At 44.1% G+C, this 81509-nt stretch carries 82 protein-coding genes, 1 tRNA gene, 1 pseudogene and 1 riboswitch; of the genes and pseudogenes, 47 read left to right on the top strand and 37 right to left on the bottom strand.

Annotated elements, in window-relative coordinates:
* Nucleotides 1-317 precede the first annotated feature (317 nt).
* The 9 genes and pseudogenes from ACED25_RS14825 to ACED25_RS14785 form a co-directional block, all read right to left on the bottom strand.
* Entirely contained in the window at nucleotides 318-1571 is a 1254-nt protein-coding gene (locus ACED25_RS14825) for an HD-GYP domain-containing protein (protein ID WP_371695548.1), read from the bottom strand.
* 81 nt (nucleotides 1572-1652) lie between these two features.
* Nucleotides 1653-2060, bottom strand: coding sequence for a VOC family protein (locus ACED25_RS14820; protein ID WP_029223884.1), 408 nt, complete (start codon nucleotides 2058-2060; stop codon nucleotides 1653-1655).
* 488 nt (nucleotides 2061-2548) lie between these two features.
* Nucleotides 2549-2905 (bottom strand): annotated as a pseudogene (locus tag ACED25_RS14815) (DUF3391 domain-containing protein); the annotation flags it as partial.
* Between the two features lie 108 nt (nucleotides 2906-3013).
* A complete protein-coding gene (locus ACED25_RS14810) occupies nucleotides 3014-4009 on the bottom strand; it encodes a LacI family DNA-binding transcriptional regulator (protein ID WP_371695547.1) in 996 nt (331 codons plus the stop codon).
* Between the two features lie 108 nt (nucleotides 4010-4117).
* Entirely contained in the window at nucleotides 4118-4873 is a 756-nt protein-coding gene (gene chbG, locus ACED25_RS14805) for a chitin disaccharide deacetylase (RefSeq protein WP_139685407.1), read from the bottom strand.
* Between the two features lie 16 nt (nucleotides 4874-4889).
* Nucleotides 4890-6212 (bottom strand): 6-phospho-beta-glucosidase, encoded by a 1323-nt coding sequence (locus tag ACED25_RS14800; protein ID WP_371695546.1) that lies wholly within the window; start codon nucleotides 6210-6212, stop codon nucleotides 4890-4892.
* A 10-nt stretch (nucleotides 6213-6222) separates the two neighbouring features.
* Nucleotides 6223-6534: a PTS lactose/cellobiose transporter subunit IIA gene (locus tag ACED25_RS14795; RefSeq protein ID WP_017100049.1), complete on the bottom strand. Its 312-nt coding sequence runs from the start codon at nucleotides 6532-6534 to the stop codon at nucleotides 6223-6225.
* A 48-nt stretch (nucleotides 6535-6582) separates the two neighbouring features.
* Entirely contained in the window at nucleotides 6583-7917 is a 1335-nt protein-coding gene (locus ACED25_RS14790) for a PTS sugar transporter subunit IIC (protein ID WP_371695545.1), read from the bottom strand.
* A gap of 93 nt (nucleotides 7918-8010) precedes the next feature.
* A complete protein-coding gene (locus tag ACED25_RS14785; RefSeq protein ID WP_371695544.1) occupies nucleotides 8011-8316 on the bottom strand; it encodes a PTS sugar transporter subunit IIB in 306 nt (101 codons plus the stop codon).
* A 247-nt stretch (nucleotides 8317-8563) separates the two neighbouring features.
* On the opposite strand from ACED25_RS14785, the gene ACED25_RS14780 reads away from it, so the two are divergent.
* On the top strand, nucleotides 8564-9847 hold the full coding sequence (locus ACED25_RS14780; RefSeq protein ID WP_371695543.1) for a carbohydrate-binding protein: 1284 nt from the start codon (nucleotides 8564-8566) through the stop codon (nucleotides 9845-9847).
* 119 nt (nucleotides 9848-9966) lie between these two features.
* Here ACED25_RS14780 and ACED25_RS14775 read toward each other — a convergent pair.
* Nucleotides 9967-10051, bottom strand: a tRNA-Leu gene (locus ACED25_RS14775).
* Between the two features lie 195 nt (nucleotides 10052-10246).
* Here ACED25_RS14775 and ACED25_RS14770 point away from each other — a divergent pair.
* On the top strand, nucleotides 10247-10723 hold the full coding sequence (locus ACED25_RS14770) for an RDD family protein (protein WP_371695542.1): 477 nt from the start codon (nucleotides 10247-10249) through the stop codon (nucleotides 10721-10723).
* A gap of 63 nt (nucleotides 10724-10786) precedes the next feature.
* Here ACED25_RS14770 and lptG read toward each other — a convergent pair whose 3' ends face one another.
* A complete protein-coding gene (gene lptG / locus ACED25_RS14765) occupies nucleotides 10787-11857 on the bottom strand; it encodes an LPS export ABC transporter permease LptG (RefSeq protein WP_012604850.1) in 1071 nt (356 codons plus the stop codon).
* Nucleotides 11858-11860: 3 nt separating this feature from the next.
* Nucleotides 11861-12961, bottom strand: coding sequence for an LPS export ABC transporter permease LptF (lptF, locus tag ACED25_RS14760; protein WP_009847716.1), 1101 nt, complete (start codon nucleotides 12959-12961; stop codon nucleotides 11861-11863).
* A gap of 191 nt (nucleotides 12962-13152) precedes the next feature.
* Between lptF and pepA the strand changes: the two genes are divergently transcribed.
* The 5 genes from pepA to ACED25_RS14735 all read left to right on the top strand — a co-directional run bounded on the left by pepA (nucleotide 13153) and on the right by ACED25_RS14735 (nucleotide 19809).
* Entirely contained in the window at nucleotides 13153-14673 is a 1521-nt protein-coding gene (pepA, locus tag ACED25_RS14755; RefSeq protein WP_017097529.1) for a leucyl aminopeptidase, read from the top strand.
* A gap of 99 nt (nucleotides 14674-14772) precedes the next feature.
* Nucleotides 14773-15222 carry a DNA polymerase III subunit chi gene (locus tag ACED25_RS14750; protein ID WP_371695541.1) on the top strand — a complete coding sequence of 150 codons (450 nt, stop codon included), beginning with the start codon at nucleotides 14773-14775 and terminating at the stop codon, nucleotides 15220-15222.
* Nucleotides 15223-15325: 103 nt separating this feature from the next.
* On the top strand, nucleotides 15326-18199 hold the full coding sequence (locus ACED25_RS14745; protein WP_371695540.1) for a valine--tRNA ligase: 2874 nt from the start codon (nucleotides 15326-15328) through the stop codon (nucleotides 18197-18199).
* 220 nt (nucleotides 18200-18419) lie between these two features.
* Nucleotides 18420-18824 carry a DUF2061 domain-containing protein gene (locus ACED25_RS14740; protein WP_009847723.1) on the top strand — a complete coding sequence of 135 codons (405 nt, stop codon included), beginning with the start codon at nucleotides 18420-18422 and terminating at the stop codon, nucleotides 18822-18824.
* 79 nt (nucleotides 18825-18903) lie between these two features.
* Nucleotides 18904-19809 (top strand): GNAT family N-acetyltransferase, encoded by a 906-nt coding sequence (locus ACED25_RS14735; protein ID WP_371695539.1) that lies wholly within the window; start codon nucleotides 18904-18906, stop codon nucleotides 19807-19809.
* Between the two features lie 94 nt (nucleotides 19810-19903).
* Here the strand turns inward: ACED25_RS14735 and ACED25_RS14730 are convergent, their stop codons facing one another.
* Together ACED25_RS14730 and rraB are read right to left on the bottom strand one after the other, a co-directional pair.
* On the bottom strand, nucleotides 19904-20701 hold the full coding sequence (locus ACED25_RS14730; RefSeq protein WP_009847725.1) for a hypothetical protein: 798 nt from the start codon (nucleotides 20699-20701) through the stop codon (nucleotides 19904-19906).
* A gap of 124 nt (nucleotides 20702-20825) precedes the next feature.
* A complete protein-coding gene (rraB, locus tag ACED25_RS14725; protein WP_004735324.1) occupies nucleotides 20826-21242 on the bottom strand; it encodes a ribonuclease E inhibitor RraB in 417 nt (138 codons plus the stop codon).
* Nucleotides 21243-21819: 577 nt separating this feature from the next.
* Here rraB and arcA point away from each other — a divergent pair.
* The 5 genes from arcA (at nucleotide 21820) to ACED25_RS14700 (ending at nucleotide 26417) form a co-directional block, all read left to right on the top strand.
* Nucleotides 21820-23040, top strand: coding sequence for an arginine deiminase (arcA, locus tag ACED25_RS14720; RefSeq protein WP_009847726.1), 1221 nt, complete (start codon nucleotides 21820-21822; stop codon nucleotides 23038-23040).
* Between the two features lie 156 nt (nucleotides 23041-23196).
* Nucleotides 23197-24201, top strand: coding sequence for an ornithine carbamoyltransferase (locus ACED25_RS14715; RefSeq protein WP_004735322.1), 1005 nt, complete (start codon nucleotides 23197-23199; stop codon nucleotides 24199-24201).
* A gap of 287 nt (nucleotides 24202-24488) precedes the next feature.
* Nucleotides 24489-25418, top strand: a complete 930-nt coding sequence (pyrB, locus tag ACED25_RS14710) for an aspartate carbamoyltransferase (protein WP_371695538.1) — start codon at nucleotides 24489-24491, stop codon at nucleotides 25416-25418.
* A 12-nt stretch (nucleotides 25419-25430) separates the two neighbouring features.
* Nucleotides 25431-25892 carry an aspartate carbamoyltransferase regulatory subunit gene (gene pyrI / locus ACED25_RS14705; protein WP_004735320.1) on the top strand — a complete coding sequence of 154 codons (462 nt, stop codon included), beginning with the start codon at nucleotides 25431-25433 and terminating at the stop codon, nucleotides 25890-25892.
* A 135-nt stretch (nucleotides 25893-26027) separates the two neighbouring features.
* Nucleotides 26028-26417 (top strand): RidA family protein, encoded by a 390-nt coding sequence (locus ACED25_RS14700; protein ID WP_004735319.1) that lies wholly within the window; start codon nucleotides 26028-26030, stop codon nucleotides 26415-26417.
* A 124-nt stretch (nucleotides 26418-26541) separates the two neighbouring features.
* On the opposite strand, the gene ACED25_RS14695 is transcribed toward ACED25_RS14700, so the two are convergent.
* The 8 genes from ACED25_RS14695 to mlaF all read right to left on the bottom strand — a co-directional run bounded on the left by ACED25_RS14695 (nucleotide 26542) and on the right by mlaF (nucleotide 32019).
* On the bottom strand, nucleotides 26542-27267 hold the full coding sequence (locus ACED25_RS14695; protein ID WP_004735318.1) for a 1-acylglycerol-3-phosphate O-acyltransferase: 726 nt from the start codon (nucleotides 27265-27267) through the stop codon (nucleotides 26542-26544).
* Between the two features lie 150 nt (nucleotides 27268-27417).
* Entirely contained in the window at nucleotides 27418-28683 is a 1266-nt protein-coding gene (gene murA, locus ACED25_RS14690; RefSeq protein ID WP_371695537.1) for a UDP-N-acetylglucosamine 1-carboxyvinyltransferase, read from the bottom strand.
* Between the two features lie 8 nt (nucleotides 28684-28691).
* Entirely contained in the window at nucleotides 28692-28946 is a 255-nt protein-coding gene (gene ibaG / locus ACED25_RS14685; protein ID WP_004738686.1) for a BolA family iron metabolism protein IbaG, read from the bottom strand.
* A 13-nt stretch (nucleotides 28947-28959) separates the two neighbouring features.
* Complete coding sequence (locus tag ACED25_RS14680) at nucleotides 28960-29268, bottom strand: lipid asymmetry maintenance protein MlaB (RefSeq protein WP_004735315.1); 309 nt, start codon at nucleotides 29266-29268, stop codon at nucleotides 28960-28962.
* Complete coding sequence (locus ACED25_RS14675) at nucleotides 29268-29945, bottom strand: ABC transporter substrate-binding protein (RefSeq protein ID WP_371695551.1); 678 nt, start codon at nucleotides 29943-29945, stop codon at nucleotides 29268-29270. Before ACED25_RS14675 ends, ACED25_RS14680 begins: the two co-directional genes overlap by 1 nt.
* A gap of 4 nt (nucleotides 29946-29949) precedes the next feature.
* The gene (mlaD, locus tag ACED25_RS14670) at nucleotides 29950-30441 is read right to left on the bottom strand and encodes an outer membrane lipid asymmetry maintenance protein MlaD (protein ID WP_371695536.1); all 492 of its coding nucleotides are present in this window, start codon (nucleotides 30439-30441) and stop codon (nucleotides 29950-29952) included.
* A gap of 2 nt (nucleotides 30442-30443) precedes the next feature.
* On the bottom strand, nucleotides 30444-31223 hold the full coding sequence (mlaE, locus tag ACED25_RS14665; protein ID WP_029223888.1) for a lipid asymmetry maintenance ABC transporter permease subunit MlaE: 780 nt from the start codon (nucleotides 31221-31223) through the stop codon (nucleotides 30444-30446).
* Nucleotides 31213-32019, bottom strand: coding sequence for a phospholipid ABC transporter ATP-binding protein MlaF (mlaF, locus tag ACED25_RS14660; protein WP_009847734.1), 807 nt, complete (start codon nucleotides 32017-32019; stop codon nucleotides 31213-31215). The genes mlaE and mlaF overlap by 11 nt, the downstream gene beginning before the upstream one ends.
* 263 nt (nucleotides 32020-32282) lie before the next feature.
* Between mlaF and ACED25_RS14655 the strand changes: the two genes are divergently transcribed.
* The 12 genes from ACED25_RS14655 to mgtE all read left to right on the top strand — a co-directional run bounded on the left by ACED25_RS14655 (nucleotide 32283) and on the right by mgtE (nucleotide 41583).
* Nucleotides 32283-33248, top strand: coding sequence for a calcium/sodium antiporter (locus tag ACED25_RS14655; RefSeq protein WP_009847735.1), 966 nt, complete (start codon nucleotides 32283-32285; stop codon nucleotides 33246-33248).
* A gap of 34 nt (nucleotides 33249-33282) precedes the next feature.
* A complete protein-coding gene (gene kdsD / locus ACED25_RS14650; protein ID WP_012604867.1) occupies nucleotides 33283-34254 on the top strand; it encodes an arabinose-5-phosphate isomerase KdsD in 972 nt (323 codons plus the stop codon).
* A complete protein-coding gene (gene kdsC / locus ACED25_RS14645; RefSeq protein WP_371695534.1) occupies nucleotides 34254-34811 on the top strand; it encodes a 3-deoxy-manno-octulosonate-8-phosphatase KdsC in 558 nt (185 codons plus the stop codon). Before kdsD ends, kdsC begins: the two co-directional genes overlap by 1 nt.
* Nucleotides 34808-35371, top strand: coding sequence for an LPS export ABC transporter periplasmic protein LptC (gene lptC / locus ACED25_RS14640; RefSeq protein WP_371695533.1), 564 nt, complete (start codon nucleotides 34808-34810; stop codon nucleotides 35369-35371). Before kdsC ends, lptC begins: the two co-directional genes overlap by 4 nt.
* On the top strand, nucleotides 35352-35846 hold the full coding sequence (gene lptA, locus ACED25_RS14635; RefSeq protein ID WP_009847739.1) for a lipopolysaccharide transport periplasmic protein LptA: 495 nt from the start codon (nucleotides 35352-35354) through the stop codon (nucleotides 35844-35846). The genes lptC and lptA overlap by 20 nt, the downstream gene beginning before the upstream one ends.
* A gap of 2 nt (nucleotides 35847-35848) precedes the next feature.
* Nucleotides 35849-36574, top strand: coding sequence for an LPS export ABC transporter ATP-binding protein (gene lptB, locus ACED25_RS14630; protein ID WP_009847740.1), 726 nt, complete (start codon nucleotides 35849-35851; stop codon nucleotides 36572-36574).
* A 54-nt stretch (nucleotides 36575-36628) separates the two neighbouring features.
* Nucleotides 36629-38089: an RNA polymerase factor sigma-54 gene (locus ACED25_RS14625; protein WP_371695532.1), complete on the top strand. Its 1461-nt coding sequence runs from the start codon at nucleotides 36629-36631 to the stop codon at nucleotides 38087-38089.
* Between the two features lie 90 nt (nucleotides 38090-38179).
* Entirely contained in the window at nucleotides 38180-38467 is a 288-nt protein-coding gene (gene hpf / locus ACED25_RS14620; RefSeq protein ID WP_009847742.1) for a ribosome hibernation promoting factor, read from the top strand.
* A gap of 1 nt (nucleotide 38468) precedes the next feature.
* Nucleotides 38469-38927: a PTS IIA-like nitrogen regulatory protein PtsN gene (gene ptsN, locus ACED25_RS14615; protein WP_009847743.1), complete on the top strand. Its 459-nt coding sequence runs from the start codon at nucleotides 38469-38471 to the stop codon at nucleotides 38925-38927.
* A gap of 4 nt (nucleotides 38928-38931) precedes the next feature.
* Entirely contained in the window at nucleotides 38932-39801 is an 870-nt protein-coding gene (rapZ, locus tag ACED25_RS14610; protein ID WP_017097544.1) for an RNase adapter RapZ, read from the top strand.
* Nucleotides 39802-39803: 2 nt separating this feature from the next.
* Nucleotides 39804-40079 carry an HPr family phosphocarrier protein gene (locus tag ACED25_RS14605; protein WP_009847745.1) on the top strand — a complete coding sequence of 92 codons (276 nt, stop codon included), beginning with the start codon at nucleotides 39804-39806 and terminating at the stop codon, nucleotides 40077-40079.
* A 148-nt stretch (nucleotides 40080-40227) separates the two neighbouring features.
* Nucleotides 40228-41583 carry a magnesium transporter gene (gene mgtE, locus ACED25_RS14600; RefSeq protein WP_017100033.1) on the top strand — a complete coding sequence of 452 codons (1356 nt, stop codon included), beginning with the start codon at nucleotides 40228-40230 and terminating at the stop codon, nucleotides 41581-41583.
* Between the two features lie 97 nt (nucleotides 41584-41680).
* Here the strand turns inward: mgtE and pmbA are convergent, their stop codons facing one another.
* Nucleotides 41681-43024 (bottom strand): metalloprotease PmbA, encoded by a 1344-nt coding sequence (pmbA, locus tag ACED25_RS14595; RefSeq protein WP_017058910.1) that lies wholly within the window; start codon nucleotides 43022-43024, stop codon nucleotides 41681-41683.
* Between the two features lie 118 nt (nucleotides 43025-43142).
* Here pmbA and yjgA point away from each other — a divergent pair, with 118 nt between their 5' ends.
* On the top strand, nucleotides 43143-43667 hold the full coding sequence (gene yjgA, locus ACED25_RS14590; RefSeq protein WP_009847748.1) for a ribosome biogenesis factor YjgA: 525 nt from the start codon (nucleotides 43143-43145) through the stop codon (nucleotides 43665-43667).
* Between the two features lie 143 nt (nucleotides 43668-43810).
* On the opposite strand, the gene thiQ is transcribed toward yjgA, so the two are convergent.
* The 5 genes from thiQ to mpl all read right to left on the bottom strand — a co-directional run bounded on the left by thiQ (nucleotide 43811) and on the right by mpl (nucleotide 49482).
* Nucleotides 43811-44515, bottom strand: a complete 705-nt coding sequence (gene thiQ / locus ACED25_RS14585) for a thiamine ABC transporter ATP-binding protein (protein ID WP_371695550.1) — start codon at nucleotides 44513-44515, stop codon at nucleotides 43811-43813.
* Nucleotides 44515-46128, bottom strand: coding sequence for a thiamine/thiamine pyrophosphate ABC transporter permease ThiP (gene thiP, locus ACED25_RS14580; protein WP_371695531.1), 1614 nt, complete (start codon nucleotides 46126-46128; stop codon nucleotides 44515-44517). Before thiP ends, thiQ begins: the two co-directional genes overlap by 1 nt.
* A 125-nt stretch (nucleotides 46129-46253) precedes the next feature.
* Nucleotides 46254-47246, bottom strand: a complete 993-nt coding sequence (thiB, locus tag ACED25_RS14575) for a thiamine ABC transporter substrate binding subunit (RefSeq protein WP_017103696.1) — start codon at nucleotides 47244-47246, stop codon at nucleotides 46254-46256.
* A gap of 53 nt (nucleotides 47247-47299) precedes the next feature.
* Nucleotides 47300-47419: riboswitch (TPP riboswitch) on the bottom strand.
* A 43-nt stretch (nucleotides 47420-47462) separates the two neighbouring features.
* A complete protein-coding gene (locus ACED25_RS14570; protein ID WP_009847752.1) occupies nucleotides 47463-48086 on the bottom strand; it encodes a flavin prenyltransferase UbiX in 624 nt (207 codons plus the stop codon).
* 37 nt (nucleotides 48087-48123) lie between these two features.
* Nucleotides 48124-49482 carry a UDP-N-acetylmuramate:L-alanyl-gamma-D-glutamyl-meso-diaminopimelate ligase gene (mpl, locus tag ACED25_RS14565; protein ID WP_371695530.1) on the bottom strand — a complete coding sequence of 453 codons (1359 nt, stop codon included), beginning with the start codon at nucleotides 49480-49482 and terminating at the stop codon, nucleotides 48124-48126.
* Nucleotides 49483-49750: 268 nt separating this feature from the next.
* On the opposite strand from mpl, the gene fbp reads away from it, so the two are divergent.
* Complete coding sequence (gene fbp / locus ACED25_RS14560) at nucleotides 49751-50761, top strand: class 1 fructose-bisphosphatase (RefSeq protein ID WP_009847754.1); 1011 nt, start codon at nucleotides 49751-49753, stop codon at nucleotides 50759-50761.
* Between the two features lie 89 nt (nucleotides 50762-50850).
* Here the strand turns inward: fbp and ACED25_RS14555 are convergent, their stop codons facing one another.
* The 3 genes from ACED25_RS14555 to ACED25_RS14545 are packed head-to-tail and all read right to left on the bottom strand — an operon-like array spanning nucleotide 50851 to nucleotide 56720.
* Nucleotides 50851-51204 carry a gamma-glutamylcyclotransferase gene (locus ACED25_RS14555; protein WP_135384611.1) on the bottom strand — a complete coding sequence of 118 codons (354 nt, stop codon included), beginning with the start codon at nucleotides 51202-51204 and terminating at the stop codon, nucleotides 50851-50853.
* Between the two features lie 48 nt (nucleotides 51205-51252).
* Nucleotides 51253-55011, bottom strand: a complete 3759-nt coding sequence (locus tag ACED25_RS14550) for a translocation/assembly module TamB domain-containing protein (RefSeq protein ID WP_371695529.1) — start codon at nucleotides 55009-55011, stop codon at nucleotides 51253-51255.
* On the bottom strand, nucleotides 55008-56720 hold the full coding sequence (locus ACED25_RS14545) for an autotransporter assembly complex family protein (RefSeq protein WP_371695528.1): 1713 nt from the start codon (nucleotides 56718-56720) through the stop codon (nucleotides 55008-55010). Before ACED25_RS14545 ends, ACED25_RS14550 begins: the two co-directional genes overlap by 4 nt.
* A gap of 212 nt (nucleotides 56721-56932) precedes the next feature.
* Here ACED25_RS14545 and msrA point away from each other — a divergent pair, with 212 nt between their 5' ends.
* A complete protein-coding gene (msrA, locus tag ACED25_RS14540; RefSeq protein ID WP_371695527.1) occupies nucleotides 56933-57562 on the top strand; it encodes a peptide-methionine (S)-S-oxide reductase MsrA in 630 nt (209 codons plus the stop codon).
* A gap of 271 nt (nucleotides 57563-57833) precedes the next feature.
* Here the strand turns inward: msrA and ACED25_RS14535 are convergent, their stop codons facing one another.
* On the bottom strand, nucleotides 57834-58034 hold the full coding sequence (locus ACED25_RS14535) for a DUF1107 family protein (protein ID WP_004735283.1): 201 nt from the start codon (nucleotides 58032-58034) through the stop codon (nucleotides 57834-57836).
* A 252-nt stretch (nucleotides 58035-58286) separates the two neighbouring features.
* On the opposite strand from ACED25_RS14535, the gene ACED25_RS14530 reads away from it, so the two are divergent.
* The 7 genes from ACED25_RS14530 (at nucleotide 58287) to ACED25_RS14500 (ending at nucleotide 63900) form a co-directional block, all read left to right on the top strand.
* Complete coding sequence (locus ACED25_RS14530; RefSeq protein WP_009847759.1) at nucleotides 58287-58838, top strand: YtfJ family protein; 552 nt, start codon at nucleotides 58287-58289, stop codon at nucleotides 58836-58838.
* A gap of 90 nt (nucleotides 58839-58928) precedes the next feature.
* A complete protein-coding gene (locus ACED25_RS14525; protein WP_012604884.1) occupies nucleotides 58929-59219 on the top strand; it encodes a DUF2607 domain-containing protein in 291 nt (96 codons plus the stop codon).
* Between the two features lie 41 nt (nucleotides 59220-59260).
* Complete coding sequence (locus tag ACED25_RS14520) at nucleotides 59261-59998, top strand: DUF2796 domain-containing protein (protein ID WP_371695526.1); 738 nt, start codon at nucleotides 59261-59263, stop codon at nucleotides 59996-59998.
* Between the two features lie 139 nt (nucleotides 59999-60137).
* A complete protein-coding gene (locus ACED25_RS14515) occupies nucleotides 60138-60854 on the top strand; it encodes an ABC transporter ATP-binding protein (RefSeq protein WP_004735279.1) in 717 nt (238 codons plus the stop codon).
* On the top strand, nucleotides 60851-62110 hold the full coding sequence (locus ACED25_RS14510; RefSeq protein WP_371695525.1) for an ABC transporter permease: 1260 nt from the start codon (nucleotides 60851-60853) through the stop codon (nucleotides 62108-62110). Before ACED25_RS14515 ends, ACED25_RS14510 begins: the two co-directional genes overlap by 4 nt.
* A 14-nt stretch (nucleotides 62111-62124) precedes the next feature.
* Entirely contained in the window at nucleotides 62125-62640 is a 516-nt protein-coding gene (locus ACED25_RS14505) for a DUF3299 domain-containing protein (protein WP_004735277.1), read from the top strand.
* A gap of 351 nt (nucleotides 62641-62991) precedes the next feature.
* On the top strand, nucleotides 62992-63900 hold the full coding sequence (locus tag ACED25_RS14500; RefSeq protein ID WP_371695524.1) for a TIGR03899 family protein: 909 nt from the start codon (nucleotides 62992-62994) through the stop codon (nucleotides 63898-63900).
* Nucleotides 63901-64067: 167 nt separating this feature from the next.
* On the opposite strand, the gene cysC is transcribed toward ACED25_RS14500, so the two are convergent.
* The 4 genes from cysC to cysD all read right to left on the bottom strand — a co-directional run bounded on the left by cysC (nucleotide 64068) and on the right by cysD (nucleotide 68896).
* Complete coding sequence (gene cysC / locus ACED25_RS14495; protein ID WP_135382118.1) at nucleotides 64068-64688, bottom strand: adenylyl-sulfate kinase; 621 nt, start codon at nucleotides 64686-64688, stop codon at nucleotides 64068-64070.
* 24 nt (nucleotides 64689-64712) lie between these two features.
* Nucleotides 64713-66437 carry an SLC13 family permease gene (locus ACED25_RS14490; RefSeq protein ID WP_009847766.1) on the bottom strand — a complete coding sequence of 575 codons (1725 nt, stop codon included), beginning with the start codon at nucleotides 66435-66437 and terminating at the stop codon, nucleotides 64713-64715.
* A 65-nt stretch (nucleotides 66438-66502) separates the two neighbouring features.
* Entirely contained in the window at nucleotides 66503-67933 is a 1431-nt protein-coding gene (gene cysN / locus ACED25_RS14485; protein WP_371695523.1) for a sulfate adenylyltransferase subunit CysN, read from the bottom strand.
* Nucleotides 67934-67951: 18 nt separating this feature from the next.
* Complete coding sequence (cysD, locus tag ACED25_RS14480) at nucleotides 67952-68896, bottom strand: sulfate adenylyltransferase subunit CysD (RefSeq protein WP_226974827.1); 945 nt, start codon at nucleotides 68894-68896, stop codon at nucleotides 67952-67954.
* A 415-nt stretch (nucleotides 68897-69311) separates the two neighbouring features.
* Between cysD and ACED25_RS14475 the strand changes: the two genes are divergently transcribed.
* The 11 genes from ACED25_RS14475 to ACED25_RS14425 all read left to right on the top strand — a co-directional run bounded on the left by ACED25_RS14475 (nucleotide 69312) and on the right by ACED25_RS14425 (nucleotide 79270).
* On the top strand, nucleotides 69312-71288 hold the full coding sequence (locus ACED25_RS14475) for a bifunctional 2',3'-cyclic-nucleotide 2'-phosphodiesterase/3'-nucleotidase (RefSeq protein ID WP_102257871.1): 1977 nt from the start codon (nucleotides 69312-69314) through the stop codon (nucleotides 71286-71288).
* A 284-nt stretch (nucleotides 71289-71572) separates the two neighbouring features.
* Nucleotides 71573-72160: a DedA family protein gene (locus ACED25_RS14470; protein ID WP_102257872.1), complete on the top strand. Its 588-nt coding sequence runs from the start codon at nucleotides 71573-71575 to the stop codon at nucleotides 72158-72160.
* The gene (locus ACED25_RS14465; protein ID WP_102257873.1) at nucleotides 72157-73290 is read left to right on the top strand and encodes an ATP-grasp domain-containing protein; all 1134 of its coding nucleotides are present in this window, start codon (nucleotides 72157-72159) and stop codon (nucleotides 73288-73290) included. The genes ACED25_RS14470 and ACED25_RS14465 overlap by 4 nt, the downstream gene beginning before the upstream one ends.
* Before the next feature lie 87 nt (nucleotides 73291-73377).
* Nucleotides 73378-73851, top strand: coding sequence for a hypothetical protein (locus tag ACED25_RS14460; RefSeq protein ID WP_371695549.1), 474 nt, complete (start codon nucleotides 73378-73380; stop codon nucleotides 73849-73851).
* Nucleotides 73852-73853: 2 nt separating this feature from the next.
* The gene (locus ACED25_RS14455; protein WP_371695522.1) at nucleotides 73854-74603 is read left to right on the top strand and encodes an NRDE family protein; all 750 of its coding nucleotides are present in this window, start codon (nucleotides 73854-73856) and stop codon (nucleotides 74601-74603) included.
* Between the two features lie 12 nt (nucleotides 74604-74615).
* Entirely contained in the window at nucleotides 74616-75053 is a 438-nt protein-coding gene (locus ACED25_RS14450) for a YHS domain-containing (seleno)protein (RefSeq protein WP_004735265.1), read from the top strand.
* A gap of 10 nt (nucleotides 75054-75063) precedes the next feature.
* Entirely contained in the window at nucleotides 75064-75507 is a 444-nt protein-coding gene (locus tag ACED25_RS14445; protein WP_371695521.1) for a hypothetical protein, read from the top strand.
* 12 nt (nucleotides 75508-75519) lie between these two features.
* The gene (locus ACED25_RS14440) at nucleotides 75520-77274 is read left to right on the top strand and encodes a lysophospholipid acyltransferase family protein (RefSeq protein WP_017100015.1); all 1755 of its coding nucleotides are present in this window, start codon (nucleotides 75520-75522) and stop codon (nucleotides 77272-77274) included.
* A gap of 71 nt (nucleotides 77275-77345) precedes the next feature.
* On the top strand, nucleotides 77346-77912 hold the full coding sequence (locus ACED25_RS14435) for a Crp/Fnr family transcriptional regulator (protein WP_371695520.1): 567 nt from the start codon (nucleotides 77346-77348) through the stop codon (nucleotides 77910-77912).
* Between the two features lie 57 nt (nucleotides 77913-77969).
* Entirely contained in the window at nucleotides 77970-78422 is a 453-nt protein-coding gene (locus ACED25_RS14430) for a GNAT family N-acetyltransferase (RefSeq protein WP_004735261.1), read from the top strand.
* Nucleotides 78422-79270 (top strand): DMT family transporter, encoded by an 849-nt coding sequence (locus tag ACED25_RS14425; protein WP_017096572.1) that lies wholly within the window; start codon nucleotides 78422-78424, stop codon nucleotides 79268-79270. The genes ACED25_RS14430 and ACED25_RS14425 overlap by 1 nt, the downstream gene beginning before the upstream one ends.
* A gap of 59 nt (nucleotides 79271-79329) precedes the next feature.
* On the opposite strand, the gene ACED25_RS14420 is transcribed toward ACED25_RS14425, so the two are convergent.
* Entirely contained in the window at nucleotides 79330-79908 is a 579-nt protein-coding gene (locus tag ACED25_RS14420) for a LysM-like peptidoglycan-binding domain-containing protein (RefSeq protein ID WP_029225384.1), read from the bottom strand.
* Nucleotides 79909-80121: 213 nt separating this feature from the next.
* On the opposite strand from ACED25_RS14420, the gene ACED25_RS14415 reads away from it, so the two are divergent.
* Both ACED25_RS14415 and ACED25_RS14410 read left to right on the top strand, forming a co-directional pair.
* A complete protein-coding gene (locus ACED25_RS14415; protein WP_008220519.1) occupies nucleotides 80122-80742 on the top strand; it encodes an FKBP-type peptidyl-prolyl cis-trans isomerase in 621 nt (206 codons plus the stop codon).
* 134 nt (nucleotides 80743-80876) lie between these two features.
* Entirely contained in the window at nucleotides 80877-81383 is a 507-nt protein-coding gene (locus ACED25_RS14410; RefSeq protein ID WP_371695518.1) for a DUF2780 domain-containing protein, read from the top strand.
* Nucleotides 81384-81509: the final 126 nt, after the last annotated feature.

Below are 81509 nucleotides of genomic sequence, written 5' to 3'. Positions count from 1 at the left end.
ATCACTTCGGAAGAGGCGGCCATTCTAGCGTTTTAATTCTCAGTGTCAAACACTTATTCGGAATTAATTTCTACTTTTAAAAAGTAAAAGCGAATCATCGCTTAAAGCTAGTTGCCTTACTAACATTCTTCGCTGAAGCCTTATGGCGTCTGCCGTGTCAGTGAGGCGGCATTATAGAGATGCAGCTCTCATTGGCAAGCATTAAATACGTTTTTTATTTAAAAAAGAGGTTAAGTGAAGACATTTCAACCAAGGGCTTATTTATACAACTTTCAACCCAAGTTTCGAACAAACTACCCACAAGAACCTGTGGATAACTACTCACCATTATCAAAAAAGTAAGATAAACGAGCCCTAGGGTTTAGATATTCTCTAACTTGCTCCGGTAACTTGCTTGGATGAACTGCATTGACAATTTTTATCTCTTTAGTAAATAGGTCAATGATCGGGGCTTGGGTTCTTGGAACGCTAGGATCATAGATCAGTACGTTCGGATAAAGCATATGTTTGGCATTAACCGAAATCACGATTCCAATTGATTCATTGGAAAGCTGCACGACAGTACCCGGCGGATAGACTCCCATGAACTTAACCAATAGACTCAAATTATCCTGACTATATAGATGTTTGCAGTTCTGATATAAGTGGGACAATGCCAAGTATGGGATCATTTGTTGAGATTGCGCTTTACCATGACAAAGATTATCGAATGCGTTAGCCACTGAAACTATTTTGGTTAGTTCATCTATCTCTTCTTCTTTTAAGCCTTCAGGATAACCAGAGCCATCATTCATTTCATGATGTTGAACGATTACTTTTTTGGCACTTTCAGGAAAGTCATCAATTCCAGAGACAATATCAGCACCATATTTCGTATGAAGTTTTAGGTAATTCTCTTCCGGTGCTGTCAGCGTACTCTGCTTTCTAAGTATTGCAGCTGGTATTTTGATCTTTCCTACATCATGGAACAAAGCAGCAAAAGAAAGCGCTTTCAATTGTTGAGTATTGTAGCCTTTAGCTTTACCTATCATTAACGCAACGACAGAGACATTTAATGTATGAAAGTAAATGTCTTCAAAGTCAGCTTTAGCATTCATAAGATGTAAGGTAACGCTATCATCACTTGCCAGTATTTCAACAATATCATCAACTAGACTTTTAACCTCTCCTACCGCATCTATAGGTCGGTTACGAATTTTTGTCATTACTGAACGCATTCGAGCAAGCGAGCGCTCGAACTCTTTCTCACAATGACTGACTCTACGACGGTAAGAGCTTAGGGTTTCGATACGTTCATGCTTATCTTTCCACATCCTTTCAGTTTCAAGGCTTATCTGTAGATCTGAATCGGCCCCTTTATCTATCTCGTGATTAGAAGGTAAAGGTGCAGTATCGCTTTGACTTAGATTTATATAGACATGCTTAATCCCAAGATGCCGAATTATTTTCACTTGAGCGTCATCTTTTATTTTGAAGCTGTTGAATAAAAATGGGTGTTCGTTCCATTTTAGGGGGAGTCGTATGTGTAGGCCGGGCTGGATGCGATCTACAGTAATCTTTATGCTGCCCATATTTATATAATATTGATTAATAATCTATATTTATAATTCTAATAAAACCACACGGGAATTTCACTATCCAATTTCACAGGTTCAACTTAAAGAATCACAATGCACCATCCAACGAATACCGAACTTATCTTCCACTTTACCAAATCTAGCGCCCCAAAACGTATCTGCGAGTGGCGTCATTATTCGCCCTCCTTGTTTAAGCTTCTCAAAAATTTTCTCTTGAGTCGCGGTATCCTCGGTAACCAAGGAAAGTGCCAGATTGTTCCCTTCAAGTTCTTTAGCTTTAACGCCATCAGACATCATGAGCTTCATACCAAATGCTTCGAACTCAGCGTGCATAACCCAACTAGGTTGTGCCCCCTCTATTACCTGAGGAGCATCACTAAAGAGTTGCTTCGATAAAACAACACCACCAAAGCATTTATGATAAAAATCTAACGCTTCACTACAACGACCATCAAAAAACAAGTAAGGGGTTACTGTCAGCATATGTTTCTCCTCTATTAGTCCTTTAAACATAGACAATAGACGTGAGAATGACAGATAACATTCTGATTTAAGATAATTAATTTACTAAGGAATCGCATTACGAACGGAAACGGTAATATTTTGGAATGGCACAATAATAACTGACTGATTGGACAGGCATTCCTGCCACCTCCACGAAGGCAACGTTTTCTGCTCTCCAGATACAACAAAGCCCCGACTTGAGTCGAGGCTTTGTCATCTAAATATGGTACCGCTAGGCAGGCTTGAACCGCCATGCCCGAAGGCAACGAATTTTGAAAGCGTGAAGGTTACTGATACTTACTTAGATCTACAGGTACCTATTTTGTTCTCAGGTTGTCAGCAACTAGATCTAGATGTATCGGCTTAACTTTCGAGTATTCACATGACACTCACACAACCAAAACCTGGACAGGATGAGTACAACCTCCCCCATTTAGTTCGCACAACGAAATTTATGGTAAATCAATCATTATTGAGGATGCTTGCGACAATTCTTCCTCACAATGACTGACTCTACGACGGTAAGTGCTTAGGGTTTCGATACGTTCATGCTTATCTTTCCACATCCTTTCAGTTTCAAGGCTTATCTGTAGATCTGAATCGGCCCCTTTCTCTATCTCGTGATTAGAAGGTAAAGGTGCAGTATCGCTTTGACTTAGATTTATATAGACATGCTTAATTCCAAGATGCCGAATTATTTTCACTTGAGCGTCATCTTTTATTTTGAAGCTGTTGAATAAAAATGGGTGTTCATTCCATTTTAGGGGGAGTCGTATATTTAGGCCGGGCTGGATGCGATCTACTGTAAGTTTAATTTCTGCCACTTTTCCACTACTGACTTTTCTTTATAATCTTTTAATAATAGATTTTGTAAACGAATTCATCAATAAACACACCATGTAGATGGTGTGCAGTATGGCTTTAAATAGAAGCTATATGGGCCTCTCTGCTTTGCGTATTTTTAAATGAGTTTCAAAGAGCAGCTTGTTCTCTAATTGCTGATCCTTTACTAGCCCCATAAGTGTTTGTACTGCGGCTCTAGCCATATCACTGATAGGGAAATGTACTGCTGATACCGTTGGATAAAGGCTTTCACATAAATCAACACTATCAAAGCTCACCATCGAAATTTTCTCTGGGACCGGAATTTTATGTTCATGTAGAAATTGCATAGCGCCAACCGTCATCTCCTCACTACAAGAAAAAAGGGCGGTCATTTCTTGATGTCGTCTATATATAGCAGCCATTGCATCGTAACCACTTTGACGTCCGTAATCCCCTTCTTCACACCAGCTCTCATCAATATCAATCCCTGCGCTTGTCATTGCATCGACATAACCAAGCTTCCTCAGCAAACTATTATGCCGTTGTGAAGGTCCCATAATACAAGCAATGTTTCTGTGACCACTTGTTATAAGGTGCTCTACAGCAATACGACTCGCACCATAATGATTAAATGTAACACATCGTTCTTCAATACCTTCTACATGGCGATCTAGCAATACAAATGGTGTCGGCAACTTGGCAAGCTCACGTAAATCATCATCAGAAAGGTAGCGACTATGGAGCACATACCCATCACAGCGAAGATCATGAAAACGTTGAATCGCCTCTCGCTCACCATCTGCAGAATGATGGCCTTGCGCGGTAATCAGGAACTTTTCATGGGTGTCTAATTCAGTTTGAACTTGCTCCATCATCTCCCCAAAGAACCCACCTGTATAGTAGGTCACTAACAAGCCAACCATGTTGCTTGATGAAGTAGCGAGAGAGCGAGCAATAGCACTTGGGCGATAATTGAGCTGTGCCATGGCCGCTTCGACTTTTTTTCTTGTCTCGTCTCGAAACTTACCCTCCCCATTAATAATACGAGAAACGGTAGAGCGATTTACTCCGGCGAGTTCGGCGACATCTTTAATCCTTGCCATATGACTACTTAATCCAACTACTTGTTTTATTGAAAAGGGAGACCAAAAATAAAGCGGCCACCAGCAAATCGTAAGGTGATTATAGGGGGTCGACGCTGGCAGCCTAAATCATACACTGACGACTTGGTAAGAAGAACTAAGTGCAGAGTAATCCGTGACTGCGATACCACACTGAAGAAGTTCCTGTTTAAGTATCGAAGAGGTCAGTACTTGTAGCTCTAACTCTCGCTGTAATGCGTAACCACTTTTATGTATTAGAGATTTATCGATTTCTGCAGGATGGCACATCACTTCGACAATATCGTATCGAGCCTTTAGTCTGAGCAAGTTCCTCATTAGTCCATCTAAATTCACGCCCTGGTCGTAAAACTCATCAGTAAAGAAATATCGAGTAGAATTACTTTCATGGCATAGTCCACTCCCGCGTAAAGGCACTCGATACTTTGCAGCAAGCTCTCTAATTACGGGCAGTAATTGAGGGTGTGTGTGTGCATGATGGTGGCTGTCGAGATGACTCAGGGATAAACCTAAAGCAAGGAAATGCTCTACCTGACTTTCAGCTTCTTCATACACTACCTTGGCATCGAAATCTTGTTTCTTCCACAGGTCAGCGTAATTAACAAACTCCTCCTTATTGTTAGTAAGATTAGGGTGCCCCGTTATTGGAGCCCCCGCTGTAAAACGCAGATGCACACCAATTTTTAAATCTGGATTTTGTTTCGCCAACTCAACAGCATGCTTCTCTGCATCCATGCCTACCATCATAGTGGTCGAGTTAACAACGCCTTGCTGGTGTGCTTTGATGATTCCAATATTTACTCCTGACGTTAAGCCAAAGTCATCTGCGTTAAAAATCACTTTCATGACGATACAGCCTTATCTATAACGTTGTTAATTTGAATTGAGGAAGGTATGACGCATTGACTCTCAATATGTCATCCAAAATGGATTTCGCTCGACCAATATCAGGCACTAACGGATTATTGGTCAACGCCATAAGTGCTTTGTCATAACTGCCTTCAACGGCGGCTTCAATCGCCAATTGTTCATAAGCCTTCACTTGATAGAGCAAACCTTTGATGTTGTTAGATAGCTCCCCTACCGCGAGTGGTTTTGCCCCCCAACTACCAATCACTGCACTACACTCAATCACAGCACTATCTGACAAACTGTTAATGGCCCCATTATTTAACACGTTAACGACGTGAATACTGTTGCGGTTGTTATAAATCGAATCAACTAGGTTCAATGACGCGTCGGAATAATAAGCTCCGCCTCGCTCCTCGAGTTCCTTCGGTTTATGGTCCAAATTAGGGTCTTGATACAACTTAAAAAGGGCTGATTCTGTTTCCATGACTTGTTCAGCACGAGTACCTTGCTCCCTAGCACTCTTTTTTTCTTCTGCTAACATAGCGTCGGTCTGATAAAAATAGCGATGGTAAGGACAAGGAATAGCACCTAAAGCTTTAAGAAAAGCAGGGTCCCATGGCTCTTCCCAAATATTTTTCATACTGAAGTTGGCACCATCTCCGACTTTTTCCAACACAGTTTGAGTAATATCGTCCCCTCTAAGCCATGCTTTGTGTACCCATACCAAGTGATTCAAACCTGCGAACTCAAGCTGCAACTCTTTTGGCTCACAATCCATCATTTCAGCGATCATCATCTCCATCGAGACTGGTACATTGCACAAGCCAAGACTCTTCACTTTGGAGTGTTTACTCACTGCTTCAGAAACTAAGCCTGCTGGGTTTGTGAAATTCAGCATCCATGCATTTGGCGCTAACTCTTCAATGTCTTTACAAATATCGAGAATCACAGGGATGGTTCGTAGTGCTTTGGCAAAGCCACCTGGCCCAGTGGTTTCTTGACCGATAACGTCATACTTGATAGGGATACGTTCGTCATTAGCTCGTGCAGCTAAGCCTCCTACTCTAAATTGAGTCATTACAAAGTCAGCACCTTTGATGGCTTCTCGACGATCAAATCCCGCTTTGATTTCAATATCGGCGCCAGCCTTGTCAACCATACGCTGAGCTAACCCTTTGATGATTTCGAGCTTCTCTGCCCCCACTTCGATATCAACAAAGTGCATTTGTTTCACTGGTAGAAATTCCAAGCGCTTGATAACGCCCTCAACGAGTTCTGGTGTATAGCTACTACCACCACCAATGATGGCAAGTTTGATTGCATCTCTCGACATAATTGCTTCCCTACTTCTCTGCAAGTTGCTTGTTCAATGCGACGATTTCAACGGCCATTTCTTGAGCCAATATTGTGGTCATTAAGTGATCTTGAGCATGTACCATCACTAAGGTCATTGGCACTTTGCCTTCTCCCTGATCTTCTTCAATTAGTTGAGTTTGAACCAAATGCGCCTTGTTAATACATTCTCTTGCTTGGGATAGCTTTTCTTCAGCCGTTGCAAAATCTTTTTCTCTAGATAGACGCAATGCTTCATAGCTTAAGCTTCTGGCCTCGCCCGCATTACAGATAATTTCCATTACCACTAATTCTTGTTCCATATCTTCTCTCCAGAAAGGAGGGCTGCCAAATGACAGCCCAAATAATCATTAGGCTGTCACGCCTTCGCCTGTTGGTTTTTCTGCATTTTTCGTTTCTTTATTAGTTGGTAGCTCTTGCTCCAGCACCTGTTTCTCGAACATTTTGAAGAAAGGTAAATAAATGAAGAGGTCGAGAATAAGAAGAGCAATAACCAACAACACTGGTGAGAACGTCCAACCACTACCCCATGAGGCCCCTATGATTGCAGGGGTTGTCCAAGGTGTTGTCGCCACCCCCATACCAACAAAACCAAGATGTATCGCAAAATAAGCGATGGTTGCGTTTAAGATTGGCGCGAAAACGAATGGAATAAACAAAATTGGGTTCATCACAATTGGGCTACCAAAGATCACCGGTTCATTGATTTGGAAGAAACCCGGCACCGCACTCATGCGACCTATACTTTTGAGGTGCGCTGAACGGCTGAAAGACATCAACAAGACTAGCGCTAGAGTTGCACCCGAACCACCAATGAAGATGTAGAAATCCCAGAAGGGCTGAGTAAATACATTTGGAATTGGTTGACCGGCAACAAACGCATCGATGTTGACGCTAATGTTTGTAAGGAAGATTGGAGACAATAGTCCAACAACGATCGCTGCACCGTGAATGCCTGCAAACCATAACAATTGGCAAACAAGCAGCGCGCCGATGATCGCTGGTAAGGTATTTGAAGCACTGATCAGTGGTTTAAACATTGCCATCACCGCATCTGGGATCAGCATGTCGTATTGAATCTGAACAAAAATACTTAATGGATATAACGTAATGAAAATCGCTAAGACAGGTAAAAGAACTTCAAAAGAACGAGCGATTGCAGGTGGGACCTGCTCTGGCATACGAATCGTAATGTTATGCTTCTTCATAAAGCGGTAGAGTTCTACCGAGAAGAAAGCACACATGACAGCAGTAAAGATACCGGTACCACCCATGTGCTTCATCGCCAAGGCACCATCTTTTGCAGGTGCAGCAACTAATAAAAAGCTCATGAGCGATAATACTGCGCTGGTGATCCCATCCATTTTGTACGCTTTAGCCAAGCTATAGGCGACCCCAAGCGAGACAAATATGGTCATTATCCCCATCGACATATTAAACGGCATCATAATAGTATCGAAATGCGTCGTCGCAAAGTCCAACCATATTTGACCTAAAGTAAACGAGGTACCCTCTTCAAATGGGGGGAAAGCAAAAATCAAAATAAAGCTACCGACAATAATAAACGGCATTGCCACAATAAACCCGTCTCTCATTGCTCTAACATGGGGCTGATTACCCACTTTAGCCGCTATTGGGGCTATATGCTTTTCGACGATTCCTATAATCGCATCATAAAGCTTCATAGAGTCCATCCTTATTTTCAGACAAAATAATCCCGCACCAAACATTAATATTCAGTGGTACTCTTATTTATATTTACATTTAAAATTATTGAATTAGTTAATCAGTTCTAAAGCTTGCTGTAGTACTTCTTCCCCTTTCATCATTCCATAAGCCTGGGGGGAAATCGCTTCTATATTTTTACCATGCTCTTGTGCGATTTTACGCAGTTCTTCTAGCTGGAAACGAACCTGAGGACCAAGTAAGCAAACATCGTACTCTTTGATAGCCTCATCGAACGCGTTCACAGACAAAGCGTTAATCTCACATACAATTCCTTGCTTTTCAGCTGCTTGCTCCATTTTCTTAACCAGCATGCTGGTCGACATTCCTGCGCTACAGCATAAAAGGATCTTTTTCATAGCCTTACTCCCATTGTGTAAATTTCAACCTGCAAAAATTGTAGCAAAAATAACCAACACAAAAAAGCGCAACCGGTTGCATTGTTCGTGAACTGAATCCCACTTTAGAAAATACGGCCTATTTTTTATTAATTATTTAGGTCTAGGATAAAAGCCAGAAAGAAATTAAAAGCATCAACCTATATTTATAACTATCAATATATTATTTCTGACAACGTCATAATTAATTTCTACTAAGGAATATAAAATGAAATTAAATAAACTGGCTATAATTACACTTTTAGGCACTGCCCTATCTCAATTTTCTCATGCCCAAGAAGCACCAAAAGGTACCATATATTTAACCTTCGATGACGGCCCTATTAATGCATCTATCGATGTAATTAATGTGATGAATGAACAAGGTATTAAAGGTACTTTTTATTTTAATGCTTGGCATTTAGATGGCATTGGTGATGAAAATGAAGATCGTGCTTTAGAGGCCTTAAAGCTTGCTCTTGATACGGGGCATATCGTGGCTAACCACAGTTACGCACACATGATTCATAACTGTGTTGAAGAGTTTGGCCCTAACAGTGGCGCAGAGTGTAATTCAACCGGCGATCATCAAATCAACTCTTACCAAAATCCTGCTCATGATGCGGGTACTTTTACCGAAAACTTAGCCGTGTTAGAACGATACTTACCAAGTATCAACAGCTATCCAAACTATCGTGGAGAGGAATTTGCTCGACTGCCTTACACCAATGGCTGGCGTGTAACAAAGAACTTTAAGGCAGATGGTTTATGTGCAACATCTGATGATTTTAAACCTTGGGAGCCTGGTTACTTCTGTGACACTGAAAACCCTTCAAACAGTGTTAAGGCCTCGATTGAAGTGCAAAACATCTTAGCGAATAATGGATACCAAACCCATGGTTGGGACTTAGACTGGGCACCTGAGAACTGGGGCATAGCGATGCCAGCAAACAGCTTAACAGAAGCAAAACCATTCCTTACCTATGTTAATGCAGCGCTTAATAGTTGTGCACCAACTACCATTAATCCTATCAACTCCAAAGCACAAGAATTTCCTTGTGGTACGCCGTTACACGCAGACAAAGTGATCGTGTTAACGCATGAATTCTTATTTGAAGATGGTAAACGTGGTATGGGAGCAACCAAAAATTTACCTAAGTTAGCTAAGTTCATTCAAATAGCTCAAGAAGCAGGATATGTCTTCGACACCATGGATAACTACACTCCGGTTTGGCAAGTTGGCAACGCATACGCAGCTGGCGATTACGTCACTCACTCAGGCACCGTTTACAAAGCCGTAACGACACACGTTGCACAACAAGACTGGGCGCCATCTTCAACCTCTAGCCTTTGGACTAATGCCGACCCAGCAACCAATTGGACGCTAAACGTTGCTTATGAGGAAAGTGAAGTAGTGACATATCAAGGTTTACGTTACCTAGTAAACGTACCACACGTATCACAAGCCGAGTGGACTCCAAATACACAGAAAACCTTGTTCACAGCTCTATAGACTGTTCCTACTATCACCATGTAGTAGTTTGCGCGAGGCATACCCCTCGCGCTTTTTTCTTTTTGGGGATTCAGAAATAACAAAGCCCCGACTTGAGTCGAGGCTTTGTTATTTAAATATGGTACCGGTAGGCGGACTTGAACCGCCACGCCCGAAGGCAACGGATTTTGAATCCGTCGTGTATACCAATTTCACCATACCGGCATTATCTTGGGGCATTGCCCTGTCGATGTTTGGCATTATACGTATGCGAACTGATGTGGCAAGTATAAAAACTTGAATTCATGTGTGTTTGCCGATAATTTCGCCACTAAGTCATAAGCTGTGCGTCATGTCTCTTTTCAGGCCAAGCCTTAAACTATATTCTGACGCCTCAATTTTTAAAGAAGTAATAACACCATGACATCAACAAACACTCTGCCACCAGCTGGGGTAATGCGCCGATTTGGTGCCTTGTTCTATGACGCACTCATTGTAATCGCTATTGAAATGATGGCTGCCGGCATCATTGTTGCTCTACTGCACGCACTCATGGCTCTTGGTATTTTTAACCATAGCGGGTATGCCGATGTCAGTGACTTCTTGACTAATCATCCGATTTGGAGCCCTGCGTATACTTTTTACTTGGTCGTCGTTTGGATTTACTTCTTTGTCTTCTTCTGGACCAGAGCAGGTCAAACTCTGGGGATGAGAGCTTGGAAGCTACGAGTTCAAAACAAAGATGGCTCTGCGATCACAATAACTCAAGCGCTAATACGTTTAGGTACATCGGGGTTTGGACTTGCAAACTTATGTGTTCCATTCGATCCTCAGAAACGTGGCTTTCACGATATCTGGGCAAAGACCGAAGTCGTTGTGTTGCCAAAAGCACAATAACGCAATTAAGCGAACTTAAAGCAAGATCAAAAAAGGAAGGCGCAATGCCTTCCTTTCTTCTATTTATAGTTTCCGCCTCAAAAGCATGATGGCAATTCCGAAGAACACCACGCTAGGGGCTATCGCACCAAAGGCAGGTGGTATTTGATAAACCAAGCTGATTGGCCCAAAGAACTCGCTGGATATATAGAAAGTAAAGCCAGCAATTACACCAGAGAGAATCCTTGCACCCATGGTCACGCTACGTAGAGGACCAAAGATAAACGACAACGCCATCAACATCATGACCGCTATCGAAATAGGTTGAGTAATCTTCCTCCACAAAGCTAGCTCATAACGTGCAGCATCTTGCTCTGATGCTTTGAGATAAGAAACATAATCATACAAGCCACTTAACGAAAGCTCTTCCGGTTTCACCGTCACTATCGCGAGTTTGTCTGGAGCTAACGATGTTTCCCAAGAGAAAGTCGGTAAACTCTCTTTAGTGACCTGAATTTCATTCTCAAAAGAGGTGACCTCAACATCGCGCATTGTCCAAACGTTGTCTCCAACGTAATCGACTTCTTTTGAATATATGGCCGTTTTCAGAGCCTTGTTCTCATCATAGCGCCACATGTTCAAACCATAGAGCTTATCATCGTCTATTTTAACAATGAAAATGAAGTCATTGGCATCTCGAGCCCAAACACCGCTTTGAGTAGAGATAATACTACCACCAGCAACCGAGATGGTTCTTAAGTCACGAGCCATCTTCTGCGCTTGCGGGGCTCCCCACTGCCCAAGTAATGTCACTATCACCATTAACGGAATCGCAGTCTTAAGTACCGATAAACCAATATCTAACTTAGAGAAACCCGCGGCTTGCATAACCACAAGCTCAGAACTCGCAGCAAGCATACCAAGCCCAATCAATGCACCAAGCAATGCCGCCATTGGGAAGAACATTTCGATATCACGAGGAATACTCAATAAAACGAAATACAACGCTTGTAATAGATCGTATGTACCACGACCTACCTTCCGCAATTGCTCAACGTACTTGATAATTCCAGAGAGACCGACAAACGTCACCAATACCAGTGACGTGGTCGCGATGATGGTTCTGCCTATATATAAATCGAGAATCTTAAACACGGCTTAAGCCAACCTCTTATTCTTGAATTTTTCTTTCAAACGCCTAACCGGCACACTATCCATAAAGTTGGCACCAATCGCGACAAACAATAATAATGCATTGATTGGCCACATGCCTATTGCAGCAGGAATGTCCCCTTCTTCAATTGAAGATTTGGTTGCACTGATTGCCAAGAAGTAAGTCAAATAAATCAGGATTGCCGGACCTATTTTTGCAAAACGACCTTGTCGTGGATTAACTGCTGACAGCGGTACAACGAGCATAGTCAACAATGGGATACACAACACCAGTGACATGCGCCACTGCAATTCAGCCTTGGCACGATTATCTTGATTTCCAATAAGATCAATAGTTGGAATCGCTTCCCACTCTCGACCTTTCTTCTCTACTTCACGCTGACCAATTAAGCCTTCATACTCTTCAAAGTGCGTCACTCTATAATCAAGGCGAGAAGGCACTCCTTCATGACGAGTACCATCGTACATCACAATAACTTGGCGGCCATCGCTCAATTCTTTTACGTCTCCCGACTTAGAGAACATCACACTAGGAAGCACTGAGTCACGAGGTCGCATTTGAGAAACGAACACATTGTCTAATTGATTACCATCGATACCCTCTATAAACACAACTGAAGAACCATCGGGAGTCCTTGCAAATTTGCCTTTGGGTAGTAAATCGACGCTGTTCTCTGCAGCCACTTCCTCATACATTTGTTCTACTTTATCTTGTGACCACGGAGACAGCCAAAAGGAGTTAAAAGCAGCGACAGTTGCGGTAATCAACGCCAGATAAAGTGCTGATTGGATGAGGAATTTATTGCCAATACCCGTAGCATTCATCACCACAATCTCACTTTCGGCATAAAGGCGGCCAAAAGTCAGCAAAATGCCAATATAGATACTAAGTGGAAGCATCAAGAGCCCCATCGCTGGCATATTTAGACCCACGATCGATAATACAAGGCTTGCTGGAATATCACCATCAGAGGCGTCGGCTAAAACACTGATGAACTTTTGGCTGAGAAACACGAGAAAGAGAACAAAAAATATCGCAAATTGGCTCTTGATTGTCTCTCGGATCAAATATCTAACAATAATCACGCTCAAATTACCTATACAAAACTTGTTTTTTTGATTGAATCACTATAATTTCCCGTTGAACCTTTTATTTTTTAAATTTTTAGCTAAGTGTTAACGTTCTTCTTTAAGGTCAGTTCCATTATAGGATCCAACAAGTAAGAACCCATTATCCAACATTTAGTTCGATTTGTCTTCAGGATGTAGGAGTACGCATGGAGTTCAGTGTAAAAAGTGGCAGCCCAGAGAAACAGCGCAGCGCATGTATCGTTGTCGGTGTATTCGAACCGCGCCGCCTTTCTCCAGTAGCCGAGCAGTTAGATAAGATTAGCGATGGCTATATTAGTTCACTGCTTCGTCGCGGTGATCTAGAGGGTAAACCTGGCCAGATGCTACTACTGCATCAAGTACCTGGTGTACTTTCAGAACGTGTTCTGCTTGTAGGCTGCGGTAAAGAACGTGAGCTAGGCGAGCGTCAATATAAAGAAATTATCCAAAAAACCATCAGCACACTAAACGAAACGGGTTCTATGGAAGCAGTATGTTTCCTGACTGAACTGCACGTTAAAGGTCGTGATACTTACTGGAAAGTTCGCCAAGCAGTAGAAGCGACTAAAGATGGCCTTTACACTTTTGATCAATTCAAGAGTAATAAACCAGAGACTCGTCGTCCACTACGTAAACTGGTATTCAACGTACCAACTCGTCGTGAATTGAGCCTTGGTGAGAAAGCAATCTCTCACGGTCTTGCGATTGCTTCAGGTGTGAAAGCGTCTAAAGATTTAGGCAACATGCCACCTAACATCGCAAATCCTGCTTACCTTGCTTCTCAAGCTCGTCGCTTGGCCGATGATTACGAGACAGTGAAAACTAAGATCATTGGCGAAGAAGAGATGGAAAAGCTGGGTATGACTTCATACTTAGCGGTAGGCCGTGGTTCTAAGAACGAATCTATGATGTCTATCATGGAATATAAAGGTGCTGCTGACCCAGATGCAAAACCGATTGTTCTAGTCGGTAAAGGTCTTACTTTCGATTCAGGCGGTATTTCGCTTAAGCCTGGTGAAGGTATGGATGAGATGAAGTACGACATGTGTGGTGCGGCTTCTGTATTCGGTACAATGAAGGCACTAGCTAAACTGAACCTACCGATTAATGTAGTTGGTATCCTAGCAGGTTGTGAAAACATGCCAGGCAGCAATGCTTACCGCCCAGGTGATATCCTAACGACCATGTCAGGCCAAACAGTTGAAGTGTTAAACACGGATGCTGAAGGTCGCTTGGTTCTATGTGATGCGCTTACTTACGTTGAACGCTTTGAACCAGACTGTGTTGTCGATGTAGCAACACTCACTGGCGCGTGTGTGATGGCGTTAGGTCACCACATCAGTGCTGTACTGTCTAATCACAACCCACTATCTCACGAGTTAGTGAATGCTTCTGAGCAAGCAAGTGACAGAGCATGGCGCATGCCAATGGCCGATGAATACCATGAGCAACTAACGAGTCCATTTGCAGATATGGCAAATATCGGTGGCCGACCTGCTGGTACAATCACAGCAGCATGTTTCTTATCTAAATTTGCTAAAAAGTACCACTGGGCACACATTGACAGTGCCGGCACAGCTTGGAAGTCAGGCGCAGCGAAAGGCTCGACAGGTCGTCCTGTCTCAATGCTTGTCCAATTCTTATTGAACCGCAGCGGCCATGAGACTGAAGAGCAATCTTCAAAATAATAGAAAGGGCCTACGGGCCCTTTTTTAATAAGCGTTATTTGCTAGCTCCTGTTGACCAAGTATGATTGGTTTCCACGATTCCAAGTTCGAGTATTCAGTATGCAGACTGCCACATTTTACATTGTGTCTTCAGACAGCCCACAAGCCGGCGAAGAGGGTTTTGCTCACTACGTGTTGTTTCTTGCTCAGCATTTTGCAAAACAACGCGCTAAACTTTATCTCAACTGTAACGATAAAGTTCATGCTGAGCGTATCGCTGAAGTTTTTTGGCAGGTAGAGCCTACTGAATTTATCGCGCACAACTTGGTTGGCGAAGGTCCAAAATATTCAACGAATATTGAGATAGGCCATCAAGGAGTCAAACCTAATTGGAACCGCCAATTGGTAATAAATCTGGCCGATAATCATACAACCTTTGCGAACGCCTTTGCTCAGGTGATAGACTTCGTTCCTTGCGAAGAAAAAGCTAAGCAACTCGCTCGAGAAAGGTATAAAATTTACCGTCAGGCTGGATATCAGCTACAAACTATCGAGATTCAACATCCATAGTCAAACCTCATAGTTAAAGCTATCTTTGGATTTAGATTCAAGAAGCTTCACTTATGAAGTTTGACCACGATTAACCATTCACAGTATCCGTTATAAGAGCACTATGGAAAAGACATACAACCCAACATCAATCGAACAAGCTCTGTATAAGACTTGGGAAGAGAAAGGCTACTTTAAGCCACACGGTGACACATCAAAAGAAGCTTACAGCATCATGATCCCGCCACCGAACGTCACTGGTAGCCTACACATGGGTCACGCGTTCCAAGATACGATCATGGATACGCTTATCCGTGCTCAACGTATGAAAGGCAAAAACACGCTTTGGCAAGTGGGTACTGACCACGCTGGTATCGCAACTCAAATGGTTGTTGAGCGTAAGATCGCTGCTGAAGAAGGCAAAACAAAACACGACTACGGCCGTGAAGCTTTCATCGACAAGATCTGGGAATGGAAAGGCGAATCTGGTGGCACGATCACTCAACAACTTCGTCGTCTTGGTGCATCTGTAGACTGGGATCGTGAGCGATTCACTATGGATGACGGCCTATCGGCTGCGACTCAAGAAGTATTTGTTCGCCTATACGAAGAAGACCTAATCTATCGTGGTAAGCGTCTAGTAAACTGGGATCCTAAACTGCACACTGCAATTTCTGATCTTGAAGTTGAAAACAAAGACAAAAAAGGTTTCATGTGGCACTTCCGCTACCCACTAGCGAATGGTGTTAAAACCGCTGATGGCAAAGACTACATTGTCGTTGCAACTACACGTCCTGAAACCATGCTTGGTGATACAGGCGTTGCAGTTAACCCTGAAGATCCTCGCTACAAAGATCTTATCGGCAAAGAAATCCTGCTTCCTATCGTAAATCGTCTTATCCCTATCGTAGGTGATGAGCACGCTGACATGGATAAAGGCACGGGTTGTGTGAAAATCACGCCAGCTCATGACTTTAACGATTACGAAGTGGGCAAGCGCCATAGCCTACCAATGATCAACATCCTAACGTTCAACGGTGATATCCGTGATGCGGCTGAAATCTTCACAACGAACGGTGAAGAAAGCGATGTGTACTCAACAGAGCTTCCAGAAAAATACCAAGGTATGGAGCGCTTTGCAGCTCGTCGTGCAACGGTTGCTGAATTTGAAGAGCTAGGCCTACTTGAAGAAATCAAAGATCACGATCTAACCGTTCCTTACGGTGACCGTGGTGGTGTGGTTATCGAACCAATGCTGACGGACCAATGGTACGTGCGTACAGCGCCTCTTGCTGCTCCTGCTGTTAAAGCCGTTGAAGATGGTGAGATCCAATTCGTACCTAAGCAGTACGAAAACATGTACTTCGCGTGGATGCGTGACGTGCAAGACTGGTGTATCTCTCGTCAACTTTGGTGGGGCCACCGTATCCCAGCATGGTACGACAACGATGGTAAAGTTTACGTAGGTCGCACTGAAGAAGAAGTTCGTGAAAAGAACAACCTTTCACCGGTAATTGTTCTTAAGCAAGACAACGACGTTCTTGATACATGGTTCTCTTCTGCACTTTGGACGTTCGGCACACAAGGCTGGCCTGAAGATACTGAAGCAATGAAAACATTCCACCCTTCAGAAGTACTAGTATCTGGTTTTGATATTATCTTCTTCTGGGTTGCTCGTATGATCATGATGACCATGCACTTCGTGAAAGACGAAGACGGCAAGGCTCAAGTACCTTTCAAAACAGTTTACATGACGGGCCTTATCCGTGATGAAAACGGCGACAAGATGTCTAAATCGAAAGGTAACGTACTTGACCCTATCGATATGATTGACGGCATCGGCCTTGAAGAGCTAGTAGAAAAGCGTTGTGGCAACATGATGCAACCTAAACTGGCTGCTAAGATCGAAAAAGCAACACGTAAGACTTTCGAAGATGGTATCGAACCATACGGTACTGATGCACTGCGTTTCACTCTTGCTGCTATGGCTTCAACTGGCCGTGACATCAACTGGGACATGAAGCGTCTTGAAGGTTACCGTAACTTCTGTAACAAGCTATGGAACGCAAGCCGTTACGTACTGATGAACACAGAAGAGCACGATTGTGGCATGTCACTGTCTGTTGAAGACCGTGCAAACATGGAATTCTCTCTAGCAGACAAGTGGATTGAATCTCAGTTTGAAGTTGCAGCGAAAGAATTTAACGCTCATCTAGACAACTACCGTCTAGACATGGCAGCAAACACGCTTTACGAATTCATCTGGAACCAATTCTGTGACTGGTACCTAGAGCTAACTAAACCTGTTCTTTGGAAGGGTACTGAAGCTCAACAACAAGCGACTCGTTACACGCTTATCACGGTTCTAGAGAAGACTCTGCGTCTTGCTCACCCTGTTCTTCCTTACATCACTGAATCTATCTGGCAAAGCGTTAAGCCGCTAGTAGACGGCGTTGAAGGCGAGACCATCATGACTCAAGCGCTTCCTCAGTTTAATGAAGCTAACTTCAATGCTGAGATCGTTGACGACATCGAATGGGTTAAAACTTTCATCACAGCTATCCGTAACCTACGTGCGGAATACGACATTGCACCAAGCCAAGGCTTAGAAGTAATGATCAAAGTCGCTGATGAGAAAGATGCAGCTCGTATCGAAGCAAATAAGATCGTTCTTACTTCTCTAGCTAAGCTAGACGATATTAAAGTTCTAGCCGACGGCGAAGCGACTCCAGCTTGTGCAACTAAACTTGTTGGCAAATCTGAGCTGATGATCCCAATGGCGGGTCTTATCGACAAAGATGCTGAGCTTGCTCGTCTAGATAAAGAAGTAGCGAAGACTCACGGTGAGATTAAGCGTATCGAAGGTAAGCTAGGTAACGAAGGTTTTGTTGCTAAAGCACCAGAAGCGGTTATCGCGAAAGAGCGTGAAAAGCTTGAAGGCTACCAAGAAACTCTTGTTAAGCTAGAAGAGCAAAAAGCGACAATCGCTGCTCTTTAAAACTGAATGAACGAGGAGGTTTCGAACCTCCCGCTCTAGACAAAAAGGTTGGCCTTCATGGTCAGCCTTTTTTTGTGCCCTAAGTTCCAGTCCAATCAACCTCACTCCAGCTTATTGATAGCTTTTGCCTATCAAAACAATCTTAACTTCCCATTAGATTTAATGATAATAATTCTCAATAATAGTTCTATCGAAACAACACAACGACTGAGTAATTATCATGAAAAAGACACTAACCTTTGCTGCATTACATTTTACTATCGCATTTAGTGTCGCTTACGTACTAACTGGCGACATCTTAATTGGTAGCTTAATCGCTATGATTGAGCCCTCTGTGAATACTGTGGCCTTCTATTTTCATGAAAAGGCTTGGGCTCAAGTTCCAGCGCTTAAAGCTCGTCAGTGGATGACTAAATTAAAAACAGCAAGCTTCGCTACTATCCACTTTAGTGTTGCCTTTACCGTTGTCTACTTATTGACTGGCGATGCCTTTGTTGGTGGTGTGATGGCAACGTTAGAACCCGCTTTGAATACCGTGGCTTACTACTTCCATGAGAAAGTTTGGCTACGAAAAGCAGAAAGCCAAACAACACAGCCACAGTTTTGTTTGCACCAACACGCTTAACCTAGAGAGTTTATTGTTGACATAGTTGCGGCGCGCAATTAAATTATAGTTGTATATCGCAACCATATTGAGAGACAACATGACTTCAGCACAACTTAGAGAATTATCACGTCAGCTCGTTCGACAGCTTGGAATGCTCGACAAAGATTGTGGTGATATTGCCCTACCTCCGATTCAAGCGCATACGCTTATCGAACTAGAGCAGCAGCCATTAACCGTGAATCAATTAGCGGATAAGCTCAATATTGATAAGTCCAACGCCAGTAGAGCAGTCAATAATCTAGCGAAGAACTCGTTAATCCAAACCTCGCCACACCCCAACGATAAGCGCAGTGTTGTTGCTTCAGTAACAGAGCAAGGGATAAACACTCTTGCCAAACTTCACAATCAACAAAATCAATTTTATGACTCGGTACTTGAGCGTTTAACGGAAGCGGAAACTCAACAAGTTTCGGGGGGAATCGAGCACTACCTTAAAGCACTGCAACAAAGCCACGCTTCAAGTGATGTGGTGGTTCGTCCCCTACAACAGCAAGACAACACCGTAGTGGCCAATGTAATTCGCCAAGTCTCTTATGAGAATGGGCTAACCGAAGATAAAGGTTATGGTGTAGCAGATCCCACCTTAGAAGACATGTTCAGCGTTTATAACAATGAAAGATCTCAGTATTGGGTAATTGAACTTGATGGAAAGATTGTCGGTGGTGGTGGATTTGCACCATTAGCAGGTATGCCAGAAGTCTGTGAACTGCAAAAGATGTACTTCTTGCCAGAAACAAGAGGCAAAGGCTTAGCTAAGAGGTTGGTTAATATGTCGATGGAGAAAGCTAAGGAACTGGGTTATCAACATATGTATCTAGAAACGACCGAATGCCTTAATGCTGCCGTTAAACTTTACGAAAAATTGGGCTTTGAACACCTTGATTCAGCTTGGGGAGAAACAGGCCATGACGCTTGTGAGGTTGTCATGGCCAAAACGCTATAATGTGTTTTTGAAATAGGGTTAGCGTCGGCAGTTCATCAGATGATAAGCAAGTGAGCGAATTGATTCCTTACGTAACGGGCTAATTAAATAACCGCTAACTACGCAAAAAATTACTCACGCAAGAGGCTGGATTCAAGGCTACGAAAGAACTCTCTTTTTGCCCATCGAGTTCCACTTCTAACTGATATAAATGCTTAGGGTTGGGCTTCTCAAGGTTAAATACCATTGGAGCCTCAACCTGAAACACAACACCCGTATGTTCTGCTCGCACATCAATCGGCATCACGAGAGTCATACCATTAAACTTGATTGATGCCGATATTAACCCTGGCTTTAGCGTTTGATAGATAACATCTACTTTAAACTCACAGCCACCACCGTGATGCCAGATTTGCTCGGTGACGACTTGCTCAAGCTTGACGTTACGAACGAACTGCAAATATGGAGCTTGCCAGATTCCAATCCGAGAATCTGATTTAGCGACGACCTGTGAAGGGATAGAGTCATCCATATCCTCTTCAAGCAACAGGCTCTCCTCTTCTTCAAGGAAAAGGATCTCAAAACGATTTCGACCAGGCTGCATATAAGGGCGGATGTCTTTACGATATTCAGCTTCGCTGCCATCACAGTCAAACACGGCAACGCCATTGAGTCGCACTTCTGCAAAGTAGTCAACGCCTGCGACGATTAGCTCAACAAATGGGCACGCCAACATGGCATCATCCACTTCGATGTCATGCATCAGGTGCCATTCTTGCTCTGCGATTTCCTCTTCACTCAAGCTATTAGGGAGCTTTGAGCTTAATGGTGCAGGAAAGGTAATGTCATCTTGTGGGATAGAGAGATCCGTCAGTGGCGAAATTTGCCAAAGACCATCGAGAGGTAGCCGCATGTCATTCCTTGAGCTAGATCAATTTTGACCGCATTATAATGAATGAATGCATATAAAGACATTTATTTTTCTGAGGACAAAAAAATGCCAGCTCAAGGCTGGCATTCTTTAAAACTGGGAGAGATTACTCTTCGTCTTCATCATCTTCGTCAGGGTAGATAGCATCTTCACCTTCGTAGTAAGTGCCCCAACCGTCGTAGATAATGTCAAACTTCTCTGCAAGATTTACAAGCTTCTCAACTTGCTCATCAATCGCTTCTGCGTTCAGAGTACACTGCATCGTTGCATCACAACAAAGTAGCTTGTTGCCATCTTCGTCTTCTGTCTCTTCAGCTTCAAGCACTTCAAAGCCCATTTTGAATGCTTCAACAACGGCTTTCTCAAGTACTGCGAAATCTTCAGCGAATAGGTGATGCTCGATATCGTATAGAGCTTCAGGATCGCTACCATCTTCGATTAGTGCTTCAATGATGTCGCGAGTCTCTCCTTTTTGAAATTCAATTAATTCCGCTACTGATAGATATTCATCTTCGTGAGACATGTGTCTGCTCCAGAGTGTTGACTATGAAAAGATCAAATTTGATTGCCACGAAATATGGCACGGATCGCCTAGAAAAGCCACCTAGATCAGGTGTAGAAGAGCAAGTTTATCGCTAGATAACAGAAGGGATATCAATTAAAAAGTGAAATCAAAATCACAGAAACAAATTTTCAACATATTATTAACTACCGTGTGTTTTAGCATTTCATTTTTATTGTTACTTTTAGCCTTGCTCCTTCAAAATTGAGTGGTTAGTCATATCAGATGCATACTGCCGAACACTTCATCGATGCATAAAACCTCACTTATAAGTAAGTAACTGCATAAATTTTGAATGAAAAATCACGTTCACCAAGCAAAGTGGATTATCAAATCACTGAAATTAGAGCATAGATCCGCAAAAAGTTTGTTCCAGAACTCAGCCTTTCAGTTGGATTTTAATATTAACAATCACAAACAACTCAGCATTTAAAACCAAAAATATCAAAATAACATAACCTTTACACAAGTTTCAAAACTTGCATATTACGAACAAGCTTGTCATAAATAGACGCTGGATTAATAGTAAGGATGCAAAATGAGTAAGCTGTACGTTGGCTCCGAAGTCGGTCAATTAAGACGAGTTCTCCTAAATAGGCCTGAAAGGGCACTCACCCACCTCACCCCTTCTAACTGTCATGAGCTACTCTTTGATGATGTACTTGCAGTAGAAGCAGCAGGTGAAGAACACGATGCCTTTGCGACAACACTTCGTAACCAAGACGTTGAAGTGTTATTACTGCATGATCTACTGGTTGAGACACTCGCTGTAGCACAAGCTCGTGAGTGGCTGCTTAATACTCAAATCTCTGATTTCCGTTACGGCCCTACATTCGCACGTGATTTAAGAGAGTACCTTGCTCAAATGGACAATGAGCACTTGGCGACGATCCTACTTGGTGGTTTAGCCTACTCTGAGCTTCCTATTAAATCTTCTTCAATGCTACCGAAGATGCACCGCCCACTTGATTTCGTTATTGAACCGCTACCTAACCATCTATTTACCCGCGATACTTCTTGCTGGGTTTATGGCGGTGTCTCTCTTAACCCGATGATGATGCCTGCTCGTCAACGAGAAACGAATCACTTGCGAGCAATATATCGCTGGCACCCTGTATTCGCGGGGCAAGATTTCATAAAGTACTTCGGTGATGAAGATCTTCATTACGACAACGCCAATATTGAAGGTGGTGATGTACTGGTAATCGGTAAAGGCGCTGTTCTTATCGGTATTTCAGAGCGTACCAAGCCACAAGGTGTCGAAAACCTAGCTGCGAGTTTATTCAAGTCAGGTCAAGCTAAAGAAGTGATTGCGATTGATTTACCGAAGCACCGCTCTTGTATGCACCTTGATACGGTAATGACACACATGGATATCGACACATTCTCAGTCTATCCAGAGATCGTTCGTAAAGACCTAGATACTTGGCGCTTAACGCCAAAAGAAAATGGCGAAATGCGAGTAGAGAAAGCTGAAAACTACCTAACAGCGATTGAAGGCGCACTGGATCTCGATCAACTGAAGATCATCACAACCGGTGGTGATAACTACGAAGCTGAACGTGAGCAGTGGAATGACGCTAACAACGTACTGACGGTGAAACCGGGTACGGTTATCGGCTATGAGCGTAATGTTTACACCAATGAAAAATACGACAAAGCAGGTATCGAAGTTCTGACGATTCCGGGCAATGAGCTAGGTCGTGGTCGCGGTGGCGCTCGTTGCATGAGCTGTCCTATCGAAAGAGACGGTATCTAAGCCACAAAACTCAATAAAGCGAACACACTAACTTATCTAGGCCAGTACCATTGTACTGGCCTTTTTTATCAAATTAATAAAATAAATATTCACAAATATAGCATTTTTATGTTTAACTAAGTTCTTCATTGATCCTATATACGCAAGGAGCGAGAGATGGCATTTAATCTTCGCAATCGTAACTTTCTAAAACTTCTCGACTTTACTCCTAAAGAGATTCAGTTTTTACTCGACCTGTCTGCCGACCTTAAAAAAGCTAAGTATGCAGGTACAGAGCAGAAAAAGCTTAACGGTAAAAACATCGCTTTGATCTTTGAAAAAGCATCCACTCGAACTCGATGTGCCTTTGAGGTAGCTGCTTTTGATCAAGGCGCTCAAGTCTCTTATTTAGGCCCTTCTGGTTCTCAGATTGGTCAGAAAGAATCAATGAAAGATACGGCGCGTGTATTAGGTCGCATGTACGATGGCATTGAATACCGAGGGTTTGGCCAAAGCATTGTCGAAGACCTAGGCGCTTATGCTGGTGTACCGGTTTGGAATGGCTTAACCGATGAGTTCCACCCTACTCAGATCTTGGCTGATTTCCTCACTATGCTTGAGCATGGTCGCGGTAAACATCTACACCAAATCAGCTTTGCTTACCTTGGTGATGCACGTAACAACATGGGTAACTCTCTGTTAGTGGGTGCCGCGAAAATGGGCATGGATATTCGCCTTGTCGCGCCAAAAGCCTTCTGGCCAGAAGAGCACCTTGTCGAAGAGTGCCAAGCTATCGCGCAAAGTACTGGTGCAAAAATCACGCTGACAGAAGACGTTGCCGAAGGTGTGAAAGGCTGTGATTTCCTTTATACCGATGTTTGGGTTTCTATGGGTGAAGCGCCAGAAGCTTGGGACGAACGTGTTGCTGTAATGACACCTTACCAAGTGAATATGGATGTCATTAAGCTCACAGGTAACCCTCAAGTGAAATTCATGCATTGCCTGCCCGCTTTCCACAACAATGAAACCGTGATCGGCCAGCAAGTTGCAGACAAATATGGAATGAACGGCTTAGAAGTCACTGACGAAGTCTTTGAATCGGATTACTCAATTGTATTTGATGAAGCAGAGAATCGCATGCATACCATCAAAGCGGTAATGGTTGCGACTCTGGGCCAATAGCGAATACTGAAAGTAAACAAAAGCTTGATGTAATCGCTTGCGCTCACAAATTGAAAGCGTATAATTCTCGGCAATTTGTCTGAGAGTAGTGAAAATGACGCCAAGCAATGTTGTGATAAAACATAATGATATTGTGAAAACACATAATAAAATTGTGAAAACACCAAATATTGCTCGCAAGCTAGCATGCTTGCCAGGCCGTCTATTCTGCTTTTCAGCACTTTTTTAAAGCCTCCCATTATGGGGGGCTTTTTTATGGCCAATACATTATTGTGGGGAAGAAGATCATGGCGAATTCGCTCTATCAAAAGCACATCATCTCAATTCCAGAGCTTTCTCGTGAAGAGCTAGAATTAATTGTTCAAACGGCAGGTCAGCTAAAGGCTGAACCAAACCCAGAACTCATCAAGAACAAAGTTGTTGCCAGCTGCTTCTTCGAACCTTCAACGCGAACTCGTCTCTCTTTTGAAACGGCTATTCAACGCATAGGTGGTGATGTGATTGGTTTCGACAGTGGTGGTAACACGTCACTAGCGAAGAAAGGCGAAACGCTAGCGGACTCAGTACAGGTTATCTCTTCATACGTTGATGCTTACGTAATGCGCCACCCTCAAGAAGGCGCAGCGCGTCTAGCTTCTGAGTTCTCTAACGGTGTACCTGTTATTAACGCGGGCGACGGAGCAAACCAACACCCAACACAAACGTTATTAGACCTGTTCTCTATCGCCGAAACTCAAGGCCGCCTCGACAACCTTAACGTTGCATTCGTTGGTGACCTTAAGTACGGCCGTACAGTTCACTCGCTAACTCAAGCACTAGCGAAGTTCGACAACATCTGTTTCTACTTCGTTGCTCCAGAAGCACTGGCGATGCCTGACTACATTTGTGAAGAGCTTGATGAAGCGGGTATTAAGTACCAACTGCTGACAGACATGGAAGATGTGATTCCAGAGTTGGATGTTCTGTACATGACTCGAGTTCAAAAAGAACGTTTTGATGAATCGGAATACGCGCACATCAAATCAGCGTACATCCTGACGGCTCCGATGTTGGAAAGTGCACGTGATAACCTAAAGGTTCTTCACCCTCTTCCTCGTGTTGATGAAATTACGATTGATGTCGATAAAACGCCTTACGCTTACTACTTCCAGCAAGCTGAGAACGGTGTTTACGCGCGTGAAGCATTGCTAGCCCTTGTTCTTAACGAAACGCTGTAGAGGAGAGATATCATGTCTAAAGAGACTCAATTAAAAGTTGAAGCAATCAAGAACGGAACGGTTATCGACCATATCCCAGCCAACATCGGGATCAAGGTACTCAAACTGTTCGACATGCATAACTCAAATCAGCGAGTAACCATTGGCCTAAACCTGCCATCTTCTGCTCTAGGCGGCAAAGACTTACTCAAGATAGAGAATGTTTTTATCACTGAAGAACAGGCGAGCAAGTTAGCACTTTACGCACCTCACGCAACGGTAAACCAAATCGAAGATTACGAAGTGGTTAAGAAGCTACCACTAGAACTTCCTGAGCAAATCAACGATGTGTTTGAGTGCCCAAACACCAACTGTATTACTCACAATGAGCCCGTAGAAAGCAGCTTTAAGATCTTTGAAAAGAAAGAAGATATTCGATTGAAGTGTAAGTACTGCGAAAAAGTATTCTCTCGTGAGATCGTGACAGAAAGATAACGTCATACGGCAACGCCGATCAAACGCAAAAACTATTCAATACCTCGCCTGTGCGGGGTATTTTGCTCTTTACCTATCCTAAGTTTGAAGGCACACTAAAAATTGCTTTTTATCCAATAACTGACGGAATAACCAATGACTAAAGTACTTCACACAGAATCTGCTCCAGCTGCAATCGGCCCATACGTACAAGGTGTTGACCTTGGCAATATGGTTCTGACTTCTGGTCAAATCCCAGTAAACCCAGCAACTGGTGAAGTATCTGCTGATATCGCAGAGCAAGCTCGCCAATCTCTAGACAACGTTCAAGCGGTTGTTGAAGCTTCTGGCCTGACTGTAAAAGACATCGTAAAACTAACGGTATTCGTTAAAGACCTAAACGACTTCGGCACAGTAAACGAAGTTTACGGTAAGTTCTTTGATGAGCACGGTGTTGCAAACTACCCTGCACGTTCATGTGTTGAAGTAGCGCGTCTGCCAAAAGATGTAGGTATCGAGATCGAAGCTATTGCGGTTCGCAAATAGGTTTTAATATCTAGAATAAACGGTTTCTAGTAAACAAGTTGGCATAATACTGAGCGTTTATCAGATACAAAAAAGGTTGCCCAATTGGCAACCTTTTTTCTTGTTCATCGTTTCGCTTAGATGATTACTTCTTATTAAGCTCAACCACTTCTTTGTCTAACTCTTCAAGCTTCGCAGCCATCTGCTCACGAGCTAGGTTAGCCAGTTGACGAACATTAGACTTATCGTAATCTTCAGTGCTGATTGGTGGCAGCATTTCAACAATCACATGACCATTGTTCCAACGGTTCAGCTTCACGCCACCTGTTGAGCTACACACGATAGGGATAATAGGTAAGCCAGCGCCAATCGCAGCATGGAAAGCACCCGTTTTGAATGGCAACAAACCACGACCACGAGAACGAGTCCCCTCAGGGAACATCCATACTGAAACATCACTCTCTTTAAGGCTAGTAACCACTTGATCGATCGTACCTACCGCTTTGCTGCGGTTAGCCCGGTCGATTAGGATATTACCCGTCAACCAGTACAGCTGACCAAAAAGAGGCATCCACGCTAGGCTCTTCTTACCAACAGTCACAACCTTAGGTGTTACCGCAGATGAAATCGTGAATAGATCCCAGCTATTTTGGTGGTTTGCAACGTAAACATGTTGGCCACGAGAGTAAGCATCTTCCGGGATACGAAGCTCTAACTTCATACCAAAGATTTTCGACATGCGACCGAAATAACGACCAAAGGTAAATACGTGTTTCGGGTTACGTGGGCTGAGTAAACAGTAACCACACCCAAATACAAACATAAGAATCGCAAATATCGCCACTGCGAAAATACGTAATATTGCTATCATTTTGTTCCTCACAACCACCAAGTTGATTCATCTATTTGCACAAAATAGGCAATAGATTCACTGGCGGTAAATACAACTATAAAAAAGCCGAAACCAAGGTTCCGACTTTTCTGTTTTCATCTTACTGATTCATGAACTCACTAACCTAAGTTAGTTCGACTCGCTAAACCGTGTAATGTTTGCGCCTAAGGCTGACAATTTATCTTCAATCTTATCGTAGCCACGATCGATGTGATAAATACGGTCAACGATGGTTTCACCTTGAGCGATACAACCAGCAATAACAAGGCTCGCAGATGCGCGAAGGTCCGTTGCCATTACTTGAGCGCCACTCAATTTATCCGTGTCACCACAGATAGCCGTGTTACCTTCGATCTCGGCTTTTGCTCCCATTCGCTGTAGTTCAGGAATGTGCATAAAGCGGTTTTCAAAGATAGTCTCAGTGATAACACCACTGCCCTTCGCCATCATGTTAAGCAGGGTAAACTGTGCTTGCATGTCGGTTGGGAAGCCTGGGTGAGGTGCCGTTACGATTTTCACCGCTTTCAACTCACGATCAGTCATATCAAGGCTGATCCAACCTTCGCCCGTTTCAACCTTCGCTCCCGCTTCTTCAAGCTTCGCTAAGGCAGCTTCAAGAAGATGAGCGTTGGTGTTGCGACAAACCACTTTACCGCCAGAAACCGCAGCAGCAACCAGGAAGGTACCCGTTTCAATACGGTCTGCAACCACAGAGTGTTGGCCACCACCAAGACGCTCAACGCCTTCGATAGTAATCGTATCTGTACCTGCACCAGAAATTTTAGCTCCTAGTTTGTTTAGGAAATCAGCCGTATCAACAATCTCAGGCTCACGCGCTGAATTATCTAACACAGTTGTACCTTCCGCTAGCGTTGCTGCACACATGATAGTAATGGTGGCACCCACACTTACTTTATCCATCACGATGTGCGCGCCTTTCAGACGGCCATCAACACTTGCTTTCACATAACCATCTTCCAATACAATGGTCGCACCTAGTTGCTCTAGGCCATGGATATGTAAATCAACAGGTCGAGCACCAATTGCACAACCGCCCGGAAGTGACACTTGGCCTTCACCAAAACGAGCGACTAAAGGACCTAAAGCCCAGATAGAAGCGCGCATTGTTTTTACTAAATCGTAAGGTGCACAAAATTCATTAATTTCGCGGCCATCAACATGAACACTACCGTTGCGTGATACTTTTGCGCCTAAACGCTTAAGCAATTCCATCGTAGTATCGATGTCACGTAGGTGAGGAACATTACTCACTTCAACCGGCTCTTCAGCTAGAATTGAAGCAAATAGGATTGGTAGGGCTGCATTTTTTGCGCCTGAGATCGTCACTTCACCGCTTAGCGGCTTATCCGATCCAATAACTCGAAACTTTTCCATCATAAACCTTAAAGTGACATCAGTTTCTTATCACGTTCCCACTCTTCCGGCGTGAAAGCCTTAATAGAAAGAGCATGGATATCATTGCGTTGAATGTATTCCATTAGTGGGCCGTAGATTAGTTGCTGCTTCTTAACTCGATTCATGCCGTCAAAACATGGATCAACCGCAACAACTTCGTAATGACTGCCTTCACCCTTCACGATAATTTCCTGAAGGTTCAGAGCCTCTGCTAATAATTCTTGTACTTTTGTGCTGTCCACAAATAGCTCCTGCCTAATTTTTTATGTGTTCTGCCATCATTGGCTGGATATTGCTCAATTGGAACAACGTTCGTAATTGTTCTGGCACGAAACTGAGCATTATATGACAGTTTTGATTTTTTGCATGCTCTAATAAGTGAATTAGCATCACCATTCCGGCTGAATCGACTCGATTTATATGGCTAAGGTCAATTTCAACGCTCGATTCCGTCGTTTGCCACTTTTCCAATATACGCCAGATTGCAGGTACACTATCTCGATCTATATCACCAAGAAGTTGATATTCTTTAGAGCTTAGCGCTTGCCATTGAGAATGGCTCATTATTTATTACTCTCAAAACGAATCGGTTGAGAAGCCAGTTTCTCGAGTTCGTCAGCTACTTGTAAGATGCCTTCTTGACGAATCTTAGTGTTCCACTCAGACTTCTTACTTGATAGCAGGCTTATACCTTCGGCAACCATATCAAATGCCTTCCACTCACCTGACTTCTTATCTTTGCGCAGTTTAAACTCAAGGTTAATGTTTGGTCGAGGCGTATCAATGATATCAACCTTAATACTGGTAATACGGCTATCTGTTTTAATTGTTGGTTCTGGACCAAATTTAATCGTCTGATCTGTATATTGAGTTAACACTTGAGCATAAGAAGAAACGAGATATTTACGAAATGCATCAATAAATACGCGCACGTCTCCTCTATCTGCACCTTTCAAGTTCGGCCCTAGCAACTTCAGCGCCGCATATTGAGCATTCACATAAGGCATCAACTCTTCTTCCACGATGACCTTCAGTAACTCTGGGTCTTGATGGATATTCTCTTGCTCGTTTTTCAAACGGGCGAAAGCCTCTTCCGCAACTTGAGTCATCATCTGGTATGGCTGAGTACGATCAATCGACTCTGCAGCAAAAGCTTGAGCCGAAATAAGTAAAGCCATTGCCGCCATAAACATTGATTTCAAGTAACCAATAGCTTTCAAGTGACTAATAGTTTTCAACATCATCTTATTCCTTTGCTTCACTGTCATTAGAACCACCAACGCTATACAGCACTTGGCCAATCAAATCTTCTAATACTAATGCTGACTTGGTGTCTTCGATAGAATCACCATCAACCAACATCTCTTCATCGTCAAAGATGAAGCCTGGAACTAAGCTGATGTACTGCTCACCGATCAAGCCCGACGTTAAGATTTGAGCACTAGAGGTATCAGGAAATTGAGAGTACTTCGCATCAATAGACAGTTCAACCACAGGAAGGTAGCTCTCAGTATCAAGTTCAATACTTTGAACTCGACCAACAACGACGCCCCCCACCTTTACTGGTGAGCGAACCTTTAGGCTGCCAATATTGTCAAAGGTCGCTTTTAGGTTATAAGTATGGTTTGAACCTATACCTTTTACGTCAGCGACTTGAAAGATCATGATTAAGATTGCGCAAATTCCGGCAATAACAAAGGTGCCGACCCATAATTCTAATTTTCGAGTTTGTTGCATGATTAATTCCCAAACATCAATGCGGTAAGAACAAAATCTAGCCCTAATACCGCTAGAGAAGAGTGTACTACTGTGCGTGTGGTTGCCTGACTAATACCTTCGGATGTCGGTACTGCATCATAACCATTAAAAAGTGCGATCCAAGTTACGGTGATAGCGAAGACCATGCATTTGATCATACTGTTACCAATATCACGGCCAAGCTCAACGGAAGACTGCATCGCAGACCAGAAACTGCCGTGGTCAATACCCTTCCAATCCACACCGACTAACTGAGCACCCCAAATCCCGACCGCCATAAAAATCATAGCGAGCAGTGGCATAGAAATAAGGCCGGCCCAGAGACGTGGCGCAATAATGCGTTTAAGAGGATCAACCGCCATCATCTCAAGACTAGAGATCTGTTCCGTTGCTCTCATTAAGCCGATCTCAGCCGTTAATGCTGAACCCGCACGGCCAGCAAACAGAAGTGCTGTCACCACAGGGCCCAGTTCCCGTAACAACGAGAGCGCGACCATTTGCCCAAGGTTACCCTCTGCGCCATAGTCGATTAATACGACATAGCCCTGCAGACTGAGTACCATGCCAATAAACAAACCCGAAACTAAAATGATAGCCAATGACTGAACGCCAACGCTATAAAATTGTTTAACTAATAGAGGGAAGTTTTTTAGTTTCGGGATGCCAAACAAAGCCCCAAATAGCATTAGGCTTGCTCGACCAAATGACTCACAGATCGCAAGTGCGCGCTTACCGACACCCGCAATAGTTTTAGCAATCATATTCAAACAAATCCTTTTCTAAGCTATTTGCAGGAAACCTAAATGGCACAGGGCCATCCGATTCACCTTGCAAAAATTGCTGCACTCTTGGGTCGCTGTTGTTGTACAACTCATCAGGAGAACCTGCAGCAATAATTTTCCCATCAGCCATCAAATAAACCCAATCAGCAATGCTCATCACCTCAGGGACATCATGAGAAACGACAATCGAGGTTAAACCCAAGGCTTGATTGAGGTTACGAATCAACTCAACCAAAACACCCATGGTGATTGGGTCTTGGCCAACAAAAGGCTCATCATACATAATAAGTTCTGGGTCCAATGCGATCGCTCGGGCCAACGCCGCTCGTCTCGCCATACCACCAGACAACTCACTCGGCATTAATTGCGCCGCGCCTCGCAACCCTACCGCCTCAAGCTTAAGCAATACAATGGTACGAATGAATTTTTCGTTAAGTTCAGTGTGCTCTCGCAAAGGAAACGCCACATTATCAAAGACATTCAGATCCGTGAAAAGTGCCCCCGATTGGAAAAGCATGCTCATTTTCTTGCGTGCTTGATATAGCTTTCGACGTGGCAATGCAGGGATGTTGTCGCCATCAAACCAAATTTCACCTTCATCTGGTGGTAATTGTCCACCGATCAGACGTAATAAGGTTGTTTTACCGATCCCTGACGGCCCCATGATCGCGGTTATTTTTCCTTGAGGAACCTCTAAACTGATGTCATCAAAGATAATTCGCTCACCGCGTGAGAAGCTGAGATTCTTAACTTTCACAAGCTCAGTGTTCAACATACTTTTGTTGTTTCCTTGCTTTAAAAACGCCAATTATGGCTGCAATAATAATGAGTCTACTTTAGAATTAAAAGCGCTGTTCAATTAATTATTAAAAACAGAAAACAAAGGCAGGGATTTGAAAGCATTGAGAAATTCATTCCTCATCAACATTTCTTTACCACTAACTAGCAATTAATTTGTCGAGTGACTTCCCTTTTATCTAGCAACAAGTCAAAATTAGCGGTTAATTCTCCGTTTTTTATTAATTTTTAGGAATCATCATGCTTGAAGCGATTGCGTTTCTTATTATCGGTCTAGGTTTTTTGGTGTGGAGTGCAGATAAGCTGGTATACGGTGCCGCAGCTCTTGCTCGCAACTTCGGTATTTCACCACTAGTTATCGGTATGACAATCTTAGCAATGGGATCTTCAGCCCCTGAAATGATGGTTTCTGCGACAGCAGCCCTTGATGGTAAAACAGATACGGCGGTAGGTAACGTATTAGGCTCAAACATCGCTAACATCGCGCTGATTTTAGGTATTACAGCCCTTATCAAGCCATTATCGATTAGCTCTGGTGTGATTCGTCGTGAACTACCTTTAATGATAGGTGTCACTCTATTAGCGGGCGCACTGCTTTGGGATAATCACTTAGGTTTCTATGAAGGTGTGTTGTTGTTTGTTCTTTTTGCCGCTTTCTTATTTGCGATGCTGCAAATCAGCCGTAGTGAGAAAAAGAACGGTGATGCCTTTCTTGACGAACAAGAATCTGAAGTTCCTGAAGGCGTGAGCAACCCCAAAGCCGCAATGTGGGTGGTGGTTGGCCTGATTATTCTACCTCTAGCGGCCAACATGTTGGTTGATAACGCGGTTGTAATCGCGAAGTTCTTTGGTATGAGCGACCTTGTGATTGGTTTAACCATTATTGCCGTTGGCACAAGTTTACCTGAACTTGCAGCATCACTAGCTGGTGTTATGAAAGGTGAAGATGATATGGCTGTGGGTAATATCATTGGCTCAAACGTATTCAACATCCTTGCCGTGATGGGTATCCCAGGCATCCTAAACCCTTCAATCTTGAGCGAGTTTGCAATGGGTCGTGACTTCTGGGTGATGCTAGGCGTATCACTACTCCTTGTTATCATGGCACTAGGAAAATCTCGTAGCGTGAATCGTATCGAAGGCGGCGTGTTAATCGTGACGTTTGTGGCATATCAAAGTTACCTACTAATGAACATGTCAGCTTAATTGTTGATTTAACTTCCCGTACTTGGAGTATTTGATGTCTCAGCCATTTGATTATTGCAGCGTTGCAAAACAAGTTTTGGAAACTGAAGTTGCAGGTCTCACGCAATTAGACCAATATTTTAATGATGATTTTAGCAAAGCTTGCGACCTAATCCTGAACAACAAAGGCAAAGTCGTAGTGATGGGCATGGGCAAATCAGGCCACATTGGTAACAAAATAGCAGCTACACTGGCAAGCACTGGTACATCGGCTTTCTTTGTACACCCAGGTGAAGCAGCGCATGGTGATTTGGGAATGATCGAACCTGGCGATATTGTGATAGCAATATCCAACTCAGGTGAATCAGGAGAAATCCTCAGCCTATTCCCAGTATTAAAGCGTTTAAACATTAAGATTATCAGCATGACTGGCAAGCCGGCATCAAACATGGCGACCTTATCTGATATTCATTTACAGATTTCAGTACCCGAAGAAGCGTGTCCCCTAGGTTTAGCACCAACAACCAGTACTACCGCTACTTTGGTTATGGGTGATGCATTAGCCGTTGCACTTTTACAGGCAAGAGGTTTTACCGCTCAAGATTTTGCACTGTCTCATCCTGGTGGTGCTTTGGGCCGTCAACTGCTGTTGAAACTAGACGACATCATGCACACCGGTGATTCACTCCCAATTGTTGCTCCGGATGCACTAGTTCGAGATGCCCTGTTAGAGATATCTCAAAAAGGCTTGGGTATGACGGCAATCGTCGGTGAAGATGGCCAAATGAAGGGCATTTTTACCGATGGTGATTTACGCCGTATCTTAGATAAACGTATTGATATTCATAGCACGCAGATCGGCGATGTAATGACACTGAACCCAACGGTAGCAGAACCAAACATGCTCGCAGTTGAGGGCTTAAATTTGATGCAAGCTAAGAGCATCAATGGCTTGATGTTGTGTGATAGTGGCAAATTAGTAGGCGCTTTAAATATGCATGACTTACTGAAAGCAGGAGTAATGTAATGTCACAAACAGTCGAAACTCTATACGGCACGGTAGATTCAGAAGTGTTTGCCGTAGCAAAAGAGATCAAATTGCTTATTTGCGATGTCGATGGCGTGTTCTCAGATGGTCGCATCTACATGGGTAACAATGGTGAAGAGCTAAAAACTTTCCATACGCGCGACGGTTACGGCATTAAATCGTTGATGAACGCGGGCGTTGAAATCGCAATCATCACTGGCCGTAAATCTCAAATTGTTGAGAATCGAATGACCGCTCTCGGTATTAAGCTAATTTATCAAGGTCAGGATGATAAAGTTAAAGCCTATCAAGACATTTGCGATAAACTTTCAGTTAATCCTGAAAACACAGGTTATATCGGAGACGATTTAATCGACTGGCCTGTAATGGAAAAGGTTGGCTTGAAGGTATGTGTGGCAGACGGTCACCCATTGCTTGCACAAAGAGCCAACTACGTAACAACCATTAACGGCGGTTACGGTGCAGTACGTGAAGTCTGCGACCTTATTTTACAAGCAAGAAACGAACTCGACGTGCACAAAGGTTTAAGCATATGAGTTTTAATCGTATTATCTACTTAATACTCATCTTTATTGCCTCTTGGTCGGCCTATTACTTGTACGACAAAGAGCAAACTTCGACGATACAAGTAGATCCAAACTTGGAACTGCCTGCATTTAGTGGCAAGAATCTTGATAATATTAGTTATGGCGAAAGCGGTATTCGTAGCTATCAGGTTGAATCGACCTATCTAGAGCATTACTCGGTCGTTGGCGATACGCACTTTCAAGACCCTGTTCTTTCAGTATTCCGTGAAGGGCATACGATAGAATGGCGAGTGACCGCTGATCGCGCAATTATGGATGAAAATCAAGTCATCACTTTTTATGACAATGTTGTGGCGAAAAACCTGTTGCCAGATGCTAGCTTCGATACAATGACCACAGATAAAATGGTTGTTGAACTGACTAGCCGAGATTTTTATTCAGACACTCCGGTCCATATGATCGGTACATTTTTTGAAAATGAGGGGCAAGCAATGAAAGGGAACTTCGGTACCAACAATGCGACCCTCTTTAATTCTGTTCAGGGTAGATATGAAACTCTCACACCTTAGTTTATTGGCTTTGACCCTTGCGGCGTCTAATGTCTATGCTCTATCTTCGGATAGCGAGCAGCCTGTCTATATTGATTCAGACAGTCAGCAATTAGATATGAAAAGCAATCAAGTAACCTTTCTTGGCGATGTGAACCTTAAACAAGGTAGCATCAATATCAATGCCGATAAGGTCATTGTTACACGTAATGCCGTCAACGGTGAAATTGAAGAAATACAAGGTTTCGGAAAGCCCGCAACCTTTTCTCAACTTACTGACGACGGGAAAACACTCTATGGTGAAGCTGACGATTTACATTACCAGCTGATTGCCGATAGATTGATCATGACTAAGAACGCGATGCTATCTCAAGATGGCAGTATCATTCGTGGCTCTAAGATTACCTATCAGATCACCTCTCAAAAATTGGTTGCCGATAGTGATAGCAGTGAGCGAGTATCAACGGTTTTACAACCAGCGGAAGTGAATAAGTAATCATGGCAGTCCTTACAGCAAAGAACCTAGCGAAGACCTACGGAAAACGTAAAGTTGTGACTGACGTTAGCTTGCAAGTAGAGTCAGGTCAGATCGTCGGGCTACTTGGCCCAAACGGTGCAGGTAAAACCACCTCTTTCTATATGATAGTGGGCCTGGTTGCGCGTGATGAAGGTACTATCAGCATTGACGACCGAGACATCAGTATCTTACCAATGCACAGTCGTTCTCGTCTTGGTATCGGTTACCTTCCTCAAGAAGCATCCATTTTTCGTAAATTGTCAGTTGAAGACAACATCATGGCTGTTTTGCAAACGCGCGATGAGATGACTAACGCGCAACGTCAAGATAAGCTGGAAGATCTTCTCGAAGAGTTCCACATCCAACATATTCGAGCGAGTAATGGTATGGCTTTGTCAGGTGGTGAGCGTCGCCGTGTTGAGATTGCTCGTGCGCTAGCAGCAAACCCTCAGTTCATTCTTCTGGACGAACCTTTTGCCGGTGTTGACCCTATATCGGTTATCGATATCAAAAAAATCATTGTTCACTTACGCGATCGCGGCTTAGGCGTTTTGATTACCGACCACAACGTTCGTGAAACATTAGACGTGTGTGAAAAAGCTTACATCGTAAGTCAAGGGCATCTAATAGCTGAGGGAACTCCTGAAGATGTTCTCAATAACGAACAAGTTAAACAAGTTTATCTAGGCGAACAATTCCGTCTATGATTAGATAGAGAGTATCGAGAGTTCTTAGAATAATAACTAGGTAAGTAACACTGAATGAAACCCTCATTACAACTTAAGCTAGGCCAACAGTTAGCAATGACTCCTCAATTGCAACAAGCGATTCGTTTGTTGCAATTGTCTACTTTGGATTTGCAACAAGAGATTCAAGAAGCACTTGAATCGAACCCACTACTCGATGTCGAAGACGGCAATGAAGATACGCCAACATCGGAAGAAAAACCTAGCAGTGACGAGAAAGAAACAGTTGAAACAGTTGAACAAGACTTACCTGATAGCTCCGATTTGATCGAAAAATCAGAGATCGGCAACGAACTAGAAATCGATACAACTTGGGAAGACGTTTACAGCGCAAACACAGGTAACACTGGCATTGCGATTGATGACGACATGCCCGTTTATCAAGGCGAAACCACACAAAGTCTATACGATTACCTGCTCTGGCAACTCGATTTAACACCATTCACTGAAACTGACCGCAGCATAGCTTTTGCGCTAATTGATGCTATCGATGACCGCGGTTACCTTACCGTATCTTGTGAAGACATCCTTGAGAACTTCGACAACGAAGAGATCGAGCTTGATGAAATTGAAGCCGTTCGTAAACGAATTCAGCAGTTTGATCCGCTAGGTGTCGGTTCTGTGAATCTGCAAGATTGCTTGTTACTGCAATTGGCGACCTTCCCACAAGATACCCCTTGGCTTAACGAAGCTAAGTTAGTACTTACTAGCCATATCGACCAACTCGGCAATCGCGATTACAAACTGGTTATCAAAGAGACCAAGTTGAAAGAAGCGGAACTACGCGAAGTTTTGCAATTAATCCAACAGCTGGACCCTCGCCCTGGCAGTAAGATCACGCCAGACGAAACCGAGTATGTGGTTCCTGACGTATCCGTCTTCAAAGAACTTGGGAAATGGTTGGTCACCATCAATCCAGATAGCGTGCCAAAACTAAAAGTGAATCAACAATACGCGGCCCTTAGTAGTAAAGGCAGTAGCGCTGACAACCAATTTATCCGCTCAAATTTGCAAGAAGCAAAATGGCTAATTAAAAGCCTAGAGAGCCGAAATGAAACGCTACTAAAAGTCGCTCGGTGTATTGTTGAACATCAACGCGGTTTCTTCGAACATGGCGAAGAAGCGATGAAGCCTATGGTACTGAATGATGTGGCTTTAGCTGTTGATATGCACGAATCCACGATCTCTCGTGTGACGACTCAAAAATTCATGCACACACCGCGTGGCATCTTCGAACTCAAGTACTTTTTCTCAAGCCATGTCAGCACTGACAATGGCGGTGAATGTTCATCTACAGCAATTCGCGCACTCATTAAGAAGCTTGTCGCAGCGGAAAATACCGCAAAGCCTCTCAGTGATAGTAAGATTGCTGCTTTACTGGCTGACCAAGGAATTCAGGTAGCTAGACGTACCATAGCGAAATACCGTGAATCTCTGGGCATTGCCCCATCGAGTCAGCGTAAACGCCTGCTATAAACTAAAGTAGTTAGCTCTTTATTCATTAACGATTGATTAGTTAACTATTAATTTAGTTGTAACCTGGCAACCAACTGAAAAGGAAAGTCTATGCAAATCAATATTCAAGGCCATCACGTTGATCTTACCGATTCAATGCAAGACTATGTTCACACCAAATTCGACAAACTTGAGCGCTTCTTTGATCATATCAATAGTGTTCAAGTTGTTTTAAAAGTTGAGAAAATCAATCAAATCGCAGAAGCTACCCTGCATATAAATCAAGGGGAAATTCATGCGACAGCAACAGATGAAAGCATGTATGCCGCGATTGATTCATTGGTTGATAAACTTGTTCGCCAACTCAACAAGCACAAAGAAAAACTAAGTAGTCACTAACATGCAATTAAGCGAAGTACTTTCATTGGACTGCACTAAAAGTGCGGTCCAATGCACAAGCAAAAAAAGAGCCCTTGAGCTGATCAGTCAAATCGCAGCAGAAAGTTGCGGTCAAGATTCAACAGAACTGTTTGAATGCATGCTGAGCCGTGAAAAAATGGGCAGTACAGGTATCGGTAACGGTATCGCGATCCCCCATGCACGCATGAATGTCAGTGATAAAGCGATTGCTGTATTAATACAATGCCAAGACCCAATCGAATTTGATGCTATCGATAACCGCCCAGTTGATCTACTGTTTGCTCTACTTGTTCCTAGCGAACAATGTAAAGAGCATCTGAAAACCCTTTCTTGTATGGCAGAGCGACTTAACGACAAGCAGACTCTTAAACAGTTGCGTAATGCTCAAAGCGATCAAGAGCTTTACGACATCATGATTCAAGTGCCAACTTGCGAGTAATAACATGCGATTAATCGTTGTTAGTGGCCAGTCAGGAGCCGGGAAAAGTGTTGCGCTACGAGTTCTTGAAGACTTGGGGTATTACTGTGTTGATAACCTACCAGTAAACCTGCTCAACGATTTCGTCGAATCGGTACGCGAGATCAATCAAAACGTCGCTGTTAGCATTGATATTCGTAACCTACCAAAAGAGCCTCAGTTAGTTACAGAAACGCTAGACCAGCTAGAAGCCGCCACAGATATAGACCTAAACGTCTTATTTCTAGATGCGAGTAAACAGACGCTACTCAAGCGCTACAGCGAAACACGCAGAATTCATCCTTTATCGATCGGCCAAGAAAAACTCTCTCTTGAACAAGCTATTGATTTAGAAAAAACACTTCTGACTCCTCTTGTAGAGCAAGCCAGCATTGTGATTGATAGCAGTGACTGTAACCTCTACGAATTGAGTGAACAGGTTCGTTTCAAAGTTGAGGGCAAAGAAAAACAAGAACTCATTATCGTTTTTCAGTCTTTCGGCTTTAAGTTCGGCCTACCAAGTGATGCCGATTATGTGTTTGATGTTCGATTTCTGCCAAACCCTCACTGGGAACCGGCACTACGACCATTGACAGGACTTGATGCACCAATTCACTCTTTCCTAGAGAAACACGCTGAAGTTCTTGAACTCAAGCAACAAATTCAAGGCTTTGTTGAGCAGTGGTTACCCATGTTAGAGAAGAATAATCGCAGTTACCTAACGGTCGCGATTGGTTGCACTGGCGGCAAACACCGCTCAGTTTATCTAACTCAGAAAATTGGTGAATACTTCGAACAACTCGGTCATCAAGTTCAAATCAGACATGCCTCCCTAGAGAAGCACCAACAGGGCTAACCATGGAATTAACTCGAACTGTACTGATCCAAAATCGCTTGGGTCTTCACGCTAGAGCAGCCGTAAAATTGGTTGAGCTTGCCCAAAGTTTTGATGCAACTATCACTATCCATAGCGAAGAAGATAAAATCGCAACTGCAGACAGTGTGATGGGTTTGCTTATGCTGGAATCAGCGCAAGGGCAACACATCACGATCCAAGCTACAGGCACCGATTCACAACAAGCACTTGATGCTGTTTGCCACCTCATTGAAGACAAGTTTGATGAGGGTGAGTAGCGAAAACGAGTCACTGACAACACTGAAGACTCAAACTTCGAACCAACCAGTATTAAATATTAGTTCTAGCTAAGTTTATGATTTAAATAAGCCCCAGAATTAAGTTACTATCCCAAGCATTGTTAGAATAATGAAATAGGAGGAAAATATGGCAGAGCAATTAGAATTCGACCAAGCTCACCAAACCCTCCAAGAAGTCAGCGAAGCCCTAGAAAACGGCCGATTTGTTCACGTACGTCGACAACTTCAGGACATGGAACCTGAAGATATTGCACACCTTTTAGAAGCCTCCCCTCGCAAAAGTCGTGACGTACTCTGGCAACTCACCGATCCAGAAGACTACGGTGAAATTCTTGATGAACTAAACGAAGACGTCAAAGATGCGCTTGTGTCGAAAATGGCACCGGAGACCTTAGCAGAAGCAACAGAAGGCATGGAAACCGATGACGTCGCGTACGTACTTCGAAGCCTACCCGACGATGTTTCTCGCGAAGTCCTTTCTCAAATGGACTCCGTCGATCGTGCATTAGTAGAAACCGCCCTTTCGTACCCAGAAGATTCAGCGGGTGCGATCATGAATACCGACGTAATCACGATTCGTGGCGACGTCGATGTCGACGTTGTATTGCGCTATATGCGTATGCGTGGCGAATTGCCCGACGCAACCGATGCTCTGTATGTTATTGATGAAGAAGAACGTCTGATCGGTAACCTATCGCTTACCACACTAGTAACGACTCAGCCCGATGTTCAGGTTTCCGAAGTGATGGAAGATGCTGACGAAGCGATTGCGGTTGAAACCAGTGCTTCCGATATCGCCAGTCTGTTCGAACGTCGTAATTGGGTTTCTGCACCCGTTGTTGATAGTAACCAGCATCTTGTTGGTCGTATCACTATCGATGACGTGGTTGATGTTATCCGTGAAGACGCCGAGCACTCAATGATGAGCATGGCGGGTATGGACGATGACGAAGATACTTTCGCTCCAGTCGTAAAATCTGCTCGTCGTCGTAGTGTCTGGTTGGGTGCTAACGTACTCGCAGCACTTGCTGCTGCATCTGTATCCAATATGTTTGAAGCAACACTCGACCAAATGGCAGCGATTGCGGTTCTAATGACTATCGTACCTTCAATGGGCGGGGTTGCTGGTAACCAAACCGTTGCACTTGTGATTCGTGGTTTAGCACTCGGTCATATCGGTGACAGTAACAAACGCGAACTACTACTCAAAGAGGCGGCCATCGGCTTCCTAAACGGCGTGTTATGGGCTGTTATCATTGGCGGTATAGTGGTTGCTTGGAAAGGTAACTGGATACTGGGAGGCATCATCTCAGCTGCAATGATGACCAACTTGATTGTCGCTGGTATCGCCGGTGTAACCATCCCGGTAATGCTGAAAAAGATGAATATCGATCCAGCACTTGCGGGCGGTATGGCACTGACCACAGTAACCGATGTTATTGGCCTATCGGTGTTCTTAGGCTTAGCAACCATACTGATCTAGTTATCATAAGCAGCTAGCCTATTTTTGGCGAAATACAGAAAACAAAAAGGGAGCCATCGGCTCCCTTTTTTAATTCATCATATTGGCGCTAACTTCATTACTCACCCGCAACTTTCATCGACTCAAGCAAGATAGAACCCGTTTGAATTTGTGAACGCGTTTCAACATCGTTACCAACCGCAACAATCTGAGTGAACATGTCTTTTAGGTTACCCGCGATCGTCACTTCAGATACTGGGTATTGGATTTCTCCATTCTCAACCCAGAAACCTGCAGCACCACGAGAATAATCACCTGTCACGGTATTAACGCCTTGCCCCATCACTTCAGTCACAAGGAAGCCTGTGCCTAACTCTTTTAGCATCTGCTCAAAGTTTTGACCGGTCGATTTAACAAACCAGTTATGAATACCACCCGCATGGCCTGTTGGCGTCATATCCATTTTTCGTGCGGCATAGCTAGTTAGCAGGTAAGTTGCTAACACACCGTCGGTGATGATTTCACGATCTTGAGTGAACACACCTTCGCTATCGAATGGGCTTGAAGCCAAACCACGTAAGATATGTGGACGCTCAGAGATATTGAACCAATCAGGTAGAATTTTCTGACCTAGGTGATCCAATAAGAACGATGATTTACGGTATAGGTTGCCACCACTGATCGCCATCACAAGGTGGCCAATCAAGCCAGTAGCGACATCGTTAGCGAACATTATTGGGTATTGGCCTGTTGGTAGCTTTTTCGCATCCAAACGGCTAATGGTCTTTTCTGCAGCTTCTTGACCTACGCGCTCAGGCGTCCATAGCTCATCACGGTGACGTGCAACGGTGTAGCTGTAGTCTCGCTCCATCTCACCGTTAGCGCCTTGTCCAATCACACAGCAGCTCGTGCTATGGCGACTTGAAGCGTAGCTGGCTAGTAAGCCATGGCTGTTACCATAAACCTTAACGCCATAATGGCTGTCGTAGCTTGCGCCATCACTCTGTTTGATCTTGTCGCTATAAGCTAGCGCTTGCTTCTCAGCAGCAATTGCAATCTCAGCGGCATAGTCAGGGTTTGGTTCATCAGGGTGGAAAAGATCCAAATCTGGAATTTCTTTTACCATGTATTCTTTTGCGGCAGGACCTGCAAATGGGTCTTCAGAAGTGTACTGAGCGATATCAAGCGCAGCCGCTACTGTTTGAGCAATTGCCTTTTCACTCAGATCAGATGTAGATGCGCTGCCTTTTTTCTGGCCGCGGTAAACAGTAATACCTAGAGCACCATCACTATTAAATTCAACGTTTTCCACTTCACACATACGTGTTGAAACACTTAAACCCGTTGACTTAGTAATAGCAACCTCAGCGGCGTCTGCACTCACTGATGCCATATCCAACGCTTTAGCTACTGCGGCTTCTAGCTCAACTCGTTGTTGGGCGACTTGCTGTTTTACATCCATATCTATTCTAATTTTTTAGGTCAATATTACGTAGGATAACAAGAATTTCGCTTTCTCCCCAAGATTCTTGCTAAAATAGGCAATATATTCGTTTGAGATAGTGACATAGGCAGAAAAGATGGCTCGCAAAAACCAAAAAGCCCCATGGGAACCAGAAGAAGAAATCATCTGGGTAAGTAAGACAGAAATGAAAACGGACATGGACGCCCTGCAAAAGCTGGGAGAAGAGCTTGTTGACCTAAAGCCTTCTGTATTAGACAAATTTCCGCTGTCTGAAGATTTGGCACAAGCGATTAAAGATGCACAACGCTTTAAAAATGAAGCGAAGCGCCGTCAACTTCAATACATTGGTAAAGTAATGCGCAGTGTCGATCCAGAGCCAATTCAAGCGGCTTTAGATAAGATTCGCAACAAACACTCTCAAGCAACAGTTGAACTGCACAAACTAGAACAACTGCGTGATCGTGTTGTTGCAGAAGGCGATGCGGCCATTTCAGACGTTATGGAAATGTACCCGGAAGCTGACCGTCAACGTCTTCGTCAGCTCGCTCGTCAAGCTAACAAAGAGAAAGCGGCAAATAAACCGGCTAAGTCTTCTCGTGAAATATTCCAAATCTTAAAAGAGCTAAAGCTAGGCGACTAATCTTCGCCGCCCTTTAATCAGAAAGATAATAAAAGACCTAGCGCATGCTAGGTCTTTTTGTTTTTGACGCACTCGATATCAAGAAGCTCTCAATATCAATAAGTACTCAATATTAAGAAGTACTCACAGGAGTGAAAAAATTATCATTCACCCGCTTTAACAAACGAGCTTAGCTCTTGCTGTGGATGTTCAGCCGTCAGTGTCTCTATCGAGTCTGCAACCAACACCTTACCTAGCTCTACAAAAACGAACTTATTTGCGATACTGCGTGCATCACCTAAGTGGTGAGTAACCATCAATACCGTAATGTTTCGCTCGGCGGCTAATCGCCTAACAAGGTTAAGCATTTCCTCACGAAGCAAAGGGTCAAGCGCAGAGAAAGGCTCATCAAGCAACCAAATATCATGAGGCTGAACAAAGCATCGAGCTAACGCGACACGCTGACGTTGACCGCCCGATAAGTGCTCAGGCAATCTATCTAAATACTCAGAGACACCCACTTGTGCAGCGGCCTGTTCGACTTCATGCTTTTGGGTTGCCGTCAGCTTTAACCCTGGATGCAAGCCTAAGCCAATATTTTCACGTACGGTGAGATGGGCAAACAAATTGTGCTCTTGAAACAACATCGCTAATGGACGCTGATGTGCTTCTTTGCCAATCAGTGATTGTCCCGCTACAGAGATCTCACCCGAAGTGGGCTCAATAAACCCAGCAACCAATGCCAACAGCGTTGATTTACCTGCGCCACTTGGCCCCATCAGCGCAACAATATCGCCCTGCTCAGCTTGAAAATCAAAGCAAAACAACTCTCTGTGATAGTGGTAGTCCACATCTTTCATCACTAACATCATCGGTTCCTCAACTCTTTAGCATCGAGCTTAGATCTTCGAGTAAATAAAAATTCAATCAGGCTAAAGCTGCCAACACTCAGTAACAGTAAGCTCACGGAAACCACAGCTGCGGCTTCCATTTGATAGCTGCCTAATAATTGGAATAGGTACAAAGGCAGAGTTCTAAAATCTTGGCTACCAAACAAAGCAATCGCACTTAAGTCACCCATTGCTAACATAAAGCTGATCGAGAAAGCTTGTGCCATCGGTGTTCGCAATGCACGCCACTCCACTAGCCTAAAACGCGTGAAACCAGTCATTCCCAAACTTGCGCACACATACTGATACTGCTGAGACAAATGCAGCATAGGTTGAGCCAAGGTTTTAATTACGTAAGGAAGCGCCATTAAACTGTTTACTGCAATCACGATAAAGAAAGCTAAGCTGAAAACATCGGTGAATGAACGCAGTAATAAGAAGAGCCCCGTACTGATCACAAGCCCGGGAGTAACTAAGATAATAGTGCCAATCAGCTCGATTTTATCGGCTCGAAAATTCTTATTCTGTAAGCGCCATGCTCGACTAGTCAGCAGTATGGCGATACCAATACCAACCGCGATAACACTTGCTAATGACGCGACTTTAACCGAGGTCATTAACGCAGCCCAAAACGGCTCGCTGCTCAGTACGATTAATGCCTGCGAGTTAATGCCACTGACGATAACCATAGCTAATGGCGGCAATACCAGCATTGAGACGGTGATGATCCAAAAGCTATCCCAAGCTTTTGACCACGAGCTATCCTTAACCAAATATTTCTCTTCCGACAATTGACTGGCTGTCACTGAAATAGGTTTCGATAGGCGTTGAATGCTCACAGCTAGCATACCACACAGCAGCATTTGCCATATCGCGAGCAAGGCACCAGCCTGCAGGTCAAAGTCGAATTTAATCGCCTGATAAATAGCGAGTTCGATAGTGGTTGATTTAGGTCCACCGCCGAGTGCCATCACGGTAGCAAAGCTGGTAAAACACAGCATGAAGACCAAACCACACACATGTGGCAGTTGCTGTCTTAAGCGAGGCCATTCAACCCATCTGAATTTGTTCCAATGACTCATACCCAAATGAGCACACAGCTTATGCTGCTCGGCAGGTACGGTATCTAAAGCTTGTAAAAGTAAACGGCTAGCATAAGGCAGGTTAAAGAAAACGTGCGCCAGCAAAATACCATTCAACCCATAAATCGAGAATGGCAGTTTAATATCGAAGTTCGCCAGAAATTTAGCTAACCAACCACTGTTTCCATAAATAGCTAGCAAACCAAATACGCCAACTAATACGGGCAAAACCAAGGTCGAAGCAAACAGCCTTAACAACAAGGCCCGTCCAAAAAATTGTCTGCGACACAGAGCATGAGCAATAGGTATAGCAAAGCCAACACTCAGCATCGTTGAGAGTGTCGCTTGATAGAAACTGAATTTCGTTACATGCCAATAGTAAGGATCGGACCATACTTGGCTGATATCAAGAGAAGGGGCATTGCTAAGCAATGCCCCAACTGCTGAAACCACGAAGGTGGTAATGAGTATCGCAACCCAAACCCCGACCTTAGGTGTTTTCTTTATCATAAATTGATTTTTTACCGTAAATGGTTCACTCCAAACATAACGAATGAACCTTTAAATACAGAAAGCTAGTTTTTTAAAAGTACGTTAGAAAACTCATGTTCCTAAATAATAAGTTAAATCGTAAGTTAAAAAGTAAGCGCATTCTGCCATTCACGAATCCAAGGCTTACGCTTCTCGGCGATCTCTTCTGGTGTGAAGCTTAGCGCTTTCTGAGGAACCGTAAGTTGCTCGAACCCTTTTGGTAGCTCAACATCGGTCACTGGGTACATCCAGTTGCCAGTAGGCATCGCCGATTGGAACTCATCACTTAAGATAAATGCCATAAACTCACCGGCAAGCTTTTCGTTCTTGCTACCTTTAACCTTCGCTGCCACTTCCACTTGAGTGTAATGACCTTCTTCAAAGCTTGCAGCTGCGTACTTAGAATCACTTTCTGCAATGATGTGATAAGCCGGAGACGTTGTGTAAGACAACACTAAATCAGACTCGCCTTCTAGGAACATAGAGTAAGCTTCAGACCAACCTTTAGTCACAGTCACCGTTTTCTGAGCAAGCTTCTTCCATGCTGCAGTTGCTTCATCACCGTAAACCGACTTCATCCATAGCATCATGCCTTGGCCTGGTGTTGATGTACGTGGATCTTGATAGATAACCTTAAGATCGTCACGTTGCTCAACCAGTTCTTTCAGGCTCTTTGGCGGGTTTGCTAGCTTCTCTTTGTTATAGATAAACGCAAAGTAACCAAAATCATAAGGAACAAAGGTACTGTCGTTCCAACCGTTAGGAAGCGTCACAGATGATGTATCAACACTGTGCTCAGCCAATAAGCCTGTAGATTTCGCTTCAGCCATGAGATTATTATCTAGGCCTAAAATGATGTCAGCTTTGCTGTTGCCACCTTCAAGACGTAAGCGGTTTAGAATAGACACACCATCTTCTAACGCGACAAAATTCACATCACAACCACACTTTTCTTCGAATGCTTTTTCAACGGCAGGACGAGGGCCCCAATCCGCAGCAAAAGAGTCGTAAGTGTAAACAGTTAAAGTGTTGTCTGCTGCGAAGGCAGAAAAAGAGATGGCTGTAGTAACAGCAAGAGTTGTTAATGTTAATTTCACTGGACGCTCTCCATGGTCTGAGCGGCACAGGTTTGAGGGAGGAGAACGGTAGAGGTTGTTCCTAACTCAATTCCTACGCCAGCATTATCTGGTTCAGGTTTACGGGTCCCAAGTGTCTGCTTGATCTCAGCTCGCATTCATTATTTGAATGGTTCGCTCCCCGATGAGTGTTCAGGATTGTAATTTGATTTTTAACAATAAGCCATCAAGTTTGGATCAATTACGTTGATCGTAACCCCAACGTGGCACTAAACCTTGCTCGATACCAAGGTGATCAAGAATACGTGCCACCATAAAGTCGACCAGGTCTTCAATCGACTTAGGTTGATGATAAAAACCCGGAGCTGCAGGCATAATCGTCACGCCCATGGTCGAGAGTTTGTGCATATTCTCTAAATGCAACGTAGAAAATGGCGTCTCACGAACCACCAACAACAACTGTCCTCGCTCTTTCATAACCACGTCGGCTGCACGCTCGATTAAGTTATCTGATAGGCCATGAGCAATCGATGCCAAGCTTCCTGCAGAGCATGGACACACCACCATCTGCTTCGGTGCTGCTGAACCAGATGCAACCGGTGAGAACCAATCATCTTTGCCACACACCACCAGCTTTTCTGGGTCGCAATCTAAATGCTTAACCAAAGCTTGTTTCGCAGCATCTGGCCCAGCAGGTAACTTAAGTTCATGCTCGGTCGCCAACACCACTCGCGCTGCCGATGATATCAGCAAGTAGACCTGATAATCGGCGGCCAAAAGGCATTCAAGTAAACGCAGGCCATAAGGCGCACCGGATGCGCCAGTGAAAGCCAGAGTTATCGCTTTATCGTGTTTTGTCATGTTCTCAATTACTTCAAATTATAAGGTCGAGGATGCGTTAACCTTTGAGTGCCAATCCATCCAACAGTTTCTGGTGAATACCACCAAAGCCACCATTACTCATTACCAAGATTTGGTCACCCGCTTGTGCCTCAGAGACAATTTTAGCAACGAATGCATCCATGTTATCACTCACGTGCGCGGGTTGGTGACACGCATCGGCGACGTCTTGTACTGACCAATCAATGTTATCGGGTTGGAATAAGTAAGTAGAATCCGCTTGCTTCAACGAATCAGCCAGCGTTTCTTTGTGCACTCCACGTTTCATTGTGGCAGAACGAGGCTCTAAAACGGCAATTATTTTTTTCGTGTCGACCTTATTACGTAAACCGCCCAGCGTAAATTCAATTGCCGTTGGGTGATGAGCAAAATCGTCGTAGACAGAAACGCCTGCCACTTCGCCTTTAAACTCTAGACGACGTTTGGTGTTGATGAACTTCGCCAACGATTCACACGCTAAATCAGGTGTCACCCCTACATGTCGCGCAGCTGCAATCGCCATCAAAGCATTATTGACGTTATGGTCGCCAACCAAATCCCAGTCGACAGTTCCTACGCATTCGCCTTGGAAGTACACTCCAAATTGAGACCCGTCTTTGACCAGCTTCTTGGCATCCCAATCACCTTGTTCACCACTCGATTCTGTCTCACTCCAGCATCCGCGAGATAAAACATCTTGAATCGCCGTATCTTCTTTAGGAGAGAAAATTCGGCCATTACCTGGCACAGTGCGCACTAAGTGGTGGAACTGACGCTTAATCGCCTCAAGATCATCGAAGATGTCAGCATGATCGAACTCGAGGTTATTCATTACCAAGGTTCTTGGGTGGTAGTGAACGAACTTAGATCGTTTATCAAAAAAAGCACTGTCGTATTCGTCAGCTTCGACCACGAAGAACATGCTTTCACCAAGGCGAGCAGAGATACCAAAGTTACCTAACACGCCGCCCACTAAGAAGCCAGGCGCATAGCCACAGTCTTCTAAAATCCAAGCCAGCATGCTCGATGTTGTTGTCTTGCCATGCGTTCCCGATACCGCTAATACCCAACGATCATGCAACAAGAACTCTTGCAACCATTGCGGGCCTGAGGTGTATCTAAGGTTGTTATCCAATACATACTCAACACACGGGTTGCCACGACTCATCGCATTACCAATCACCACGAGATCAGGCCTTGGTTCTAACTGGCTTGGGTTAAACCCTTCAATAATTTCAATCCCTTGAGACTCCAACAAAGTGCTCATTGGTGGGTAAACATTCGCGTCACTACCGGTAACCTTGTGACCTAATTGACGAGCCAATACCGCAGCACCTCCCATGAAGGTGCCACAAATTCCTAAGATATGAATATGCATAAATTGCTTCCAAACGCTTGGCTAAATGAACCATGTCTAAATCAAACTACTGCACTCATTATCATTAAATGGCGATTAAAAGCGAGTAGCAATGCAAAACAAATTTAGTCGACATAGTAAGTGAGATCTGCGTCGCTTAGTTCATTACCATTAAAAAGATCTAACCTTTAGAATTTAAGTAGGCGTCTAGGTGAATAAAGCCCGAGTAAGAGGCAAATTCTATAGTGCTCAAATCCCCCTAATATTGAGAGAAGTTTAAGGAAATAACATGTCTGAGATGCGCACCCTTGGTGAGTTCATTGTTGAGAAACAGAGTGACTTCCCCCATGCAAGCGGTGATCTATCATCCCTTTTGTCGTCTATTCGACTTGCTGCAAAAATTGTTAACCGTGAGATCAACAAGGCTGGTCTAGTCGACATCACTGGCGCTGTTGGTACAGACAACGTTCAAGGTGAAGAACAGCAAAAGCTAGACCTTTACGCGAACGACAAGTTTAAAGCGGCTCTAGAAGCTCGTGATCAAGTTTGTGGTGTTGCAAGTGAAGAAGAAGACGAAGCTGTCGCCTTCAATAAAGAGCTCAACAAAAACGCAAAATACGTCGTTCTGATGGACCCACTTGATGGTTCTTCAAACATCGATGTCAATGTATCTGTTGGTACAATCTTCTCTATCTATCGTCGAGTATCGCCTGTTGGTACCCCACCAACACAAGAAGACTTTCTACAGCCAGGACACAAGCAAGTAGCCGCGGGGTACGTAATTTACGGCTCTTCAACTATGCTTGTTTACACAACTGGTGCAGGTGTAAATGGCTTCACCTACGACCCATCTCTGGGCACCTTCTGTCTGTCTCATGAAAACATGATGATCCCTGATGAAGGTAAGATTTATTCCATCAACGAAGGTAACTACATTCGCTTCCCTACGGGTGTTAAGAAGTACATCAAGTACTGCCAAGAAAATGAGCCAAGCGACAATCGCCCTTACACATCACGTTACATCGGTTCTCTAGTATCAGATTTCCACCGTAATCTTCTGAAAGGCGGTATCTACTTATACCCGAGTACACAAAGCCACCCTCAAGGTAAACTGCGTCTGCTGTACGAGTGCAACCCAATAGCCTTCATCATGGAGCAAGCTGGCGGTATTGCCTCCGATGGCGCCCAACGCATCATGGATATAAAACCAACAGAACTGCACCAACGTGTGCCTTTCTTTGTCGGTTCTAAGAACATGGTGAAAAAGGTAGAAGAGTTCCTTGAACTTAACCGAGACTAATCGTCTCGCTTATTTTTCAAATTAACGCCATTAAAAAAGCCAGCATTTACATGCTGGCTTTTTGTTCGACAACTCAGAATACATAGATGTTACGGGTTGTCTCGCTTACACCAGTCACCCGAAAGTATTTCTTTATTAGCCGTTAGATCAAGCTGATACAAATATACCCATGCTAGTCCAAATATAGTCTCTATTTGTTCGCGACGATACTCAACAGGAACATCTTCTAGCCGATCGAGCGAAGCCAAAACTTCATCGTTAATGATATAGACCTCGCCAACGACATTTTTCTTTCCAGAAATCATCGCCGGATAGGCACCTAAATCAAAAAGAGCATACTCCTCAGGGGTGTCAAACCTTCCTAAGCACTCACACTGCTGCAAATAGTGGTGGTTGGACTGACCTTGCCTCAAGGTTCCATAAACAAAAACAAGTTGCTGCATAACCCCTCCTCAGCATTCGTCATCCGCTAATCAATCACGACTCAAGTGTTACTCGAATTCAAATTGATAGAGAAGATCCACGGCACTGTCTAGCCCCGATACGGCTTCAACATAGAGATCCTGCATCAATCGATAACGAACAGTAAACTCACCTAACGAGTTAAAGATACCTACGCCATACTTCACCTGTAAACCAGGGAGAATGTAGCCACTGACCGTAACCTGGGAATCATCTCCAGAACCTGCAGTATCCAATTGCAAGTCCTGTACGCCAAAAGCTTCACCAATTTCGCCGACAACCTTGCCGCTCTTCGCCAAGCTTAAGCCAATTAAGGTCGTTGTCATTGAACCATTCGACTCACCATCAATATCTTGACCACGCAAAATATAAGACAACGCATTGGCTTGCGGCATCGCAGGATCAGAATAAATTTCGATGGTCGGCTCTGTCGCCGGGCCTGTCACTCGAATACCAGCTGTCACATCATCCTGAGTATTATCAGGGTTACGTATCGCATTGATCGCTACATATGGCTGATCTGGAGGACCATTCATTAGAATCTTACCTTCTTTGATCAAGAGATCTTGTCCAAAGGATTGGTAAGTACCATCGACGATATTTACCTCACCTGTGATAAAAGGACCTTGATCTTTTTGAGCCACGTTAAGCTTGCCGACCAAATCACCTTCAAGACCAAAAGCAGACAGTTTAAAGTCATCGCCAATGGAGATATTAATATTGGTCATCACATTGAATGGAATCGTGTCTTCGCTCTCTGGCTCAAGATCTTTATTCAAGATAACTTGATCAGAAGAGACGCCGATCGCTGACGGTGGTAAGTCTTCGACAACAATACGTCCCCACGGTAATGCGATATCACCAGTGATTTTCGCCAATTCCGGTGTGACATCAATGGTCATATCAGGCACGACCTTCACCTTAACCATAGGCGGGATATCAACCATCAACTCGTCGGCAAACACTCTGACATTAGAGTGCCATGCTTTAAGATCCTGCCAATCCCCGGAGCCTTCGATATCAAGGTGACCATCGGGTGTTTCAACATTGGCATCTAACTTCGCGCTGTAGCCGTCAAAATCGAGGTCAATACGACCATCTTTAATATCGACTGGTGTGACATCGCCTTTGACTTGAATACCATCAACAGAGAATTGACCAAAGACTTGAGGATGCATCAAAGAGCCTTTTACCTGTAGGTCACTCTCAAGATCGGCCTTCAACAGGCTGTATTCGCCGAGGATTGGCTGTAAGAAGTCCAGATGGAAAGTTGTCAGCTTAATTGCCGCATCGACCATTTTGTCTTCTGCGAGAATGTCTGGTAACGACACCGAGCCAGACAGGTCACCATTGTCGGAAACATCCAGTTTAAAGTCGGCGTTCAGTTGGTTGTCTTTTAGTTGGGCATTCAATGCAACGCTTTCCCAACCGAGTGTGATTGGCTCACCAACTTGTTGAACAGCCTGACCTTTCGGCATATCGACGCTTACCGTCACCTCAGGTTCACCTTGCTCTGACCACTTGGCATGAGCCGTCGCATTAACTAAGCCCTGTAATTGCGTTTCTTTAGGCATGAGCGCTTTAATCTGTTCGAAATCGAATTGGTTGATCGCCAATTTGGCCTCACCCGACTTTCCGACACGCACGTCTTCATCCAGACATACACTCGAACCCGATTGCTTCCAACAGTGCGCTTGAACGTCGGCATACTGCTTATCGACATCCGCCTTAATTGCGACAGGTTGATCTAATACCCAAGGCCCCTGCTGAGTGGTAATTCTGACTCTGTCTAACGACCCATCCCAAATAAGAGAAGGCTTCTGAATCAATTCTCCAGAGATAGCCAAACTGGTCGACACGATGTCGGATATCACATCAAGTGTCACAGTGTGTTTCTTCTCGCCACCACTCACGGTTAGACCAATGCTTTCCAGGCTTTGATCTTGATAGGTTAAGTTCTTAGCTTTTAATACAAGATCGGCTTGAGCTTCAGGCAATGGCAGAGGAACCACTGAGCCATTAAGCGATAAGGATTCTAATGTTGCTTCGTTATTCCAATCGACCTTATCAACATTAAGCGCGAGATCGACCTTTGGCTCTTTCGTTGGGCCACTAAGCTGGATATTACCCATCACTTTACCCGTCAGCTCTGGAACACTCTTATCTAACTGTGGGAAATTAATCGCAACGCCCATAGCCCATTGCTTATCCAGTTGCCCTTGAGCCTTAATCGAATTAACACCGTGAGCCAAGCTCAAACCACTGGTTTTCAGTTTAGGTTCACCGCTCGCGCTGCGATCTGACGCTGACAACTGCCCTTTAATATCCAGAGGGTATTCACGTAGGATCCCCTCGATATCGAGCTTAGGCAGTTCAATCGCCCAACCACCCGCTTGTGTCAGTTCACCCGAAGTAACGATGCTTCCGCTAATGTTACCCTCGGCTTCTGGCCACTGCAGACCCGGTTGTATGTCTTTGAGCGTCACATCGGCTTGCCAATTAACGAGCTTCTTCCAGTTCGCTTTGACTACACCATTTAGTTCGCCACCCAAGGTATTCAGTTTCAAGCGTTCAAGTTCAATCTGTTCCGTGGTGCCTTTACCTTGCAGATCTATTGCTAATGCAGGTATCTCCTTACCATCGGCTTCCGCTTTAAGCTGCACATTAAAACCATCTAATGAACCATCGGCTTTGAATTTATCAATTGCAGTTTGGTAGTCACTTTTACCTGTCAAAGGCCATTGCGCTTTACCTCCCTCTAAAACAAGGTCAAATGGCAGAGTCGGTTCTAAGGGTTGAATATCACCAGACAGTTGAGCCTCAATCAATTCAGAAAGCTGAGAATCTAAGTGCAGCTTAGCCACGCTGCCTTGTGCTTTCAGAGACAGTTTCTGACCAGCAAGATCGGTTTCTTTCACCAACGCACCCAAAGAAAGCTCTAGCGGATAGCCGCCCTTGAGCTCAACCTTCGTCGTTAGGTTCGCGCTTGCTTGTGGCATATCGAGTTCGAGAGTAGAAACATCGACTGTATGTTTACCTGCTCGAGCTTCTAATCCAAGATGGTTTACCACAATCGATGTTTCTTGTTCTAAAGTGAAATTGTTGAGATCAAAACGCTCAAGTACAACCTGCAAAGGAATTAAGACTTCAGGCAACTCGATAGCTGTCTTAGCTGCAGTATCTGGCTCGACGATTTCTGATTGTGGGTCTTCAGTAGACTCTGCAAGTTTAACCTTAAGATCATTGAATAAGGTTGGAGATACTGTCAGCTTTTCCCCCTGCATACTCAGGGCAGTAGAGAACAAACCCCATTCAATTTCATGACCTAAGATATTCAGTTTGATATCAGATAAAGCGATTCGATTAATGACGATTGGTAGTGGTGTTTTTACCGATGTTACGGGCGGAGTAGGTTCTGCCTCTTCTGTAGAAGCTGGAGGCAATTCAGTAAGTGCAAAATCCAGCCCTTGAATCGCTAAGCGGTCAACACAAACTTTAGGGTCGAGCAGACAGCGCGGATTGATAGCCAATGCCAAATTTTCAACCTTGGTATCGATATGTAGGCTATCATCTTTAAACTGAACATTGTTAAGCGTAAAGCTTGGGAAAAGAGCGCCTTTAGTACTTTCCACTTTCAGTTGTGGCAATGCTTTTTCGGCGCCCCACAACACAGTATTCAACCCCGAATTGGTGAACAAAACAAAACCTAGTAGGGCGATTAACAATAGCAAAATCGACGTCAATGAAATCGACGCCCACTTTATACACTGACCCACCACTTTGATCATAATTCTGGCCCTAAACTAAAGTGCAGTTGGAACTCATCACCTTTTTTCGCATCTAGACCCCAAGCAAAATCTAAACTCACAGGACCGACGGGGGACGCCCAGCGAATCCCTACACCAGTACCATGTTTCCACTCTGGCGTGTCATTGAATGCATCACCAATATCGTAGAAAGCCGCTCCCCACCAATTCCCAACTAAGCGATATTGGTATTCAAACGAACTGGTTGCAATGAATTTCGCACCCGTTAGTGCGTCACTTTCATCTCGAGGAGAGATAGACTCATAGCCATAACCACGGATGCTATTATCACCACCCGCAAAAAATCTTAAAGAAGGAGATAACTTATCAAATTCGTCCGCAAAGTTTCCGCCGAATTGAAGGCGGGTTAAACCTCGGTGGTTATTACCAATGCTTCGAATCCATGCGGTTTGCCCTTGAAAACGTACGACTTGGGTTTCAGATAACAAGGTATCATCAGCCGCTTCAACCATGATGGTTTGTTTATCGCCCCACATCGGCATTGAACCGCCTCGGGTTCGAGTGCGTGAGAAAGAGACACCTGGCAACACAAACTGCGCCAAATCGTCTTGTAAACCTTGTTTATAGTTTTCGACTAGGTATCGAATGAATACCGTGCGTTGCCAACCATTATCTAGACGCCAGTACCTTTCTAAGGCTAAGTTTGACTCCAAACTCTTGGTATCACGGTTATCCAGATTCTTCATTCCATACTTAATTTGATAGTAGTCATTAAGCACGTCATCCAATGGGATTTTATAAGCCGCCGTAATAGTCTGCTCAGGCTTGGAGATCGATAAACTACTATTAAAACTATGACCTTTCTCATTAACCCAAGGTTTCTTCCATTTAAGGGTACCTTTTACACCCAAGTCTGTTGATACACCGATACCCGTTTCAATTTGGTTCCGCGCTTGCGGAGCAAGGCTTACCTTCATCGGAATTTCTCGACCTTCACCCAATTGACTTAAATCAGGCTCAACAAAGACTGAAGAGAACCAATCCGTATTGGAAAGGTTTTGGTTGTATTCGCCAACTTTGGTTATCGAGTAAGGTTCGCCATCTTCAAATGGTTTAAGTGACTGCACCTTCTCTTCTTCTATTTGGCTACCAGTAACCTGAGTAGAGCCAAAGTGATAACGAATACCACTGTTGTAATGAAGACGAACATAAGCGCGGTTTAATTCAGGAGCCACTTCTAGCTTACTAAGGTCATACGCCCCATCAAAGTAGCCTTTCGCTAATCCAAGGTTGCGGATCGATGATTTTAAAGAGTCATAATTACCATGATTCAAAATCGAACCTTTAGACAACTTGCTCTTAGCTATTAAGGCCAAAAAATCAGGATCATCTTTGGCTTCACCAGTCAGAACAATATCTGAAGCATAAATAACAACTGGCTCTCCCGGCTCAACCGTAACAGTCAATTCGGTATCATCTTCAGAATGAGTAAATGTGATATTAGGTTGGTAGTAGCCTAATGCATTCAACGCTTCGTTGATCATCGACTCCAAGCGAGATTGAAATCTTAATGAGACCGAATACTCTTCTTCAGGAATCGCACTCAGATAAGCATCCACATTATCTGCAAGCGCGCCATCCAACCCTTTAATATCAAGGGAAACGTCAGCAAAAGCGAGCGTCGATGACAGTAGAGTGCCAATCAGAACTGGTAAAGTTTTTCTTATCATGTTTAATTGGTGAAGAAGTTATCAATACGTTAATAAGTGAAAAGAAATCATACCGCTAAAACGACATTGAGTCTGCAATAAATCCGGCAATAACACGGTCTAATGTAAAGACTTAATCAATATTAACCGGCCGTTAATATGAGCCTCCAGTTAATATAAACCTAGATCTAATGTTAACTAACGCGGTAAACGTATGCGAAAAGGAATATAACATGCTAAACAAACAACAACTGGTTTCCGCAGCAACCGCATTACCGGGAAATGCTGACCCAATCCGAATCACTGAGCGCCATTTCGTCAATCAAACTGACTTGCTCAATGCTCCTACGGGTTCTCAACAAGAAGTCCTACTTGGTATGGGATGCTTCTGGGGAGCTGAGCGTTTGTTCTGGCAGTTGAACGGCGTTATTTCAACATCTGTTGGCTACGCTGGTGGATACACGATTAACCCCACTTATGAGCAGGTATGTAGCGGACAAACTGGCCATACCGAAGTCGTTCGTGTCATTTTTGATAGCGAACAAACATCTCTCGCTCAAGTACTTAAAACCTTTTGGGAGCGTCATGACCCAACTCAAGGGATGCGCCAAGGCAACGATTTAGGGACTCAATACCGTTCTGCGATATACACCTTCAGCGAAGAACAACAGACTATCGCTGAGCACTCTAAACGTGAATACCAACGAGCAATGACTGAATCATTGGGCAACGAAATCACAACGGAAGTTCTGCCTGCTGGAAAATATTTTTTCGCAGAAACCTACCACCAGCAATACCTAGCTAAAAATCCGAATGGTTATTGTGGATTGGGTGGAACAGGTGTGTGCTTCCCTCCGCAATAATGTGTTATACCAATCACAGTAAGTAAGTGATCATAAATAGCGCAGGAAAAATGCTTGAGAACAAGGCAGAAATTTTCGATAAGTAGTTATTCTACAATCAAAATTTCTAACGATGTTATCGAGTGTTTTAACCAGCTAGGATGAACAGTTATTTACTACGATTGGTATTAGGCATACAAACTAGAACAACATCCATTAAAAAAGGGCTTCCGCTAGGAATCCCTTTTTCATTGGAAATCTATTTGACGCAATGCAAATCTATAACAGTCAGTTACACCGGCAACGCAGCAATCGTGCCGTTAACTTCTTTAAAAATAGTGAGCTTTTGTTTGTCTGAAACTTCAGGAAGAAGCACTTTGCCTTGGTCGAAGCGAAACTCTCCGATACCCTCTATAGCAAACTGGCCTTTGAACAGGACTTTAACGAAACGCGCCACCTGATGTGGACGGTAAGTAGAAAATTTTCTTAACATAATACAACCTCAATTCCATTTGAGTACTACAGCCACGTACCTGAACACCAACGTATTCAAAGCACATTAAATCGCTAATTCCTTTAGCAAACAGCAAGATAATCTATTGTTCATCTCGATATTGATGCATTATACCTTTTGGTAACAAGCCTGCAACTTATTTCTACGCCGTACGATAAAAAAGTTAAAGAGGCATTTTTCAAATTTCATATTATACTTCCAGAGCAAACCAATAAGCGGAACAAAAATATAATGAAAAACAAAACTCTACTGGCTTTTTTAGCCGCAGCCTCTCCACTTTTCGCCAATGCTCATAATCTATCAGTCGGTGCAACTCTGCCTGCTGTCGATGTTAGCAACTATGGTGAAATCGTACTAAACGACGGAAATACTGGATATCAAGCTTGGGCAACCAATGATCTTCTAGGTAAAGTTCGCGTCGTTCAAGCTATTGCTGGCCGTAGCAGCTCGAAAGAGCTCAACGCACAACTGATGGCAGCAATTACAGCATCGAAATTCGCAGAAGACAGCTACCAAACCACTACCATCATCAACCAAGATGATGCGATTTGGGGGACTGGGTCTTTTGTTAAATCGTCAGCAGAAAGTAGCAAAGAAGAATTTCCATGGTCTTCTATGGTGCTAGATGAAGACGGAACCGTAGCGTCATCATGGGCTTTAAAAGAAGAGAGCTCAGCGATTATCGTTCAAGACAAGCAAGGTAAAATATTGTTTGTTAAAGAAGGGGCATTAAACGACTCAGAAGTCACTCAAGTTATTGAGTTGATTAAAGCGAGCCTTTAATAAGATATTCGCGTCTTTTTCGAGACCTGACCAAAGGATATTGTTATATTATAACAGTATCCTTTTTTAATTCTGTGGTTAATCATCCTGATGTGGAAAAACACACCTAATAATGTGAAACGTAAAACAGGCTTCTTGCTTGGGCTGATGCTCATGTTGAGCGTGTTAGCAGCGACACATATTGTGGATATCGACCCACATCATCACTCTTCACATCATTGTGAGCTGTTTTCGATAAATCAGTTCATAACGGCGCATTCACTTCCACAGATCCCAGAGTTCCATTCGGAATTTACTGTCGCTATCACAGAGTCAGTCGTTTCGTTACAGCGCCTGTATTTCGCTTATTTAGCACGTTCACCTCCTGTAAAGATTTCTTAATTACCACTACTTTTTAATTAACCTTTATTCAGGAAAAAAACATGAAACCTACTATTCTAGCCGTTGTTATCGGTATGACTGTCTCTACTAATGTTCTAGCTAACGAAGAATTCCGCTCTCACGAAGCACACGTGCACGGTAAAGTTGAGGTGAACATCGCTCAAGATGGGCAAGAACTACTTGTTGAAGTAACAGCTCCCGGCGCTGATGTGGTTGGCTTTGAACATGCTCCAGAAACTGCTGAGCAAAAGAAAGTATTTGAACAAGCGATTGCGCAATTAAACAAGCCAGATGAGCTATTTGGTTTCAAAAATGCAAGCTGTACTCTGAAGTTCAAGTCGGTGACGAACACCTTGGAAGGCGATCATGATGACCATGAAGGCCATGACCACGCAGAGCACGATCATGATGACCACAAAGGCCATGACCACGCTGAACACGATCATGACGACCACAAAGGCCATGACCACGCTGAACACGATCATGACGACCACAAAGGCCATGATCACGCAGAACACGACCATGATGACCACAAAGGCCATGACCATGCAGAACACGATCATGATGACCATGAAGGCCACGACCATTCAGAAGGTGGGCACGGCGAATTCACTGTCGAGTACCATTACCAATGTTCAGATATTGCGAAGCTAGATACCGTGAGCACTCAATGGTTCTCTAAGTTCAGCAACACAAAATCAATGACGGTAAACCTTCTAACTGACAGCGCTCAAATTCAAGAAGTGCTTAACGCAGATCGTATTAGTTTTCGATTCTAATCCGTATTAGATTGAATTAAACGTAGATACGCAGCCAAGTAAGTAGTCACTTACTTGGTTGTGCAAATCGGTGTGTTCTGGGAATTTATTTTTCTAATAGCTGTCCAGTAAATACACCGCTTTAATCATTGGAGCTAATATGTCTTTTGACAGTTCATCACTTGTGGTCAAACTCGAAAATATCAGCTTTCGTTGGAAGCCTGAATTACCCCCAACGCTAGAGATCCCCTCACTGCATATCCAAGCCCAAGAGCACCTTTTCATCAAAGGGCCTAGTGGTTGCGGGAAATCAACATTGTTAGGGTTACTGACCGGAATCAACCAAGCTGAACAAGGCGAAGTATCTATCCTTGGCCAAGACCTCACACAGCTAACACCTCGTCAGAGGGACAAGTTCAGAGCCGATCATATTGGCTATATATTCCAACAATTTAATCTGCTTCCTTACTTGTCAGTGATCGACAACGTGACGCTTCCTTGTCAGTTTTCTAAGATTCGTAAGCAGCAAGTCACTGAAAGTCAGAACAGCCTGCAAGCAACCGCTCAAGAGTTGTTGCTCAGATTAAAGCTACCTCAAGCTCTAATGGACAAGCCTGTTACCGAGTTGAGCATTGGTCAACAACAACGTGTTGCTGCCGCTCGCGCTTTGATCGGCCAACCGAAAATCATTATTGCCGACGAGCCAACCTCGGCTTTGGATCATGACAACCGAGAAGCCTTCATCGAATTGTTACTAGAGCAAGCAAATCAAGCCGGGTCTACTCTGATATTTGTCAGTCACGATCCAACATTAGAAAAGCTGTTCACCCGAACCATAGATTTAAAAACCGTTAACCAAGCTAAGGTTGTCGTATGAAAGTAATTACTCACTTAGCCCTAAAAAGCGTACTCAACCGTAAAGCCACCGCTATTCTGACGATTCTCACCGTGGCAGTGTCAGTGATTCTATTACTCGGTGTTGAACGTGTAAGAACCGAAGCAAAGAGCAGTTTTGCTAATACGATTTCAGGTACCGACCTTATTGTTGGTGGCCGCTCTGGTCAGGTAAACCTACTGCTTTATTCGGTATTTAGGATTGGTAATGCAACCAACAACATCGACTGGAAAAGCTATCAAGAATTTAGCCAGCACAATGCAGTAAAGTGGGCGATACCCATCTCATTGGGAGATTCACATAAAGGCTTTCGTGTAATGGGCACTAACCATAGTTACTTTGATAATTATCGCTATGGAAGTAAGCAACCACTTACTTTTCAACAAGGCAAAGAGTTCAATCAGCTATTTGATGTCGTGATTGGTGCCGATGTCGCGAAGAAGTTAGATTACAAGATTGGTGGTCACATCATTCTGGCGCACGGTATCAGTGATGTCGCCTTCAGTCGCCACGACAACCTGCCCTTCACCATTGTCGGAATACTCGCGCCAACCGGCACACCAGTAGATAAAACGGTGCATGTTTCGTTAGAGGCCATTGAAGCGATTCACGTTGGTTGGGAATCGGGGGCTAACCTAGGCCACACACCGAATGCTGAAGCGCTAAAGCAACGTGACTTCCAACCAAAGCAGATTACCGCGATGATGGTTGGCCTTAAATCGAAGATCCAAACCTTTGCACTGCAACGAGAAATCAATAACTACCGCCAAGAACCGTTGAGCGCCATTATGCCAGGTATTGCGCTTCACGAATTGTGGGGAATGATGGCCGTAGCAGAGCAAGCACTACTGATTGTTTCAGGGTTTGTGGTAATCGCGGGACTGTTAGGGATGCTGAGTAGTCTACTCACTAGCTTGCAAGAAAGACGTCGAGAGATGGCCATTCTGCGCGCGATGGGAGCAAGGCCTCGTCATGTGTTCGGTTTACTGATCAGTGAAGCAAGTGCCCTAACCTTCCTCGGTATCACATTGGGTGTTGCCGTGTTGTTTGCCCTAATCGCAGTAGTTGCTCCTATTGTGCAACAAAGTTATGGTATCAACATATCGATATCCGCAATCACACCCCATGAGTGGAAACTGCTTATGTTGGTGCAAGTTGCCGGAATCATTATTGGCTTTATTCCCGCTTTCAGAGCTTACCGTCAGTCATTGTCTGATGGCATGACTATCCGAATCTAAAATAGGAACCTACGATGCAACGCAAATTCCTACTGATACTTGGGTTACTTATGTTCCCATTTATCAGCACAGCTCACGCTGAAACCACTCAGACTGACGAATCGGTATTAACACTCGATTGGATTGACTTGATTCCAGAGTCAGAGCGAGCACAACTCGACTCATTTGGTATGCCTATGGTTAACCACGACAGTATGGACAAACCTCAACAATCGACACTTGGCGCTGTTCGCCCAGAGCTGAATGGCAGCACAGTCAAGATTCCTGGCTTTGTGATTCCATTGGAAGGCGATGAGAACATGATCACTGAGTTTCTCTTAGTACCGTACTTTGGCGCATGTATCCACGTACCGCCACCGCCGCCGAACCAAATCATCTACGTGAAGTTCCCTAAAGGTGCACCAATACAGCAGCTATGGGATGTGATTTATTTAGTAGGTACACTAAAAACCGAGTCAATAAGCCACGACTTAGCTCAAACCGGTTATCTTATTGAAGGTACTGCGATTGAAGAATATGACGACATGTAGTCATTAGAAGGGTGGCTCAAGGATGAGCTGCCGTCACTGAACGAGTGAGATCATTCAATAACAGTTTAATAACGATGATTTTATTCTAAATTATGCGATGTAATTAGATAAGTACGCTAGAACAGCGACATAAGTAGCGAGTAATAACCCTATACTAAGCTGTTTCTTCAGCTTGTTATCATTGACTTGATTCATAACTCCTCCTTGAGAATTACAACAAATTTAACATTTTATTATCATTAGCAAAAGTAAAATTTTGTTGAAACCTTCAACTCTGCACGCAAAATCTAGCCACCAATAAGATAAAGAGTTACATTTTAGACAGTTAAGTCGTTTCCTTAGGGTACTCTTATGTCAGAAACCAAACAGCCAGTGATCATTGAGCATGCTAGCGATACACAGCACAAGCATGAGAAAAAGCCTCATATTGCCGACAGTGCAAGCAAAATGCGGCACATCGCACAAAGCTTCGGCCTAGATTCCTTAATTAGTCATAGTGCAAAGCCAAACGATAAAGCTGAGAGTACGCTTATCGAACGGGCACTATTACGAGAGAAAAAACGTAGAGAACTTCGCCAAAAGAACCTAGAACAGATTCTAAAGTTGGCACACTCTTCATGTAAAGATGAAGCGGCTGGAGACCCTGATCAGGACTGGCTATACCGTTTCTTCGATATGGCACAAGAGATCCACAATACATCGATGCAGAGGCTATGGGCTCAAGTACTGAAACGAGAAGTCACCAACCCAGGCTCGACTTCGATGAAAGCGCTGCAGATCTTAAAAGACATGACACCAAAAGAAGCGCTCACCCTGCAAAGAGCCGCGTCACTTGGTTGTAGCTTTGGTAGTGATAACAGCAGAAAACTGTTACTCGGCTTTAAATCCCATGCTGGAATCTTCAGCTTTGGTAAAAGGGACACCACCAACACCATCAATCTTGGTGGACACAACCTTCCCTATTCTAGCTTGCTCCACTTGATTGAACTCGGGATTATTCTGGGCACAGAACTAGAATCTGGAGAGATTGATTTCGATCCAGCTCTGCACTTAACTTATCAAGGTAAGGGCATGTCACTGGCACCATTATCAAAAGGGGTGAAGCTGATTTACTACCGATTCAGTCCAACAGGCAATGAGCTGTGCAACTTACTTGGCAACAAGCCTAACACGCAGTATTACGACCAACTGATTGCGCTATTGAGCCAAAAGTTTATGGTTCAAACAGAAGTTAAAAGCAGTGTGAACTACACCGTCTAGACAATCGATACTGTAAAAAATAGACGGTGTACGCTGTGAAGAGTATTGATAAGAGTGAAGAGAATCTAGAGGATAGGGTTCTTGTCTCGGAAAACCAAGGCTGCACTATTTATCCGTAGTGAATTAAGCAGATAAACAGGAGAGTAGCCTTAGTCATACCAGCGATCTCAATTGGATAAAATATTACGCTTCTCTAAAGCATCAATACACAATTCGACCAGTTCATCGAGTGTCTTTTCGCCCGCAGGAAGATCTATCTCAGGATGCTTAGGCGCTTCGTACACTGAACTAATACCAGTAAAGTTCGGGATTTCTCCCGCTCGTGCTTTCTTATACAGGCCTTTCGGGTCACGCTGCTCACACACCTCAAGTGGTGTGTTCACAAACACCTCAAGAAACTCCCCTTCCGGTAATAAATCACGTACCAACTGTCTCTCCGCTTGATGTGGAGAGATAAACGCTGACAACACGATCAAACCCGCATCCGCCATCAATTTAGCGAGCTCACCAATACGACGAATATTCTCTCGACGGTCTTGCTCTGAGAAGCCAAGGTCGCTACATAACCCATGACGGACATTGTCGCCATCCAATAAGTAAGTATGGTAACCAAGTTGGGCTAAGCGGTTTTCTAATGCTCCAGCAACTGTTGATTTCCCAGAACCAGATAATCCAGTGAACCAGAGCACAGCTGGTTTCTGTGATTTCAGATCCGCACGAAATGTTTTATCAATCGAATGTTGATGCCACACAACATTCTCATCTTTTGGTTTGAGTACTGCGGTCATAATTAGTCCTTTAAATAAACAGCATTAAAATGGGAAAAAGTAAGGAATCAGGGTCAGCACCAAGCCCGAATAGACAATCGAGATTGGGATGCCGATACGTAGATAATCCGTGAGATGGTAATTACCTACGCTATAAACAAGTAAATTAGTTTGGTAGCCGTATGGCGAAATAAAACTGGCACTGGCACCAAATAGAACCGCCATAATGAATGGCATAGGGTCAACGCCATAGCCGATAGCCATGCTATAGCCGATTGGGAAAGAGAGTGCTGCGGCCGCATTATTGGTAACCAGTTCTGTTAGAACCAAGGTCATAAAATAGGTCGCGACTAACGCACCAAACACGCCCCAGCCATTAAAGGCTTCCATAAACATCAGCCCCATACGCTCAGACAGCCCAGATGAAATCATCAGTTGAGCAATAGACAGAGCGGAGCCAACGATCACCACAATATCAACCGGAAAACGGCGACGGAGTTCACCCAGTTGCACCACCCCAAAGGCCACCAGCAACAGTAAGAAACCAGCCAGCCCTTTGATAATCGGCACGACTTCAGCAAGGGCTAGACCAATCACACTGGCAAAACCGAGCAATACAAACGTCGATTTATCGGCATCAAGCTTGGCACTCGAGTCCAAGTCATTCATCAACACAAACTCTTTGTTGTGTTGCTGGCGCTGTTCTTCAAAGCGTTTACCGGGAACCAAAATCAAGGTATCACCAGCGGTCAATGTGATATTCCCTAGCCCACCTTCAAGGCGCTCATGGCCACGACGAATAGCAACTACAACTGCATCGAAACGGTCTCTAAACTGGCTTGTTTTGAGGGTTTTATTACAGAAGCTTGCCGACGAACTCACCACCACTTCAACAAAGCTCTGGCCGTTAAGGTGATGCTGGCCAAACAGGGTCAACCCTTGAATTTCTTGTAGTGTCGCTACGCTTTCAACGTCGCCACAAAACAGCAACCGGTCACGAGCTTGAAGAATAAAATCAGGGTCAATCGAAGCCGTGGTCTTACCGTCGCGAATCACTTCGGCTAAGAACAATTTTCTCAAAGCTCTGAGATTATTTTCGCTAACACTGCGGCCAACTAACGGTGAGCCAGGTTCAACTCGCGCCTCTAGAAAGTAAGGCAGATCGTCCTGCGACCCATCATCGTAGCTTGGTAAGAAGTAACTCAGAGGGATAAGAATCAAAACACCACCCACCAAGACCGCTAAACCGATCAAGGTTGGAGTGAAAAAGTTTAAGCTTGGCAGTCCAGCATCTTCAACAAAACTATTGATGATCAAATTGGTTGAAGTGCCGATCAATGTGAGGGTTCCGCCTAAAATGGCAGCGTATGACAAAGGGATAAGTAACTTAGATGGCGCGTGCTGTTGATTGCGTTTGATCGCTCCGATCAAAGAGACAACCACCGCTGTGTTATTAGTAAAAGAAGAAAGTAGCGCTGTGGAAATACCCAACTTCGCAACCACGGTACCTAGCCTACCTTCAGAGATATTGCGGCTAACCCAGCTGATTAAGCGAGTTTTCTCCAACGCACTTGATGCGAGGATCAGAAGAATTAAAGTCAGTAACGAGGAGTTAGTGAAATTATTGGCTAGGCTCGACAAGTCGATCATGCCAGCCATGAAAGCAATAAACGCCGCGCCAGCAAAGATAAAGCTTGGCTTAATACGGGTAACGAGCAGGCAAGTAATGATGCCGAGCAAAATCGCTAATACAAATCCTTGTTGCCACATATACCCGTCCTTTATGGCGGAAACGATGGGTTTCCGCCTGATTCAATAAGCTGTTACTTGGTCGTTTATGACTTCAGTAGTTGGCTTAGATCTTTGGCATCCCAATGAGGGAAATGTTTGCGAACCAATGCGTTGAACTCAAGTTCAAATGCAGAGAAGTTACCGACTTGCTGTTCAACAGAGTCCAAACGGTCTCGAATCAAACCCGCACCAACCGTCACGTTGGTTAGTCGGTCGATAACGATGAAGCCACCGGTATCGGCACTCTCACGGTATTTATCTAGCGCGATAGTCTCGTTCAGTGACCATTCACACAAGCCAATGCCATTCAATGGCAACTCATCGACAGCGTGAGTCGATAGGTTGTTGATGTCGTATTGGTGACGAACCGTTTCAACTTGACCGACGGTTTTCTTGCCTGCGATCTTGATGTCGTAAGCTTTACCCGGTTGCAGTGGTTGTTCTGTCATCCACACGATGTCAGCCAATACATGGTTAGTAGATTCAATTTGCGCGTTTTCCAGCACAATCAAATCACCACGACTGATATCAATTTCATCTTCAAGAGTCAGTGTTACCGCCAAACCCGCTTGTGCTGATTCAAGTTCACCATCAAAGGTCACAATGCTTGCCACCTTAGAAGTTTTACCTGAAGGCAACGCCTTGATTTCATCACCCACGCTGACACGACCAGAAGCCACGGTGCCAGCAAAGCCACGGAAATCTAAGTTAGGACGATTGACATACTGCACAGGGAAACGGAATTCGCCCGCAGAGCGTTTTTGGTCAATGTCGACGTTCTCTAACACTTCTAATAGAGACGGACCTTCGAACCATGCAAGCTCTTTGCTTGGCGCAGCAACGTTAATACCTTCAAGTGCGGAAACTGGCAGAATCTGAATATTAGTTTCGCCCTCTAGGTTTTCAGCAAACTCTAGGTACTGATCGCGAATCTCCTCAAAACGATCTTGCGAGTACTCGACGAGATCCATTTTGTTGACTGCGACGATGAAATGCTTCAAACCAAGCAGGTTAGAAATAAACGAGTGACGACGTGTTTGATCCAGTACACCCTTACGAGCATCAATCAAGATCACAGCCAGATCACACGTTGAAGCGCCTGTTGCCATATTACGCGTGTACTGCTCATGCCCTGGGGTATCAGCAATAATGAATTTACGTTTTTGAGTCGAGAAGTAGCGATAAGCCACATCGATCGTGATGCCTTGCTCACGCTCAGCCTGTAAACCATCAACAAGCAATGCCAAGTCAGGTTTCTCACCTGTAGTACCCACTCGTTGGCTATCAGAGTGAACCGCTGCTAGCTGATCTTCATAAATCTGTTTTGTATCATGGAGCAAGCGACCGATTAAGGTACTTTTACCGTCATCTACCGAGCCACAAGTTAAAAATCTAAGCATAGATTTATGCTGATGCTGACTTAGATAACCTTCAATCCCTAGTTCAGCCAATTCGGCTTCTACTGCACTATTCATTTTTCTTTCCTTAGATTCTTAGAAATAACCTTGGCGCTTTTTCAGCTCCATAGAGCCCGACTGATCATGGTCAATCGCTCGACCTTGACGCTCACTGGACGTCGCCACCAGCATCTCTTCAATAATGCCTGTTAGCGTATTCGCCTCAGATTCAACGGCTCCGGTTAGTGGGTAACAGCCCAAAGTACGGAAGCGAACGCTTTTTTCTTCAATCACTTCACCTTCTTGCAGTTCCATACGGTCATCATCAACCATGATCAGCATGCCATCACGCTCAACCACAGGACGTTTATCAGATAGGTAAAGCGGAACAATATCGATGCTCTCTAGGTAGATGTATTGCCAGATATCAAGCTCAGTCCAGTTAGATAGTGGGAAGACACGAATGCTTTCGCCCTTATTAACCTGACCGTTGTAGGTGTGCCAAAGCTCTGGACGCTGGTTTTTTGGATCCCATGTATGGTTCTTATCGCGGAAAGAATAAACACGCTCTTTTGCTCGAGATTTTTCTTCATCACGACGCGCACCACCAAAAGCGGCATCGAACCCGTACTTGTTTAACGCCTGCTTAAGGCCTTGAGTTTTCATGATGTCTGTATGCTTAGAAGAGCCATGTACGAATGGGCTACACCCCATCTCAATACCTTCTGGGTTCTTATGTACTAAAAGGTCGAAGCCGTACTTTTTAGCCGTACGATCACGAAACTCAATCATCTCGCGGAATTTCCAATCCGTATCTACATGCAATAGTGGGAATGGAATCTTGCCTGGATAAAACGCTTTGCGAGCTAAATGAAGCATCACAGAAGAATCTTTACCGATGGAGTACATCATCACTGGGTTATCAAACTCAGCAGCAACTTCACGGATAATATGAATACTTTCCGCTTCAAGCTGTTTTAGGTGGGTTAAACGTTCTTGGTCCATTTCAGTGCTTCCTTTAAGGCTCGCAGTACGAGCAATTCATTACTTGGTCTTGCCAAGCAAGGGATTTAACTCATCCACTTAAGTGAATGGGAGTATTGGCACTAGAAGAAAACAGAAGCTTCGTTTTGAGCTATCCTTGCTATTCATCTGCCTGATACGTCCTTGATATAGGCATTATGACGAGCCTCTCATATTACTGGAAATTCTAAAATTTCATTTTTTATTCGAAAAGCTGATAAGGGATGAGATTCATCGATAAATAGGTGAAATGAATGGGCTAATATTATCGATATCAGTTGCGCATCGATTGAGCAGCTTTGGGAGGCGCCTTGCAGAACACTATAAAGTAATCGATCTAAGTCACGAATTAACATTCGTTGTAATCATTGTTTCATTCCATTTTGTTACATTACGCAACGAATTTTCTACTAATCCACTTTGGAGCTCCAAAATGAAAGTTGCAATGAAACCTTTGTCATTGGCTGTACTTGCTGGTCTTGGTCTGACTTTAGCAGGCTGCACAACAACACCAGATACCGATGAAGTGATTAAATTACGTGTCGTAGAAACGACGGATATCCATACCAACCTAATGGATTACGACTACTACAAAGACAAGCCGTCGAAAAAAATCGGCTTAGCACGTACTGCAACTCTAGTAAAAGAAGCTCAAAGCGAAGTAACCAACAGCGTATTAGTTGATAACGGTGACTTGCTGCAAGGTAGCCCAATGGGTGACTACATGGCAGACAAAGGCATCGAGGCTGGCGAAGTTCACCCTGCATATAAAGCAATGAACCAACTAAGCTACGACGCTGCAAACCTAGGTAACCACGAATTCAACTACGGTCTTGAGTTCCTAGAAGAATCTATTAACGACGCTGATTTCCCGTACATCAGTGCTAACGTTTACGACGCAGAAACCAAAGAACACTACTTCACGCCATACATCATCAAGACGCACACCTTTGAAGATACTGCTGGCGTAGAACATGAAGTAAAAGTGGGTTACATCGGTTTTGTTCCACCACAAATCATGACGTGGGATAAGAAGAACCTTGAAGGCAAAGTGATCGCTCGCGATATCATTGAGACAGCTAACGAGTTAGTGCCTCAAATGAAAGCGGAAGGCGCTGAAGTAATCGTTGCTATCCCTCACTCAGGCGTATCAACTGACCCGTACAAAAATGGCGAAGAGAACTCAACGTTCTACCTATCTGAAGTAGACGGCATTGATGCAATCGCATTTGGTCACTCTCACGCAGTATTCCCAGGAAAAGGTTTTGATGACATTCAAGGCATCAACAACGAAACGGGCACAATGAACGGCGTTGCGGCTGTAATGCCAGGCCGCTGGGGTAGCCACGTTGGTGTTATGGATCTAACACTTGCACAAAAAGACGGTAAGTGGGAAGTTGTTAAAGGCCAATCAGAAGCACGCCCAATCTACGACAAGGTAGAAAAGAAATCTCTTGCTGCTGCTGATGAAGGCATCGTTTCTGCACTAGAAAAAGACCACGCAGGTACTCGTGAGTTTGTTAACCAACCGATTGGTAAAGCAGACGATGTGATGTACAGCTTCTTGTCTCTAGTACAAGACGATCCAACTGTTCAAATCGTGAACCTTGCGCAAAAAGATTACGTTGAGCAGTTCATCCAAGGTGATCCAGACTTAGATGGCACACCTGTACTTTCAGCAGCTGCACCATTCAAAGCAGGCGGCCGTAAGAATGACCCAGCGAACTTCACTGAAGTTGAATCTGGTCAACTGACATTCCGTAACGCGGCTGACTTATACCTTTACCCGAACACGCTAGTTGCAATGAAGGTAACAGGCCACGAAGTAAAAGAGTGGCTTGAGTGTTCTGCTGGTCAATTCCAAAAAATAGATGTTAATTCGACCGCACCACAGCAGTTGGTTGAATGGGACGGCTTCCGCACTTACAACTTTGATGTCATCGATGGCGTTGAGTACCAAATCGATGTTACACAACCAGCAAAATACGATGGTAACTGTAAAGTTATTAATGAAGGCTCTGAGCGTATCGTAGGTCTAACTTACCAAGGTAAGCCAATCGACGTGAAGCAAGACTTCCTGATCGCAACCAACAACTACCGAGCATACAGCAATAAGTTCCCAGGTACGGGTGAAGACTTCATCGCATTTGATGCACCAGATGAGAACCGTACTGTTCTAGCAAACTACATCTCTCGAGTGAGCAAAGAGCAAGGTCAAGTGAGCCCAACGGCTGATAACAACTGGTCATTTGCGCCAATCAAAACGGATAAAAAGCTAGATATCCGCTTTGAAACATCTCCAAGCGACAAAGCGGCAGAGTTCATCAAAGAAAAGGGGCAATACCCGATGAAACGTGTTGCGACTGACGATGTTGGTTTTGCTGTTTACCAGATTGACCTAACTAAATAGATTACCTTGTAATCCATAGTTAACGTTCTGAAAGGCTGAGTTTAACGACTCAGCCTTTTTCTTTTGTTATTTATAAACCAAATCCACTGCCCTACTTTTCTCACCGTAAACGCCCGCTAATTCAATACCCAAACAGCGCGACTCAAACCGCCAATAAAATCAATCAAATATAAAAAAGCAGCAATCGCCTGTAAGTTTTTCTCCGCTCCTCCTGTCTATTTAATTTACTACACTCAATGAATGGTCATTAAGCCATTCATCTATGGGATAGATAAGGACATTTGATGAGCACCGTCGAGAGCATTCAAGCATGGTTAAATACGGGAGAGGAATCGCTGCTATGGCTGATGCTTGGCATTATCGCGCTTTCTTACTTGCTTGAAGATCTGGCGATTGTTACAGCGGCAGGTTTAGCAACTCAAGGACTCATGCTTCCTCAATATGCGTTGCTTGCCATTTTCATCGGCATTGCCACAGGAGATATCGGCCTCTATTACCTAGGTAAATCAGGACGTTATTTCCGAGGCGTTCGTTACAAAGCCCTCACCAACCGATACTTTCGTGCACTTCGCACTAAATTACGTCAAAACGCTTTCAGCAGCCTTTTTGTTATCCGCTTTATTCCCGGGCTTCGTACCGTCGGTTTTACCTTAAGTGGCTTTTTCGCAATCCCACTGCCTACTTTCTTGTTTGCCGTTATTAGTGCCACTGCGATCTGGACTGGCATTGTCTTCTCTGCCATCTACTATTTAGGGACATCAGCGTGGCTGCAAGCCTCTGAATATCAATGGATCATCATCCCGTGTGCCATCGCTTTGTTGTTTATCGGCAATCGATTAATGAATAGAACCTACTCTAGAGGATTATCATGAGTTCACCGCAAGATATTCGCATCATTCCAGCACATCAAATCAATGCAGGCATGCCCTTGCTTGAAAAAGATACCGTGCGCAGTGTCTCTCCTTATGAGTTTCTTCCAACTTGGTTCTTCTACACGCCAGTGGTGATTCAAAGCCTGATGCAAGGGTTACGGCACTTTGACTGGGCGCTGCCGCTCATCGCCAACCCGAGCATCAAGTTAAGCGGCATGGTAGGCGAATCAAAACACGAAATACTGAGCCTTGCCGGATCATCGAGTCAGCGCTGGATCTCTCCGTTTATCACCCTAACCAAAACGGATCTTAGCAGTAAGAAACAAGCTGAAGATGCACGCAGTGCACTCATACAATCGGATCTCGATTTCCCGATTGTGGCTAAACCGGATCTTGGCTGTCGAGGTGTTGGCGTTAAGCTGATCAACACACAAGATCAACTTGAACAGTATGTTGAATTTTTCCCAAATGGTGCTCGCTTTCTATTGCAAGAAAAGGCGCCTTATCAAGCTGAAGCGGGGGTTTTCTATGTTCGTTACCCAAACAAAAAGCAAGGTGAGATCATCTCGATCACACTCAAATATTCACCAATGGTGATGGGTGATGGCAAGTCGACACTCAAGCAGTTAATTGAAAATAGCCCGCGTGCTGGGCAACTCAGCCACCTGTATCTACCAAGGCATGAAGATAAATTGGATCAAGTGCTCGCAGAGGGCGAAGAGTTCCAACTCGCGTTCGCAGGTAGCCATAGCCGTGGCTGCATCTTCCGCGATGGCAATCAATACATTACTCAGGCTTTAACCGAACGCTTAGACGAAATATTCGACGACTTCGATGGCTTCCACTTTGGTCGACTCGACGTCAAATTCAAGGACATGCACAGCCTAATGAACGGCGAGGATTTCACTATCCTTGAGGTCAATGGCGCAAGCAGTGAGGCTGGGCATATCTGGGATCGCAACACACCATTGCGAGAGATATTTTCTACGCTACTCCTGCAATACCGCATTCTTTTTGATATTGGCGCTCAGCAAAAACAGCGAGGCCACCAGCCTCCTTCTTTTAAGAGCTTATATAACGCGTGGCAAGAAGAGCGACGTCTTGTTCAACAATATCCGACCACCGATTAACTTTGTACGAGGATCATGAATGAACCCCATAGCCCAACCGAGCGCCCAACTTCTTTCTCTCCTAGTATCAAGGGAGCGGTAGAGATATTGAATCAGGGTTTAGAGTTTTTGTTAGCGATATCTGACAGCGACTATCTGACACGAGCAAAGCCGCACGTCACAAGTTCTATTGGTGAGCATACCCGTCACACGCTCGATCTTTTTCACGCTTTGATTTTAAAAGAGAATGCGACCGTTGATTACAACACTCGTCGTCGTGGTCACCCCGTCGAATTCGACAGGTCGATTGCGTTGAAAGAGATCCATTACGTGATCAACTGGCTTGAACGAATAGACCGCAGAGATCTCGAAGCGCCCATCATGATCCAAACCGAAGTTTCAATGGATACACAAGTGTTTGCCAGCCTGCCTTCTACGCTAGAAAGAGAGGTCACCTTTGCCGCGCTGCATGCCAATCATCATTACGCGATGATCAAGGTGATCACGACCTTTCTTGATGTCGAAACATGCAACACCTTTGGTTATGCCCCAACCACCAGCAGCTATTTGAGGGAGCAATAATCATGTGTTCAGTATCTTGGCTGCTTGAAGACAATGGCTATCAGGTCTTCTTTAATCGTGATGAACAAAAGACACGGACACTGGCGATGCCACCTAAACAATATCGAGTTAACGGCGTCGATATCATCATGCCACTCGACCCAACCGGCGGTGGTAGCTGGATCAGTATCAATGAGTTCGGGCTTTCGTTATGCCTACTCAATAACTATCAAGGCATCGTACCTGATGGACTTTTAGTCAGCCGTGGTTTGTTACTCAAGAACCTATCATCGAGTCGTAATATCAGTCAGCTCTCTGAAGCATTTCATAAGCTCGATCTGCACTCTTTTGCCCCATTTACCTTGCTAGCTTTCGCGCCGAACTTAACTCAACACCATGGCTTGGTTATCGCCTATATGTGGGATGGCATTCAACAAAAAATAGTCGAAACCGACTCTCCGCTGTTCTCATCCGGTGTTGATTTAGAGCGAGTGCAAGCCTACCGACAAGAAAAATACGATCAGCTTATGACAACAGGTAAGAATCAGCAGAACTTACTTCAATTTCACTCTCACCATCATAGCGAACAGCCTCATTTAGCGACCTGTATGCATCGTGAAGACGCACATACGGTGAGCTTTACACACTTACGTAATCTACATGGCCAAGCCTCGATGTTTTATGCACCCGGCTCGCCTTGTGAACCCATTAAACCATGCCAGATAAATCAACAGCGTTTTACCTTCGATTTATCACCAGCAATCAATCTATAGATGGAGTCCATCATGAGAAAACTATTAACCATGGTCATGCTACTTGTTAGCCCTTACGTATTTGCCGCGGATGAAATCTACACCGGATTCTTTAGCAGCAAGGCGCTCGATGGCTACGACACTGTGGCTTATTTCACTTCAGGTAAGCCCATTGAAGGCAGTAAAAAATTCAGCACCGAGTACAAAGGCGCGGACTGGTATTTCTCTTCTGAAAAGAATCTGACTTTATTTGTTAATAATCCTGAAAAATATGCCCCTCAATATGGGGGTTATTGCGCTTGGGCTGTTTCAGCAAAAAGTGACTTTGCACCCGGTGACCCGAACCAATGGACAATTGTTGATAACAAGCTTTACCTCAACTATGACCAAGAGATTAAACAGCGTTGGGAACAAGATCGAGCACAGCATATTCAAAAAGCCGACACCGTTTGGCCACAACTGATCAAATAAGGGAATAACCATGACATTCACTCCAGCTAAACATATTCCTGCGGCATTTATCGCTTTCGTATTTGTTCAGTCGCTGTTTTTTAAGTTCACAGGCTCATACGAGACTGAGCATATCTTTGGCACCTTGGCGACATGGTCTGGCTTAAGTTGGTTCGGTTCATTTGGCGGCTACTTGATTGGGTTCGCTGAATTGATTGCGGCCATTTTGCTGTTTACTCGTTGGCATGGCCTAGGTGCCATCATGAGTGTGGGGATTATGAGTGGCGCGATATTTTTCCATCTGTTTACGCCGCTCGGTATTCAAATGCCTGAGTTTAACGCAGCGGGTGACATTGTCGGTTATGACGGCGGATTACTGTTTGGCATGGCATGCCTAGTATGGCTTTGCGGTGCATTTTTAAGTGTAAAAGATTTCAAGAATCAAGACGGTTTCCTAAACAACTTTAGTCAATAAGGTAGCTTCATTATGATTGATAGTCCTTTTCGTTTACCACGTTACACGCCTTTTGGTTTAGGTGAGTCTGTTGTCGAGTGGGCAACTGGGCTATCTAAGCTAGATAAGCTCTATCAAGATAGACCTGATGAGTTATCTAGCTTTGAATTCATGCATCACACCTTGTCAGCATTGAATATCGACTATTCCGTTTCAGCAGGCGCCACTGATAATATTCCCGAACAAGGGCCAGTAGTCATTGTGGCTAACCACCCGCTTGGCGCGATTGAAGGCGTGATCCTTGCTGATCTCGTAGGATCGGTAAGGAAGGATGTGAAGGTGCTGGCCAATGAGTTACTTAAGCGCCTGCCTGAGCTGGATGATCTTTTCATCGGAGTCGATGTCTTTAATAGTAAAGAATCGAAACGCACCAACGCTAAAGCGATTCGAGATGCCAATCGTCATTTGGCAGACGGTGGATTGTTGATTGTGTTCCCTGCTGGCGAAGTATCGAGTTACCGTAAAGGGGCAAAAACACTAACAGACATCGAATGGAGCAAATCGGTTGCCAAGTTTGTTAAGCGTCACCAAGCCACCACAGTGCCTATCTTTATCAATGGTAAAAACAGCGAGCTTTTCTACCAAGCCGGACGAGTTCATCCACTGTTACGAACTGCTTTACTTGGTCGTGAACTTCTTAATAAACGAGCGACTACCATCTCTATCTCTATTGGCTCTTCGATCCCATATTCAGAGATAAAATCGTTTGAACAAGAGATGGATATCGTCAACTATCTGCGACTCAATACCTATCTGATGAGTCAACAAGATAGCCCTAGCACGCCAATCCATGCACCCTCTTTTGACACTCAGGTTATTGCTCCTATTCCATCAGAAGCACTCTCTATAGAAGTCGCGTCACTTCCTCAAGAAATGAGATTACTTGAACAGGGCGATTTTGAGGTGTATTGCACACCGAGCCAGTCGATCCCCAATTTAATGCGTGAGATTGGTCGAGTCAGAGAAGAGAGCTTTCGAGAGGTTGGCGAAGGCAGCGGGCTTGCCTGTGATTTAGATGAGTATGACCTTTACTACCATCAACTGTTTGTGTGGAACAAAGCTAAGGCTGAACTGGTTGGGGCGTACCGACTTGGTATGGTCGACAAGTTGATCGCTGAGCACGGGCTTGATCAACTCTACTCTCGAAGTCTGTTTAACTACAATCAAGAGTTCATTGATACCCTTGATAATAGTATTGAACTTGGGCGTTCTGTGGTGAGCAAACCTTATCAAAAGAGCCTTAACTCACTGTTACTATTGTGGAAAGGCATCGCGGCCTTCGTGTATCGTCATCCTCAATACACTCACCTATTCGGCCCAGTCAGTATCAGTAATGATTACAGCCACAATGCTCGCCTGTTGATCGCGACCACCTTATCAATTCACCATTATGATGAGGAAAAGGCGAATCTAGTTTCTCCTTCTTCACCACTCAATACCAGTAATCATGTGTTCTGGCAGAATCACCTGTTATCGTCACTGGCGAGTGTTCCTCTGCTCTCTAAAGTGTTAGCACGTATGGAGCAAGGAAAAGGCCTCCCAGTACTACTGCGCCAGTATCTAGGGATGGACGGTAAGTTGGTGTGCTTTAACGTCGACCCATCATTTAATGATGCTCTGGATGGCTTGATTGTGGTTAACCTTAAGAAAGTACCATTGAAAACTCTAGGTAAATACATGGGCAGAGAGCTCGCTCAAGATTATCTAGAACAGCACGCTCGACGCTGATTTAGCCCGCTCTGTACCTATACTCAAATAAGTGCGATGATTTCGACACTTATTTGGGTTAGGTTATTTACATGCACACCTCTTTTATCGAACAACTACAAAGCTTCGACTTCTCTGAAAGTCAGATTGAATCTCTATTAGCTGTCGCGAAACCGCTTGAGCTACCAACCAGACACATCCTGATCAATCAAGGTGAAATGGCGAGTTCAATCTACTTTGTACTTAAAGGCTTGTGCCACGCTTGTTATCTCACTAATGACGGTAAGCAATACAGCAAAGAGTTCTACTGGGAACAAGATTGGATCATCGGCTTTGAGAGTTTGATAAAAAACCAAGCGTCCCCTTACCTATTAGAAACGCTTACACCAATTACTATGTTAGAACTACCAATGAATGCGGTTATCGAGTGGCGCGCATCAAACAACCCTTTGTATTTAAAGTTATTAGAAACTCAGCTGATGCATAAGGAAAACAAAGAACGCTTTATGCTGCTCTATACTCCCGAGCAACGCTATCAGCTTTTCTGCGAACATTATCCCGACCTTGAACAGCGCTTGAACGACAATCAAATTGCCGCTTACCTAGGAATAACCGCGATCAGTCTGAGCAGAATTAAAGGTCGAATTAACAATAGTTAATGCCAACCATCATCGCACATAGTACATTCAGAGCATCGATAACCTCTGGATGTAAACATGATCACTTGGCACTCAATTCCCTTCTCTGAACTTTCAACACAACAGCTTTATCAACTACTTAAATTACGAGTAGATGTGTTCGTCGTTGAGCAAAATTGCCCTTATCCAGAGCTCGATGGTAAAGATACACTCGCAGGTGTTGAACACTTGCTTGGCTATGCTGATGCAGAGCTAGTGGCGTGTGCCCGTTTGTTACCACCAGGTACTTCTTACGACAATACCAGCATCGGCCGAGTAGCGACCAAGCAATCAGCAAGAGGTGATGGCTTGGGTCATCAATTGATCAAAGAAGCGTTAACACGCTGTGAGACTCTTTGGCCGAGCAAGACCATCGATATTGGCGCGCAACAACACCTAGAAAACTTCTATGCGAATCACGGGTTCGAAACTATCTCTGAGATGTATCTGGAAGACGATATTCCGCATGTAGACATGAGATTTGAAAAGTAATGACGAATATCACTGTCGGTATTCTATTGTTGGTTGCAGGTAACTTGTTTGCCTCGCTTTCCGACGTAGCGGTAAAACTGTTGAATGGCGAAGTACCGCCTCTTCAGTATATTTTTTTCCGACAGTTGATATCTCTGCTCATCATCACCCCTTTGTGGCTACAACAGAAAAAAGAACAACGACGCTTACAACAAGCTAAAGTGACCTTTATTCGAGGACAACTGATCCTAATCGGCAGCGGATGTATGGTCGTCGCGATCACCCACCTTTCTTTGGCTACCGCCAACGCAGTATTTTACGTCGCGCCCCTGTTGATGTTACCTCTCTCTATGTTTCTACTGAAAGAGCAACCGGCACTTGGCAAGGTTATCGCCACCACTATCGGTTTTATTGGTGCATTGATTGTCTTGAGGCCATCACAATTTCATTGGGCAGCACTGTTTGCTTTGGGTACAGCACTCACCCTCGCACTATTCAATGTATTGGTAAGAAAGCTTCCTAGTGAGCAAACGGTGGTCACTACGCTGTGGTGGACAACCTTATGCTCTATTCCAGCCTCATTAGTACTGTGCTTCTTATACTGGCAGCCGGTGTCTGTGGAGCATTTGGGATACATAGCATTAAGTGCGACGCTAATCTTAAGCTACAACGGACTTGCGGTCGCTGCCTACCAAAAAGCACACTCTAGTCAAATTGCCTTGGCTGAATACTCAGGCTTAGTGTTTGTCGCCATAATAGGCGCGATATGGTTTGATGAGATTCCAGATACGTTAACCTTTATCGGAATTATGCTCATCATCTTACCGCTTGCACCTTTCAAGCGACCAAAAAAAAGAGCTAATCATTAGCTCTTTTCTATCGACTATCTGTATCTGACAAAACGCTTAAACGCAGGCTCAGAATTGAGCTACTTACTACGGCCAAAGCCACCGTCTGACAATCGGAAAAACATCACCGAAGTGTTGCCTTTTTCTAGCTGAAGAATGTCTAGTTTCCCGGTCTCGGCGAGTTTGAATCGAACTAGCTGGCCTTTACGAATCTGACTAAGTGGTTTGTCTGCCCCTTCAATACGCACTAGCGCGTTCAAGTCAGACAACGGTAAGTCGTTATTTCGAAAAACCTGCGCTAACGTATCCCCTTGCTTAACAAGATACTCTTGCCAACTGGTTGGCTCAGAAGAATTACTTTTAGCATTTTTCTGCTCGCTTAAGCCAACAGTATTTATCTCAAGCTCAACACGAGATGTTGCTGGTGCGTTGTCTACTTTAGGCTCTGGTAGCGGTGCAAACAATAAGATTAATATGATCGGCGAAATCACCATCAATAATTTCTGGTGTAATTTCGGCAATGATCCCCAAGTTTGCACTGTTGAGGTTTTCATTTTCTTTAGATCGATCGAGCTTAGTTTCTCTTTGACCTGATTCAGTCGGTCCTTGAACTCTGCTAAGTGGTCTACTTTCTGTTTTTTCTTTTGACGACGATTCATGCCACTGCGTCCTATACATTGAATAACTACAGTATAAAAACCAAAGTACCAACAGTATAGATCTTTCCGCGACAACAGAGAGCAAAGCAAGAAAATTGACATAGCTGTGATTTGGACACGGTAAAGCGTAAGTGATCAGAGGCTAGCCGTTTATTCAGGCTGCTAATACTGGTATTCTTACCCTTTTAGTACTGACAAAAAGAGTGACTTTTCATGTCTGAAGTAAAATTTGAAACTGTAGAGCAAAAAGCTAGCTACGGTATCGGTCTACAAATGGGCCAACAACTTGCTGGTTCTGGTCTTGAAGGCCTAAACGTTGATGCAATCGCTGCTGGTATCGCAACAGCTCTAGTTGGCGACATGCCAGCTATCGAAGTTGACGAAATCAACAACGCACTACAAGAGCTACACACTCGTGGTGAAGCTGCACGTCAAGAACTAGCTAAAGCTGCTGCTGCTGACGGCGAAGCTTTCCTAGCTGACAACGCTCTTCGTTCAGAAGTTACAGTTCTTGAGTCTGGTCTTCAGTACGAAGTACTAACTGAAGGTACTGGCGAAATCCCAACTGCAGACAAGCAAGTGCGCGTTCACTACCACGGCGAACTAACTGACGGTACAGTTTTCGATAGCTCTGTATCTCGCGGTCAACCTGCTGAATTCCCAGTAACTGGCGTAATTCAAGGTTGGGTACAAGCTCTACAAATGATGCCTGTTGGCTCTAAGTGGAAGCTATACATCCCTCAAGATCTAGCATACGGTGAGCGTGGCGCAGGTGCTGCAATCCCACCATTTGCTGCTCTAGTATTCGAAGTAGAACTTCTAGCAATTCTTTAATTTCTATAAAAACCTTTAGTAAAACAAAAAACTATAGGTAAATTAGACTGAATTAGCTCAACGGCGATGTGACTACATCGCCGTTTTTCGTTTATAGTGAAAGAGTAAATTACTTTATTACTTAAGGACGAATAATGAAGAAAGTACTCATCACCGTTTTAAGCAGCCTTGCTGTGGTATCTTGCGCTAGTACTAGCGAGTCAGAACAAGTTAGCTCAACTTCTGATATTAACTATTCCCAACTATCACAAACAGCCCTTATGGCCGCTGTAGACATGTGGTCTCAAAAAAATGAAGCAACACCATTTACGAGCACCCTTGCTAATTCCCTAAGTGACAAAGCATCTGTAACAAATGAGCAAGCTATAGGTGGAGTAGGCTCCATGCTAGCTCTTGCCCAAAATACCCTTGATAACTTTGACAACCAAGAGCTCGAAATGCTTTTCCCTGGAATGTCGACGCTTGATTCTACCGGTTTAACGTCAGTATTGGACTCAAAAACATCTGTTGAAAATGCATTTTCAGGATTAGGTATGGATTCATCAATGGTTGCGGCGTTTGCACCAATCATTATTCAAGGGCTAGAGTCACAAGGCGCAACAAGCGGTCTCGTTGATTCACTCGAAGCTATTTGGTTGTAATAACCAGTGATTAATAATTGATTTAAAATACTTAAGGGCGCTTCGGTGCTCTTTTTTGTGCGCTGAACAAAAGAGATACGAGATACGAGATACGAGATACGAGATACGAGATACGAGATACGAGAT

The sequence above is a fragment of the Vibrio sp. 1F263 genome, assembly GCF_041439035.1.
Taxonomy (GTDB): Bacteria; Pseudomonadota; Gammaproteobacteria; order Enterobacterales; family Vibrionaceae; genus Vibrio; species Vibrio tasmaniensis_A.
The sequence above is the reverse complement of the archived record's forward strand: the minus strand, read 5'-3'. Positions and strand labels throughout refer to the sequence as shown.

Coding starts and splice junctions, on each gene's coding strand:
- ACED25_RS14825 (WP_371695548.1), bottom strand. CDS start 1,571: ATGGGCAGCATAAAGATTACTGTAGATCGCATCCAGCCCGGCCTACAC.
- ACED25_RS14820 (WP_029223884.1), bottom strand. CDS start 2,060: ATGCTGACAGTAACCCCTTACTTGTTTTTTGATGGTCGTTGTAGTGAA.
- ACED25_RS14810 (WP_371695547.1), bottom strand. CDS start 4,009: ATGGCAAGGATTAAAGATGTCGCCGAACTCGCCGGAGTAAATCGCTCT.
- chbG (WP_139685407.1), bottom strand. CDS start 4,873: ATGAAAGTGATTTTTAACGCAGATGACTTTGGCTTAACGTCAGGAGTA.
- ACED25_RS14800 (WP_371695546.1), bottom strand. CDS start 6,212: ATGTCGAGAGATGCAATCAAACTTGCCATCATTGGTGGTGGTAGTAGC.
- ACED25_RS14795 (WP_017100049.1), bottom strand. CDS start 6,534: ATGGAACAAGAATTAGTGGTAATGGAAATTATCTGTAATGCGGGCGAG.
- ACED25_RS14790 (WP_371695545.1), bottom strand. CDS start 7,917: ATGAAGCTTTATGATGCGATTATAGGAATCGTCGAAAAGCATATAGCC.
- ACED25_RS14785 (WP_371695544.1), bottom strand. CDS start 8,316: ATGAAAAAGATCCTTTTATGCTGTAGCGCAGGAATGTCGACCAGCATG.
- ACED25_RS14780 (WP_371695543.1), top strand. CDS start 8,564: ATGAAATTAAATAAACTGGCTATAATTACACTTTTAGGCACTGCCCTA.
- ACED25_RS14770 (WP_371695542.1), top strand. CDS start 10,247: ATGACATCAACAAACACTCTGCCACCAGCTGGGGTAATGCGCCGATTT.
- pepA (WP_017097529.1), top strand. CDS start 13,153: ATGGAGTTCAGTGTAAAAAGTGGCAGCCCAGAGAAACAGCGCAGCGCA.
- ACED25_RS14750 (WP_371695541.1), top strand. CDS start 14,773: ATGCAGACTGCCACATTTTACATTGTGTCTTCAGACAGCCCACAAGCC.
- ACED25_RS14745 (WP_371695540.1), top strand. CDS start 15,326: ATGGAAAAGACATACAACCCAACATCAATCGAACAAGCTCTGTATAAG.
- ACED25_RS14740 (WP_009847723.1), top strand. CDS start 18,420: ATGAAAAAGACACTAACCTTTGCTGCATTACATTTTACTATCGCATTT.
- ACED25_RS14735 (WP_371695539.1), top strand. CDS start 18,904: ATGACTTCAGCACAACTTAGAGAATTATCACGTCAGCTCGTTCGACAG.
- ACED25_RS14730 (WP_009847725.1), bottom strand. CDS start 20,701: ATGCGGCTACCTCTCGATGGTCTTTGGCAAATTTCGCCACTGACGGAT.
- rraB (WP_004735324.1), bottom strand. CDS start 21,242: ATGTCTCACGAAGATGAATATCTATCAGTAGCGGAATTAATTGAATTT.
- arcA (WP_009847726.1), top strand. CDS start 21,820: ATGAGTAAGCTGTACGTTGGCTCCGAAGTCGGTCAATTAAGACGAGTT.
- ACED25_RS14715 (WP_004735322.1), top strand. CDS start 23,197: ATGGCATTTAATCTTCGCAATCGTAACTTTCTAAAACTTCTCGACTTT.
- pyrB (WP_371695538.1), top strand. CDS start 24,489: ATGGCGAATTCGCTCTATCAAAAGCACATCATCTCAATTCCAGAGCTT.
- pyrI (WP_004735320.1), top strand. CDS start 25,431: ATGTCTAAAGAGACTCAATTAAAAGTTGAAGCAATCAAGAACGGAACG.
- ACED25_RS14700 (WP_004735319.1), top strand. CDS start 26,028: ATGACTAAAGTACTTCACACAGAATCTGCTCCAGCTGCAATCGGCCCA.
- ACED25_RS14695 (WP_004735318.1), bottom strand. CDS start 27,267: ATGATAGCAATATTACGTATTTTCGCAGTGGCGATATTTGCGATTCTT.
- murA (WP_371695537.1), bottom strand. CDS start 28,683: ATGGAAAAGTTTCGAGTTATTGGATCGGATAAGCCGCTAAGCGGTGAA.
- ACED25_RS14680 (WP_004735315.1), bottom strand. CDS start 29,268: ATGAGCCATTCTCAATGGCAAGCGCTAAGCTCTAAAGAATATCAACTT.
- ACED25_RS14675 (WP_371695551.1), bottom strand. CDS start 29,945: ATGTTGAAAACTATTAGTCACTTGAAAGCTATTGGTTACTTGAAATCA.
- mlaD (WP_371695536.1), bottom strand. CDS start 30,441: ATGCAACAAACTCGAAAATTAGAATTATGGGTCGGCACCTTTGTTATT.
- mlaE (WP_029223888.1), bottom strand. CDS start 31,223: ATGATTGCTAAAACTATTGCGGGTGTCGGTAAGCGCGCACTTGCGATC.
- mlaF (WP_009847734.1), bottom strand. CDS start 32,019: ATGTTGAACACTGAGCTTGTGAAAGTTAAGAATCTCAGCTTCTCACGC.
- ACED25_RS14655 (WP_009847735.1), top strand. CDS start 32,283: ATGCTTGAAGCGATTGCGTTTCTTATTATCGGTCTAGGTTTTTTGGTG.
- kdsD (WP_012604867.1), top strand. CDS start 33,283: ATGTCTCAGCCATTTGATTATTGCAGCGTTGCAAAACAAGTTTTGGAA.
- kdsC (WP_371695534.1), top strand. CDS start 34,254: ATGTCACAAACAGTCGAAACTCTATACGGCACGGTAGATTCAGAAGTG.
- lptC (WP_371695533.1), top strand. CDS start 34,808: ATGAGTTTTAATCGTATTATCTACTTAATACTCATCTTTATTGCCTCT.
- lptA (WP_009847739.1), top strand. CDS start 35,352: ATGAAACTCTCACACCTTAGTTTATTGGCTTTGACCCTTGCGGCGTCT.
- lptB (WP_009847740.1), top strand. CDS start 35,849: ATGGCAGTCCTTACAGCAAAGAACCTAGCGAAGACCTACGGAAAACGT.
- ACED25_RS14625 (WP_371695532.1), top strand. CDS start 36,629: ATGAAACCCTCATTACAACTTAAGCTAGGCCAACAGTTAGCAATGACT.
- hpf (WP_009847742.1), top strand. CDS start 38,180: ATGCAAATCAATATTCAAGGCCATCACGTTGATCTTACCGATTCAATG.
- ptsN (WP_009847743.1), top strand. CDS start 38,469: ATGCAATTAAGCGAAGTACTTTCATTGGACTGCACTAAAAGTGCGGTC.
- rapZ (WP_017097544.1), top strand. CDS start 38,932: ATGCGATTAATCGTTGTTAGTGGCCAGTCAGGAGCCGGGAAAAGTGTT.
- ACED25_RS14605 (WP_009847745.1), top strand. CDS start 39,804: ATGGAATTAACTCGAACTGTACTGATCCAAAATCGCTTGGGTCTTCAC.
- mgtE (WP_017100033.1), top strand. CDS start 40,228: ATGGCAGAGCAATTAGAATTCGACCAAGCTCACCAAACCCTCCAAGAA.
- pmbA (WP_017058910.1), bottom strand. CDS start 43,024: ATGGATGTAAAACAGCAAGTCGCCCAACAACGAGTTGAGCTAGAAGCC.
- yjgA (WP_009847748.1), top strand. CDS start 43,143: ATGGCTCGCAAAAACCAAAAAGCCCCATGGGAACCAGAAGAAGAAATC.
- thiQ (WP_371695550.1), bottom strand. CDS start 44,515: ATGTTAGTGATGAAAGATGTGGACTACCACTATCACAGAGAGTTGTTT.
- thiP (WP_371695531.1), bottom strand. CDS start 46,128: ATGATAAAGAAAACACCTAAGGTCGGGGTTTGGGTTGCGATACTCATT.
- ACED25_RS14570 (WP_009847752.1), bottom strand. CDS start 48,086: ATGACAAAACACGATAAAGCGATAACTCTGGCTTTCACTGGCGCATCC.
- mpl (WP_371695530.1), bottom strand. CDS start 49,482: ATGCATATTCATATCTTAGGAATTTGTGGCACCTTCATGGGAGGTGCT.
- fbp (WP_009847754.1), top strand. CDS start 49,751: ATGTCTGAGATGCGCACCCTTGGTGAGTTCATTGTTGAGAAACAGAGT.
- ACED25_RS14555 (WP_135384611.1), bottom strand. CDS start 51,204: ATGCAGCAACTTGTTTTTGTTTATGGAACCTTGAGGCAAGGTCAGTCC.
- ACED25_RS14550 (WP_371695529.1), bottom strand. CDS start 55,011: ATGATCAAAGTGGTGGGTCAGTGTATAAAGTGGGCGTCGATTTCATTG.
- ACED25_RS14545 (WP_371695528.1), bottom strand. CDS start 56,720: ATGATAAGAAAAACTTTACCAGTTCTGATTGGCACTCTACTGTCATCG.
- msrA (WP_371695527.1), top strand. CDS start 56,933: ATGCTAAACAAACAACAACTGGTTTCCGCAGCAACCGCATTACCGGGA.
- ACED25_RS14535 (WP_004735283.1), bottom strand. CDS start 58,034: ATGTTAAGAAAATTTTCTACTTACCGTCCACATCAGGTGGCGCGTTTC.
- ACED25_RS14530 (WP_009847759.1), top strand. CDS start 58,287: ATGAAAAACAAAACTCTACTGGCTTTTTTAGCCGCAGCCTCTCCACTT.
- ACED25_RS14525 (WP_012604884.1), top strand. CDS start 58,929: ATGTGGAAAAACACACCTAATAATGTGAAACGTAAAACAGGCTTCTTG.
- ACED25_RS14520 (WP_371695526.1), top strand. CDS start 59,261: ATGAAACCTACTATTCTAGCCGTTGTTATCGGTATGACTGTCTCTACT.
- ACED25_RS14515 (WP_004735279.1), top strand. CDS start 60,138: ATGTCTTTTGACAGTTCATCACTTGTGGTCAAACTCGAAAATATCAGC.
- ACED25_RS14510 (WP_371695525.1), top strand. CDS start 60,851: ATGAAAGTAATTACTCACTTAGCCCTAAAAAGCGTACTCAACCGTAAA.
- ACED25_RS14505 (WP_004735277.1), top strand. CDS start 62,125: ATGCAACGCAAATTCCTACTGATACTTGGGTTACTTATGTTCCCATTT.
- ACED25_RS14500 (WP_371695524.1), top strand. CDS start 62,992: ATGTCAGAAACCAAACAGCCAGTGATCATTGAGCATGCTAGCGATACA.
- cysC (WP_135382118.1), bottom strand. CDS start 64,688: ATGACCGCAGTACTCAAACCAAAAGATGAGAATGTTGTGTGGCATCAA.
- ACED25_RS14490 (WP_009847766.1), bottom strand. CDS start 66,437: ATGTGGCAACAAGGATTTGTATTAGCGATTTTGCTCGGCATCATTACT.
- cysN (WP_371695523.1), bottom strand. CDS start 67,933: ATGAATAGTGCAGTAGAAGCCGAATTGGCTGAACTAGGGATTGAAGGT.
- ACED25_RS14475 (WP_102257871.1), top strand. CDS start 69,312: ATGAAAGTTGCAATGAAACCTTTGTCATTGGCTGTACTTGCTGGTCTT.
- ACED25_RS14470 (WP_102257872.1), top strand. CDS start 71,573: ATGAGCACCGTCGAGAGCATTCAAGCATGGTTAAATACGGGAGAGGAA.
- ACED25_RS14465 (WP_102257873.1), top strand. CDS start 72,157: ATGAGTTCACCGCAAGATATTCGCATCATTCCAGCACATCAAATCAAT.
- ACED25_RS14455 (WP_371695522.1), top strand. CDS start 73,854: ATGTGTTCAGTATCTTGGCTGCTTGAAGACAATGGCTATCAGGTCTTC.
- ACED25_RS14450 (WP_004735265.1), top strand. CDS start 74,616: ATGAGAAAACTATTAACCATGGTCATGCTACTTGTTAGCCCTTACGTA.
- ACED25_RS14445 (WP_371695521.1), top strand. CDS start 75,064: ATGACATTCACTCCAGCTAAACATATTCCTGCGGCATTTATCGCTTTC.
- ACED25_RS14440 (WP_017100015.1), top strand. CDS start 75,520: ATGATTGATAGTCCTTTTCGTTTACCACGTTACACGCCTTTTGGTTTA.
- ACED25_RS14435 (WP_371695520.1), top strand. CDS start 77,346: ATGCACACCTCTTTTATCGAACAACTACAAAGCTTCGACTTCTCTGAA.
- ACED25_RS14430 (WP_004735261.1), top strand. CDS start 77,970: ATGATCACTTGGCACTCAATTCCCTTCTCTGAACTTTCAACACAACAG.
- ACED25_RS14425 (WP_017096572.1), top strand. CDS start 78,422: ATGACGAATATCACTGTCGGTATTCTATTGTTGGTTGCAGGTAACTTG.
- ACED25_RS14420 (WP_029225384.1), bottom strand. CDS start 79,908: ATGAATCGTCGTCAAAAGAAAAAACAGAAAGTAGACCACTTAGCAGAG.
- ACED25_RS14415 (WP_008220519.1), top strand. CDS start 80,122: ATGTCTGAAGTAAAATTTGAAACTGTAGAGCAAAAAGCTAGCTACGGT.
- ACED25_RS14410 (WP_371695518.1), top strand. CDS start 80,877: ATGAAGAAAGTACTCATCACCGTTTTAAGCAGCCTTGCTGTGGTATCT.